This is a genomic window from Algibacter pacificus, assembly GCF_008033385.1.
GTDB lineage: Bacteria > Bacteroidota > Bacteroidia > Flavobacteriales > Flavobacteriaceae > Algibacter > Algibacter pacificus.
Window position 1 is genome coordinate 1 of the sequence record NZ_VOGY01000008.1, and the last position, 115,343, is coordinate 115,343.

Here is a 115,343-nt window from a genome sequence, read left to right on the forward strand (position 1 = left end):
ACCTCTGAAGTAAACTTCTTAATATCCCCCTTTATCGTTACAAAGACACAAAACACCTGTTATACAAAGCATTACTTCTTCCAAAACCAAACGCAGTGTATTATTTTTTTTACAAAATATTACCTAAACGAATATTAAATTAATGTTTATTTTTATATACTTTTTACGCTCCTAAACTTGCTAAACTGGCTTTTAACGTTTCAATTTTAGCTAAAGCATCGGCTTCTTTTTTCTTTTCAGAAGCTACGACTTGCTCTGGTGCTCCGGCAACAAAACGTTCGTTAGAAAGCTTTTTCTGTACAGATTTCAGGAACCCTTCGGTATAATTTAATTCTTCGGTTAACTTTTTAATTTCAGCTTCCACATCGATAGCTCCCGCCATTGGTATAAAATACTCGTTAGATTTTACTCTAAAAGTTAAAGCACCTTCAACCGGCTGTTCAACATATTTTAAAGTTTCTAAATTCCCTAATTTTGCTATAACCTCATCGAATGTTTTATCTGAATTTTCATTATTAATTACTGAAAAACCAATAGCATCTTTAAACGCAATATTCTTTTCTTTTCTAATGGTTCTAATACCCGAAATAACTTCCGAAGCAAATTCAAACTGCGTAATTAATGTGGTATTAATAGGTTTAGCTTCTGGCCATTTTGCCACTATTAAGGCCTCTTCTGGGGTTCTTTCAGCCATATATTGCCAGATATCTTCCGTTAAAAATGGCATATACGGATGTAAAATTTTTAAATTATCTTCAAAACAAGCAATCACTTTATTATAAGTTATCGCATCAATCGGTTGTTGATAAGCCGGTTTTACAATCTCTAATAACCAACCACAGAAATCATCGTAAATTAATTTGTAAATCGCCATTAAAGCGTCACTTAACCGGTATTTACTAAAGTGATCTTCAATTTCTACTAATGCGTTTTGAAATTTAGCTTCGTACCATGCTAATGCAATTTTACTCGAATTTGGTTGCGCAATACTATCACTCACTTCCCAAAGATTGGTTAAATTGAAAGCATTCCAAATTTTATTTCCAAAACCTTTTCCTTGTTGACAAAGGGCTTCATCGAACATTAAATCGTTTCCGGCCGCCGAACTTAATAACAGTCCCACACGAACCCCATCGGCACTATATTGTTCAATCAGTTTTAAAGCATCGGGTGAATTCCCTAAACTTTTGCTCATTTTTCGACGTTGCTTATCACGAACCAATCCCGTTAAATAAACGTTATTAAACGGTTTTTCATCTTTATATTCGTACCCCGCAATTATCATTCTAGCCACCCAAAAGAATAAAATATCGGGCCCTGTAACCAAATCGTTGGTTGGGTAATAATATTTAATTTCTTCGTTTTCTGGATTCCGAATACCATCGAAAACCGACATAGGCCATAACCAAGATGAAAACCAAGTATCTAGCGCATCGGTATCTTGACGTAAATCAGTAGTGGTTAGTTGCTGGTTATTGGTTTTTATTTTTGCTTTTTCTAAAGCCGCTTCAATATTTTCGGCTACTACAAAATCTTCTTTTCCATCGCCATAGAAATAGGCTGGAATTTGTTGTCCCCATAATAACTGACGAGAAATATTCCAATCACGAATATTTTCCAACCAATGGCGGTAGGTATTTTCAAATTTCTTTGGAAATAACTTTATTTCGGCATCTTCACCTAAAACCGCTTCCATAGCAGGTTTTACAAGTTCTTCCATTTTAAGAAACCACTGGTCGCTTAATCGTGGTTCGATAACGGCTTTTGTTCTTTCGGAAGTTCCTACTTTATTTATGTGTACTTCGGTTTTCACTAAAACACCTAAAGCTTCAAGTTCTTTTGCAACCGATTTTCTGGCTACAAAACGGTCTTGACCTTCAAATTGTAAACCAAAACTGTTTAACGAGGCATCTTCATTAAAAATATCGATAACTTCTAAGTTATGTTTATCTCCTAAAACCTTATCGTTTTCATCGTGTGCCGGTGTTACTTTTAAACAGCCGGTACCAAATTCTAGATCGACATATTCATCTTCGATAATAGGAATAACACGACCGCAAATTGGCACAATGGCTTTTTTTCCACGTAAGTGCACAAAACGCTCATCGTTAGGATTAATACAAATTGCAGAATCCCCAAAAATAGTTTCTGGTCTGGTGGTGGCAATAGTTAACACATCGTCACTACCTTCAATTTTATAATTGATATAATATAAACTTCCTTGACGTTCTTCGTGAATAACTTCCTCGTCAGAAAGTGTTGTTTTAGCTTCCGGATCCCAGTTTACCATACGGTAACCACGGTAAATAAGCCCTTTTTCATGTAAATCGATAAACACCTTTATCACGGCTTGAGACATATCGTCATCCAAGGTAAATTTAGTTCGATCCCAATCGCAAGAGCACCCCAATTTTTTTAACTGCTCTAAAATTACGCCACCATATTCGTTTGTCCATTCCCAAGCGTGTTTTAAAAACTCCTCGCGTGTTAAATCGTTTTTATCAATCCCTTGCTCCTTTAATTTAGCAACAACTTTTGCTTCTGTAGCAATAGAGGCGTGATCGGTTCCAGGAACCCAGCAAGCATTCTTACCTAACAAACGCGCACGACGAATTAAAACATCTTGAATAGTATTGTTTAGCATATGCCCCATGTGCAAGACGCCAGTAACGTTTGGCGGCGGAATGACAATGGTGTAAGGTTCTCTGTTATCGGGTGTTGAATGAAAATAATTGTTTTTCATCCAGTAACTGTACCACTTACTTTCTACCTGACTTGCATCATATTTTGATGGAATTTGCATACTTTGGAATAATTTTTGAATATTAGTTTGCAAAAGTACTTATATTTCTGTTTCTGTGAAAGCAATAAACAGGATTCAAAACATTTAAAACATGCCCTTTAGACTTTTTAAATTATTCGTTAAAAAATAATAGCCATATATCCAAGTGGAATGCATCAATAAACGAACAATACAGCCATTATTTTTGCAGATGATAGAAAAAGTAAGTATGTTTGACTTAGTTTTGAAAGGATAATATTCATTTAAACCATAAATTATGGTATGATACTTGTATCATTAACAATATTAAAACAAAAAATCATGAAACAAATTATTACAATTTTATTTATCGGACTGATTAGTTTTGCAGTAGATGCACAAGCTAAAATTGAATTTAAATCGGATACTGTAGATTACGGAACTATTGAAAAAGGTGCTAATGGCGTTCGCGAATTTAAATTTACCAACACAGGTAACGAACCTTTAATTATATCTAAAGTATCTTCTAGCTGTGGTTGTACTATTCCTAAAAAACCAGATGCTCCAATTATGCCTGGAAAAACAGGAGTGATAGAAGTAAAATACGACACCAACCGTGTAAACCCTATTAGAAAAACAATAACTGTAATTTCTAATGCTGAAACTCCTACGGTTGCTTTAAAAATTAAAGGTTTAGTTGTAGATCCGTCGACACAAAGTGTACTAGACAAAAAGAAAAAGAGTATTGTACAACAATAAACTTTAAAATAATTATTAAAAAGGCTTAAAATCTTACGGTTTTAAGCCTTTTTTATTATTTAAAACATCTTCTAAATTAAAATTGCAAACAAAAATAGAGCCATCTCGCTCAATTTTTAATTTAATCCGTGTGCCGTGATCACCATAAAAAAACTCCGTTAATTTTTGTAACGTAAAACGATAAGCCCGCTTATTATTTATACTCAAAATACGATCTCCTATTTGCAGTCCTGCTTTATCTGCAGGCGAATTGGCACGCAACTCCACAATGCTATAAACTGGTTTTAAAGTGAGCTTATAACTAGAATTAAACTCTGTTTGTGTACTGTTTTCTAATTTTTGATTAACTTTTGGAGCCGTGTGCGAAACAAAATAACCAGCCTCTTTTACAAACTGAACACCATCGTGTGCTAATTCAATTCCACTTTTATTATACCCAAATGGGGCTTTAAAAAACGAATTCTTTTTTAAAATAACCGTTGCCTTTCGGTAATTAAAAATAAGATTAAATCTTTTTAGTACACCAGCAGCAATACTACCATGGCGTTCTTTATGACTTAAAACATGGCCAATTGAAGTAGAATCTGGAAAAGCCACATTAGGGTTTTTAATTGCAAAATTTTTTAAGTAAAAAGCTTTAATTTTAGAACGTTTTCCATAAACACTTCCACTTAAACCATGACCTAAAAAATCATTAAAATAATAATCACTCACTACAATGCCTTCCTTTTTATTTTCAAACAACCAAAGCGCATCACTCCCTCCAGAATCCATAAGCATTTTAACAGGAATTCGTTTTTTATCAATTTCTACTTCACCCATTATATAAGGTTTATTATTATAAAATTCTAAAACAAACTCCTCACAGGTTCTACATGGCTTATTAACTTCTTTCCCTGGATTAGTTAGTTTTAAAAATTGACGTTTATAGTTAATCTCTACCACTAAATCTTTAAACAAATCGAAGCCAATAATACCATGTATAGGCATACCTAATTTTGAACTAAAATTTATATCAGAATCATGAATAGCATATAAGTCCTGATTATTATTAACCACAGCTCCTATTCTAAATACATTATTTCTAGACCTAAAGGCATTTATAGGCTCTCCTTCCCCCAACCCTCGAAGCAATATACTTTGAGGGTTTTTAATTTTTAGAGAATCTGAAATATTTAAAAAATTAAAAACTATTGGTTTACTAACTCCGGTATCCACCAAAAAAGAGAGGGTAACACCGTTAATCTCAAGAGGAATAACAATAAGATTATTAATTAGTTTAAATTCAATTTTATCCGTCCCTTTTTTATTTTTTACAATAAATTGCTCCTGTGAGTACCCCAAACTAGATACCAACAACCAGAAAACTATACTATAAAAAAGATGTCTCATACAAAACTAAATTGTTATGAATTTAACAAACATTATAAGAACTTTACTATTTAAAATGCTATTTTAAAAAATATTTAGGATAATTTTTGCAACTTTGCACACAAAGTTACAATATATTTATGCCAACAATTTCTAAGAAAGGGTTATTAATGCCCCAATCTCCAATTCGTAAACTTGTTCCTTATGCAGAAGATGCCATTAAAAAAGGAAAAACAATTTACCATCTAAACATTGGGCAACCAGATATTAAAACTCCAGAAATAGCCCTAGAAGCGGTTAAAAACAACACATTAGAAATTCTTGAATATTCAAGATCTCAAGGCTCTGATACTTACAGAGAAAAGCTTGCCGCTTATTATGCCAAGCATCAAATTAATGTAACATTAGAAGACATTGTTGTCACTACTGGTGCTAGCGAAGCGTTGCAATTTCTATTCAGTAGCGTTATGGATCCGGGTGATGAAGTGATAATCTCCGAACCTTTTTACGCCAATTACATCGCCTTTTCTATTGCAACAGGAATTAAAGTTGTTCCAGCCGTTTGTAATATTGACGATAATTTTGCTTTACCAACATTAGCCGCTTTTGAAAAATTAATTACTCCAAAAACAAAGGCTATTTTAATATGTAACCCTGGAAATCCCACGGGATACTTATATTCCAAAGAAGAAATTAACCAACTCGCTAAAATTGTTATTGAACACGATTTATATTTAGTAGCCGACGAAGTTTACCGAGAATTTGTATACGATGGCTATCAACACTATTCCATTTTACAGGAAGAAGGTATAGACGAAAATGCTATAATAATAGATTCTGTTTCTAAAAGATACAGCATGTGCGGTGCACGTGTAGGCTGTTTAGTTTCAAGAAACAAAGCAGTTATGGAAACCGTTTTAAAATTTGCTCAAGCAAGATTAAGTCCGCCAACTTACGCACAAATAGCTAGTGAAGCGGCACTAGAAACGCCACAAAGTTATTTTGATGATGTTATTGAAGAATATGTTGAAAGACGAAACACCTTAATAACAGAACTACAAAAAATTGAAGGCCTAAAAGTTGCAAAACCAAAAGGAGCATTTTACTGTATTGTTGAGTTACCAATAAAAGACTCCGATCACTTTGCAAAATGGCTTTTAGAATCTTTTGATGTCGATGGAGAAACCGTAATGGTAGCTCCCGCTGCAGGTTTTTATTCCACCTCTGGTGTTGGTGTAAACCAAATTCGCATTGCTTACGTACTTAAAAAAGAAAGCTTAATAAAAGCGGTTCATATTTTAAAACAAGCTTTAAAAGTTTACAAAGACTAGCACCGGTGCACATACTTAATAATATATCTCTAAAACCTTATAACACCTTTGGTATAGATGCAGTAGCCAAACATTTTACTTCCGTATCTACTATTCAAGATTTACAAAAGGTTTTAAAACTAGAGACCTACCCAAACAAACTCATACTTGGCGGAGGAAGCAATATGCTACTCACTAAAGATTTTAACGGTTTGGCGCTTCATATTAATTTAAAAGGAATTAAAATAATTTCTGAAGATAAAAACCATGCCATTGTAAAGGCTCAAGCTGGTGAAAACTGGCATGAGTTTGTACAATGGTGTTTAAAACATGATTTTGGTGGTCTTGAAAATTTATCTTTAATTCCCGGAAATGTAGGCACAACACCTATCCAAAACATAGGCGCTTATGGGGTTGAAATAAAAGATACTTTTGAATCTTGCGAAGCCATAAACTTAAAAACGCTTCAATTTGAAAATTTCTCAAAAGAAGATTGTCATTTTGGATATCGTAATTCCACCTTCAAACAAGAGAATAAAGGCAAATACATAATCACCAGTGTTTGTTTTAAACTTACAAAAAAGAACCACAACCTTCATATAAACTACGGTACTATAGCTACCCAACTTGAAGAAAACGGCATCAAAACGCCAACCATTCAAGACATTTCTAAAGCAGTTATTACCATTCGAAAAAGTAAATTACCAAACCCAAAAAACATTGGGAATAGTGGTAGTTTTTTTAAAAACCCTGTGATTTCAAAATCGGAATTCGAGACCTTAACAAAAAACTTCCCCGATATACCGAACTATCCCGTTTCGGAACAAGAAATAAAAATTCCTGCGGGCTGGTTAATTGAAAAATCGGGTTTTAAAGGAAAACAATTTGGTAATTATGGCGTTCATAAAAAACAAGCTTTGGTATTAGTAAATTACGGAGGCGCTCAGGGTTTGGATATTTTAAAACTTTCACAACTCATTCAAAAAACAGTGAAACGTCTTTTTAATATTTCAATAGAAGCCGAAGTTAACATCATATAATCAAAACACGCTTAACTTTGGTATATTTGCATACCATAAAACTAATTTTATATTGATTTCAGCTATAGAAAAAGACATTGTTTATTTACTAGAACGTGGTGACAAAAAGGGGATTACGCTATTGTATGAAAATTACGCGGACGCCTTGTATGGCGTAATTCAAAAAATAATTAGTGACGAAGATATCGCGCAAGACGTGTTACAAGAAACTTTTGTTAAAATTTGGCGCTATTCTAAAAAGTACGATCCTAGTAAAGCCAAGCTTTTTACATGGCTATACCGCATTGCATATAACACCGCAATAGATAAAGTACGGGCTTTAAAAAATAAAAACAACAAAGAAGTCCAGATAGAAACTTCAAGCGTATATAAAATAACAGCCAACCAATTAAACGATGACGTTTTAGATATCCAAAAACATCTAAATACGTTGGAGAAAAAATATCAAATTGTAATTAACGCCCTCTTTTTTGAAGGGATGACCCAACAAGAAGCTAGCGATGAACTAGATATTCCACTTGGTACCATAAAATCGAGATTAAAAATTGGATTACGTGAATTGAAAAAAATTTATAATCCATAAACCATAAACGTCATGAATGAAGAAATAACTACTTTTTTAAATTCTGGCCTATTAGAAAAATATCTAATTGGTGACACAACTTCTGCAGAAACAGAACAAGTGGAATCTTTTATTTCAAAATACCCAGAAGTACAAAACCGATACAATAGCCTACAACTTAATTTAGAAATTGTAATCCAAACCAAAGGCAAAGAAGCACCAACATTTGTTTTAAACAATATTCTAGACGAACTAAACGAAAAACCGGTTGCAAATTTAGTTCCAAAAAAGAAATATAAAGCCTGGTACAAATACAGCATTGCGGCTAGTATTGCTGCTTTAATTTTTGCTGGGACTTCCTATTTTTACTACCACCAAAACCAAAAGTTAGCTAAAGAAAACCAAGTAGTTGTCGATGAAATTTTTGATTTAAGAGGGGATATTGAAAAAAACAATAAAATGCTGGATAATGTTATGAGGCAACTTTTAAAACTCAACAACCCAGAAACCGAAAAATATATTATTTCGGGCAATGAACGCGCAAAAAATTTAAAAACCGTAGCCTATATAAATCCGAAAGAAAAAACATCTATGATTGATGTCGTTTCCTTACCCAAATTACCCGAAGAGCAATGCTACCAAATTTGGGCAGAATTACAAGGTCGGATGATAAGTTTAGGAATTTTAAACGAAACTGACCGTAGATTAATTAATATTCCCTATGCTGAAAATGCTTTAGCTTTAAATATTACCATTGAACCAAAAGGTGGAAATACCGTGGCATCTGTAGAAAACTCGGTTGCCGAAATTAGTTTACATTAAAATTCTTTTTAGCCAAAAAATTTAGAAAGCCCCATTTTTTTTAAATGAGGCTTTCCTGCTATTAATAAACGTCTATCCTATACAATTCTACACGAACTGCTAGCTGGGTTTATTCTTTTTATTTCTTGTCAAATAAAGCTTTATGTATTAGCCCTGCCACAATAGCACCCGCTATTGGGGCCATCCAAAACAACCATAATTGCCCTATAAACTCTCCGCCAGCAAATATAGCTTGACTTGTAGATCGTGCCGGATTAACCGATGTATTTGTTATTGGAATACTTATTAAGTGAATTAAGGTTAAACCTAAACCAATAGCTATTGGCGCAAAACCCTTTGGAGCTCTAGCATTGGTACTTCCTAAAATAATTAAAAGAAAAAACATGGTTAATAAAAACTCTGCTATTAAAGCAGCCATCATAGAATAACCACCGGGAGATAACTCCCCATAACCATTTGCAGCAAAACCTCCAATAGTTTCAAAATCGGCTTTGTTACTCACTATTAAATACAAGGCTCCAGCTGCAGCCACCGCTCCTATCAATTGTGCGATAATATAGCCCGCCAAATCTTTAGCCTCAAACTTTCCTCCAGCCCATAAACCAATTGAAACTGCTGGATTAAAATGCCCTCCAGAAATATGTCCCACAGCAAAAGCCATCGTTAAAACTGTTAGACCAAAGGCCAGTGCTACACCTGCAAATCCAATTCCTAATTCCGGATAAGCAGCAGCAAAAACAGCACTACCACAACCGCCAAAAACAAGCCAAAATGTTCCAAAAAACTCTGCAAATAATTTATTCATAATGATTAATTTAATGGTTATTTATTGTTTAACATGCCCTAAACACAATAAATTAGACACTATAATTATTAACAGGTCACAATTCATTAAATATCCGTTCCTTTTTTAAAGGTTAAATTATATCTTTGCATCCTATTTAATTTTCGGTTGAAAGCACTTTGTTTTTTGAAATTTTATAAAACATCTTTCGACTAATTTAAGAATCAAAATCAAATTTTATCATGAAATTATTATTGATAACTATTGCGTTATTAGGATTAGGCATCGCTGGAATAGCCATTAAATTATGGGCTAAAAAAGATGGTAAATTCGCAGGAACTTGCGCCAGCCAAAACCCTATGCTTAATAAAAACGGAGAAGCTTGTGGCTTTTGTGGAAAAACACCAGATCAATATGCCGATTGTAATGAACCTCAACATTCTTAAAATTTAATGATTATACTTGATGCTGTATGCTATGCATTTATTGCCGTAGTCTTTATTCAAGTGGTTTATTTTCTTTTTATTTTTGGAAACTTTGCTTTTCTAAAACTAAAAAAACCTACTTCAAAAAACATTGCAGTTTCGGTAATTATTTGTGCTAAAAATGAAGCTGAAAACTTAAAAACGTTTATCCCTTCTATAATAAACCAAGATTACCCCGACTTTGAAATTGTTTTAATTAACGATAGCTCTCACGACGACACCTTAGACATTATTGAAGCCTTCGCAAAAAACCATCACAACATAAAAATTGTCGATGTAAAAAGTATTGAAGCCTTTTGGGGAAACAAAAAATACGCGCTAACTTTAGGCATAAAAGCCTCAAAAAACGATTATCTTTTATTTACCGATGCCGATTGCAAACCCGCTTCTAAACATTGGATAAAAGAAATGACGGCACACTTTAGCAATAAAAAATCTATTGTTTTAGGCTACGGTGGCTACTCTAAAATTAAATATTCGTTTTTAAACAAACTGATTCGTTTTGAAACCGTAATGACCGCCGTTCAATACTTTTCTTTCGCTAAAATAGGGGTACCTTATATGGGCGTTGGACGAAATTTAGCCTATACAAAAAACGAATTCTTTAATGCCAACGGCTTTATTAAACATATAAAAGTACGTTCTGGCGACGACGATTTATTTATAAACCAAGTGGCCAACTCTAAAAATACAGCCATTAGTTTTTCTAACAACAGTTTTACATACTCTGTTCCAAAAACACGTTTCACTGATTGGTTTAAACAAAAAAGACGTCATGTTTCTACTGCAAACCTTTACAAATCAAAACACAAAATAGTATTGGGATTATTTTATTTAACCAATATTTTGTTTTGGGTTTTAGCTACCATACTATTCAGTTTTCATTTTAATTGGATTATTGTATTAAGTTTATTTTTACTTCGACTAAGTATTCAATACCTAATTATAGGGATGTCATCAAAAAAACTAAAAGAATTAGATATTTTATTTCTACTTCCAATATTAGAAATTACGCTTATTATATCGCAATTCGTCATTTTTATTAATAACTTAGTCTCAAAACCAAATTTTTGGAAATAAACGAAGCCATAAAACGCGCAAAATCTAACGACCAAAAGGCCTTTAATTTTTTACTACACTTCTATTGGGACGATGTCTATGGTTTTCAACTCAAACGCATTCAAAATGAAAATGACGCGGAAGATATTACCATCCAGACTTTTTCAAAAGCTTTTGATAGAATTGAAACTTTCGACGAAAAATACACCTTTAAAACCTGGCTGATAACTATATCAAAAAATCTTCATATTGATTTACTTCGGAAAGAAAAAAACTCGATAACCCAAGTTATTTCAAATACCGATAAAAAAGCATTTCAAGTTTTAGACGAATCGCCTTCTCCGGAAGATATTCTAATCACCGAACAACATTTAGCTAAGTTGCTACGTGACATTAAAAAACTTAAACCTCACTACCAAGAAATTATAAACTTGCGCTATTTTCAAGAGCTGAGTTATAAAGAAATTTCGAAACAATTAAATGAACCCATGAATAACGTAAAAGTTAAACTTTTGCGTGCAAAAAAACTACTCGCAGAGATTATTCAAGATAAGTAAACAGGACGACTTTTAATAGAATACTTCGTATCTTTGCTTATACACTTTATAAATATGAATACCGAAACAACTTCAAATATATTACCAGAACGCCAGGCCAAACCTAAATGGCTTCGTGTTAAGTTACCAACCGGAAAAAAATACACCGAATTACGTGGTTTGGTTGATAAATATAGCTTAAATACCATTTGCACCTCTGGAAGCTGCCCAAATATGGGAGAATGCTGGGGAGAAGGCACAGCAACCTTTATGATATTAGGAAACGTGTGCACACGTTCTTGTGGGTTTTGTGGTGTAAAAACAGGCCGACCAGAAACCGTAGATTGGGATGAACCTGAAAAAGTAGCACGTTCTATTAAATTAATGAAAATTAAACATGCCGTTTTAACCAGTGTGGATCGTGATGATTTAAAAGATATGGGAAGCATTATGTGGAGTGAAACTGTTAAAGCGGTTCGCCGAATGAATCCTGAAACCACTTTAGAAACTTTAATCCCAGATTTTCAAGGTGTTGAACAACATATCGATAGAATTATTGATGTGGCACCAGAAGTAGTATCTCATAACATAGAAACCGTAAGACGTTTAACACGAGATGTACGTATTCAAGCCAAATACGATCGTAGCTTAGGCGTTTTAAAATACTTAAAACAACAAGGGCAACGCCGCACAAAATCGGGTATTATGCTTGGTTTAGGTGAAAAACGCGAAGAAGTTATTGAAACGCTTCACGACTTAAAAGCCAATGATGTCGATGTTGTTACTATTGGTCAATACTTACAACCCAGTAAAAAACACTTACCAGTACAACAATTTATAAATCCAGACCAGTTTAAAGAATACGAAAACATTGGATTAGAATTAGGTTTCCGCCATGTTGAAAGTAGTGCGCTTGTAAGATCATCTTACAGAGCTCAAAAACATATTAACTAAGTATGATTCACGTTGCAATAAATGGTTTTGGCAGAATAGGACGCCGTGTTTTTAGATTACTTCAAAACCACAACAACATCAAAGTTGTTGCTATAAACGATTTGGCCGACACAAAAACATTGAGCCATTTACTAAAATACGATAGTGTTCATGGCCTTTTTAACGGCACTGTGTCTTTCGATGAAAATCACATTATTATTAATAATGAAAAAGTGACACTCTTAAACGAAAACCACCCAAAACATATTGATTGGACACCATATAATGTTGATTTTGTTATTGAAGCTACAGGCAAATTTAAAACGGTTCCAGAGTTACAATGGCACTTAAAAAATGGAGCCAAACGCGTTATTTTAAGTGTTCCTCCTATTGAAGATGATATAAAAACTATTGTTCTTGGTGTAAACGGCGACATTATTGATGGCACAGAAACCATACTATCAAACGCATCATGTACCACAAACAATGCGGCACCAATGATTGATATTATTAACAATCTCTGCGGTATTAATCAAGCTTATATTACTACAGTACACTCCTATACTACCGACCAAAGTCTGCACGACCAACCACATCGAGATTTACGCAGATCACGAGCTGCTGGCCAATCTATAGTACCAACAACTACGGGAGCAGCCAAAGCTTTAACCAAAATATTTCCAGAATTAGCCAATGTTATTGGTGGTTGTGGTATACGGGTTCCTGTAATTAATGGATCTTTAACCGATATTACTTTTAATGTAAAACGTACCGTTTCTATTGAAGAAATTAATATGGCATTTGAAAACGCCTCAAAAACAAATTACAAGGGCGTTTTAGAATACACAGAAGACCCTATTGTATCTATAGATATTGTTGGCAACCCCCACTCTTGCATTTTCGACTCTCAAATGACCTCGGTTATTGGAAATATGGTAAAAATAATAGGTTGGTACGATAACGAAACGGGATATTCCTCTAGAATAATAGACTTAATATTTAATGTAACCCAAAAAAGTGATACTTTACAAATCAAATAGTTATATTTGTTTGTAACAACCCTAGCTTTTATGCCTGCTTTTAAACCTTTTATATTAATTCTTACAACATTTTTAAGTATCGTAGGATTGGCTCAAAATACGCCTAATACAAATCGAGAACTTATACAAAACAACATCAATTACCATTTAAAACAAGCGCAACATAACCTAAATAATAATACGTACTATGAAGCTTTAAAAAATCTTGACGCCGCACTAGCTCAGGCACAAAAAGCTAATTTACAAAAAGACATTGCGCTTATTTATGCTTTTAAAGGCAAATTAGAACTTAACCTAAACGAACCAAACAACGCCATAACATCGCTTAATAAAGCGATTAAAATTCAAGACAGCATAGACGACCCTGTTAATTTAGCAAAATCGTTTCAAACTTTAGGACTCGTTAACTTAAAAAATAAATCGTTTCAAAAAGCCTTAAACTATTTTACGACATCGAAAACGCTATTTAAAAACGTAGATTTAGAAGATCATGTAGCCGAAGCCTTACTACTAGAAGGGAGAACTTTTATCCTTTTAGAAGAATACAAAAAGGCCAAAATAGCCTTAAAGGAAGCTATTATTCTCGCTACAGAAAACAATGAATTAACAATAAAAACAGAAGCATTAATAAATATGGCCATTACTTGCCATAATTTAGGATACTTAAGAAAAGGTTTAGAATATGCAAAAGAAGGACTCCATATAGCCACAATCAATAATTTTACAAGCAAACGTAACGAAGCCTATTTAACCCTTAGTAATATTACAAATACCTTAAGAAAATACAAAGATTCTAGAGCGTATTTAAAAGCGTATTTAGATTTATCCGACTCCATTAGAAATTTAAAAAAAGAAAAAAGAATAAATACAGATCAAGAACTAAACACGTCTTTTTTAGAAGTAAAAGAAGAACTCAGTAAAACAAACGAAAAATTAAAAATGCAAGAAATAGAAAATAACCGAAAGACCCTAATTTCTTTTTTGTCTTTCGCGCTTATTACAATTCTATCATTACTAACTTTTTTATTATATAAAAACAATAATATTCGGTTAAAAACAAATGTTATGCTCCACAAAAAAAATGGAGAACTATTACTAGCTAAAGAAAAAGCCGAACTCGCCTCAAAAACAAAAGCAAACTTCCTATCCACCGTTACCCATGAACTCCGAACACCACTTTATGCCGTAACCGGATTAAGCACTATGCTGCTGGAAGAAAACCCCAAACCAGAGCAAATACAACACTTAAAATCTCTTAAATTTTCCGGAGATCACCTACTAACTTTTATAAACGACATCCTTCAAATTAATAAAATTGAAGCAAATAAATTAGATTTAGATCCAACCCCCTTTAATCTCTACAAAAAAATAAATAATATTATCCTAGCCCTAGAAAATTCTGCTCAAGATAATAATAACAAGATTTCCTTAGAATATGATAAAGAATTACCTGAAAACTTTATTGCCGATCAACTAAAACTTTCACAAATACTTATAAATTTAATAGGCAATTCTATAAAATTCACAAAAGATGGAAACATCTGGATTAAGGCATACAAAATCAATAAAATTGATAAAATATACACCGTTGGTTTTGAAGTTAAAGATAATGGTATTGGTATTTCCAAGGAAAAACAAGCCGCGATGTTTGAGAGTTTCTCACAAGGCTCAATACAAATTAACAGAAAATACGGTGGCACAGGACTAGGCCTATACATTGTTAAAGGTTTAATAAGTATTCTAAAAGGCACAACCTTTATCAAAAGTGAATTAGGTAAAGGCACGTCATTTTTCTTCGAAATCCCAATGGAGTATAATGATGGCGAAATTATAAACGAAAAAGAAGTGAATTATTTTAACACTAATAAAGAAGACATCGATTTGGAAAAAATAAAAATATTGGTTGTTGAAGACAACAAAATCAACCAAATGATTACGAAAAAAATATTAGCCAAAATGGGCTTAAATTGTGATGTTGTAGACAACGGGGAAGATGCCGTAGAAATGGTAAAAGAACGCGAATATCATATTGTTTTAATGGATATTCATATGCCAGGAATTAGCGGTATTGAAGCCACTAAACGTATTAGGAAATTCGATAAAACTTTAACCATATTTGCACTTACCGCCGTGACCATAGAAGATAAAATGCAAGAATTTCAGGATGCCGAATTTACCGACATTATTCCTAAACCTTTCAAACAAGAAGAGTTTCAAAAAAAATTATATCTCGCTTTATCTGAAAAAAAAGAACTCTAATCCTTCATTTTTCATAACTATTTACCATGGCTTTAACAATAGCACATAACCGTGGTTCATCATCAAACGCCACCGTAATTGGCAAATAAAACAACTTATTTTTTAATCCCGGATAACATTTTAAACGAGCAAAATCTTTCTCGGTAGTAACAATAACCTCCTTAGTACTAAACACATTAATATCTTCCTGAGAAAACTCATGATGATCTTTAAAATTTAAATGCTCGAACTTTAAATTTTTATCATTAAAAAAACAAACTAACGGCTTAGGATTTGCAATTCCTGTTACTAACGTAAAACTTCTTAACATATTCACAGCCATTGTTTTTTCAGCAGAAATGAGCATATTTGAATATACTATACGACTAAAAAACACGTCCTGATTTTCTTTTGAATTTATCCGTTTTAAAACCTTTTTTTTATCAATATCCGATAAGTTTTCAGGACATTTTGTAACCACAATAATATCAGCTCGATTTACACCGCGCCGAGGTTCTCGTAAATTTCCGGTTGGCAAAACCCAATCACTAAAATAAGGGGTTTGGTAAGTGGTAAGCAAAATATTAAATCCAGCTTTAACCTTTCGGTGTTGGTAAGCATCATCGAGTAAAATAACTTCAGGTGCGTTGGGTAAATTTTGCAACTGCTGAATACCATTTTGCCTATCGGCATCTACTGCCACTAAAACCTCATCTTTAAATTTATTATAAAATTGAAATGGTTCATCTCCAATAATTTCAGCCGAAGCCTGGTCATCGCCTAATTGAAACCCTTTAGTTTTTCGTTTATAACCGCGACTTAAGGTGGCCACTTTAAAATCATCTTTTAACACCCCAATTAAATACTCAATCATGGGGGTTTTTCCTGTTCCGCCAACACTTAAATTCCCGACGCAAATAACAGGAAATGGGTACGATTTGGATTTTTTAATCCCCAAATCATATAATAAATTTCTCAGCCAAGTTATCAAATAATAAAAAGGCATCACCGGAAACAATATGTATCTTAAAATTTTCATTACCACGAAAGTAATTATTTTATCTTTGATGTAAAATTTATTTCAATATGATCATTCAAGACGTTATAAATCATTTAGAACAATTAGCGCCTTTAGCTTACGCTGAAGATTTTGATAATGTAGGCCTACTAGTAGGCAACAAAAACAACAAACTTACCGGTGTACTGGTAACCTTAGACACTTTGGAAACCGTTGTTGATGAAGCTATAGAAAACAACTGCAATCTTATTGTAAGCTTTCATCCCATTATTTTTAAAGGTTTAAAAAAAATAACAGGCAAAAATTATGTGGAGCGCGTGGTTTTAAAAGCCATAAAAAACGATATTGCCATTTATAGCATGCATACAGCTTTGGATAATGCACAGCAAGGTGTAAACCACATGATATGCGAACAACTGCAACTTAAAAACCAACGCATTTTAACCCCCAAAAGCGGGACCATAAAAAAACTAAGCACCTACGTACCTAAAAACAAAGCAGAACAGCTGCGTAACGCCTTATTTTCGGCTGGAGCTGGTAATATTGGCAATTACAGCAACTGTAGTTTAAACATCGCAGGTACAGGAACTTTTAACCCGAATGCCATTGCCAATCCCGTTATTGGTAAAAAAGGAGAAACACACCTTGAAGAAGAAACCAACATTACGGTAACTTACGCCAAACATTTGGAGTCTCAAATTATTGAAACACTTTTTAAAACACATTCTTACGAAGAAGTAGCCTACGAAATAACCACATTAGAAAACAAAAATCAAAATATAGGGATGGGCATGATTGGTGAATTCCATAAAGCTATGGATGAAACGACCTTTTTATCGCATGTAAAAACAAAAATGAATACGGGTTTTATTCGCCATTCTCAATTTATAAATAAAACCATAAAAAAAGTAGCCGTTTTAGGAGGATCCGGAAGTTTTGCTATTCAAGCGGCAAAAGCCGCCGGTGCAGATGCTTTTGTAACCGCAGATTTAAAATATCACGACTTTTTTATGGCAGAAAACCATATTCTTTTGGCCGATATTGGACATTATGAAAGTGAACAGTACACAAAAAATCTTTTAGTAGCGTATCTTACAAAAAAAATCACTAATTTTGCCATCATTTTATCAAAGACAAATACCAATCCTGTTAAGTATTTTTAAAGTATGGCTAAAAAGAAAGAAGTAACTATTGAAGAGCGCTTAAGAGCTTTATACGATTTACAACTCATCGATTCTCGTATAGATGAAATTAGAAATGTTCGTGGAGAACTTCCTTTAGAAGTTCGTGATTTAGAAGATGAAGTTGCCGGATTAAATATAAGATTAGAAAAACTTATTACAAGTTTAGAAGCTATAGACACAGATATTGCCGACAAGAAAAATCTAATTGAAGAATCAAAAAATTTAATAAAAAAGTATAGCGAACAACAAAAAAACGTTCGTAACAACCGTGAGTTTAACTCTTTAACCAAAGAGGTTGAATTTCAAGAGTTAGAAATTGAATTGGCTGAAAAACACATTAGAGAGTTTAAGGTACAAATTGAACAGAAAAAAGAAGTTATCTCTGAAACAAAAGATCGATTAAAACAACGCCAAGACCATTTAAAGCATAAAAAAGATGAGTTGGATGCCATTTTAAGCGAAACTGAAAAAGAAGAGCAAGCTTTAATTACAAAATCTGAAGACTACAAAAAAGATATAGAGCCACGATTGGTAGCTGCTTATATAAGAATACGTAAAAATGTAAAAAACGGCTTAGCCGTTGTTCCTATTGAGCGTGGTGCTGCTGGAGGATCTTTCTTTACTATTCCCCCACAAGTACAAGTAGAAATTGCTGCTCGTAAAAAAATAATTACAGATGAGCACAGTGGACGTATCTTAGTAGATCCTGTTTTAGCCGAAGAACAAAAAACAAAAATGGAAAAAATATTTTCTAAATTGTAAGCACAATTACATATAAAAAAAACCATCAAAATATTCCTAATGGTTTTTTATGTAAAAATGCTTCAAAAAAACACAAAAAAGCCCGAAACTTATAAAGTTTCGGGCTTTTTTTATGAGTAAACTATTAATCTACATTATCATGTAAGAATGAATTATTACGTCTAACCTGTAAATCATCATTATCATCCAAACCAACACTTGTTCTAGAAAAATCATTATCCGATGAATGCCTAGAATCTTCTAAGTTTACACCTTGACGTTTGTATGCTGGGGTTTTTTCTATATCATCAATTTTTCCATTATTGAATTTATAGTTAAAATCCTTCATTTTACGACGACGTTCTGCAGCACGTTCTTTTAATAATTCTGAAATAGGCGTATTCATTGGATCGATATCTTCTTCCTCAACAACCTCTTGCTTCGTTACTTCTTCTTTTTGAACCACTTTGCGTTCAAAAACAATATCGTCTTCAACATCTTCAACAACGTCTTCTATTGTTGTTTGTTTTTTATTGAAAGAATCTTCAACTTCTGAATAATCATCTAAAGTATATCTAACATCTCCGTTTTCATTCGCTTTTACTTCCGCAGTAACCTCAACATGATCGTTAACCGCCATATCTTTAACATCGTCTTCAAGACTAAAGGTTACTTTATTCTCTACAACTGGTTCCTTTTTCACCTCTTTTTTAGGCTCATTGCTAATGGGTAAATCGAAAGTTAATGTAATTTGCTTTTCTTCTTCAAAGTCATCTGTAATCGCATCAAATTGCGTTTTATTTTCTTTTACGTTAACTTCTTTTTTTATAGGACTAATAATAAAATCGTCTTCATCTTCAACATTCACACGAACTTCGTCGTAAACGACATTCATGTTTTTTAAAATTTCAGAGGTTGGGATTAAATTAATATTTTGTGGCTGCGAAGATAATTTATCCTTTCTTATCTCGCTTTTTTCCAAAAAAGAGAATTCCTCCTCGTCATCTAAATCCAATGTATGTTTTACAACTTTAGGTTCTTCCTTTTTTTCAACTGCCGCTACTGGTGGTGTTTGAACTTCTGGTTTTACTTCTGGCTTAGCTTCTTTAGCTTCAATCTCTTTTTCTTCACTTAAAGAATGAATAACTTTTTTAGTTTCGGTATTCGAAATTTCATCTTGTTGTTCAATATTAAAACCTGTTGCTATAATAGTTACTGCAATAGATTCTTCTAAGGATTCATCTTCACCTACACCCATAATAATGTTAGCGCCATGACCGGCTTCATTTTGAATATGATCATTAATTTCACCTATTTCATCGATGGTAATTTCTTGAGCACCGGAAACAATTAAAAGCAGTACATTTTTAGCACCAGTAATTTTATTATCGTTTAATAATGGTGAATCTAAAGCTTTACGGATAGCATCTTGTGCACGGTTTTGCCCCGATGCTAATGCAGACCCCATAATAGCGGTCCCACTATTACTTAATACGGTTTTAGCATCACGTAAATCGATGTTTTGTGTGTAGTGGTGTGTAATAACTTCTGCTATACCACGAGCAGCGGTAGACAGCACTTCATCGGCTTTGGAGAATCCTGCTTTAAAACCAAGGTTTCCATAAACTTCACGAAGCTTATTATTATTTATTACAATTAATGAATCTACTACACCTCTAAGTTTCTCGATCCCTTTTTGCGATTGTTCTATACGCATTTTACCTTCAAACTGAAATGGCATAGTAACAATACCTACTGTTAAAATATCCATATCTTTAGCCATCTTTGCGATAATAGGTGCAGCTCCAGTACCTGTACCACCACCCATTCCGGCTGTAATAAATACCATTTTGGTATTAGTATCTAACATTTGAGAAATATCCTCGTAACTTTCTACCGCCGATTGTTCTCCAATATCTGGATTTGCACCGGCTCCGAGTCCTTCGGTTAAATTTAAACCTAATTGTATTTTGTTTGGCACCCCACTATTTTGTAAGGCTTGGGCATCTGTATTGCAGACATAAAAGTCGACGCCTTTTATACCTTGTTCAAACATGTGATTAATGGCGTTGCTACCACCGCCTCCAACGCCGATAACTTTAATGACATTTGATTGATTTTTTGGGAGATCAAACGCGATGCTTTCGATTTCTTTATTGCTGCTCATAACTCTATTTTACTGGGTTTTGTACTAAATATTTTTATTCAATGGGTTTCTTAATCTCTACTCTGCGTTATCTAAAAAATCTTTAACGCGATCGGTAAGTTTGTCTAGAAAGGAACGTCTTTCTTTAACGGGCTCTACTTTAATTTCTTCCTCTGCTGGTTGCTCTTGGGCTTCTGTAGTGTCTTCAACTTGCTCTTCTTCAACTTGCTCTTCTATTTTCTTGCGTTCTTGACGTTTTAACCCGTCTAACACTAAACCAACAGCGGTTGCAAAAAGCGGACTAGTAACATCTTCATGACTATCTCCTGCTAAATGCTCGTTTGGATAACCTATTCTGGTATCCATTCCGGTAATATATTCTACCAACTGCTTTAAATGTTTTAACTGGCTTCCGCCACCGGTTAAAACAATTCCTGCAATTAAATTTTTCTTTTGTTCTTCGTGACCATAGTTTTTAATTTCAACATAAACCTGCTCTACAATTTCCACAACCCGTGCGTGAATAATTTTCGACAAGTTCTTTAATGTAATTTCCTTTGGTTCGCGACCACGTAAACCAGGAATGGATACAATTTCGTTATCTTTATTTTCACCCGGCCATGCAGAACCAAACTTTATTTTTAATAATTCGGCTTGTTTTTCAATAATAGAACAACCTTCTTTAATATCTTCTGTAATTACATTGCCTCCGAAAGGAATCACTGCGGTATGACGGATAATGCCATCTTTAAAAATAGCTAAATCGGTGGTTCCGCCTCCTATATCAATTAATGCTACACCGGCTTCCTTTTCCTCTTGACTTAAAACAGCATTTGCTGAAGCTAAAGGTTCTAAGGTAATACCCTCTAAATTTAAATCGGCACTTTGTATACAACGTCCAACATTTCGAATCGACGATACTTGACCAACCACTACATGAAAATTAGCTTCCAAACGGCCACCATACATCCCGATAGGTTCCTTTATTTCTGCTTGACCATCAACTTTATATTCTTGTGGTAATACATGAATAATCTCTTCACCTGGAAGCATCACTAATTTATGCACTTGATTAATTAAACGATCAATATCATCTTCATCAATAACAAGTTCTGAATTTGGACGTGTAATATAATCGCTATGCTGTAAACTTCTGATATGCTGTCCTGCAATACCAACCGTAACACCATCTATTTTCATTCCGGCTGCCGCCTCTGCTTCTTGAACGGCTTGTTGAATGGACTGAATGGTTTGTGTAATATTATTTACTACACCGCGGTGCACACCTAAACTTTTAGACTTTCCAATGCCTAAAATTTCAAGTTTACCGTAATCATTTTTACGCCCAATCATGGCCACAATTTTTGTGGTTCCTATATCTAATCCTACTGATATGTTATGCTCCATGGCTTATATTTTGGTACATACTACTTGGTTATCGAATTGCAAATTTACCTTGCTATAATTATCTAACGTCTTTTCTTTGATGCTTTTTTGATAAAATGCTTTCAAATTATTAATTTTTTTGTTTAATAATTTCAAATCACCCAATTGCACTAAAAACTTACATTGTCTCATTTTTAGAAACAATTCCTTAGTTTCATTTTGATGAATTTCTATCACATTTGTTTTTAAAAAAGGATCCTCTTTAATTTTAGTCGCTATTTTAAAAATATTTTTCAAATCATTTTTATCCACAAATCCAGTAACAAGAGGCACTCTTGCCGAATAATTACTTGATAAAGGCATAGATAAACCTTCATCATCAATATAATAGGATACGTCTGTATTAACTCTCGCTAATGGCGTTTTTTGCTCTATTTCAGCATTAAGTGTGCCATTTACTGTAACATAAACTTCAGCACGCTTAATCATGGGGTTAGATTTAAGGGTATGCTCTAACTTATTCAAATCTAAAGTTTCTTTAGTAACATTTTTAGCCCCGCCATAATTTTGTATTAACAATTTACTAACAGTCTCATTAGTAATAAATAAGTTGTTTTCTCCAACAAATGTTATGGCTGGACTAGAAACCAATCTAGCGTTATTTCTGTCCGATGCAAAAGCAAATAGGAACACCACCAAACCGAATAAACCGATCATCTTTATGTAATTCCAATTAATTTTCACGACACAACACTTTTTTTATAGGTTTTACTTGCTCTCCAATATCTCCTGCTCCAATGGTTATTATAATATTGGCTTTACTTTTTTTAACTTCAAATAGCATGTCGTCCTTACTAACCAGTTTTTTATTATTACAGGTTAATAGCCCCAATAGCCAATGAGATGTCACGCCTTCAATTGGCAATTCTCGTGCTGGATAAATATCCAATAACATCACTTCATCGAACTGCGATAAACTTTTCGCAAAATCATGAATAAAATCTTTTGTTCTACTGAATAAATGCGGCTGAAAAATAGCCAATACTTTTTTATTTGGATACATTTCCCGCACCGCTTGATACACAGCATTTATTTCTTCGGGATGATGTGCATAATCATCGATATACACCAAATCGTCCGTTTTAATTTGATAAGTAAACCGACGTTTCACACCTTTATAAGACGCCAACCCTTGACGTAAACTTTCAATAGAACAACCATATTCCAAAGCCATAGCTAAAGCCAATAATGCATTGGATAAATTATGTCTTCCGGGCAGGTTAAATTCCAAATTTTCTAACAGAGCATTTGGAGTTTTCACATCAAACACATAGCTGCCATTTTCTATTTTTATATTCTGAATGGTATAATCAGAATCATCCTCAATACCGTAAGTAATTCCTTTTAAAGGCAATCCGTTTTTAATAAATAACTTCCCGTTGGGTTTGATACGTTTTGAAAAATCTTCAAAAGTCTTTTTTAATTCTAAAGCATCGCCATAAATATCCAAATGATCGGCATCCATAGAGGTTATTCCCGCTAAATCTGGGGATAACGTTAAAAACGAACGATCAAACTCATCGGCTTCAACAACTGAAACTTCCGTCCCTTTTAAAATTAGGTTTGAATTATAGTTTTCACTTATTCCTCCTAAAAAAGCCGTAAGCGGCACTTCGCATTCATGCATTAAATGCCCAAGAATACTAGTTGTTGTTGTTTTTCCATGCGTTCCTGCCACAGCCAAACACACCGTGTTTTCAGTAATTAATCCTAAAATTTCAGAACGCTTTAAAACCTTAAAACCGTTGTCTTTAAAATAATTTAATTCCAAATGTCCTTTAGGCACCGCTGGGGTATAAACCACCAAAGTATTTTCAGTGTTTAAAAACGTTGAATTAATATGTTTTATAGCATCCTCAAAATGAACTGGCACACCTAAATCCACCAAACTATCTGTGATAGGAGTTTGGGTTTTATCATAACCGGCAACCTGCTTATTATTCGCAACAAAATAACGCGCCAAAGCACTCATGCCAATGCCGCCAATGCCAATAAAATAGATGTTATGTACGTTGTCTAAATTCATTTATTTGTTTAGAAGCTTTTCAACTTCATTTACGATATCTTTTGTTGCATTTACTAATGCTAATTTTTTAATATTTTGCCCTAATTCGTTTCTTCGCTGGGGTGTAGCAATAAGTTGCGAAAACTTATTCTCAAAGTCTGCTTGTAAATCCTCTTCCTTAATAATCAAAGCCGCATCTTTATCTACGACCGCCATAGCATTTTTGGTTTGATGATCTTCTGCTACATTTGGAGACGGTATAAAAATAACTGGTTTTCCCACAATACAAAGCTCGGAAACAGAACTTGCTCCCGCTCTTGAAATCACCACATCTGCAGCTGCATACGCTAAATCCATATTATTTAAAAACTCATGAACCTGTACGTTTTTAGTATGTCCATAAATTTTGTATTGTTTATAATACAACTTTCCACATTGCCAAATAACTTGAACATTTTGGGTATCTAGAAAATCTAATTTTTTTTCAATTAACTGGTTAATTCGTCGAGCACCTAAACTTCCACCTATAACCAACAGCGTTGTTTTGCTTGGTTTTAAATCGAAATGCTTTATAGCTTCATCTCGTTTTGTATCAATATCCAACAAACCTTGACGTACAGGGTTTCCTGTTTTTATTATTTTTTCTTGAGGAAAAAACCGTTCCAAATTATCGTAAGCCACACATATTTTTTTAGCCTTTTTAGCTAAAAATTTATTGGTAATTCCTGGAAATGAATTTTGCTCCTGAATTAAAGTCGGAATTCCTTTCGCATTTGCTATTTGCAACAGCGGTCCACTAGCAAATCCGCCCGTACCAATAGCCACGTCAGGTTTAAACGATCTTACAATGTTATTAGCTTTCCACAAACTACTTATCAACTTAAACGGAAATAACAAATTCTTTAAAGTTAGCTTACGCTGAATACCCGAAATCCACAATCCTTTTATGTTATACCCAGCTTGAGGTACCATATCCATTTCCATACGATCGCTCGCACCAACAAATAAAAATTCAGCATCAGGAAAACGCAACTTTAGTTCGTTCGCAATAGCAATAGCCGGATAAATATGTCCGCCTGTGCCACCTCCTGATAATATAATTTTATATGGTTTCATACCTTTTCAACCTCCCCCTTAGAGAGAATTCATTATTTTTAATTCAATATTTATAAAGCTTCCGAAAGGATTTCTAACGGATTATCCTCGTCTATTTCTTTTTCTTTAATTTCTTCTCGTCTTGCACTTACACTTAAAATAATACCGATAGCTAAACATGTCATCCAAATAGATGTTCCTCCGCTACTAATTAGCGGTAACGTTTGTCCTGTAACAGGAAACAGCTCGACAGCTACGGCCATATTTATTAATGCCTGAAAAACAATAGGCAAGCCTACGCCCAACACTAATAATTTTCCAAAAACAGTATCCGATTTTTGAGAGACAATAACAACCCTAAACAACAACCACATGTATAAAACCATGATAGAAACCCCGCCTATTAAACCGTATTCTTCAATAATTATGGCAAAAATAAAATCGGAAGATGATTGTGGTAACGCGTGTTTCTGGATACTTTTTCCCGGACCAACACCGGTTACCCCACCAGAGGCAATCGCTATTTTAGCCTTTTCAATTTGATAATCCGCATCGGAATCCTCATCATTCGAGTAGTTTTTTATTCTATTTTCCCAAGTGGTTACTTTCACATTTAATGGTCCCGTGGTTAACTTTGCTGCCATAATAAAAAGCACTAAAGCGACTAAACCCGAACCTAAAATTATAGCAATATAACGAATAGGATACCCGCCTAAAAACACTAAAATAATTACCATTAAAAACATAATGGCAGCGGTAGAAAAATTAGACGGCAAAATTAAACCTAATATAACAAATACGGGCACCCAAAGCGGTAAAATTGACGATTTAAAAGAAATCACCTCATCTTTTATTTTCGACATATACCGAGCCACATACACCATTAAAACAACAAATGCCAAAGTTGATGTTTGAAACGACAACCCCACTACAGGAATTTTAATCCAGCGACTCGCACTAGCGCCACCCATTACAGTACCCTGCATCATAGTAATAACTAGGAGCACAAAGACCACCGGAAGCATAAATATCGATAGCCCCCTAAAATAACGGTAGGGTATTTTATGCACGCCATACATAATAACAAAACCTAAAAACAAGTGCATAAAGTGTTTTACGAAAGAGATAAATGTATTTCCATCGTATTTACTATACGCCAAATCGCTCGCTGCACTATACACAGGCAAGAAAGACAAAATAGCAAGCAGCGCTACTATTGCCCAAATTAACCGATCTCCTTTTATGTTTTTAAATAATGCTTGCATTAATTTTTAACTAATTACTTTTAACTTCTTACCAATAGATAAAGTAAGCCTATATTATAAATTTCTAACCGCGTTTTTAAACTGACGACCTCTATCTTCGTAATTTTCAAATAAATCGAAACTTGCACATGCTGGCGATAACAACACAGTATCTCCAGACTCAGCAATTTTATAAGCTATTTTTACAGCTTCGCTCATAAATTGCGTTTCCACAATAGTATCTACCATATTCCCGAAAGTGCTCATTAACTTTTCGTTTTCGGCACCTAAACAAATAATAGCTTTTACTTTTTCGTTTACAAACTGAAATAATTCTTGATAATCATTTCCTTTATCTACACCACCAACAATCCAAACCGTTGGCGCGCTCATACTTTCTAAAGCAAAATAAGTTGCATTCACGTTAGTCGCCTTAGAATCGTTTATATATTGGACTTTATTAATTTTTACAACCTCCTCCAATCTATGCTCCACGCCTTGAAAATTCTCTAAACTTTCACGAATAGTTTGTTTTCTAATTTTTAATAAATGCGCAACAGTAGAAGCCGCCATTGCGTTCTTAACGTTGTGTTTACCTTCTAATGCTATATTTTTAGTTGACATAATAATTTGGTTGTTATCTATTGTTATTTTAATATTCTCTTTGTCTAAATAGGCGCCATTTTCTATTTTTTTCACTAATGAAAACGGCAATAATGTGGATTGAACCGGATTGTTTTTTAAATGATTTACAATCACAGGATCATCGGCATCATAAATTAAATAATCGTCTCGCGACTGATTCATTGCTATCCTAAATTTTGATGCGATATAATTCTCAAATTCATAATCATATCGATCTAAATGATCGGGTGTAATGTTTGTGATAACAGCAATTTTCGGTTTAAAATCAATGATATCATCCAACTGAAAACTGCTAATTTCAAGTACATAATTTTCAAAATCATCTTCTAAAATCTGCTTCGCAAAACTATCGCCAATATTACCCGCTAAACCCACATTTAATGCCTCTTTTAAAATGTGATGCGTCAATGTTGCCGTGGTTGTTTTACCATTACTTCCAGTAATACCAATGAGTGTTGCATTGGTATATTTGGATGCAAACTCAATTTCTGAAACCACCGTAATCCCCTTTTCACGAATTTGTTTTACCAAAGCCACTTTATCAGGAATCCCAGGACTTTTCATAACGATGTCGGCATTCAGAATTTTTTCTTCCGAATGGCTTTCATCTTCCCATGCAATATTATTATCTACAAGAACTTTTTTGTAATCCTCTTTTATTTTTCCCTTATCGGAAACAAAAACGTCAAAGCCTTTAGCTTTAGCCAAAAGCGCGGTACCTACACCACTTTCTCCTCCTCCTAATATGACTAATCGTTGTTTTGACATTTCTTTTTAATTTCACACTTCGCTTTCGTGGAAATAATACCTTTTGTTATCTTATTTTTAATGTTACAATCGACAGAATAGCCAGCAAAATACCAACAATCCAAAATCGTGTTACAATTTTACTTTCGTGATATCCCGATTTTTGATAATGATGATGCAACGGCGACATTTTGAAAATGCGACGGCCTTCACCATATTTCTTCTTCGTATATTTAAACCAACTTACCTGCATGACTACCGATAAATTTTCGGCTAAAAAGATGCCACAAAGCACAGGAATTAACCATTCTTTACGCACTGCAATTGCAATTACCGCTATAATACCACCAATAGTTAAACTGCCCGTATCGCCCATAAAAACTTGAGCCGGATAGGTGTTATACCAAAGAAAACCAACTAAAGCTCCAACAAACGCAGCGATATAAATAGTAATTTCTTCGATACGCGGGATATACATAATATTCAAGAAATCCGAAAACACGATATGTCCAGATACATAAGCAAATATCCCCAGAGTGAATACAATAATAGCCGAGGTTCCTGCCGCCAGACCATCAATACCATCGGTAAGATTTGCGCCATTAGACACGGCAGTTATAATAAAAATAACGGCGATTATAAAAATAATCCATGAATATTTTGCTAACGACGGACTTATCCAAGTGACTAAATCGGCATAATCAAACTCATTGCCTTTAACAAACGGAATTGTTGTTGTGGTCGATTTTATTTCTTTCTGAAACAACTTCGTTGGCGCTATATTAGGGTTTTCGGCTAAAAGCACACGTTGCTGTTCTACAGGTAATTTCTCCTTAATAGTAACACCTTGATGAAAATACAAGGTACTTCCAACAATAATCCCTAACCCTACTTGACCTAATATTTTAAAACGCCCTTTTAAGCCATCTTTATCGTTTTTAAACTTCTTTAAATAATCGTCTATAAATCCGATAATACCCATCCAAACCGTGGTAACAATCAATAAAATGATATAGATATTATCCAATCTCGCTAACAACAACACAGGAAGTAACGTTGCTAAAATGATAATAATACCACCCATCGTCGGTGTTCCTGCTTTTTCTTTTTGGCCTTCTAAACCTAAATCACGAATGGTTTCACCCATTTGTTTTTTAGCCAAAAAGCTAATTATTTTTTTACCATAAATTGTAGAGAATAGCAAAGCAAATATCATTGCCAATGCAGCTCTAAAGGTTAAAAACCCAAAGAGTGATGCCCCAGGAAGCTGGAACTGCTTTTCTAAATATTCAAATAAGTAATACAGCATTCGGTTATTTCTTTCTTGTTATTAATTTATGGTTATCTCTATTTTCTATATGCTTTTCTCTGTTTTCTCTTTCTTTCAAAAACTCACTTCTGTAATTGCTTTAATAATTCTTGAACGGTTTCGTAATCATCGAAATGAAAACGCTCGCCTTTAATTTCCTGATAATCCTCGTGCCCTTTTCCTGCAATTAAAATAATATCGTTAGGTTGCGCCATTTGGCAAGCCGCTTTAATCGCTTGTTTTCTATCTGAAATGGTTAAGGCCTTTTTAAAATTTTGAGGCTCTACCCCTTTTTCAATGGCGTCTAAAATAGCTTGTGGCTCTTCACTTCGCGGGTTATCACTCGTAAAAATTACTTTGGTACTTAAGGCCGTAGCAATATGCCCCATTTTAGGTCGCTTGGTTTTATCGCGATCTCCACCACAACCTACAATCGTAATGAGTTCTTCATTTTTAGTACGGATACTATTTATGGTTTCTAATACATTTTTCAATGCATCGGGTGTGTGTGCATAATCGACAATAGCCGTTATTTTTTCATCTGAAATAAAATACTGAAAACGTCCGCTAACGCTTTTCAAATCGCTAATTAACCGAAGAATTTCTACTTTTTCTAGCCCTAACAATTCCGCTGTAGCGTAAATAGCTAACACATTATAAGCATTGAAAGCCCCAATTAATCGTGTCCAAACTTCGTTGTCATTAACCTTAAGCAATAAACCACTTAATCTGTTTTCTAGAATTTGCGCTTTATAATCGGCATACCCTTTTAAAGCATACGTGTATTTTTTAGCTTTTGTATTCTGAAGCATAATCGCTCCATTTTTATCATCGGTATTCACCAAAGCAAACGCGGTTAACGGTAAGCCATCGAAAAAACGTTTTTTAACATCGCGATACTCCGCAAATGTGTTGTGATAATCTAAATGATCGTGCGATAAGTTGGTAAAAATACCACCTTCAAAATGCAACCCTTCCGTTCTAAATTGATGAATACCATGAGAGCTTACTTCCATAAAACAAAACTCAACACCAGCAGCATTCATTTCACTTAAATACTTATTGATGGTTAAAGAATCTGGCGTGGTATGCGTAGCTTTATACTCCACAGTATCTACCAATATTTTCACAGTTGAAAGCAAACCTACCTTATACCCTGCGTTTTTAAATAACTGAAATAACAAACTAGCAACCGTGGTTTTCCCATTAGTTCCAGTTACACCAACAAGCTTTAAATTCTCGGACGGCACACCATAAAAATTCGATGCCATAATTGCCATGGCTTTACTCGAATTATCAACTTCAACATAAGTAATCCCAGCCACTATATTTTCAGGAGTGGCCTCACAAACAATAGCCATGGCACCATTTTTAATAGCAACATCTATATAATCATGTCCATCCACAACACTGCCACGGATAGCCACAAAAACATCACCTTTAACAATGCTACGAGAATCGAAATGAATGTTATTCACATCCATACTCGTATTTCCCACAACAGCATTTAAGGTTACCTTATATAATATGTCTTTTAATGCACTCATGATGCTTTTAATGTCACGATTTGATTATCTTTTAACTTGGTACTTTTATTAACCGATTGCGCTTTTACAATACCATTCCCATTAAGTTTCACCTTAATTTTTACATCCATATTTTCCAAAAGCGCTAAAGCATCCATAGCAGGTAAGCCCACAACATTTGGCATAATGGTTTTATAGGTTTTTGTGGTTTCATAAAAGTTATTATACTCCTCTTGCACCGAAGCCACTTTTACATCTAATGAATTGACTTCATCAATTAAAGGGGTATCGGTAAATATTTTTTGAGCAATACGTTTAAAAACGGGCCCCGTAACATCGGCACCATAAAACCCTTTTTTGGTACTTGGTTTATGAATAACAACGATGCAAGAATACTTTGGATTTTCAGCTGGAAAGTAACCAGCAAAAGAAGAAATATACTTTCTATCTTTCCGCCATTCTTCATAATTACCATATTCTGTTCTTGCCGTTCCTGTTTTTCCTGCCATAGAAAAATTTGGCGAATAGAGTTTTCTACCCGTACCACGAACCACAATATTTTTCATGATTTCCTGAATTTCTCCAAGGGTTTTATCCGAACAAATCTTTTTATTAATCACTTCCTTTTCAAAAACCTCAATCTCTTTATCAAACTCTTTAACCGCTTTAATGAAACGCGGTTTTACCATTTCACCATTATTTGCAATGGCATTATAAAACGTTAAGGTTTGTAGCGGTGTAATTCGTAAATTATATCCGTAAGCCATAGAAGGCAAAGCATTTCTACTCCAAATTTTATCGCCAGGCTCAGGAATTACAGGATTACCTTCCCCCATAATAGACACCCCTAACGGCTTATTTAAACCCCAACTTTTTAATCTATCTATAAACTTCTCTGGGTTTTTAGAATAATTTTCATCAATGATGGTAGCTAAACCAATATTAGAAGACACTTCCAAAGCACGAGCTGCCGAAATTTCCCCATGACCATGAGAATCACTTATGGTTCTACCGTAAAAACGCTTACTTCCACGTTTGGTATCAATAACCGTAGACGTATCAATCACTCGATCTTCCAAAGCCGCCATTAACGCCATAACTTTAAATGTGGAGCCTGGCTCGTGCGATTCCCAAACCGCGTAATTTCTTTTCTCGTAATATTCGCCACTTTTAGTTTTTCCTAAATTGGAAATAGCCTTAATCTCCCCTGTTTTAACATCCATAACCACAACACAACCATGTTCAGCTTCGTAATACTCCAACTGCCCCAATAATGAATGATGAGCGATATCTTGAATATTTACATCTATAGTGGTATAAACATCATAACCATCTTTTGGCTCCACTTGGTTATAATCTGTAAGTGGTTTCCATTTATTTTTTCCAATTTTTTGCTTTAAACGCTTCCCATCGGTACCACGTAAATACTTTACCCCAAAAGCACCGTCGATTCCGGCACGCGTTACATTGCCATCTTCATCAAAACGCTCATAACCAATAGAACGCTGCGCAATAGCCCCCATTGGGAATTCCCTTTTCGTGTTCTGACTTACAATTAATCCACCAGGAATTGCCCCTAATTTTAATAGCGGAAACCCTCTAAAACGCACATAATCGGTATAATTAATATTTTTTGCCAACAGCAAATATTGATTTTTATTAGCACGCGCTTTTCGAATCGCTTTTTCATAATACGACGCCGATTTACCTGAATATTTTGAAAGTGAATCAGCTAAAGGCCCTACAAATTCTTCAAACTTTTTTGTTGGCGACACCACCGCATCTATAGCAATATTATATTTTGGAATTGAAGTTGCCAACAACCCACCTTTATCGGAATACACATTACCACGATTAGCAGGAATAGTAATATTTTGAACGTCGCGTTTCTCAACAAGCGCTCGATACTTATCACCTTGCAAATACTGAATACTAAACAATTTAAACAGCACAGCAAAGCCGAACACAAACATGCATCCCGCTATAAAATATAACCTGTTTAATATGCCTTTCTCGTTTACTGCCAATGTATTATTAGTCTTTTTGAGATTTTACTTTTATTTTTTTCGCTGGCGTTGTTGATGTTGCCAGCCCTTTTTCCTTCATTTTTTCTAACACGGTCGATTCCATTTTTAACCGTTGTAATTTAGAACGTCCGTCCACAAATGCCGAACGCATTTCTTTTACTTCATTATTAAGTCTCGATATTTCATACACCTTTTTATCAGCACTATGCGAACTCGCAATCATGATAATCGCTAAAGCGGAAATAAACAAAATCATGCGCCAATTTTTAAATGAATCGTCGCTTACCAAAAACGTTCCTTTTAATATGTCGTATATACTATTTTTCATCCCCATTTTAAACATAAACACAACTCTCTAAAAACCAGAAAACCGCTCCTATTTTAACTAAGACACGGATTCTTCATCTAAACAAACGCTGTATCTTATATACTAATTCCTATTTTCTATTCCTTTAAATTAAGCCTTCGTTGCAATTCTTAACTTTGCACTTCGCGCCCTATTATTTAACTTAATCTCCTCAGCAGAAGGAACAATTAACCTTCCAACCTTTTTAAGCGGGACTTCAAAATTCCCAAACATATCACGCTCTGGCTCACCTTCAAACAAACCGTTTCTAATAAAACGTTTTACTAATCTATCCTCTAAAGAATGGTACGATATAAAACTCAACCGTCCATTTTCATTTAAAATCTCTGGTGTTTGAGACAAAAATTCTTTTAAAGCCTCAATTTCTTGATTCACCTCAATTCTAATAGCTTGATATATTTGCGCCAAAACTTTATTCTCGTGTCTTGGTGGTAAAAATTTCCGCAAAACCATTTTTAATTGCTCACTTGTAACAATTTGCTCATTTTCCCTATGTTCAACAATTAACCTTGCCATAGCTGGCGCTGCACGCAACTCTCCATACTGCAAAAACACATCTTTAAGTTGCTCTTCCTCATACTCATTAACCACATGAAATGCAGACAATGCTTTTTCCTGATTCATACGCATATCTAAATCGGCCTCAAAACGGGTAGAGAAACCACGTTCAGCTACATCAAATTGATGGGACGATACACCAAAATCTGCCAAAATACCGTCTACTTTTTTCACACCGTGAAATCGTAAAAACCGTTTTATAAATCTAAAATTCTCATTTATTAATGTAAATCGAGCATCGTCAATAGTATTTTCAAGAGCGTCCAAATCTTGATCGAAAGCGAATAATTTTCCGTTTTCACCAAGTCGTTTTAAAATTTCTTTACTGTGTCCGCCACCACCAAAAGTAACATCCACGTAAACGCCGTCTGGTTTTATATTTAAACCATCTACCGTTTCTTTTAACAGTACCGGATTATGATATTCCATAGTCTTCATCATCTTGCCCCATAACTTCCTCGGCTAAATCTGCAAAATCTAACGCCGCATCGTCAATGGCTTGTTCATATAAATCTTTATCCCAAATTTCAATTATATTGATAGCCGAAGCCACTACAATATTTTTGGAAATATTAGCAAAAACCGTTAAATCTTTCGGCACTAATAGTCTCCCATTAACATCAATTTCAATAATTTTTGCTCCCGCAGTAAACCTTCGAATAAAATCGTTGTTCTTTTTTTTAAACTTATTAAGTTTATTCATTTTCTGCATTAACGCTTGCCATTCTGCCATAGGATATAACTCCAAACACTTTTGAAAAACCGATCTTCGCAGCACAAAACCATCGTCCAACACCGTTGATAACTGCTTTTTTATAGCAGCCGGCATCATAAGTCTGCCTTTGGCATCAACCTTACAATCGTATGTTCCTGTAATTAAGCTCACTAGTATTTAGCTATGGTTTAAACGTTTAAGATTCAAAGATATTGAAAATATTACCACATTTTACCACTTTATACCACTTTGTTAACAAGTTTTTGTTCAAACGCATTCATCTATCGATTTAACAAGCAAAAACACGTAGGTAATTCCCCTTTTTTGATGTTATTATCCTCTTTTAAATTCTTAATTTTGCAACTAGAACAAAATTGTAAAACAATATTATAATTGAGCAGAGTGTAAACCCTTTGATATTTCAACGAAATAACTATATTTGTTTTCAATGCAATGATAAATTGATTAATGACGCATCGTTTAAAAAAGGAAGGAAACTTCAACTATATTGAAGTCGGAGAAGGCACACCTATTATTGTGCTACATGGATTAATGGGAGGACTGAGTAATTTTGACGCTGTTACTAATTTTTTTAGTAAAAAAGGGTACAAAATACTTATTCCAGAATTACCTATTTACACCATGTCCCTACTAAAAACAAATGTAAAAAGCTTCGCAAAATACCTAAATGATTTTATAATTTATAAAGGTTTTAATGAAGTTATACTTTTAGGGAATTCACTTGGTGGCCATATTGGCTTATACCATACCAAAATGTACCCAGAAACTATAAAAGCTTTAATAATCACAGGGAGTTCTGGACTTTATGAAAACGCTATGGGAGGCAGCTACCCTAAACGTAGTGATTATGAAGTAATTAAAAAGAAAGCACAAGATGTTTTTTACGATCCTGAAATAGCTACAAAAGAGATTGTAGACGAGGTTTACGAAACCGTAAACAACCGAAACAAACTAATAAAAACCTTAGCGATAGCAAAAAGCGCTATTCGACATAATATGGCGAAAGATTTACCTACCATAAATACACCTACCTGTATTATTTGGGGTAAAAATGACACCGTAACACCTCCAGAAGTTGCTGAAGAATTTAATGAACTTTTACCAGATTCAGAGCTACACTGGATTGACAAATGTGGACACGCTGCCATGATGGAACACCCAGATGAATTCAACAAAATCTTAGATTCTTGGCTAGAAAAAAGACAATTCTAGCAATCATTCTATTATAAAAACGCTCAACTTTAAACACCTTAGAACAGATGCATATTAAATCGGCCGAATTTGTAATGAGCAATTCCGAAGTTGAAAAATGTCCAAAAAGCAGATTGCCAGAATACGCTTTTATAGGGAGAAGTAACGTTGGAAAATCGTCTTTAATTAATATGCTCACCAGCCGAAAAAGCTTAGCTAAAACCTCTGGACGACCAGGGAAAACACAGCTTATTAATCATTTTTTAATTAATAAAAACTGGCATTTAGTCGATTTACCTGGCTACGGCTATGCACGCGTTTCAAAAAGCTCTAAAAAAGTATTTCAAAAATTTATCACCAATTACTTCCAACAGCGCGAACAACTTGTTACCGCCTTTGTTTTAGTTGATATTCGACATACGCCCCAACCAGTAGATTCGGATTTTATGGTATGGCTAGGCGAAAACGGCATTCCTTTTTCTATTATTTTTACTAAAGCCGACAAGCTTAGACCCAAAGCGATTGAAAATCACGTGGAAGCCTATAAAAACATTCTACTTGAAACTTGGGAAGAAATGCCAAATTATTTCATCACCTCTTCATCTAAAGACATTGGTAAAGACGACGTTTTAGAATATATTAATGAGTTGAATGAAAATATGCAATTGGACACGCATTAGTAATTTTCTAACAAAATAGTTAAATATGAAAATTAGCAAACTCCATCATATTGCTATAATCTGCTCAGACTATGAAAAATCTAAAAAATTTTACACTGAGATTCTGGGTTTCACTATTAAACAAGAAATTTACAGAGCAGCGAGACAATCGTACAAGCTAGATCTCTCGCTTAATGAAGACTATTTAATCGAGTTATTTTCCTTTCCTAAACCACCAAATAGAGTTACCAAACCTGAAGCTACTGGTTTACGACACATAGCTTTTGGTGTTGATAATATTAACGATTGGGTTATATTTTTAAAAGCAAATAAGATTAACCCAGAACCGATTAGAGTTGACGAATTCACAAACAAAAGATTCACCTTTTTTACAGACCCGGACAATTTACCTATAGAGTTGTACGAATTATGAAAGCACAGTAAAACTATGTGAAAATGAAAACTTCCTTTACAAAAAACATCTTTAAAATCATCATAATTAGCTTTACTCTAATTGCTTGTGAGACGCCTTCGGACATCTCAGGAAAATTAGAAAATGTAAAAAATAAAAACCTAAAAATTTATTTAATTCAACCTGAAAAACTTCGAGATGTATCGGCTTCCTATTTAGGAAAAGTAATAGATTCAGCAACAGTACAGCCTGATGGAGGCTTTGAATTTAATAATCTTCCAAAAGCAAAAACACCTGTCTTATTTGAATTAGCCCTACAGCAACCCGACAAGCATGCTAATTATTTACAAACGGACAATCCTGCTAAATCCAACTTTATGCCGATTGTTTGGGAACCAGGCAAGCCTATAAAAATTACATCAACTTTAAGTGATTTTCAAAATCATTTTTCTATTGAAAATCCTTCCGAAATTAATAGAGCATTACTAGATTTAAAAACTATTAGCCAAAAAGCCTACCAAACCCATCTTTCGGGAAAACATTGGGACTTAAAAGATGGCGACCAATTATTGGACAAAGAACATTCTATGTTACAATACCAAACAGCGCTAATACATTTTGCCAACAACACACCACATCTTCTACCGGCCTTAGTTGCTACAAGATGGGTAAGCCCTGTAAATGATTACGAACGTGTACCCGAATTTTTAGTAAACCAATGCAATACATGGACTAAAAAAACACCAAACCACCCGTGGGTACAACAACTATGTAAACTAAGCAAACCAGAAAATTTACCAGTTTTAATAGGCGACGAATTCCCTAACATTACGTTACCAACTATAAATAACGACAGTATTTCCATTAAAAACCAGCTTGGCAGCAAACTCACCATTATAGACTTATGGGCTTCTTGGTGTGCACCGTGCAGAAAAGAAAATAGGGACGTTTTAGTTCCGCTTTGGGATACATACCACAACAAAGGATTACAAGTTATTGCTTATGCCTTAGAAAGCAATAGAGCAACATGGTTGGCTGCCGCAGAACACGATGGAGCCAATCGTTGGATTCAAATATCGGACTTACAAGGTGATGATGCCCCGTTTTTAAAAAGCATACGTGTACAAACCATTCCTGCAAACTTTATCCTTAACGATAAAGGAGTCGTTATTGCTAAAAATATACATAGAGAAGATTTAATAAATTGGGTAAAAAACTACATAAAATAACAGACGATTAAAAAGAAATTAACCCAATAAAACAATTAGCCTTTAACATCCAAAGCATCACGTAAGGCATTACCAACAAGCATAAAAGCCATTACCAAGCTCATAATACAAAGCCCTGGAATTAAAGCCAAATAAGGCTTCCCTAAAATAATATAATTATAATGATCTTTAATCATGGCTCCCCAACTCGCCATTGGAGGTTGCGCTCCAATACCTAAAAAACTCAATCCGCTTTCTATTAAAATAGCGGCTGCAAAATTGGCCGCAGAAATCACGATTACAGGCGCCATAATATTTGGTAATATATGTTTTGTTATTATTCTATAATCACTAAAACCTAAAGCTCTGGCAGCAGTAACATATTGCATTTCTTTGGTGCTAATTATTTGTCCGCGCACCACACGCGCCACCTCAACCCACATGGTTAAGCCTACCGCAATAAACACTTGCCAAAACCCTTTACCTAAGGCTAAAGTAATCGCTATCACTAATAATAAAGTAGGAATAGACCAAGTAACATTTATAATCCACATGATAACAGCATCTACTTTTCCGCCAAAATAACCTGCAATACTTCCCATAAAAACACCAATAACCAATGAAATAAAAACGGCTACAAACCCAATAAAAAAAGAAATTCGCGCACCAACAAGCACCCGACTTAATAAATCACGTCCATATTTATCGGTACCAAAAAGAAAGGTTTTTTCTTTTATAAATTGAGAAGCATCACCATTTGGAAACCGACTTAAAGGGATTGTTTTTTTAACGCCTTCTAACCCATCGGAAGCATATTCTGTATAAGTCAAAGTTTCTTTATCTATATAATATTCTGAAATAGGAATCTCGGTATCCGTATTTTTTCTTCCAAACAACAATTTATCAAACAGATTTTGATTTGTTTCCAGTGCAGACGGTAGTGTTAACATATTTACAGAATACCCTGGCCGTTTAGAATGAATAGCCAAATGCATTTGATTAGCATATTGTGAATTATCGGGAGCAAACACATAAGCAAAAACAGAAACTAAACCCACAAAACCAATAAAACACAAACTAAAAACACCCCAAAAATTCTTTTTAAACTTTTGGAGTGCTAGTTGTTTTAGTGAGCTAGATTTTAAACTCATATTATTGTCTATTCTTTTGCTTGCTGTTGTGTAGCAGCCACCTTATCTAAAGAAACCCCATTTAAATCTTCTAACACATTTAAAGCTTCTTCTACATATACATCCTGACTTAAACTTTCGTGCCAACGAATACGTTTTTCTTTTAAATCGGTGGTATCATTTTCAAAAAGTGATTTTTCATAACTTGTTGAATCGAAGGTTAGATTTGTTTTATAATCTGAAATGGCATCAAATCGTTTAGCCTCTTCTTCATTCTTATCAAGTTCTGCTTTATATTTTTCAAAATTCAACGAAAACTTGGTATTATCCATCTTAGTTTTCACCCATTTAGCATTCTCATCAATAAGTTTTAATTGTTCATTATTTGCCATTCGAGCTTTACTTTTAGCAACAATAGCATTATAGTCATAATAACTTGTCCATGGCGTGTAATTGGCCGCATCTATTTCATCGTAAGGTAAAGGATTGTCTTTATCCTTTTCGCCAACCTCAATATAACTAAATCTACCTGGAACTTCCACATCACTTTTAACCCCTTCTAATTGAACAGAACCGCCGTTTATTCTATAATACTTTTTGGTAGTAAGTGCTATAGCACCTAAATCGCCTCCAGAATTATTACGCAAAACATTATTAAGATCTATAACATTTTGTACTGTACCTTTTCCGTAAGTTTGTTTACCTCCAATAATAATTGCGCGTTTATAATCTTGCATTGCAGCTGCCATTATCTCTGATGCCGATGCCGAAATTTCGTTAACCAAAACAACCATAGGACCATCCCAAGAAATAGATTTATCAGTATCTCTTAAAACTTCTTTTTCTTGTCCCGTTCCACGGACTTGTACTACAGGTCCTTCTTTTACAAACAACCCAGCCATATCTACAACGGTTGGCAACGATCCGCCACCATTATTACGTAAATCTAGAACTAAACCATCGATACCATCTTTTTTAAGACGAATAATTTCGTTTTTAACATCTTTAGCGGCATTTATATTTTTATAATCTTTAAAATCTACATAAAACGAAGGAAGATCTATAACTCCAAAACGCAAACCATCTTTTTCAACAATGGACGATTTAGCATAAGTTTCCATTAACTCAACAACATCTCTAGTAATGGTAACATCTTTAATGGTACCATCCATACGTTTAATGGTTAAAGTTACTTTAGTTCCTTTAGGGCCTTTTATATATTTAATAGCATCGCCAATGCGCATACCAACAATATCTACCGCAACATCTTCATCCTCTTGTTTTACTTTTAAAATAACATCTTCAACTTCCAAAAGTTTACTTTTCCAAGCTGGGCCTCCAGAAATTAACTCCACTATTTTAATGTAATCCATTCGTTTTTGAAGTCTCGCTCCAATACCTTCGAGTTTTCCCGACATACGCTGATCGAAATCTTCTTTTCCTCTAGGAGCCAAATAATAGGTGTGTGGATCAAATTCTTCAACTATTGTATTAAGATAAACAGCAAACCAATCGTCACGATTTAAATCATCAACACTATCATTAAAATAAATATCTAAAGATTTTAAAGTCGCCTCACGAGCTTCTTTTTCAATAACCTCATCGGTTTTCATAACGTACTCAGGATCTTTTTCTTTAGCACGTTTTTCTTCTTCATAAATATCGTCATAATTAGAAAGCGTCGAAAATTTTAATTGTTTTCTCCAACGATCCTTCATTTCTCGTTTATTTTTTACAAATTCGGTATACTCGTAATTGGTATCTAAATCTTCATCTATGGTATAATCGAAAGGCTTTGCCAATATATCGCGATATATCTCTTTCACTTCCTCAATACGTTCTAAAACGCGTTGGTGCACTAAATTAAAAAATGAAATATCTACATTTTTTAATTGGTCATCTAAACTCGTTTTATACTTTGAAAACTCTTTATAATCCGAAGCATAAAAGTACCGCTTCACGGGATCTACAATTTCTAAATAATCGGAAAATAATTCTTCCGAAAAGGCGTCATCAAAATCAATAGGGTCAAAATGACCGTTTTCAATAACGAAAGTAATTAACTCAATTAATTTTTTATCCTTATCAGGATTACTGAACTTCTTAGAAGTAAAACTACACGATGCAAAAGCCAAAACCATTAGCAACGATAGTACTTTGAAATTCTTTTTCATAATATTCTTCATCTTCTATTTTTAAAAACTCTTTAAGGAATTTTATATCATTTTACTAAAATAGATAAAAAACTATGCCAACAATCTGTTTTCGCTGATAATTTTTTGTTAAACAGAAGAAATAACAAGTATCCTGCGTAATTTATGTATTTTTGTATGATGATTTAATAATAAATATGACAAAGAAACCGCTTATTTTAATTACAAATGACGACGGAATTACCGCTCCAGGAATTCGGGCACTAATTGAAGTTATGACAAGCTTAGGCGATGTTTTTGTTGTTGCCCCAGATAGCCCACAAAGTGGTATGGGGCACGCTATAACTTTAGATGCCATGCTTTTTGCCCAAAACGTAACCATAGATAACGGGCCTCAAAAAGAATTTAGTTGCTCTGGTACGCCTGCCGATTGTGTAAAAATTGCCATTCGAGAATTACTGCCAAGAACACCAGATTTATGTGTTTCTGGAATAAATCATGGCTCAAATTCTGCCATTAATGTGATCTATTCGGGAACCATGAGCGCCGCTATTGAAGCTGGTATTGAAGGCATTCCGTCTATTGGTTTTTCATTACTCGATTATAATTGGAGTGCCAATTTTGAAGCCGCTAAGCCTTATATAAAAACGATTGCAAAAAACGTGTTAAAATCGGGCTTACCACAAGGCGTTGTTTTAAATGTCAATATTCCAAATGTAAAAAGCGATAACATAAAAGGTATTAAAATTTGCCGACAAGCAAAATCTAATTGGGTAGAATCTTTCGATAAACGACAAAATCCACAGGGCAAAGATTATTACTGGCTTTCGGGTAAATTTGTAAACCTAGATAAGGGTGAAGACACCGATGAATGGGCCTTAGAAAACCATTACATTTCGGTAGTTCCGGTGCAATTCGATTTAACCGCGCACCACTTTATACAAGAACTTAATATTTGGAATTTAAAATAAATGAAAAAAGATATTTTTATAGGCATACTCGTTGGAATTATTGCAAATGCCATTGGCTTAATTTTAATTGCAACTTTACTTGGTAACGGCGACGATTTTACAACGGTTATTAAGGCTGCCGCCGAAGAAGGCTTTTTAGGAAAATTAATTAGTTTAGGTGCTATTTTAAACCTAATTAGCTTTTTTGTTTTTATTAAAAGAAAAGAAGATTATCGTGCTAGAGGGGTATTATTAATCACCGTTTTAATTGCCGTATCCACTTTTCTTTTTAAATTGTTTTAAGTTTTTATCAATTAGAATAAACCACCGCTAAACAACAGAAAACATGAAATATTATATAATAGCAGGCGAAGCATCGGGTGATTTACACGGTTCGAACCTTATGAAAGCGCTGTTAAAAGAAGACGCCCAAGCCGATATTAGATTTTGGGGTGGCGATCTTATGCAAGCTGTTGGTGGCACCTTGGTTACACACTATAAAGAACGTGCTTTTATGGGCTTTATTGAAGTTATTATGAATCTTCGGAAGATATCCAAATTCATAAACTTTTGTAAAGAAGATATTGCAGATTTTAAACCCGATGTTGTAATTTTTATTGATAATTCTGGCTTTAATTTACGCATTGCAAAATGGGCAAAAGCAGCCAATTTTAAAACCCATTATTATATTTCACCACAGGTTTGGGCATCACGGGCAAGTCGAGTTAAAAAGATAAAACACGACATAGATGCCATGTATGTTATTCTTCCTTTTGTTGAAGATTTTTACAAAAAACACGATTATAAAGTCCATTTTGTTGGGCATCCACTTATTGATGCCATTGCTAACCGTGAGCAAGTAAGCGAAAAAACATTTAGAGCAACACATCAACTGGGCGATAAACCTATTATTGCTTTGCTACCCGGAAGCCGAAAGCAGGAAATTACCAAAATGCTATCGGTAATGCTTAGTTTGGTTGACGATTTTAAAGCGTATCAATTTGTAATTGCAGGTGCGCCAAGTCAGGATTATAGCTTTTACCAAAGTTTTATAAAATCTACCAACGCAAAATTTATCGATAATAAAACTTACGATTTATTGAGTATGGCCACGGCTGCGTTGGTTACTTCGGGAACAGCCACTCTAGAAACTGCTTTATTCAAAGTACCACAAGTGGTGTGCTATAAAGGCAGTAATATTTCATATCAAATAGCAAAACGTATTATTACTTTAAAATATATTTCGTTAGTTAATTTAGTCATGGATCGCGAAGTGGTTACCGAACTTATTCAAAGTGATTTTAACAAAAAACGCCTTAAAAAAGAATTAGAACATATTTTAGATGGAGATGCTCGTAAAAAACTCTTTTTAGAATACTACGAATTGGAGAAAAAATTAGGCGGAAAAGGTGCCAGTGAAAAAACAGCACAACTAATTTACAGCGCCCTAAAAGATTAAGATGAAAAAAATTATTTTTATACTTGTTATCCTCATCAGTTTTAGTAGCTGTAAATCATCAAAACGAGCAAAACGAAATACGAAAACATCTTATAAAATTATTACTAAAAAATCGGATATTGAAAAAAAGGAACAAGTTGCTATTTCTTCCGAAGAAAAAAAATGGACACCTAATACGGCTATAAAAAAAACCTCGGCTCCTAAATCTAAAGCCGAACATATTATTGATTATGCTGAAGATTTTATTGGCGTGCGCTACAAGTGGGGAGGCACCACAAAATCGGGTATGGATTGTTCTGGTTTAATTTACGAATCGTTTAGAGCTTATGATATTAATCTACCAAGAATTTCAAGAGATATGGCTAAACATGGCGATAAAATTCCACTAAAAGAAGTACATAAAGGCGATTTATTATTTTTTAAAACTGGAAACCGCAGAAATTCAATTAATCATGTTGGACTCATTGTTTCTATTAAAAATAACGATATCGAATTTATACATGCCACGAGTAGTAAAGGCGTAACAACCTCCTGGATTAACGAAAGCTACTGGAATAAAGCTTTTTATGAAGCACGCCGGATTCTGTAATATTAACGCTATTAAAATATTAGTTTTTGAATAATAGATATCTCGTTTTATGTAATTTCTCTCTTCGTTCAAAATGACAACATATCTATTCTAAAAAAAAACAAATTAACGAAACACGCTCAAATAAAGCATTTTACAAAACACATCGAATTTTGTAAGATATTTTATATCTTAGTTTAATTATGAAATTGCTCAATTTTACCATAATTAAACTAACCGTTTGCCTTGTTCTAGGGATTCTAATTGGGTATTTCTTTTCTATTCCATTACTTACAACTTTATATTTTTCTGGAGCTCTATTCCTTTTACTAGGCATTGCTTATTTTATTGCCAGAAAACAAATACTAAAAACGATTTGGTTTGGTGCTTTGGCCTTTTTACTCATGATATTTATTGGTATTTTAACAGTAAACTCTCATAATGAAAAGCATTTTTCCTCGCACTTTACACAATACATTTCAAATAAGGAAGACGCCATAAACACCATTACTTTTAGAATTCGTGATGTTTTAAAATCGAGTAATTATTATGATAAATATGTCATTGATGTTTTACACATTAACGAAACGCAAACTGTTGGAAAATCTATTTTAAACATTAAAAAAGACAGTTTACAATTACCTTTAAAAGTTGATGCCGTTTTTATAACAAAAACTGGTTTTGAAAACTTAGGATATCCTTTAAACCCACACCAGTTTAATTATAAAGCCTATTTAGAAAAGAAATACATTTATCATCAAATACACTTAAACCATTCGGAATTATTTCCAATTAATAACAACACCCACACGGTATTTGGATATGCCAACGCTATTCGAGTATTTATCAATTCGAAATTAAAAACTTATCATTTTGAACCCGATGAACTAGCTGTAATTAACGCCCTATTTCTTGGTCAGAGACAAAACCTTAGCGAAGATGTTTATAATGATTACAAAAACGCTGGTGCTTTACATATTTTAGCGATTTCGGGACTTCATATTGGTGTTATTTTTATTTTACTAGGTCACATTCTAAAACCAATAGAACGATTGAAATATGGCAAAACTCTAAAAACTATTTTGATATTAACGATTCTGTGGAGTTTTGCTATAATCGCTGGACTTTCAGCATCGGTAACTCGTGCGGTAATTATGTTTAGTATTGTGGCTTTTGCGCTTAATTTAAAACGACCAAGCAATACTTACAATACTTTAGCGATTTCTATTTTCCTTATTCTATTATTTAAACCGCTATACCTTTTTGATGTTGGTTTTCAGTTAAGTTATTTGGCTGTTTTTGCTATTGTTGGTATCGACCCGAAACTTTACAAATTATGGCAACCCAAAAATAAGCTAATAAATATTGGCTGGCACACCATAACGATTAGCGTTGCGGCACAAGTAGGCATAACACCTCTTCTGCTCTATTACTTTCATCAATTTTCAGGATTATTTTTATTATCCAATTTAATTATTGTTCCTTTTCTTGGAATTATTTTAGGTTTCGGAATAGCCTTTATTTTAACAACTTCAGCACATATATTACCGCAATTTTTAGCCGATATTTTCGGAGGTATCATTAGTGGAATGAATGATATTATGAATTTTATTTCAAAACAGGACTACTTAATTTTTAATGATATCCCTTTCAGTATTTGGCATGTTTTTGCAGCCTATTTATTCATTTTATCATTAATAAAAATCTTTAAACACTGGAACTACAAAAATTTAAAATGGGTGCTTTTTGCTATTATTAGTTTTCAATGCGCCATAATTTATAATAAATACAGTAAACCTTCCAACTCATTTATTGTGTTTCATAAAAGTCGATATAGTATCATTGGATTTTCAACTAAAAACACCTTAAAAGTAGCGCATGATTTAGATAGTCTTTCCTTCTTAAAAACTTCAATTATAAAAAATTATACTGTTGGAAATTTTATTAATACCGTTGAAAAAACCAATTTACAATCAGTATATATGTTGAAAAACCAAACACTTTTGATAGTAGATAGCTTGAATACTTACAACATCAAATCTTTTAAGCCCGATTATGTATTGCTCCGTCAATCCCCAAAAATAAATTTGAATAGATTAATAGATTCCATTCACCCAAAACACATTATTGCCGATGGTAGTAATTACAAATCGTATGCTGAACAATGGAAGCGTATTTGTAAAAAACGAAAACTCCCTTTTCATAATACGAATGAAAAGGGAGCTTTTGTAATTGAATATTAAAAAACCGAAGAAGATTTTCTATCCTTGAAACTCAGGTTTAAAAGCTTCATAATACGCATTGAATTCATCTTGCGTTTTAATATTTTTATGATCGTCGTTTTTAAACATTTTTAAATACAATTCCAATTGGGTTGGTGTTTGATAACCTCTTAGAGGCGTAATTACTTCTGCTTCTTCATCAAAAAACATCACGGTTGGGTAAGCATTTATTTGAAAATAACGCGCTAATTCGTGTGGTGAATTTCTGCTGTTCGCTTTAGAAGGATCGTAATTAGGATTCCCGTACGATTTATCTTTATATTTTACAACATCATTCCCTTCGCCGTTTAATTTTACGGCATAATAATTTTCGTTAACGTAGGCCGCAACTTCTTTATTTTGAAAGGTGTTTTTATCCAACATTTTACATGGGCCACACCAGTTGGTATAAATATCCATCATAATTTTTTTAGGTGTTTCTTTTTGAAGCGCTATCGCCTCTTCAAGTGTTAACCATTTAATTTCTTGCGCGCTTGCGTAAGCCGTTGTTATAAGCGTTAACAAAAACGCCATTGTCATTTTTTTCATTGCAATTATTTTAATTTATTAAGCTTCCCTTCTCGGATTTGAAACTTTTAATTTGACATAAAAGTAGCAAAAGCCGTACCGAACTTACAAAAAACGTTTATAAAAAAGGAACGTTCATATATATTTTAACATTTTATTTTGTTATCGTACACCGTGCATAAGTCTTTTAAGTAGCGGGTTAAGCCCTAAAATAACTAACCCAGCAACAACAGGTACAATAGTAAATATTAGGAAAAAAACAGATAAACTATATTCCTTTGTAATATTTTCAATTTGGCCGCCAATAACCGCTGCTAATTTATTACCTATAGCGATTGCTAAATACCACATTCCAAACATAAGCGCAATCATTCTTGCTGGCACTAATTTACTAACATAAGAAAGTCCTACTGGGGATAAACATAATTCTCCTAAAGTATGGAATAAATAAGCCAAAATTAGCCAAACCATACTAACCTTTACTCCAGCTTCAATTCCAAAAGCTCCAAATGCTAACAACCCAAAACCAATAGCCATAATGATTAAACCTAAAGCATATTTTGCAGCAGCCGATGGATTGTAGTTGCTCTCCCACCATTTAGAAAACAAGGACGCAAATACTATAATAAAAAACGAATTTAAAACACTAAACCATGATACTGTAATTTCTGAAACCTCTGAAGAAAACTCTCTTATAAGCATCCAGCCAACAATAGACCACATCAATAAAAAACAGATTACCAATACAATATTAGAATAAGGGATTTTATTATATGTTTTCCTCCATAAATCGAATAGCACATAAGAAATAATACATAAGGGCACTACCGTTAATAAAGCATTAATTATATTAAACACCATCGCTGAATTTCCAACCAAAACTCGGTCTACATTATCACGAGCAAACAATACTAATGATGATGCTCCTTGTTCGAAAGACAACCAAAAAAACACTGTAAAAAACGCAAAAATAATGAAGGCGAGCATACGGTCTCTTACCACTGCTGTATACCTTAAAACACGTCCTATAACTAAAAACAAAAACAGTCCTAGTGCGATTAAAATAGCGACATATTGTCCATCGAAAGTTCCTATTTTAAAAGCAGAAAACATATCTATAGATCCTATTTTAGACAAAGGATCATTAATAGCGTATCCCAACCCTATAACAGAACATATAACAATTAAAATTTTGTCAAGAAGTGTAAACGGATTTGGTTTTTCAACAATCTCTCTCTCTTTTATTTCTGCAATATGATCATCACCATCAGGAACATCTTCAACTTCATAAACCTCCGCAGGCTTCTCGCCTATTTTCCCAAAAAGATTTCCTGAAAAAGTAAACTGCAATGTACCCAGTAGCATAAAAATTCCGGCCAATCCAAACCCATAAGCCCAACCAACTTTTTCAGCGAGATAACCACAAAGCATCATACCAAAAAAAGCGCCTGCATTAACCCCCATATAAAAAATAGTGTAGGCGCCATCTTTTTTTTCTGGATTTTCTTTATACATTTCAGAAATTATAGAGGTAATATTTGGCTTAAAAAAACCGGTACCAACAACTAATAGACCAAGACCTAAGTATAAAGAAAACTCTGTTTCTATAGCCATTGAAGCATGACCTAATGCCATAATAATAGACCCAATAATAACAGCTAATCTGTAGCCTGTTAATTTATCTGCAACAATCCCTCCTATAATAGGAGTTATGTATAATAACATAGCGTAAGTACCAAATAGAGCGCCTGCATTTTCAGCAGACCATCCCCACCCTGGGTTACTACCTATAACAGAAAAAGTTAAAAAATTAACAAGCAAAACGCGCATACCATAAAAGGAAAAACGCTCCCACATCTCAGTAAAAAACAAGACAAATAAACCTGTTGGATGCCCTAAAACCTTGTCTTTAAATAGGTTTTCAATATCTGTATTCATAAAAGAATAATTAATTAATGATTATAATGAAGAAAACCCTCGGTTAAGGAGGGTTTCATTTTTTTAATTATCGGCTAATTCAAAACCTTCGGTCTCATCGGTATGCATTTCAACTTCATTATCCTCTGCGCCATGAGTTAATCGCTTTAATGGCTTTAAAATCATTACAAATAATATACCGATGATTACTGTAAAAATGACTATTCCGGAGAAAATATATAATTCACCGAACTCACTAGCAGATTCTCCAATAACACCTGCTACTTTGTTTCCTAATCCAGTAGCAGCAAAGTAAACCCCCATCATTAAAGAAGCATATTTCATAGGTGCTAATTTTGTAATAAACGACAATGCTACAGGAGAAATACATAACTCTCCAATAGTATGAAACAAATAAGCTAAAACTAACCAAATCATACTCGAGGTTCCAGATCTTTCAAACTCTAAGGCAGCAAAAACCATAAACAAGAAGCCTAAGCCCATAATAATAATTCCCGTTGCCATTTTAAATATAGACGAAGCTTCCTTGCCTTTCAGTTTACGTTTAGCCCAAATACCAGCAATAAAAGTTGCAAAAAGAATTATAAAGCCAGCATTTAAGCTTTGAAACATTACGGTTGGAATTTCCCACCCAAACAATACACGATTAGTTTTAGTATCGGTATATAAATTTATTAATCCTCCGGCCTGCTCGAAAGCACCCCAAAAGATTATAACCATAATAAATGATAAGAGTAGCACCACAAAACGATCTTTGTAAACTTGGGTATCTAGCCCTTTGTAGATCATCATCAATAATGCCGAAATTGCCGTTAAAAACATAAAAAGTAGGCCATAAGCCCACCCCATAAAATACCAACCTATTAAAGAAGCTGCAAATAAAATACCTGTAAACAATAGTTGCGTTGGAGAACTAATTAGTTTGCCATATAATTTAGCATAAGAAACTTCATTTTCATCTTTAGCAGACTCTACAAAATTTCCTACTTGAACTAAATACTTTTGGCCTCCAATATAATTTACTAAACCAAGAACCATAACTACACCAGCCAAACCAAAACCAGCGTGCCAGCCCCATTTTGCAACTACCCCTCCAACAATCATAGTGGCTAAAAGCGATCCTAAGTTAATACCTATGTAGAAAATACTAAACCCTTTATCTCGCCTAATATCACCAGTTTTATACAAACCACCAACCATAGTAGAGATATTAGGTTTTAGGAGTCCAACACCTAAAATTACTAAGCCTAAACCTGTATAAAATGCCCAAATATCGGTAAGCACCAAAACAGCGTGACCTAAGCACAGAATGATAGCACCATACAAAACGGCTTTTTTCTGTCCTATTAATTTATCAGCAATCATACCACCAGGTATAGACATCACGTAAACCAGCATCGTGTACCACCCATAAAGCGCTAAAGCCTCTTTACTTGTCCAGCCCAATCCTATTCCTCTAGGATCATCTCCTAAAGTTGAAGCTGTCATGTATAAAACCAATAAGGCACGCATGCCATAGTATGAAAAACGTTCCCACATTTCTGTTAAAAACAGAATATATAAACCAATGGGTTGTCCAAATAATTCTTTTTGATGTGCTTGCAATGCCTTAGCTGCCATAAATTTGTTGTTAATTAGTAATACTTTTTTATTATTTTATTTTATCTCCTAGATTTTCATCTAAAAAGTTAGTCATTTTAGTATATAAATGTAATCTTGTATTTCCGCCGTAAATACCGTGGTTTTTATCAGGGTAAATACCCCAATCAAATTGTTTGTTTGCTTGCACTAAGGCCTCAATTAAACGCATGGTATTTTGCACATGCACATTATCATCTGCGGAACCATGAATTAAAAGAAAATCTCCTTTTAATTTATCCACATGATTTATTGGCGAATTCTCATCGTAACCACTAGCATTTTCTTGTGGTGTCGTCATATAACGTTCGGTATAAATAGAATCGTAAAAACGCCAGCTAGTTACTGGAGCTACAGCAATAGCCATTTTAAAAACATCGCTTCCTTTAAATAGGCAATTACTACTCATAAAACCACCAAAACTCCAGCCCCAAATACCAATACGTTCTGCATCAATATATGGCAAATCGCCTAATTGTTTTGCTGCAGCAATTTGATCTTCAACCTCATACTTACCTAATTCATTTTGAGTCAGCTTTTTAAATGCAGCTCCTTTAAACCCTGTACCTCGCCCATCTACACAAACTACAATATACCCTTTTTGTGCTAATAATTGATGCCAATAGTCGTTAGAACTTATCCAATTATTTGCAACTTGTTGAGAGCCCGGACCCGAATACTGAAACATTAGTAACGGATATACTTTTGAAGCATCAAAATCTGTAGGCTTCACCATCCACATATTTAAATCGTTCCCATTTATAGCAATAGTTCCAAATTCTTTTTTAGAAATATTATATTCTGAAAGTTGATTTTCTAACGCCTTATTATCCTTAATTAATTTGATAACCTTTCCAGAAGACGCACTGTTTAACGTATATGTTGGAGCGGTAGTAGCACTAGAAAAGGTGTTTATAAAATATGAAAAATCGGCACTAAAGTCTGCACTATTTGTGCCTTCCTCTCTGGTTAATCTTGTTTTATTTCTACCATTCAATTTTATGGAATATACATCACGATTTATAGAACCATTCTCAACCGATTGATAAAAAATAGTTTTCGTTTTTTCATTGAAACCGTAATAATTTGTAACCTCCCAATTCCCTTTAGTGATTTGATTAATCAGTTTGCCTTCTTTACTATAATGATAAATATGATTATAACCATCTTTTTCGCTGGTCCAAATAAAGCTATTATCTTTTAAAAATGTTAAGTTATCGGTAACATCAACATAAGCTTTATCCTCTTCTTTTAAAAGCACAGTCGTTTTATTTGTAGCTGAATTATAAGCTATTAATTCCAAATCATTTTGATGGCGATTTAAAATCTGGGCACTTAAAATATTGGCATCCTTGGTCCAAGCTAATCTTGCAATATATTCAAAATCGGCACTAAGATTTATCGGTGTGGTTTTTGCAGTTTTTAAATTATAAACATGTAGAGATACTTTAGAATTAGCTTCGCCTGCTTTTGGGTATTTAAACACCTCCTGTGTTTGGTAAAGCGCTGTACCATAAACATCCATCGAGAATTCTGGCACATGAGTTTCATCAAATCTTATATAGGCTATTTGCGTTCCATCGGCATTCCAATCAAAAGCGCGAACAAAAGCAAATTCTTCTTCGTAAACCCAATCGGTTATCCCGTTAATAATTTTATTATTTTCACCGTCGAAAGTAATTTGAGAAGTTTCACCAGAAATTAAATCCTTCACATATAGATTATTTTCCTTCGCAAAAGCAACTTTATTTCCGTTAGGTGAAAAGGTAGGTTCTTGTATTTTTTCTTCAGAAATTAAACTTAGTGTGCCGTCGTTTACATTATAAACGTAATAATTTCCTAAAACGGAATGTCTAAAAACCGACTCTTCGTTAGTAGCTAAAATCACCTGACTTTCATCGGCACTAAAGGTGTAATCTGTAAAATAATCAACACCATCTAAATTACTAGAATTAACCACAGTACGCACCTTTTCAAGGGTTTTATAATCATAAACATCAACCGACGTACTTCTTTCTTCTCTATTAAAATTTAAAACAGCATATTCCTGTCCGTTTTTCAAAGAATGTAAAACATCTAGCCTTTCTGTTCTAAAGGTTCCGTTCCAAATATCTTCGAGAGTTATTTTTTTGGTTTGCGCCGATAAAAAAAAAGTGGTAAAAAAAAGATAAATTTGAAAGCTGAATTTTAGGTATTTCATTAAAATTGATATTTATTTCTCATGAGAACGACAAGTTTAGTAAAAATACTTCAAAAAAGCCATAATATTAACACATAAATAACTCACAAAAGTCAACTTCACAATTTATTCTAAGAAGAGTATTATCTTTACCGCGATAAATGCATACATTATGAGTAAAACTATTGCTGGATTTTCCAAATTGTCTAAATCTAAAAAAATTGACTGGATTGCAAACACCTATTTTGCTAATGCAGAAAACACAAAAAAAGTTTTAAAACAATATTGGAACGATAACGAAAAACTACAGCAATTACACGATGAATTTATAGAAAACACCATTAGCAACTACTATTTACCACTTGGTGTTGCTCCTAATTTTTTAATAAATAACACCCTTTACGCCATCCCAATGGCTATTGAAGAAAGTTCGGTAGTTGCAGCTGCTAGTAAAGCTGCTAAATTCTGGCTAGATCGTGGCGGATTTAAAACCACTGTAATTTCTACTACAAAAATTGGACAAGTTCATTTTATGTTTCATGGTAATTTTGAAAAACTAAAATCATTTTTTGAAAGCGTTAAACCTAAACTTATTGCCGACGCTAAACCACTAACCAAAAACATGGAAACTCGTGGTGGAGGCATTTTAGATATTGAATTACGTGATAAAACAACCGATATTGATGGCTATTATCAACTGCATGCATCTTTTGAAACCTTGGACGCTATGGGCGCAAATTTCATCAATTCCTGTTTAGAGCAGTTTGCTAAAACTTTTAAAACTGAAGCCATAGAGTTTTCTGGTTTTTCTGAAGAAGAAAAGCAAATCGAAATTGTAATGAGTATTCTTTCTAATTATGTTCCGGACTGTTTGGTTCGTGCTGAAGTAAGTTGTAAAGTTGAAGATTTAAGCGAGAATAAAAATATTTCGGGTGAAGCTTTCGCTGAAAAATTTGTACGAGCCGTTAACATTGCTGAAACCGAACCTTACAGAGCCGTAACACACAATAAAGGCATTATGAATGGTATTGATGCCGTTGTACTTGCGACTGGAAACGATTTTAGAGCCGTGGAAGCTGGTGTACACGCTTATGCAGCAAGACACGGTAAATACAGTAGTTTATCCCACGCTAAAATTGAAGATGGCGTATTTACATTTTGGATGGAAATCCCATTAGCTCTAGGAACCGTTGGCGGTTTAACAGGTTTACACCCTTTGGTGAAATTAGCTTTAGAATTACTACACAAACCATCGGCAAAAGAATTGATGCAAATTGTAGCTGTTGCTGGACTGGCCCAAAACTTTGCAGCATTAAGATCACTAACAACAACAGGAATACAACAAGGACACATGAAAATGCACTTGATGAATATTTTAAATCAGTTTGAAGCTACCGATGCCGAAAAAGTAATTTTGATTGAACATTTTGCTAATACTCCCGTAAGCCATAGCGCTGTTGTAAAAGCTATTGAAAACTTAAGAAATCCAGAATAAACTCTTAAAAATTAAATCATTTTTAAGAGTTTACTCATACTATCAAAAGTATCGGTGGCAATGCCTTTTAATTCATTATTATAATCGTGAGCCACATAACCAAAAACATCGAACCCACCAGCTTTTGCTGCCCGTACGCCAGATAAGCTATCTTCTATAACCACACAGTCTTCGGGTTTAAACCCCATAGTTTCTGCAGCCCAAAGAAATACAGCTGGGTCTGGTTTCCATTTTTGAATTTTATAACAACTGAATATTTTATTTTCAAAAAAAGGAAGTAATCCCGTGAGTCCTAAATTAAGAGCTATTTTATCTTCTGGTCCGCTTGAAGCCACACAAAAAGGACGGTCTAAATTTTGAAGCACGTCTTTAACTCCCTCAACCGGTTTCATATCTTTTTTAAACGCTTCAAAACTGCGTTCTCGATATTCATCTTCTATTAAATCTGGAAGTTCCTTTCCGGCAAGCTCCGAAATCATACGCTTACAGGCTGTAAAAAAACTACCTTTAAAATGTTTCATACCATAGTTAAAATCGATATTAGCGCCATATTCGTTGGATAAATCAACTAACACTTGAATACTTATGGGTTCGCTATCGACCAAAACACCGTCGCAATCGAAAATAATGCATTTATATCTTTTCATTAATTAAGGTGTAGAATTAGAAACTTGTAACAACTTCCCGTTATAATATTTATTTGCAGTTAGCGAAAAATTAAAAATATATTCCGCCATTTCCAAAGCCGTTGTTGGTGCTTGATAGCCAGGAAAAGCTTCCTCAAGCATTTCAGTTTGTACGGCTCCCAAAGCTAAAACATTAAATGCGATCCCCGATTCTTTATATTCTTCGGCTAACAACTCCGTAAGGGTTATTACAGCAGCTTTACTCGAACTGTACGCCGCCAAGCCTGGAAACTTCATACTCCCTTGAACCCCACCCATAGAACTTATGGTTACTACATGGCTATTTGCTTTCATAAAAGGAAGTGTTGTTCTTGTTAATTCAGCAACTCCAAAAACATTGGTTTTATACACATATTCAAATTCATCCATCGTTATTTCCGAAAATGGTTTATTCAATAGCGCTCCAGCATTATTTACTAAAACATCCACTTGCTTCCAATTTTCAGAAATAAATGCTTCTACTTTTTTATAGGCATCTTTATCATTTAAATCGAAAGAAAAACAAGTGACATTATCTAAGTTTAAATGCTGAATAGGCTTTTCATTCCGCGAAAGCGCTAATACCTTATGCCCTGCTTTTGCAAATAATTGCACCAACTCGAAACCAATTCCTCGACTTGTGCCTGTTATAATTATATTTTTACTCATGGTTTAATTTTATGTCTTTAGTTGAAGCATTTATCATCCCTTCCAAAGCAGGAATCATTTTATTAATAAAAGTCGTCATGTGTTTAAAATCCATTTTATCAGCTTCGTCATCCACATGATGATAATAATCAAAATTAGTAAAATCGAAAGTTGAAATGGCTTGTGCCGGAATTTTAAAAGCTTCGTAAAACGGGTAATTATCCGATCGTTTAAATAAGTTAAACTCTTTAGCTTTAGGTAAAAAACCAATCATTTCAAAACCGGCATATTCATTTAACTTTTCGGCCATATTCGATTCCTTATAACCTGTAAGGTAAGCCATCGTTTCATGTTCTGCACGCGGTACACCAATCATTTCAAAATTAATCATGGCATAAACATTTAAGTTTTCGGTTTTTAAACGCTCCGCTAAATGTCCAGATCCTTTTAAGCCCATCTCTTCGGCAGCATAAAGCGTAAACAAAATGCTGCGTTTATTATTTTTAGATTCCGAAAAATATTTGGCCCATTCTAATACCGCAACAGTTCCCGAAGCATCATCGTTAGCCCCATTAGCAATACTATCGCCATTGACTTCTTTTGCTGTACCAATATGATCATAATGCGCGCCTAGAATAACAAATTCATTTTTTAATTCAGGATCATTGCCTTCAATATAACCAACCACATTATATCCCGTTATATCTTTTATTTTAAACGTGTCTCGGTAAGTTTCAAAAAAAGGTTTTATATGGTTTTTCCTGAAGACATTCTCAATAAACACAGCGGCTTTTTCAATACCTTGACTTCCCGTGCTGCGACCTTCAAGTTCATCGGAGGCCAGATACTCTAAACTTATCTTAATAGATGTTTCTTCTATTATATTTTGAGCCAAGCAACTACACGTTAATAAAACAAGACTAATACTTAATATTTTTTTCATATTTCAATTTAAAAATTAAAGATAAAAAAAACCTGCTTCAATGAAATGAAACAGGCTTTTATATTTAGAATTTGAAAATCTATTTACAATAACATAGATATTGGATTTTCAATATATCCTTTTAATGTTTGAAGGAATTGAGCACCGGTAGCACCATCAATTGTTCTGTGATCGGCAGCTAAACAAAGTTTCATTGTATTTCCAACAACAATAGCTCCTTCTTTTACCACTGGTTTTTGAACAATGGCTCCCACAGAAAGAATAGCTGAATTAGGCTGATTGATAATAGATGTAAAGCTATCTATACCAAACATACCTAAGTTAGAGATAGTAAACGTACTACCTTCCATTTCTTCAAGTGATAATTTTTTATTTTTCGCTTTAATCGCGTATTCTTTAACAGCTGCTCCAATTTGAGTCAACTTACGTTGATCTGCAAATTTAACAACTGGCACAAGAAGTCCGTCTTCAACAGCAACCGCAACACCAATGTGTACATGGTTATTTAATCTCATTTTATCATCAAACCATTGCGAGTTAACTTGCGGATGTTCTTTTAAAGCCATAGCACAAGCTTTAACCACAATATCATTAAATGAAACTTTAGTATCAGGAACAGCATTTACCTCCTTACGGAAGGCAATAGCCTTATCCATATCAAACTCAACATTTAAGTAATAGTGAGGTGCAGTAAACTTAGATTTTGCTAAGTTTTTAGCAATAGCCTTACGCATGTTGGAGTTTTTAACTTCTTCAAAACTCTCTTCATTAGCAACGGCAGGTCCGGCAGCAGCAGCAACAGGTGCCGCAGCTTGAGGAGTAAAGTTTTCAACGTCTCGTTTAATAATACGTCCACCTTCACCAGAGCCTGATATATCGGAAATATTAAATCCTTTTTCTTCTGCTATTTTCTTAGCTAAAGGCGACACAAATAAACGTCCGCCATCGTTAGATTTTTTAGGTGCTACAGGTGCAGCAGGTTTAGCAGTCTCTACTTTTGGAGCTTCCTCTTTTTTAGGTGCAGCAGCTTTTTTTGGAGCTTCAACTTTTGGAGCTGGCGCAGCTGAACTAAAACCAGCAGCAACTCCAGAAACGTCTGTTCCTGCAGGGCCAATAATAGCTAATAACTCATCTACTTTTGCAGAATCCCCTTCTTGCAAACCAACAAATAATAAAGTCCCAGACTGGAATGATTCAAATTCCATTGTCGCTTTATCAGTTTCAATTTCTGCTAAAATATCACCTTCTTCTACGTTGTCTCCAACTTTTTTCAACCAAGTAGCAACAGTTCCTTCTTCCATGGTATCACTTAAACGTGGCATGGTAACAACTATTACACCTTCTGGTAATTCTGCTGTAGCTTCAGGAGCTGCTTCCTCTACAGGAGCCGCTTCTTCTTCTACCACTTCTGCCGTAGCGGTTGCGTTTCCTCCTCCACTTAAAAGTGCAGAAATATCTTCACCTTCATCACCAATAATAGCTAAAAGTTCATCCACCTTCGTCGTTTCCCCTTCCTGTACACCAATGTGAAGTAAAGTCCCTTCGTTAAAAGACTCAAATTCCATAGTGGCTTTATCGGTTTCAATTTCGGCTAAAATATCGCCTTCTTCTATTTTATCTCCTACTTTTTTTAACCAAGTTGCAACGGTACCTTCTTCCATGGTATCGCTTAAACGAGGCATATTTACTACTATTGCCATAGCTTATATTTTGTGTTGTATGAATGGATAATCTTCTTGTTCGTAAACCATATCGTAAAGCTGTTGCTTTTCTGGGAATGGTGATTCCTCAGCGAATTTCTCACATTCAGCAACACGATCTTTTACGCGTTTGTCTATGATTTTAATATCATCTTCTGAAGCATATTTCTTTTCAAGAATAATATCTTTCACCTGTGTTATTGGGTCAATTTTTTTGTATTCTTGAACTTCGTCTTTCGTTCTATAATGTTGAGCATCACTCATAGAATGACCTCTATAACGATACGTTTTCAACTCTAAGAATGTTGGTCCTTCACCACGACGTCCTCTTTGAATAGCTTCATCAAAAGCTTCTGCTACTTTTATTGGGTTCATCCCATCTACTGGTCCACATGGCATATCATACCCTAAACCTAATTTCCAAATATCGGTATGGTTTGCTGTTCTTTCTACAGAGGTTCCCATAGCGTAACCATTATTTTCACAAACAAATACTACAGGTAATTTCCAAAGCATAGCTAAGTTGAATGCTTCGTGAAGTGATCCTTGTCGTGCTGCACCATCACCAAAACAGCATAAAGTAACAGCATCGCTACCGTGATATTTATCTCCAAATGCGATACCTGCCCCTAAAGGAATTTGACCACCAACGATTCCGTGACCTCCATAGAAACGAAATTCTTTAGAAAAAATATGCATCGAACCTCCCATACCATGAGATGTCCCTGTTACTTTTCCGTACAATTCTGCCATAACACGTTTTGGATCTACACCCATCCCGATTGGTTGCACATGATTTCTATAAGCAGTGATCATTTTATCTTTAGTCAAATCCATAGCATGCAAAGCACCTGCTAAAACAGCTTCTTGACCATTGTATAAATGAAGAAATCCTCTTACTTTTTGTTGAATGTAAACGGCAGCCAGTTTGTCTTCAAACTTTCTCCAGAATAACATGTCTTCATACCATTTGAGGTAAACCTCTTTTGTGATTTTTTGCATCGACTAGTATTTAATTTATTTTCGCTAAATACAAAAGTAACACATTGAGAGTAATTGCAAAAACGCAATGCCCTTAAAGTGAAAAAAAATATTAAAAAACTTTATTATAATAGAGTTTCATTAAAAAACTCCTTTTTTAAGCAGTGTGCTCTTAATTTAAAAGTTTATAGTGATGATTTATCAAAAACCAACGGCAACAAATTTGCCAAAGAATTTGATTTTCCAATTTTACCAGTTTCTCCCATAAAATAAATTTCTATAGGGGTGTTTTGTTTTATTTCGTACTCGGCAATGGCTTGACGACAAGCACCACATGGAGGAATAGGCTCTGAAGTTGTTTTTAGTTTTGAACCTGCGGTAATAGCCATACGAACTATTTTTGCGTTGGGATATTTTGCTCCCGCATAATAAATAGCGGTACGCTCGGCACATAAACCCGATGGGTAGGATGCATTTTCTTGATTACTTCCAGTAATAACCTCGTTATTATCCAAAAGCAACGCTGTTCCAACATGAAATTGAGAATAAGGCGCATAGGCCTTTTCACGAGCTTCAATAGCTTGCTCCATTAACAAGACGACATCTTTAGGAAGCTCTTTTAAATTATCGTAAACGTATAATGTGGTTTCTATGTTTACCTTTTTCATATATTTCCTTTTAAATGCCAAATTTTCTCATCTTTAATCACTTTTTTATTTCTAGCTTTTCTGCAAAATAATCACAAAAATCTTTCATAGTAGCCGTCATCTTTTCATCTTGTGTGGCACGATTAAAAGTATTACTCATGGCTACCAATGTTTGATGAAAAAACACTTTCATTTCATCTACCGGCATATCTTTGGTCCATAAATCGACACGTAAACTTTCTTGGGCTTTGGAATCCCAAACCGATAACATCATCGCTTTTGCTTCTGCATTTGTTATACCCCCATCATCGGCTGTCCAATTTAATTTTTCTGGTACTCGGTTTTCATCTAACTCTACGGTAAGTTCAATTTTAGATTTTATATTAGCCATTATTTTTTCTTGGTTTAAATTTTGATTTATTAAATATATCTTCGGCATTCATAATTAACATCGCTTTAAAAGATGTGTCGTTATGTTTAATATAAGCTTTCACTATTTGCCAGCCTATATATTGTCCTATTTTACCTGGAGACTCTCTATCAATGCCTTCTAAATAAAATTTAGAAAAAGGCGCTGGGTTTATAAAGCGACTTGGCAATTTATTATCTGTACTAAACAATAATTCACGTTCTACAAAATACTGCCAAACAGAACTTTCATTGTTTTTTGCCCAATTTAGTTGTGTTTCGGTATAACCTATACGTTCGTTTTCGAGAACAAAAGGAATAACTCTATCTTGAAAATATAAAACCTTTCCAAAATAAATCATTTCATCAAGCAATGTTTTTCTACTCGATTGAAAGGTGTATTTTTCGGCGTAAGCACGAGCTAAATCGACTACAATTTGATCTTTTTTTAAATAATTTGCTATATAACGCGGAATGGAAGCATAGAATCTATGACTGCTTCCTAAATACGTGTCGAGCGCAATTAAAGCAATGGTATCGGTAACAATAACACGGTTTCGGTAATCCACATTACTCGTCGTTGTTATCACTCGTGGCGGAGTAAATTCAGAAAAATAATATTGAATATGATTAAATAAGTTTTCAATATCTTTTTCCGTCTCATCAAACTTTGGAAACGCAATTTCAACCTCACTAAACAACTCTTGTTGCAAAGTATCTTTTGTTTTTTCTATCCAAACGCTATCGTTTACATTTTTTGGAAACATAAACGGAAACGTATTTTTTAGACTAGGCAAATTCTGCTTATTTGTTTTTGCAAATAACCTATCGAAACGTTCCACAGATATATTTACATCTTGCTGAGCAATAGCTGCTTCTATTTTATCTTCATGTTTACAAGAAAAAAAAGAAAAAAGAATAATTATGAATAAAGTTAATGGTTTCATACTAAAGTTAAACGCTATAAATTTTTATTAATTGAGGGTTTGCTTTATTTTTGTTGACAAAGGTACTATTCTTATTAATAAATTTCATTTAAAATGCAAACAGAAAAAGTAGTAGATTATATAGTAAATTGGTTAAAAGATTATGCAATTAAAGCTGGTGTAAACGGATTTGTTATTGGTGTTTCTGGCGGAATAGATTCTGCCGTAACTTCAACATTATGTGCAAAAACAGGCTTAAAAGTTTTATGTATTGAAATGCCTATCCATCAAGCAGCAAGCCATGTGTCTCGTGCGAACGAACATATAAATCAATTATCTACACGTTTTAGTAATGTTGAAAAAACTCGAACAGACTTAACCCCTGTTTTTGAAGCATTTAAAGGTGAAGTTAATTTAGAAGGAGAGAAAGCGATTGTGGATATGGCTTTAGCAAATACTAGAGCCCGTTTACGAATGACAACCCTTTACTATTATGCTGGTTTGTACAAACTTTTAGTTGCAGGCACCGGTAATAAAGTAGAAGATTTTGGTGTTGGTTTTTACACAAAATACGGTGATGGTGGAGTAGATTTAAGTCCAATAGCCGATTTATTAAAATCTGAAGTTTATAAATTAGGTGAGTTTTTAGAAGTGCCAGAATCTATTATGAAAGCAGCACCAAGCGATGGTTTATTTGGAGATTCCCGTAGTGATGAAGATCAAATAGGAGCATCGTATCCCGAGTTAGAATGGGCTATGCAAATGGATGAATCTGGAAAAACAGCAACCGATTTTTCTGGTCGTGAGCTTGAAGTTTTTAAAATTTATAAAAGATACAACTCCAGCAATAAACATAAAATGAACCCCATTCCTGTATGTGATATTCCTAGTAGTTTAATGTAATTTTTGCGAATTAACTCAAAAAACCCTACTTTTGTAATGAGCTTTTTTAATACTCTTTTTTTTTCTCTCAATCCCTAAGGAAAAAGCTCAAAATATTATGATAAAATTATTAATAGCAGACAATCATCCTATAACAAGGAAAGGTTTGGAAATGCTTTTTTCAGCATCTCCAAACATTGAAATTATCGGAAGTCTTCAAGATGGCAATGACATCTTAGATTTTGTCCGAAAAAATGAAGTAGACATTATCCTAACCGAAGCTAATTTCCCTAAGCTTAATGGATTAACACTTTTGAGGTATTTAAAAAATGAATTCCCTCATATTAAAACCGTTATTTTTAGCAGTGAACCTGAAGAAGTTTACGCCATAAACGCTATAAAAGCTGGGGCTTCTGGATTTATTCACAAATCTGTAAATGTAATCACCATTAATGAAGCTTTAGTAAAAGTGCATGAAGGCGAAATTTATTTAAGTGACGAGTTATCTAAACAACTTGCATTAGGAAAACGTGCGAACAAAGACACAGGTAATTTCTACAAAAAACTATCCACTAGAGAAGCTGAAGTTTTAAAACTTCTAACTATAGGCAGAAAAAACAAAGAAATATCTAAAGAATTAGATATTAACGAAAAAACAGTAAGTACGTACAAAGCGCGATTAATGCGTAAATTAAAAGTAACAAACTTAATTGATTTAGTGAATCAAGCAAAATTAGCCGAACACTTATAGTACACGGTTTAATTTTCTTGACAACAACATTTTAAGACCCGAATAGTCTCTTACTTCTTCAAGTATGTTTCTATTCGAGTCTTTTTTATTTTGCATGGTTTCTTGCTGAAATTCCTTTACTTTTTGATCTATTAAAAAACAACGCAAACTCAAAATGGTTTCACTTACCAATTGTGCAATGGTTGTTTTTTTCTCCTTCGGAAAAATATTCATTCTATTCCAATTATCTAAAGCATAACGCTCATCGTCCATTAAAATAGTGGTAATTTCACTAGACATATCTGTACTTACTGAATTAATAAACGTTTTTAATTCAAAATTCGGATCCTGATTTAATCGTTCAATGATAGCATAATACAAATCTTTGAATTGCGTATTAGTAAACTGCATTTCATCATCTTGTAAATCCAAAAATATTTTCTCGTAAACTTTAGCTTGATGCACTACGGGTTCTAAACCTAAATCCCCTTTATCATTTTCCTTTAAAACTAAATCCTCAAACTCTTCCACCTCGTTACCATAAAGCAATAAAATTTCAATAATTTTTCGTTCTAAAAGATATTGAACATCTACTTTTTTTACTGGCTCATCTTTTTTCTTAACAACCTCAAAAGGATAATTATCTGGTGGCCCTTCACGCGGGTCTTGATTCGGATCCATATTAGGATCTTGATTATAACTCTTTTTAATAGCAGCTTGCTTCGAGTTATCACTAGCCGTTTTACTATCAATTTGTGCCAGTGTACTAAATAACACCGATTCGCTAATATCCATAATACGCGCACACTCCTGAATATAAATTTCTTTCTTTATATGATCGGGAATTTTAGAAATACTATTTACAATATCTCTAACCGTATCGGCCTTTTTTATCGGATCATTTTTAGACTCTTCAAATAAAATAGAGGCTTTAAACTGAATAAAATCTTTAGCGTTTTCAGATAAATAAGTGGTTACCTCTTCCAACGAATTTTGTTTTGCAAAACTATCTGGATCTTCACCTTCTGGAAAGGTACACACCTTAACATTCATACCTTGTTCCAGAATTAAATCGATACCACGCAAAGAAGCTCGCATACCCGCTGCATCACCATCAAAAAGCACGGTGATATTTTTGGTTAGCCTATTTATTAACCGAATTTGATCGGGTGTTAACGCCGTACCAGATGATGCCACAACATTGGTAATCCCCCGTTGATGGAACTGAATAACATCGGTATACCCTTCAACTAAATAACAATTATCCTCTTTTGCTATACTTTGCTTGGCATGATAAATTCCATAAAGTACTTTACTTTTGTGGTAAATATCACTTTCTGGCGAATTCATGTATTTAGCCGCCTTTTTATCGAGCACCAAAATACGTCCGCCAAAACCTAATACGCGACCACTCATACTTTTTATAGGAAACAAAACACGTCCTTTAAAACGATCGAAACGCTTATCTCCTTTAACAATGGTTAGTCCGGTTTTAGCTAAATAATCAATATTATAACCTTGCTTTAAAGCCTCGTCGGTAAACCCTTGCCATTCGTTTAAAGAATAACCTAAATCGAATTTTTTTATCGTTTCTTCTGTAAAACCGCGTTGTTTAAAATAGCTTAAACCAATAGAGCGTCCTTGATCGGTTTTATGTAAAATGTTTTGAAAATAAGTATTTGCAAATTCACTTACTAAATACAAGCTTTCTCGTTCATTAGCCTGTTCTTTTTGCTCGTTAGATTGCTCCGTTTCTTCAATTTCAATATTGTATTTTTTTGCTAAATACTTTATAGCTTCTGGGTAAGTAAAATGCTCGTGTTCCATTAAAAAAGACACCGCTGTCCCACCTTTTCCTGTAGAAAAATCTTTCCAGATTTGCTTTACTGGTGACACCATAAAACTCGGAGAACGCTCGTCGCTAAAAGGACTTAAACCTTTAAAGTTACTTCCCGCTTTTTTTAAATTTACAAAATCGCCAATAACCTCCTCTACTCGGGCGGTTTCAAAAACTAAATCTATGGATGCTGGTGATATCAAATTTAAGATGCTTTTTTATTAAAAATAATAAGAATTTGAAATGCTTCTACTGAATTAAAAACAGATGAAAATTTAACAAAATTCAGCCTCGAAAAGTGTTGTAAAATGTTTCAATATTTTTTCTTTCACCTCGTTTTCATCGACTGTTTTTTGAGCCAATTCTACGTTAAGGGATGTTACGGCTTTACCACGAATTCCGCAGGGAATGATATTATCGAAATACCCCAAATCGGCATTCACATTAAGCGCAAATCCATGCATAGTTACCCAACGGCTAGCACGCACACCCATAGCGCAAATTTTTCGAGCAAAAGGTGTTCCCACATCTAGCCAAACGCCTGTTTCTCCCGGGCTTCGTTCTGCTTTTATGCCGTATTCCTCTAAAGTTAAAATAATAACTTCTTCTAAAAAACGTAAATATTTGTGTATATCGGTAAAAAAGTTTTCTAAATCCAAAATAGGATACCCCACTATTTGCCCAGGCCCATGATAAGTAATATCTCCACCACGGTTAATTTTGTAAAACGTTGCTCCCTTATCGGCAAGTTGCGCTTCAGTTAAAAGTAAATTAGACAAATGTCCACTTTTTCCCAAAGTATAAACATGCGGATGCGTAACAAACAAAAAATAGTTTTTGGTTTTTAGAGCGGTTTCCTCTCTCCTATTCTTTATTTTTGTATCAACGATTTCCTTAAACAAGACTTCTTGGTAATCCCAAGTTTCTTTGTAGTCTTTGTAACCTAAATCCTGCAGTTCAATTTGCTTATTCATAGGATACAAAATTACAATATTTTAAGGAAAAGCTTGAACTAAAAAAGCATTAAGACAAAAGCAAAATAAAAATATGTCTAAAAAGAAATACACCGTTCAAAACACCCCTTTTATTGTACCAACGACCGATGGCAAAGTCATTAAAGAGCATTTTGGAAACACTACAGACGGCAATAAAGCGATTAGCATTGCACACATGAAAGCGCCTGCAGGTTGGAGTGAACCTTTTCAAACTCCCGAATTTGACGAATATACTTTTATAATAAGTGGTAAAAAGCAATTTAATATTGAAGGAGAGACTATTATATTAGAAGCTGGTCAATCTATTAAAATTGAACGACATACCCGTGTACAATACTCGAATCCTTTTACAGAAGTTTGTGAATATATTGCGATTTGTACCCCTGCCTTTTCAATCGATTTAGTAAACAGAGAAGATTAAAAATGAAAAAATACATCCCTAAAATTATTGGTTCTAGCATAAATACCATTGGCATGGTGTCTCCGCAATATGCCGCTCATTTATCTATGACCTTGTTTTCTTCCCCTAAAAAAGGAAAAACAAACGAAAAACAAGAAACTTATTTAAAAAGCGCCAAACAAGACGAGCTAATCTGTAATAAGATTCCTATTAAAACCTATCAATGGGCTGGCAAAAAGGACACCATTTTATTGGCACACGGTTGGGAAAGCAATAGCTACCGTTGGAAAGATTTAATTGAACTTTTAAAAGCTGAAGATTATAACATTGTGGCTTTGGATGCGCCTGCTCACGGAAATTCTGGCGGAAAACTTTTTAATGCTTTAATTTATTCTGAATGTATCCATGCGGTAGCAAAAGCATTCAATGCATCAGTAATTATTGGGCATTCGGTTGGAGGTATGGCAACTGCTTTCGGAAATTATAATTACCCTTTAGAATCTATAAAAAAACTTATCCTTTTAGGCGCACCAGCCGATTTTACAGGTGTTTTTTCGAGATATATAAATATGATGGGATACAACAATAAAGTTTCTAAAGCTATGGATAAATACGTTTTAAAGCGTTTTAACCATTTACCAGATTATTTTGACGCCTCAAAATTCACCAAAGATTTTAAAGCCAAAGGACTAATTGTTCACGATAAAAAAGACCGAATTATTCCTTATAAAGATGGATTAAAATATAAACACAACTACACTAACTCCCAGTTTGTTTCCTCTACAGGCTTTGGACATGGTTTAAAATCGGAACTTATTTACAATCATATTTTAGACTTTTTAAACACTTAAATACCCTATTTTTGCAGGATGGAAGTACAATTAAAACGTATTAATAAATTTTTAAGTGAAGTTGGTTATTGCTCACGTCGAGAAGCTGATAAACTTATAGATGCTGGAAGAGTGACTATTAACGGAACCGTTCCTGAAATGGGGACAAAAATAGCTCCTAACGATGTGGTTTGTGTAGATGGTAAAGAAATTACCAACACGAAAACTTCGTTTGTGTATTTAGCATTTAATAAACCCGTTGGTATTGTTTGTACTACAGATACATCTGTAGAAAGAGATAATATTATCGATTTTATAAATTACCCGAAACGTATTTTCCCTATCGGAAGATTAGATAAGCCTAGTGAGGGTTTAATCCTGCTAACCGATGATGGCGATATTGTAAACAAAATACTTCGCGCAAGTAACAATCACGAAAAAGAATACATCGTAACTGTTGACAAGCCCATTTCTCAAACATTTATTGAACGCATGGCGGGCGGTATTCCTTTGGAAGAATTAAAGAAAACTACCAAGAAATGTGAGGTTCAAAAAATAAACACTTATACGTTTAAAATTATTTTGACACAAGGTTTAAACCGTCAAATTCGTCGAATGTGTGATTACTTAAATTATGAAGTTCAGACTTTAAAACGTGTTCGAATTATGAATATTAAACTCGATATGCCCATTGGTGAATATCGCGAATTAAGCAAGGAAGAATTTATAGATTTAAATAAACTGTTGGAAGATTCAACCAAAACGTATGAAAACAATAAAAAACGAAAATAATACCCATTAAAATTACTCACATAAAAAAGCCTCAAAAAAAAATTAAATTTTTGAGGCTTTTTTTATATCAATATTAAAAATACTTTTACATATTTCTTTCTCTTGCTAACAAGGTATTTTTAAGCAACATGGCAATCGTCATTGGTCCAACACCTCCTGGAACTGGTGTAATATAACTTGCTTTTTGACTTACACTTTCAAAATGCACATCTCCTGCTAGTCTGTAGCCATTCTTTTTAGTAGCATCTGGTACACGTGTAATTCCAACATCGATAATAACCACATCTTCTTTAACCATATCTCCAGTTAAAAATTCTGAAATTCCAATTGCTGCCACAACAATATCGGCCCCTAAAGTAATTTCTTTTAAGTTTTTAGAACGACTGTGCACAACGGTTACTGTAGCATCTCCAGCTTTTCTTTTCTGACTCATTAAAATACTCATTGGGCGACCAACAATATGACTTCTGCCTAAAACAACTACATTTTTACCAGAAGTTTCTATTTGATAACGTTCTAACAACTCCATAATACCGTAAGGAGTTGCTGGTAAAAAAGTAGGCAAATCTAAAGCCATTTTCCCAACGTTTGTTGGATGAAAACCATCGACATCTTTATCTGGGTTTACAGCCATTAAAACCTTTTGCTCATCGATATGTTTTGGCAATGGTAATTGCACTATAAAACCATCAATATCGACGTCCGTATTTAATTGGTGAATTTTTTCAAGTAATTCTTCTTCGGTAGTATAATCTGGCAAATCGATTAAAGTCGAGTTAAAACCAACACGCTCACAAGCTTTTACTTTTGCCCCAACGTAAGTCATACTAGCTCCATCGGTTCCTACTAAAATAGCAGCAAGATGTGGCACTTTCTCTCCTTTAGAAACCATAGCAGATACGTGCTCTGCGATTTCGTCTTTAATATCGTTACTTACTTTTTTTCCGTCTAAAATTGTCATACTTTTTAGTTTTCAGTCGCAGTGGCAGTCACAGTGCTTACTCTTGCGGTTATTTCTTTTCATTCGCAGTGACAGTCGCAGGGCTTACTCGGTACTTTAAAACTGCGCTATTTTATTTTAATTTTCTATTTTTACTCCGAATTTCTCCGGGTTATTAATCATATAATTTATTAGTTTCCCAATCTCTTTTCCTTGTTCCGAAAATCTTGAATACTCTTCAGCGGATATATAATTGCAGGCTAAAGCAAAATCTATCCAGGTGTTTGTTTCAGAATTCTCGCCGTCGGCATCCGTTAGCTTACTAATAAAATGCTTTGGATATCGTCTTTTTCGATAGGCCTCCGCTATGTTTGCACAAACGGAACGTGAACTCCGTCTTATTTGATCGGTTAAAGAATAGGTCTCTTCCTTCGGAAACCTTTTTGACACATTAAAAATCTGCATTGATAAATCGAATGCTTTTTTATATGCCAATAATTCTTTAAAATCCATACTCCAACTGTAAACTGAGACTGAGACTGAGACTGAGACTGAGACTGTAAACTAAAAAATTTTACTTCATATTCTTCATCATCTGCATCATCTTTTTGCCGCCACCGCCTTGCATCATCTTCATCATTTTGCTCATTTGGTTGAATTGCTTTAAAAGCTGATTAACTTGTTGTACAGATGTTCCAGATCCTTTACCTATTCTTATTTTTCTACTAGCATTTATAATAGAAGGGTTAGTTCTTTCACTTGGTGTCATAGAATGAATAATAGCTTCAATACCTTTAAAAGCATCGTCGTCGATATCTACATCTTTAAGCATTTTACCAGCACCAGGAATCATCCCCATAAGGTCCTTCATATTTCCCATTTTCTTAATTTGCTGAATTTGCTTTAAGAAATCGTCGAAACCAAACTGATTTTTTGCAATTTTCTTTTGAAGTTTTCTGGCTTCAACTTCATCAAATTGCTCTTGTGCACGTTCTACTAACGACACCACATCCCCCATACCTAAAATACGGTCGGCCATACGTGATGGATAGAACACATCGATAGCTTCCATTTTCTCGCCAGTACCAATAAATTTAATTGGTTTATTTACTACCGATTTAATTGTAATGGCAGCACCACCGCGCGTATCACCATCCAATTTAGTAAGGATAACCCCATCAAAATTCAATACGTCGTTAAAGGCTTTCGCTGTATTCACCGCATCTTGCCCCGTCATAGAATCCACCACGAATAAGGTTTCTTGTGGATTTATGGCGTTATGAATATTTGAAATTTCGGTCATCATCGCCTCATCTACAGCTAAACGCCCCGCGGTATCAATAATAACCACATTGTGTCCGTTTGCTTTTGCATGTGCAATACCTGCTTGCGAAATGGCAACAGGATCTGTATTCCCTCTATCACTAAAAACCTCTACCCCAATTTGATCACCTACAACGTGTAACTGATCTATTGCCGCTGGACGATACACATCACAGGCTACCAATAAAGGTTTTTTAGTTTTTTTATTTTTTAAATAATTGGCCAATTTACCAGAAAAGGTTGTTTTACCAGACCCTTGTAAACCCGACATTAAAATAATGCTTGGTGTACCAGAAAGGTTTAAACCAGCGGCATCGCCACCCATAAGTTCGGTAAGCTCATCTTTAACTAATTTAACCATTAATTGCCCTGGTTGCAGGGTGGTTAAAACGTTTTGACCAAGTGCTTTTTCTTTTACGCGGTTGGTAAACTCTTTAGCTATTTTAAAGTTAACATCGGCATCGAGAAGGGCGCGACGAACTTCTTTTAAAGTTTCGGCTACGTTTACTTCGGTTATGCTTCCGTGACCTTTTAATACGTGTAAGGCTTTATCTAATTTATCGCTTAAATTATTGAACATGGGTTTTTAGTATTCTATTAGCTGTCTGCACATGGCAGCCCGCTATCTTATTAAAAATGAAGTGCAAAAATAACGAAATATTTTTGTTTTTCCTTATCTATTTATTGAAGTTGTTATAAGGATACACTTGACCACTATTGATGGCTACTAATATACTGATAGCCAAAGCAGGTTTAGAATACTAAATACCGTTTTCACAGAAGATTAACCCCTAAAAACATATTAGTTTTTAGGGTTATTTAAAATAACTAATGCCGCGATAACACCTGGCACCCAGCCGCAAAGCCAAAGCAGAAAAACAATGACTATAGAGCCGCAACCTTTATCTAAAACGGCTAATGGGGGACAAATAATTGAAAGTAAAACTCTCCAGAAACTCATAATGATTTGATTTTGATTGATGATTTTAATTATTTGACGTTTTATTTACTGCTTTGTTACACTTTGTTTTAACGTTTGTTTGATGATACAAGAAAGACGACGTATTATGAATAAGCTAACATAAACTTATGTCACTTCGAATGAAATGAGAAGTCGCATAAAATAAATAACGTAAACTTAAACTAGGTTATGAGATTTCTCATAAAAGGCCGAATGACAAACCGTACGGGGATAATACTACATAAAACACAACAAACTTATTACCTCTTTGAATGAAATGAGAAGTTGCATAACCTTGACAACAGAATACTAAGCTACTTTATCTTTAAACAGAATACCTAGATTTTAAAACACGTTCTAAATTGCGCTAGGGATTGAACGGTATGTTTGAGCTCCCCGACCAACGGAAGGGAGCGAGTAGTGAAAGCCCGACCCTTGTGGTAGCGCCCAAAAAAAATAGGGAATTGATAATGTAAAATGGACTATCAAATGTTTATCTTTGTGCCTTTAAAATTTTTAGAGCATTTAGACTATGTCGCAATTATCAGAACAAGAACTTGTAAGAAGAGAGAAATTAGTAAAATTACGCGCTATGGGGATTAACCCATATCCTGCGGATTTATACCCTGTAACACACACATCGAAATCGATAAAACAGGACTTTGTTGAGGAAAAACAGGTGGTTGTTGCTGGTAGATTGATGGTAATAAACATACAAGGAAAAGCATCGTTCGCGCAGTTGCAAGACGGTGAAGGGCGCATACAGGTTTACTTTAACCGTGACGAAATTTGTACAGGTGAGGATAAAACCAAATACAACGATGTCTTTAAAAAACTACTAGATTTAGGTGATTTTGTAGGAATTAAAGGCGAATTATTCAACACGAAAGTGGGCGAAAAAACCATTCGTGTAAAAGATTTCACTTTATTAAGTAAAGCTTTAAAACCGCTGCCTTTACCAAAAGAGAAAGACGGAAAAGTATTTGATGCTTTTACCGATCCGGAATTACGCTACCGCCAACGCTATGCCGATTTAGTGGTGAACCCACACGTGAAAGAGGTTTTTGTTAAGCGTACTAAATTATTTAATGCCATGCGTTCGTTTTTTAACGACGCTGGATATTTTGAGGTTGAAACTCCAGTATTACAACCTATTCCTGGTGGTGCTGCGGCGCGCCCATTTATTACACATCACAACAGCTTGGATATTCCGTTGTATATGCGAATTGCAAACGAATTATACCTAAAACGTTTAATTGTTGGTGGTTTTGATGGAGTTTACGAATTCTCGAAAAACTTTAGAAATGAAGGAATGGACAGAACGCACAACCCGGAATTTACAGCTATGGAAATCTATGTGTCTTACAAAGATTACAACTGGATGATGGATTTTGCTGAACAACTTTTAGAGCATTGTGCTATTGCGGTAAACGGAACGAGTGTAGCTACTTTTGGTGAACATAAAATTGATTTTAAAGCACCTTACGCGCGTGTGACTATGGCGGAATCTATTAAACACTTTACAGGGTTTGATATTACCGGTAAAACTGAAGATGAAATTAGAGCAGCTGCAAAAGGCATGCACATTGAGGTGGATGACACCATGGGTAAAGGAAAATTAATTGATGAAATTTTTGGTGAAAAATGTGAAGGCAACTACATACAACCAACCTTTATTACAGATTACCCTAAAGAAATGAGTCCGTTGTGTAAAGAGCACCGAGACAACCCAGAACTTACCGAGCGTTTTGAGCTTATGGTTTGCGGTAAAGAAATTGCGAATGCTTATTCGGAATTAAACGACCCAATTGACCAACGTGAGCGTTTTGAGCACCAATTAAAACTGGCTCAAAAAGGTGACGATGAAGCTACCGAGTTTATAGATTACGATTTTTTACGTGCCTTAGAATACGGTATGCCTCCAACATCGGGTATGGGAATTGGAATGGATCGTTTAATTATGTTTTTAACCAATAACCAATCGATACAAGAGGTTTTATTCTTTCCGCAAATGCGCCCAGAAAAGAAAGCGCCATCGATTGAATTAAACGACGATGAAAAAGCATTACTTGCCTTAATCCAAAAAGTTGAAAAAATAGATTTAATTGCTTTAAAAACGCAAAGTGGTTTATCGAATAAAAAATGGGACAAAACCATTAAAAGTTTAACTAAAAATAATTTGGCTAAGGTTGAGAAAACCGACGAAGGATTGTTTGTGGAAGCTGTGTAAGTTCCTGCATTTTATAGGATAAAAAAAGCCCGTAATTTCTAATGAGATTACGGGCTTTTTTAACTAACTAACTAATCAACTTTTTTATGAAAAAACTACTAAGGTTAACTACTCCTTAATGTCTACACAAAGAAACGTCCTTAAAACGATAGTATAACCCTTGTTTAGATTTGTTTAACACGCTTTTATTGTTTTTTATGTTTTCTTTATGAGAACGCTTTGCTTTGTGTTAATTTTTTTAAGAATTCACACTCTGTTTTACCCATAAAAAAAGCCCGTAACATCTAACAAGATTACGGGCTTTTTTAATAACTAACTAACTAACTTTTTTATGAAAAAACTTTTAAGGTTAACTACTCCTTAAATTCTCTACAAAGAAACGTCCTTAAAACGATAGTGTACACCTTGTTTAGATATGTTTAACACGCTTTTGTTTTTTTTATATTTTCTTTAAGAACCTTCCTTAGCAGGTGTTAATTTTTTAAGAATATTAAAATATTTACACGCCATTTTGGTCATAAAAAAAGTCCGTAACACCTAAATAGGTTACGGACTTTTTTTATTAATTTTTACTCGACAAATCTTTTTTATTTCTTTTGACGTTTACCTGATTTGTCTCCATCTTTATGGCCTTTTTTACCGCTTTTTCTTTTATTTTTTTTACTAGCAATTTCTTTTTCCCATTTAGCGTATTGGTCATCATTTAAAATCTTTTTCATCTCTGCTTTTTCCGCTATTTTTTTATCAAGCATAGCGTTCATCATTTTTAAATGGTCTTCCTTAGATGGTTTTTCCGCAGTTCCAGCTTCTTTTTTAGCTTTACGCTCCTCCATCATGGCTTTTCTTTGTGTCGCATTTTCTACATTAATTTTGTAGATTTTCTTTTGTTGCCCTTCATCCAAATCTAAAAATAAAGTCATTTTTTTGGTTTGTAAAGTCGCTATTTCTTCAGCAGATAAATTCATCATTTTACCTCCTCTATCCTGGTTTCTAGGTCCACCTTCTTGTCTTTGTGCTGTTGCTTGTAATCCGATAAATGCTAACGCAATAATTATTAATTTTTTCATCTTGTTTATATTTTAATGTTTATTTGCTATTAGGACTTTCACATTTCAAAAAGGTTTAAGAACCATTGGATATTTAACTAGTATTTAACAAAAAAGGCTTCCATTTACGAAAGCCTTTTTAAATATTAATAGTTTGATATGTGACTATTTAGGATCTAAAATTTGATTAATTTGTTCAACCATATCTCTAAGATGAATATTAGTAATGGCATTTCTAGAGCCAATACGCGAGCGTATTAAACTTCTTAAAGTCGTTAATTCGGCACGTGAAATCGCATTAATATCCGAACTACTTTTGCTGTTCATTAAATAAGCTAGTCTATTAATGTGTTCTCGTTGTAAATTACGTTTGTAAGTATCCACATTTTTTCCTGAGTTTAATTCTTTCCAAATCCCATTTCTTAGGTCACGCATCATAGTTGTAAGCTTGTAAGCGTTATTTCCATTTAGCGATTCATTTTCAATCATTCTTTTCAGTCTCGACGTGCTCAAAATACTATTTAAAGTTTTAGTTTGCGCCCCGTTAATACGTTCTATAATACCCGACGATTGAATCTTATCGTTAATTTCTGCGCTAATTAACCATTTAGGAGTTTCAAACAATTGATCGTTTATAAAAAGTAACGATTCCTTTTGACGATTTTTGTCAACATGACTATAAACAGCGCCTTCCTGATCGGCAGTTTTATAATTTTCATAAATACCACCAATATTGCTTGACACGTGCCCCATATATCTTTTAAATTGAGAAAACACATGGCTGTACATGGTTTTTAAATCTTCGTAATCTGAAGTGTTTTTGGTGGTCCAATCTATTAAATTTGGCACCACCCGCTTTAAGTTTTTAATACCATAAGTACTTGCTAAAACGGCATCATCACCTAAATCTTCGGTTTGCGAACTTGGATCTATGGTTTCACGTTGTTGTTTACCAAATCGATAAAGCGGATCGCCATCATGTGCCATAATCCAGCTATCTAAAGTTTCTTTTTCTTCTTCAGCTGTTTTATCTAAAATAGGCTTATATCCCCAAGCAATGGCATACTTATCATAAACACCAATATTTGGAAATAAAGACACCCCCACATCCTCGGGTTGTGCGATATAATTGAAACGCGCATAATCCATAATAGAAGGCGCTGTTCCATATTTTTTAGTAAATTCTGGATCGCGTAAATCTTCTACTTTATAAGCAGAACTACTCCCCATATTATGAGGTAACCCTAAAGTATGACCAACTTCGTGAGAGGATACAAAACGAATAAGTTCTCCCATAACTTCATCGGTAAATTCTGAATTTTGAGCATCTTTGTTCACGGCAGCTGTTTGAGTAAAAAACCAACCATTTACCAAACTCATAACATTGTGATACCAGTTGATATCCGATTCTAAAATTTCACCAGACCTAGGATCGCTAACATGCGGTCCATTAGCATTTGGAATTGGAGATGCTAAATAACGCACTACGGAATACCGTACATCTTCTGGCGTCCATTCTGGATCTTCTTCCACGCTTGGTGGATCTTTAGCGATTATAGCATTTTTAAATCCGGCGGCTTCAAAGGCTGCTTGCCAATCTTCAATCCCTTGTTTTATATATTTCCTCCATTTTACAGGAGTTGCTCTATCAATATAATAAACAATTTGTTTTTTAGGTTCAACAAGTTCCCCTCGTTTAAATTTCTCAATATCTTCATCTTTTACCTCAAGTTTCCAACGGTCTAAATAAGTGACTTTTTTACTTTTTTGAGCCTCTAAACCATAATCGATTTGACTACTTGTAAACCACCCCACACGTTTATCAAAATACCGGCGTTTCATAGGTGTTTTAGGAAGTAAAATCATAGAATTATTCATTTCAACACTAATTGTTCCTGTACTAGAATTCGATGGTGGGTTTCCTGAATAATACGTTTTCACATGACGTGCTTCAATATTTAGCGGGTAACTTTTTATAGATTCTATAAAAGATTTACTATCGTCTAAGCGCGTAACTTTATATTGCTTTTTAGTACTAACGCTTAAACCAAGGGAGTTTACATCTTTTTTATACAAATTAGTAACATCTATAACGGTTGCTGTTGAATCTTTGCTAAATGCTTTAATAGGAAACGTATATAAAACAGGTTCAAAATTAGAATTTACTACGGCTTCATGAACAGGTAAAGATGGGTTTGCAACCACTTTATTGGATACCACACGAAGTAACACCTTTTTATCTTTTACTTGCCAACGTAATACTTGTGTGTTTTCTTTTCCGCCACCAAACCCAAGTCCGCTTGCCGTTTTTGCTATTCGAGTCACCATGAGCATTTCTCTACCGAAAAGAGAATCTGGTATTTCGTATAAATATTTATCGTCTATTGTGTGAATTTTAAAAAGACCTTGGTCTGTTTTTGCATCTTTAGTAATAACTTTACTGTATGGCTGAATTTGTTGCTTTTTAAGTTTATCTGCTTTTTCTTTTTTAGCGAGCATGGCTTTTTTTTCAGCATTTGCTTCGGCTGTCTTTTTTGTAGAATTACAAGACAGTATTATTGTTGTTAGAAACAATAATAGTAATTTGGTTGTTTTTTTCAATGTAATTAGAACTTTTGGTTAATTGCGTGAAAGTATTTAATTTATAAAAAATTATCAGTTTTTAAAGCAAAATTTAACGAAATTTTAGTTAAATTTTCTTAAAAGATGATTTTTCACTAATCAAATACAGGAATTTTAATGTTAAACCCTGTTTGAAAATCAGGAGCGTTATTTACCAAAAAATCTTCTTTTATATAAAATGAGAGCTGTAAGTTAGGCTTCCCGTAGGTGTATATAAAATCCCAATTGATTAAAGTTTTATAAAGTGTAGTAATCCCGTTCTGCCAGCCTCCATTTATTTCTTCCCATTTTCCTATAAGACGGAAATAATCCGTTTCTTCTTTTTTAAAATATCGGGATTGCAATTGATAATTAACACCAAAAGCATGATAATGCCCCTTGCCGTTGTATTTGGTAATTTCAATGGCACTTTCGGCGGTTGCTATGTATGCATTATTACCCAAATCTATATTATTTTTAAAATTTATTACATTTTTGCGTAAAAGATTTGTGCCAATCGCTATTTGGAGTTGATATCTATTTTTTAAATCAATTTTTTTCACTGCATTAACGGAAACCCCAACATCTACCGATGTATTATATTTTGAAGTATTTAAACCTAAATGACTCCCAAAATTAATAAAAATCTTCCGCGTTTTATTAATTAAGAACTCTGGATAATAATGATGATTCAATTCAATACCTCCAATAAAAAAGTCGTTATTATCAAACTCTAAAACGTTTCCGTTTCTATCGGTGTATTTAAAATTAACTTGATTTAACCCGTAATAACGTCGTCCATAAGGATCTTCACTTTTAATAACATCACTATGAAACCATTCAATACTTTCATCGCTAGTAAGTGGTGAAAACGGATATTTCCCTTTAGTAATTAGATAAGAACGTAACGATAAATTTAATTCGTGATATTTAGATACAGGTAGGGTTAAACTTGGACGAAATTCTTTAATAACTCCATCAACTACAATATTGATGTAATCGGCTGGGGTGGTTTCTTGATTAATAAAATAAAATGTACGATCATGCCATTTTATTTGGCTTAACCGTTCTCTTGTTTCGGGATCTTTAGGTAAATAAGCTTCTACGAAAGGATGGAAAGAATTGCCGCTAGATAAATTAAAACTAAATGTTGCTTTTTGTAGAACCTTAAGTTTAAAATTGGTTGATATTCTAGAACTAAATATGCCAAAATGATGTGTTGCTAAATGATTTGGACTATCTATACCATTTTTAAGAATTATACTATCGTTTTGCTGCGCTTTTATAAAAAAACAACTTAGAAAACAGATAATTAAAACAATCATTTTATTCATTACACAAATGTAAATAAAGTAATTAAAAGTGTCACATAATTTTATTTAGGATGGCTTAAAAAACTTGAACACGTTTTAAAATGGCAACCTATAAATTTGCATCTAACTTTTTGGATTATTCTCGGAAATTTCAATACAAAACCTTTTGCGAATAAGAATGGAGAACATTCCTGTACCAGAAATATACTAAGGCATTGGTTGGTTTTTGACCGTTAGAGCCATTGTACTATTTATAATTGATCTATGCAATGCCGATTTACTTTTAAGTGAAAAAGGTTTTTTGCAGTATGACATATTTACTAAATTTATTTGCAATTATTGCTGTTCAAGAAAACACTCGAGATGTTCAATTTTTTGATAATACTCCAAAGAAAACGAAATCTTTATGAGACCTGCTATTTGCAAACAAAACACATACATTTTTTAAGCTCAAACCCCACTTATTTTCTTAAAAAATTAACACCTCTCACTGCAATTTCTTAAAGAAAATATAAAAAACAACAAAAGCGTGTTAAACAAATCTAAACTAGATTAATGATTTCGTTTTTTGGGTGTTTCTTTGTATAGAATTTAAGGAGTAGTTAACCTTAAAAGTTTTTTTTCATAAAAGTTAGTTAGTTAGTTAAAAAAGCCCGCAACCCTATTAAAGGTTACGGGCTTTTTTTTGTTAATGACATCAAAGCAACAAAAAAGCACATATCTTAAATTAGACATGCGCTTTTTGTTTTAAAATAAACGGACCTAAATCCATGTCGTTTTATTAAAACCTTACAAAGTTTTAGCAACGGCATCTACGGCTGCAATAGTAAAATCTAAATCCTCATAACTTAAAGCATCGGTAATAAACCAGGTTTCAAAAGCGCTTGGCGCAATATAAACGCCTGCCTTTAGCAATCCGTGAAAGAACGCTTTAAACGTATCATTATTTCCTTTTGCAGCGGTTTTAAAATCGACAACTTCACCTTCACTAAAATGAACAGAAATCATAGATCCTATTCTATTGATACTGTGCGTTATATTATTTTTAGTTAACACTTTAGTAATCCCTTCATGTAAATAAGCTGTTTTTTCGGCTAAGCTAGAAAAAGTTTCAGGCTTATTATTTAATTCCGTTAACATGGCTAAACCAGCTGCCATAGCAAGTGGATTCCCACTTAATGTTCCTGCTTGATACACAGGACCAATGGGTGCTAAATAATCCATAATTTCATTTCTACCGGCAAAAGCACCAACAGGCAAACCACCTCCAATTACTTTTCCGAAACAAACAATATCTGCATTAATGTTAAATAATTCTTGGGCGCCGCCTTTCGCTAAACGAAATCCTGTCATCACTTCATCTAAAATCAGTAAAATATTGTTAGCATTACAAACCGTTCTCAATGCTTGTAAAAAACCATTTTTTGGAGGAATACAGCCCATATTTCCAGCAACTGGTTCAATAATAATACAAGCGATTTCATTTTTATTCGCTTCAATTAATGCTTTTACATTTTCAATATCATTATAATTCGCCAGCAAAGTATCTTTTGCGGTACCTTTTGTAACACCCGGACTGTTTGGTGTTCCAAACGTACTAGCACCACTCCCCGCTTGAATTAAAAAAGAATCGGAATGCCCGTGATAACAACCTGAAAATTTAATTATTTTATCTTTTCCTGTATAGCCACGCGCTAGTCTTACGGCACTCATACAAGCCTCGGTTCCAGAATTCACAAAACGTATTTTATCAATATTAGGCACCATAGATACTGCTAATTCTGCAATTTGCGTTTCTATTTCGGTTGGCATTCCAAAGGAAGTTCCTTTTTTAGCTTTTTCAACTACAGCTTTTACCACAGGTTCGTGTGCATGCCCTAAAATCATGGGACCCCAAGAATTAATATAATCTATTAATCGGTTACCATCTTCATCATACAAATATGCCCCTTTAGCTTCTTTTACAAAAATTGGAGTTCCACCAACGCCATTAAACGCTCTAACCGGAGAATTTACACCACCCGGAATCACTTTTTCTGCCTCTGCAAATAAGGCACTACTTCGTTTATAAATCATATTTTTTAATTTAGACTCACTTGTAATTTTTGTCCTATTTTTATTGTATTATCTTCTAAATTATTCAGTTTTTTAAGTCGATCTACTGTTATATTATTCTTTTTAGATATAGAATAAAGCGTATCACCAGGAACGACTACATGTATCACTTTTTGAGTGATGTCTCGCGTTACCCTAGCCCTAGATTTCCCGGAACTTTTATCATAATCATGCAAATCATAACGCTCTATTAAACTTATTAATTTAGATGGGTATTTTGGATCGGTAGCATATCCCGCAGCTTTTAGCCCTTTTGCCCAACCTTTATAGTCTGTTTTTTTTAGTTTAAATAATTTAGAATAACGGCTACGTTCGGTTAAAAACAGGGAGTGATCGCGAAAGGAATTTCTAACATCATCATATTTTCTAAAACATTCCTGTGCCGCATCATCATCGTGGTAAATTCTATCGCCATCCCACTCGTGGCATTTAATTCCAAAATGATTATTAGCTTCGGTTGCTAATCGTCCATTTCCAGATCCCGATTCCAGAATTCCTTGCGCCAAAGTAATACTAGCAGGTATATTATAACGTTGCATTTCGGCTATAGCCACATCAGCATAGGTAATGATATACGTTTCGGTAGAGCTGCGTTTTCTAGGTTTTACTACTGGAACGCTAACCTCTTCGGCTTCCTTTTTTTTAGTCACCACTTTTTCCGTCCTTACTTTTCGTGCCTTTTTGTTTGCTACAGCTTTTTTCGATTTACAGCTAAACAACATCGCTCCAACACATAATATCAGTAATATCCTTTTCATTCTTTATTCAATTAACGGTAATTTTTTCTTTTTTAAATTCATATTCATTCCCGGGATACCTTGAAGCCCTCCCGTATGAATGGCTAATATTTTTGAACCTTTTGGGAATTGTTTTTTTTCAATTAAATCGAAAATCCCAAACATCATTTTTCCAGTATACACAGGATCTAACTGAATGTTATTTTCTGTTTTAAATCGATTAATAAAACTTATTAATTCTACATTTATTTTAGCATAGCCCCCAAAATGATAATCGAAAATTAACTTCCAATGATTTTTTTTTGCAAATTTACTAATATCTTGTTGTAAAAAGTCTCCTTTTAACGCGGGAAAACCTAAAACCTGTTGATTTGGCTTGGATTTATTAATAAGTCCAGAAATTGTACCACCAGTTCCTACGGCACAGCATATATAATCGAACGCTTCATCACTAGCAGTTAAAATTTCCTCACAACCTTTAACCGCTAAGGCATTGGTTCCCCCTTCTGGAATAGTATAAAAATCCTGAAACTCTTCCTTTAAATTATTTAGAAAATCATCGGAAATTTTATTTCTATAAACCTCTCGCGACACAAACTTAAATTGCATACCGCATTGTTGAGCGTAATTTAACGTGGGATTACTTTCAATTTTATCAAACAATTCCTCACCACGAATAACACCAATAGTTTTAAAGCCCAATAGTTCGCCAGCCGATGCCACCGCTGCAATATGATTGGAATAGGCGCCACCAAAAGTAAGCAACGTTTTAAAGCCTAACTTTTCGGCTTCAAATAAGTTATATTTAAGTTTTCGGTATTTATTCCCTGAAACAAAACCATGGATTGCGTCTTCCCGTTTTAAGTAGACTTCTACGCCGTTACTATTCGGAAAATGTAATCGCTGATTAACGCTATTTTCGAGTTGAAAAATCATAGTTTCAAAGATACTTTAAAAAACTCCAAAACAGACGCTGATTTAAATATTGTAAATCCTTTTCATTTAAATAAGCTTCTTTTTCAAATGAAATATTTCTATAAGCTAAATGCCATTTTTTGTATCTCATTAAACCATATAAAAACTCCAAAACATACCATATATAAAAGGGTACAATTAACAATTCCAGCTGTTGTTTTAAATGAATTCTTTCATGGTTAAGCAATACTTTATCTGCTTTTAACGTTCTCTTTTTCAAGAATACAAAGGGAAAAATAGTGATTCCAGCATAGCCTTTTGGTACCAAATATTTCGAAATAAAAATCATACTTTAACAGCAACAAAAATCAATCCAATTTATGATAATTTTAGAAATCCCTAATTGCATTTTACATTATCTTTGTAAAATATGAAAAAAATTATCCCCATTGAAGACGGTGATTTTTACTGGACTCCCGAAGGCTATCGTTGTTTTACAGCACAATACTTATTAAAAAGAGAATATTGTTGCGAAAGTGGGTGTAGACATTGCCCATACGGATTTAATAAGAATACTAATTCTGTTAAAAAATAAAAAACCAATGATAAACCATTTAACTTGGTATGATTATTGCAACTTTAAAAAACATTAAAACAACCTAAATAATTGATTTTAAGTTGAACATTGAAAACACTAAACTCCCTTCCTTATGAAAACATTTTTAAAAACATTACCATTTTTAGCTTTGTTACTAGTGGTAACATCGTGCAGCACGGTTAAAGTAGCTGCAGATTATGACAAAGACGCTAATTTTAAAAACTATAAAACCTTTGCTTTTTTTAAAACAGGTATTGATAAGGCTGAAATTAGTGATTTAGATAAACGCCGTATTTTACGCGCTATAGAAGCCGAGCTTATTGCTAAAGGTTTCACCAAATCGGAAAACCCAGACTTATTAATTAGCCTATTTACAAAAGCCAACCAACGCGTTGATGTTTACAACAATTCTTGGGGTATGGGCGCCTGGGGTTGGGGAGGCTACGGTCCTGGTTGGGGCTGGGGATGGAATACCCCACCAAGTATATCGACCTCTACTCAAGGTGTTTTATACATAGATTTAATTGATGCCAATAAAAAAGAATTAGTTTGGCAAGGTATGGGTACCGGCTACTTAAGCAGAAATATGGAAAAGAAAGACGAACGCATTAAAGAGTTTGTTTCGGAAATTATGATGAAATATCCTCCAGAAGCGAGTAAATAATTTTTAAAAAAGGCGGTTCAAAAATTTTGAATCGCCTTTTTTATTTTACAATAAATAGGGCTTGGCGTGGCCATTATCTAAAAGCCACTGATTAAGATCCAAACCATTCTCTAAAACAATATTGGCTAAATAACGCCCGTACTTCCCTTGTTTATCTTTGTAAGACCGGATCGTGACTTCTTTATCCAAAATCATTTCGCGCACAATATCTCTTACTTTTTTTCCTTCCACTTTTTCATCACCACGCATTTCTGGGGTATCAATACCATACAGACGTAATTTCATTTCTTGAGTGTGTAAAAATCCTAAATCGACTAAAGCCGTAACCGTATCACCATCATAAACAGCAATAATTTTTGCTTTATAAGTATACATATTTTATAGTTTTATAAAAATTAGATTTACATTCCAGAAATTTTGTGAGTATTACAACTGTACTATCTAAAGCGTTTTAATGTTTTTTTAGTGAACTTACTAAGCACTAATTTTCCACTAATTTTAGCCCGTTCACTTAATAAATCGTCCCAATGATTGGTACCTTCCCAAATCACATTTTTCATTTCTTTTAGTGCTTCAGGATTATACCCTGCCAGTTTTTCGGCTAAATTTTTAACCGAAGCGTCCAATTCTTCAGTAGTATTAAACACTTCAGAAAATAACCCTTTTTCCTTAGCAAATTCCGAAGAAAAAAAAGTTTCCGCATCTATGGTCATTTGCGCCATGGCGGTTTTACCAATACGCCTAGAAACCGCTGGCTCAATAACAAACGGCCCAATACCAATACTAAGTTCACTCAATTTAATAGCAGCATATTGAGTTGCTAAACAATAATCGGTTGCAGCAGCTAAACCCAAGCCACCACCAACACTTTTGCCTTGCACCCTACCAATAATAAGTTTGGGGCATTTTCGCATGGCATTTATCACATTTGCAAAACCCGAGAAAAACTTAAAACCAGCCTCCTCGTCTTCAATAGTTATAATTTCATTAAAACTCGCTCCGGCACAAAACGTTCTATCGCCTCCACTTTTTAAAACAATGACGTTTATAGCCTTATTTTCACCTGCACTTTTTATGGTTTGTGCCAATAATTCCAGAATATCGCTTGGCATGGAGTTTCTATTTGGATGATAAAACTCAATATATCCAACCTTATTCTCAATATTCAACCTAACGTATGCTTCCATTTTATTTCGTAAATTAATGTATGAATATACATAAAATTATTAAGTAACAGTAGTTACATGGCTTTAATAAAATATAAAGATATTTGCAGAAATAAATATAAAAAATGGGATTATTAGATTTTCTTTTTGGAGATAAAAGCAACACAATAAACGAGTTTAAAGACAAAGGTGCCGTAATAATTGATGTACGCACACCGGGGGAATTCCAGCAAGGCGCAATTCCGGGGTCTAAAAACATACCGTTACAAACGCTGAACACCAAAATTGCCTATATAAAAAAATTAAACAAACCAGTAATTACCTGCTGTGCCAGTGGCATGCGTTCTGCTAATGCTGCTAGTATTTTAAACAGAAATAATATAGAAGCAACCAATGGTGGCGGTTGGCAAAGTTTACAGAGAAAACTATAATTTTATATCCAATAACGCTTCGGTTTTGGTAATTGGCATGCTATTATACTGCAAGGTCCAACCTAAAGAATTGGTTAAAATATAGAATTTTGAAAGCTCGCTCATTAAACGGTTTTGAGCATTATTTTTTAAGTCGGAAGCCTCAATTTTTTTATCTAAAGATTGTTTTACAATGGTTTTTATATCATTATAATCTTTAGCTTCAAAGGGGTTTAAAAAATCGGATTGAATATCATAATACTCAAAATCGGGGCTAATTTTTATTTCTTCCTTCGGAATACTTAAAATTGTAAGTGTTTTGGTAGCTTCATCTATTTGAAATTCAATTTTACTTAAATCATATGCAATAGTAACATCGGCATTTACAACGACTAACGCCTTTTTTTCTGAAGTAAAATAATCTCCAAAAATTTCTTTGGAGTTTTTGTAGTTGAAAACTTCGCTAAAATGCCCTTCGGTAACAATAAGCTTTCCAACATTTTTTATTTGTTCTTGGATAAGCGCAGAACTTTCTTGAAGCACGATTTTATCATCCTGCTTTTCCCCACAATACTTAAAAGTAAACAAGACAACTAAAGTAATAATAACACCAAATAGAATTTTTCGCATAGTGCTAAAATAAAAAAACATCAGTTTGCTTCGACATATGAAGCCTAAACTAATGTAATTTATATTAACAATTGCTAACGGTACAAATATAAAACTCTTATTTGTTGCCAACGTTACATAAAAGTTACCGTTATTTTAAATAAAAAAACGGTACTTTTAATATATTTTACTATTATTAAATCAAAACATGATATCAGGAAATTGTAGTTGAAGCCTATTTTTTTTATCTTCTAAATTTTCAAGAAATTTTGAATGCGCTTCAGAATTTGGGTTAAACGGTCTATGCTGTATTCCCTTTTGAACCACATCAACTTCCTTCATAATTTTTAAAGTTTTATTTGAAATCCAAACCAACTGAAACTTTTCCCAAATATAATTGATCGCTGTCGAATTTGGATGAATCATATCTTCGGCATAAAAACGATAATCTCGAAGTTCATCCATCATAATTTCATAAGAAGGAAAATAATATGTTCTAGAAGCTAACACCTGATGGATAGCTGTTAATAAGTGTGATTTACTTTGCGTATTTTCCACAAAACCATCTTTAATATGGCGCACTGGAGATACTGTAAAAATGATTGTTGCATGAGCATTCACACCTCGAATTTGCGCTAAAATATGTTTTAGCGAATCCCTAATCTCCTCAACTGTTAGTATGGTTTTTGTAAATTTTTTCTGTGGTATTTTATGGCAGTTTGCAACCGTTTTATTCTTTTCAATATAATTATAAACCCAAGCGGTGCCTAATGTAATTATAATATGAGATGCATTTTTTAATTGATTTCTCGTACATTCAATTTGACTATTAAGTTTATCTATTAATCCCTCTTTAGTCGCATCACTTAATTTTGAATGCGCATCGAAACAATGCCATTGTTCATTATGAAAAAACACATCTTTTTCTGAATATATTTTATGCTGAATAACATGTTCAATTAAGGTTTCAATAGCTTTTGGGTGAAACAATATCCCGAAAGGATTCTGATAATTTTGAAACTTAAAATACTGTAATTTTTCACTCATATTTTCAGAAAAACAAGACCCAAACAAAAGTGTTTTAGAATTATAATCTATTTGATTATGTTCTTCGGGAAATAAAGGTATTTGAGTTTGCAGTTTCATAAAACATCATAATTCAATCTTCCAAAAATAAGGATTAATCCACAAACCTTATATTTTAGTTCATTAAAAAAAACTACATTTGTTTAACAAAAACACAAATACCTTGAACGAAATTAAAAACAAATTTAGTATTAAAGATCTTGAAAATCTTTCAGGAATAAAAGCACACACAATACGAATTTGGGAAAAACGATATAACTTATTAACACCTAAACGTAGCAAAACCAATATTAGGTATTACACCACGGCCAGTTTAAAAAAATTACTAAACATTGTTTTACTAAAAGACAACAATTACAAAATTTCTAAAATTGCCGAAATGCCGGCCGATGTTATTCAAGACACTGCTAGAGAATTAGCCCATAAAAAAGGACAAACGCAACATGCTTTTCAGGAGTTTAAACTATCAATGCTTCAGTTCGATAGCGCTTTATTTAACGCTACATATGCTAAATTGCTGCAACAATACAGCTTTAGCGAAATTATGAACACTATTTTTATACCACTGCTTAACTTTGTTGGATTGCTATGGCAAACCAGCACATTACTTCCTGCTCACGAGCATTTTATATCAAATTTAATTACGCAAAAAATATTAGTAGAAACAGAAAATCTTTCGACTACAAACCTAAATTCTACAGTAACCTACGTCTTGTTTTTACCAGATAACGAAATTCACGAAATTGGCTTACTCTATGCCAATTACACCCTTTCACTTAAAGGGTTTAAAACCATATATTTAGGGCGAAGTTTACCGCTAGATAATTTAAAATCTTTTTTGGAAAGCGATTCGAAAATGCAATTTATCACATCAATAACCATTAGCCCATCGCTAGATTTAATACAAGGCTATTTTAATGAGCTAGACACACTCTTATCTCAAAAAAAACATAGCCTTTTTGCAGCAGGCACAAAACTTAAAACTCTGGAAGAAAACAGGTTTAAATCTAATATTAAATTGTATCCTTCTATAGTATCATTGTTAAAAGCTATTTGATTTATTTATTTTGTTTAACTTTTTTACTATATTTGTTAAACAAAATGAAAAAACACATATACATAATCGGTTCCGGATTTTCAGCACTATCAGCATCATGCTACTTAGCTAAGGCCGGATACAGCGTTGAAATACTTGAAAAAAACGCTCAAATTGGAGGCAGAGCGCGCCAATTAAAAAAAGAAGGTTTCACTTTCGATATGGGCCCCACCTGGTATTGGATGCCCGATGTTTTTGAAAAATTCTTTTCTGATTTCGGAAAAAAACCATCAGATTACTATGCACTCGAAAAACTAGACCCTGCTTATAAGGTTTATTTTGAAGATGGTACGGCGATTACAATTCCAGGAACTCTTAAAGAAATTTACGAACTTTTTGAACGTGAAGAAAAAGGAAGCGCTAAACATTTAAAAAACTTTTTAAAATCAGCAAAGTATAATTATGATGTTTCAATTAACGATTTGGTTTACAGACCCGGCGTATCTCCGTTAGAATTAATAACACCAACAACAATAAGTAAAATAACACAATTCTTTTCAACCATAAGAACCGAAGTTAGAAGGCATATTAAAAGTTCTAAATTAATAGAAATTCTAGAATTTCCTGTATTATTTTTAGGTGCAAAGCCCAGTAATACGCCAGCTTTTTATAACTTTATGAATTATGCCGATTTTGGACTTGGTACTTGGCACCCAAAAGGCGGTATGTTTAACGTTGTTGATGCTATGATAGAACTAGCTAAAAGCTTAGGAGTTACCTTTACTACAAATGCAAATGTTGATGGCTTTACTGTAAATAGACAAAACCAAATAACAAGCATTAGTATTAATGGCATGTATACACCAGCAAAACTTGTTTTAAGCGGTGCCGACTACCACCACACAGAAAGCTTGCTACCAAAACAATTTCGTCAATATTCGGAAAAATATTGGGATAGCAAAGTCTTTGCTCCTTCATCTTTATTATTTTATGTTGGGTTTGATAAAAAACTAGAAAATATATGCCATCATACTTTGTTTTTTGACACCGATTTCGATATCCACGCTAAAACCATTTACGACACGCCAAGTTGGCCAAAAGAACCTTTATTTTATGCCAGTTTCCCTTCGGTTACCGATGACTCTTTTGCCCCAAAACACAAAGAAGCAGCTACATTTTTAATTCCGTTAGCGCCAGATTTAGAAGATACTCCAGAGTTAAGGGAGAAATATTTCAATATCATTATTAAAAGATTAGAATCTTTAACAAACCAAAACGTTACAGACCATATATTATTCAAAGAAAGCTTTTGTGTTAACGATTTTAAAGAAGACTATAATTCATACAAAGGTAACGCTTATGGCTTAGCCAATATATTAACACAAACCGCCTTTTTAAGACCTAAAATAAAAAGTAAAAAGGTGAACAACTTGTACTTTACTGGGCAATTAACAGTCCCTGGACCAGGAGTTCCGCCTGCTTTAATTTCCGGAAAAATAGCTTCTAACTTAATCTTAAAAAACGACAACTATGAAACACTTATTTGATGAAGTTTCTTACTCTTGTAGTAAGTTGGTAACTAAAAAATATAGCACTTCGTTTTCTTTAGCTACAAAAATGTTGTCGCCAAAAATACGTTCGGCTATTTATAACATTTATGGCTTTGTCCGTTTTGCAGACGAGATCGTAGACTCTTTTCATGATTTTGACAAAGAAAGTTTATTAAATAAATTTGAAGCAGATTACTATAATTCAAAAGAAGAAGGCATTAGCTTAAACCCTATTTTAAACGCTTTTATACACACAGTAAACGCTTATAAAATTCCAGATCACTTAATACAGGCTTTTCTAAAAAGTATGCGTGCCGATTTACACAAAACCGAATACCATACTGATGAAGAATACAAAGCCTACATATATGGCTCTGCCGATGTGGTAGGATTAATGTGTTTAAAAGTATTTGTAAATGGAAACGACGAACAATATGAAGATTTAAAAGAAGCCGCCAAACGTTTAGGGTCGGCATTTCAGAAAGTAAATTTCCTAAGAGACTTAAAGGATGATATTAACGTTTTAAACCGTTCGTATTTTCCAAATATCAATTTGAAAGAATTAGACGCTATTTCTAAAAACATCATTATACAAGATATTGAATCGGATTTTGAATTTGCTTATAAAAACGGTATCTTAAACCTTCCTATTGAGGCTAAATTTGGGGTGTATATGGCATATAGATATTACAGAAAGTTATTAAAGAAACTAAAAAACACGCCATCATCAAAAATCATCAACACTAGGATTAGAGTGTCAAACCCTATGAAAATAAACCTTCTAGCTAGGAGTTACGTAAAATATAAACTAAATTTAATGTAATGTATTTTCTATGTGTTTTACTGTTTTTATTTCAAAACAACACACCAAAATACGTTATTGAATACCATGATATAACGAGTAAAAACAAGGAATTAGCATTTATTACAAAATACAAAAAGAACACCACAGTAAGTATACAAGCCTATGTAATTTCCTTAGAAATGAAACAAGCAGAATACAAACATTTTCCTTGGCAAAAATTAAATATTTTTAATAAAGGTAAACAAAAGCTTGAACGGCTTATTAGTAAAAACAAAACCAATGCCGATTTACGCTATGTGCGTTTAGTTATCCAAGAGCAGTTACCAAAACTATTAAACTATAACTCTGAAATTGAAAATGACAAATTGTTTTTATCAGAATTATTAAAAATAACAGACCGTACCGATTATTTAGATCCGTACATTAAAAATAACACAACGTTATGATTATTTTATTCTTTGTATTAATCACTCTAATCACTTTCATAATTATGGAAGGAGTTACTTGGTGTACACATAAATACATTATGCATGGGTTTGGCTGGGTGCTACATGCCGACCACCACCAACCTGGATACCCACATGTTTTTGAAAAAAATGACGCTTACTTTATCATATTTGCAACACCAAGTATTCTATTATTCTTTTTTGGAATTCGTCCGGAACTGAACTATTTATTTTTTATTGGCCTCGGGATTTTATTATACGGTATTGCCTATTTCTTAATTCACGATGTATTAATCCACCGACGATTTAATTGGTTTAAAAACACGAAAAACTGGTACTTACGCGGCTTAAGAAAAGGACATAAAATACATCATAAACATCTAGATAAACCAGATGGCGAATGTTTTGGAATGCTTTTCGTGCCTTTAAAATATTTTAAAAAGGTACAATAATGTCATACTTATATCTCATATTAAATTTAGGGAGTTTAAGCATTCCCTTGCTATATAGCATCTTTGAAAAAAAATTTCATTTTATTCAATATGCCAAAATAGCGTTTATTAGTATTTTAATAATGGCCGTACCTTTTATAATTTGGGACGTGCTTTTTACAAAATTTGGTGTTTGGGGTTTTAATAACAGTTATCATTTACCAATATCACTTTTAGGAATACCCATAGAAGAATGGTTGTTTTTCTTTTGCATCCCCTATGCTTGCCTGTTTACACATGAAGTTTTAACCTATTATTTACCAAATTTTAAACTCTCTAAATCAGCAACCATAATTAGTGGAATATTAGTTCTAATTTTAATTTTTGTATTGTTATTGTTCCATTTAGGAAAATGGTACACAACCATAAATTTCACTTTTTTCATATTGCTTTTAACCTATAGTTTAAAATATCACTTAGAAGTTTTACAACGTTATTTTTTGAGTTTTCTCATTATTTTAATCCCTTTTCTAATTGTGAATGGCATACTTACAGGAAGTTTTATAAGCGAACCCGTTGTTTGGTATAACAACAATGAAAACTTAGGTTTTAGAATATTTACCATACCTTTTGAAGATGTTTTTTACGCCTTCAACTTATTGTTTTCAATTCAATTAATTTTCAACTATTTAAAACAAAACACACATGAAAAACAATAAAATAGTACGATTTCTAATCTTTCTTTGTGTTAATTTTTTAGCCTTAGGTATCGGGGTTTGGTTAATGCAAAACGGACCACAATCGGCTTGGTATATGGAACTAAACAAGGCCCCATGGACACCAGCAGGTTGGGTGTTTGGCGTGGCATGGACCTCCATAATGGTTGCCTTTGCCATATACATGACGGCTTTAAGCTTTAAGTTTCCATTTGCACACAAACCGATCATAAAGCTATATGCTTTACAATGGATTTTAAATGTGTTATGGAATTTACTATTTTTTAACCAGCACCTCACAGTAGTCGCTTTAATATCCATAACCGCCTTATGGTTACTCATTGGCTACTTGACATTTAAATACTTAAAAACCGTAAAGTATTACAGCCTATTTATACTTCCATATTTAATATGGATGACTATTGCAACAAGCTTAAACGCCTACATTGTATTCAACAATTAAAACAAAAAACATGGCACGAAAAAAAAATATGACCGCAGAAAAAATAATCGACCTGTATATGTCGACACTATTACTAGAAAACGAAATCCCAAAAACTGTTTATGCATTCGCTCATGCCAATAACTTTGAAGAAAGCGAATTCTATAAATATTTTGGCAGTTTCGAGGTTTTAGAAAAACAAATATTCTCACTCTTTTGTGAAAACACCATAGCCATGCTCATGGAAAATGAAGACTATGCAACCTACACACCTATAAATAAATTACTCAGTTTTTATTATACCTTTTTCGAAATGCTTAACGCCAATCGATCTTTTGTATATTTAAAATTAGCTCAAAATAAAAATAAATTAGACGCTTTAAAACTATTATCTAAACTCCGCGTCACCTTTTTAAAGTATATAGAAGCCGAAATTTATGAACAAACTATAGATTTAAAGAACAAAACATTAAACTCAATATCGAAAAAAGGCGTGAACGAAACCGCCTGGGCACAACTCCTATTCACTATGCAATTTTGGATTGAAGACACATCGCCTAATTTTGAGAAGACCGATATTTTTATTGAAAAATCAGTCCAAGCCAGTTTCGATTTAAAAAACATAAAACCATTAGAAAGTGTTTTAGACTTTGCTAAGTTTTTATGGAAAGAAAAAACGATGTCAACATGAAAACAATAGATAAAATACCCACATCCAAAATACAACGTGCCTCTAAATTAGTAAGCACCGGCCTTAAAGTGGGGGTTAATTACGCCAAATATTATGGTGAAAAAATGGTAAAAACCGAAGCTGAAGCTAAAGATAATTTAAACGAATCTAACGCTACAGATATTTACGATGGATTAAAAAACCTGAAAGGCTCTGCTCTAAAAGTAGCACAAATGCTTAGTATGGAAAAAAACATACTGCCAAACGCCTATGTTGAAAAATTCTCATTGTCGCAATTTTCGGTACCACCACTATCAGCGCCATTAGTAGCAAAAACATTCAAAAAATACTTTGGAAAAATACCCACACAGGTTTTTGACACCTTTACAGCCGAATCTGTAAATGCCGCCAGTATTGGGCAAGTGCATAAGGCCACAAAAGATAATAAGGAACTTGCTGTTAAAATTCAATACCCAGGAGTTGCCGATAGTATTTCTTCAGATTTAGCTTTAGTTAAACCTATTGCCATGCGTATGTTTAATATAAAAGGCGAAGGTACCGATGACTATTTTAAAGAAATAGAAAACAAACTCATTGAGGAAACCGATTACACGTTAGAACTTAAACAAAGTATTGAAATTGCCGAAGCCTGTAAACATATCCCCAATTTAAAATTCCCTAAATATTACGAAGCGTTTTCATCTGGAAAAATTTTAACCATGGATTGGATGCATGGTACTCATATTTCGGAATTTACAAAAAAGAATAATGATCCAGTGGTTTCAAACCAACTTGGTCAAGCTTTATGGGATTTCTATATGTTTCAAATGCATCAATTAAAAAAAGTGCATGCCGATCCGCATCCTGGAAACTTTTTAGTATCACCAGAAAATCAATTAATCGCCATAGATTTTGGTTGTATGAAAGAAGTGCCTCTTAATTTTTACATCCCGTACTTTGAATTGGCTGAAAAAGAAAACATTGAAAACCCCGCTTTTTTCGAAAAGAAATTATACGAATTAGAGATTTTAAAACCTACAGACACACCCGAAGAAACTGTCTTTTTTAAAGCATTATTTCACGAAATGCTTTCGCTGTTTACAACACCATTACAACAGGAGGTTTTCGATTTCGAAAATCCAACATTCTTTAACAAAATAGCTGAATTAAGCACTAAATACGCTCAAAGTACCGAACTAAAAAAGATGAATGGGAATCGCGGATCAAAACATTTCATATATATAAACAGAACCTTTTTTGGCCTATATAACCTGATGCACGATTTAAAACCAAACCACATTATTATCAATAATTACAAATCCTTATAAATGTATTTTACCCGAAATAACATCGATGCCTTGGAGCATTTTTATAAAATAAATATGATTAATAGTATTTCGGGTTATAAATCGGCGAATTTAATCGGTACTAAATCTAAAACAGGCGAAACCAATGTAGCCGTATTTAGTTCTGTGGTTCACTATGGTTCCAATCCGCCCATTTTAGGCTTTGTTTTACGGCCAACAACAGTAAAGAGAAATACTTACGATAATATTTTAGACACTAAATATTATACTATAAATCATATAAATGAAGCTATAATTGAAGATGCCCATCATACATCGGCTAAATATCCCGAGGGTATTTCTGAATTTGATAAAACTGAATTAAAAGAAGAATTTAAAAACGATTTTTATGCTCCTTTTGTAAAACAATCGGCTGTACAAATTGGATTAAAACATCTTCAAAGCATAGATATTAAAGCCAATGGCACCATTTTAATATTAGGAGAAATAACAGATTTACACATTAATGACGCCATAATAGAACCGGATGGTTTTATTGATTTAATGAAAGCAAAAACCGCTGTTGTAAACGGATTAGACACCTATGCCATACCCACAAAAAATAAGCGATTAACCTACCAAAGACCTAAATAAATTATTCATGAAAAAACTAGTCATTATTGGAGGAAGTAAAGGTATTGGACAAGCCATAATAACCCTTTTAAAAGACACCTATAGCATTATAAACATAAGTCGTACAACTATTGAAACAACTAACAATATCACCCACCATACGGTTAATATTTTAGAAGATGATTTACCCATAATAGACGCTATCGACGCCCTAGTATATTGCCCGGGAAGCATAAACCTAAAAGCGCTATCTAGGCTGGATCTCGACGACTTTCAAAACGATTTCAACATCAATGTTTTGGGCGCTATAAAAACCATCAAACATTACGAAAAAGCACTAATACAAGGGCAAGGTTCTGTAGTTTTATTCAGCAGTGTGGCCACACAAATGGGCATGCCTTTTCACGCCAGTATAGCAACTAGCAAAGCCGCTTTAGAAGGCTTAACAAAATCCTTAGCCGCAGAATATACTACAAAAATCCGTTTCAATATTATTGCTCCAACCATAACAGATACACCATTAGCCTCCAGGCTTTTGCGCAATGACAAACAGCGTGAAACCATGAGCGAACGCCATCCTTTAAAATCTATTTTAGACCCCAAAGAAGTTGCCGCACTAACCCAATATCTGTTATCTAGCGATGCTAAATCTATTTCCGGACAAACGTTCCCGATAGATGCTGGGATAACAAGTTTAAAACTTTAAGTTACATTATTTATGGTTCAAATAAAAAAACATTCCGGAATCTATACACTAGAAACCGCGCAAGAAATTAATATTCCATTACACGAAGCTTGGGCATTTTTTAGCTCCCCAAATAATTTAGAAAAAATTACACCTTCGGAAATGGGATTCAAAATCACCTCACAAATAGATAAAAAAGCCTATGCCGGACAAATAATAACTTATAAAGTTGGCATATTTCCAGGCATTAAATCCAATTGGGTTACAGAAATTACTCAGGTAGAACATGAATCGTTTTTTATAGATGAACAGCGTTTTGGCCCTTATAAAATGTGGCATCACGAACATTGGTTTTATGAGCAACCCAACGGAAATACACTCATGAAAGATAAAATTTCATATAAATTACCGTTTGGTTTTTTAGGTAATATCGCTCAAATACTATTTATAAAACAACAACTTAAAACGATTTTCGAATACCGATTTCAAACTTTAGAAAGCTATTTTAATGAAAAATAAAATAACCATATTTTGGTTCCGAAGAGATTTGAGATTGGATGATAACGCAGCCTTACATTTCGCATTAAAGTCTAGCGAAAATGTATTGCCTATTTTTATTTTTGATGATGATATTTTAGAGTCATTACCAAAAAACGATGCTAGAGTGACGTTTATACATCAAACCTTAGCGTCAATAAATAAAACCCTTTCTGAATTTGAATCTGGCCTGCTCATTAAAAAAGGAAAACCATTACAGGTTTGGAACCATTTACTTTCGGAATATTATATTGAACAAGTCTTTTTCAATAAAGATTACGAACCTTATGCTATTAAGCGCGATCTTGAAGTTTCAGAATTACTGCAATCTTACGGTATTGAAGTCAAGTCCTTTAAAGATCAAGTTATTTTTGAAGAACACGATATTTTAAAAAACGATAACACGCCTTATACCATATACACGCCGTTTAAAAACAAGTGGCTTAAAAAATTTGATGAACAGGTTGACCTTTTTAATTACCACATTGACACAGCCCATTTTTACAAACAAAAACACCCGTTTCCTTCATTAGAGAACATGGGGTTTACAACCAGTAACATCCGTGTAAAACCATACAATCTATCCGCTTTAAACAATTACGAGGACGTTAGAAATTTTCCTGCGCAAGACAAAACCTCATACCTTTCTCCGTATTTAAGATTCGGACTGGTAAGTACTCGGAAAATGATAAAACTTGCATTACAAACCAATGCAGTATTTTTAAGCGAATTGATTTGGCGCGAATTTTTTATGCAAATCCTTTTTCATTTCCCAAAAGTGGTGACCCATAATTTTAAACAAAAATATGATGCCATTCCTTGGCGGAATAATGAACGTGAATTTAAAGCGTGGTGCGAAGGAAAAACAGGCTATCCCATGGTAGATGCCGGAATGCGCGAATTAAACAAAACAGGTTATATGCACAATCGGGTACGCATGATTACCGCTGGCTTTTTATGCAAACATTTACTGATAGATTGGCGTTGGGGTGAAGCTTATTTTGCCGAAAAACTTTTAGACTACGACTTATCGGCAAACAACGGAAACTGGCAATGGGCTGCTGGAACAGGCTGTGATGCGGCCCCCTATTTTAGAGTTTTTAATCCTGCCGAGCAATTAAAGAAATTCGATAAAAATGCCGAATATATACGACAATGGGTTAAAGATTATGACGAACTATCATATCCTCAACCCATCGTTGAACATAAATTTGCACGCGAACGTGCTATTTCTACTTATAAAAAAGCGCTAAACTCATTTTAGTTTAACGCTTTTTCTATTTACTCAATATAAGCTTTTGCGGCTTCTAATGCTTTAGCAATGCCATCTGGATTTTTACCTCCGGCAGTTGCAAAAAACGGTTGTCCGCCACCACCGCCTTGGATATGTTTACCAAGTTCGCGAACTACTAAACCTGCATTTAACCCTTTACTCGCTACTAATTCTTTAGAAATATAGCAAGATAATAAGGCTTTCCCTCCTTGCTCGGTGGCGAATAATAAAAATAAATCATCAAACTGACTTCCTAAATCGAAAGCCACATCTTTTAATCCAGCAGCATCTAAATCTAATTTTTTAGCTAAAAAACGAACGCCATTAATTTCTGTTAATTCCGCTTTAAGCTCCCCTTTTATATTCTTAGCTTTATCTTTTAATAAACCTTCAATTTGTTTTTTAAGACTCGCATTTTCATCTTGTAAATTCTGAAGTGCTTTTACAGGTTCTTTTACATTATTAAGCAAATCTTTCATTTCAAAATAAGCACGGTTATTTTGAAAATAAAAATCTTTTACAGCATCATTTGTAATGGCTTCTATTCTTCTTATTCCGGCAGCAACCGCACCTTCAGAAACAATTTTAAAATGCCAAATATCTCCTGTATTTTTAACATGTGTTCCTCCACAAAGTTCTATCGATTGTCCAAAACGAATAGCACGAACGGTATCGCCGTACTTTTCACCAAACAAACTCATAGCACCATCGGCAATCGCTTCTTCTTTGGGCACATTTCTTTTTTCAATTAAAGGTAATTTTCCACCAATTCTAGCATTTACAAAATTTTCAACATCTTGTAATTCTTCTGCTGTTAATTTTGAAAAATGAGAAAAATCGAAACGTAAATATTTAGAATTTACAGCCGATCCTTTTTGTTCCACATGCGTTCCTAAAACCTCTCTTAAAGCTTGATGCAATAAGTGTGTTGCCGTATGATTACTTTCGGTTCTATGTCGTTGTTTAGCATCAACAACGGCCTTAAAACTATCGTGAATATGTTTTGGTAAATTTTTAGCAAAATGAATAATCAAGTTGCTTTCTTTTTTAGTATTTAAAATATAAATAACATCTCCGCGGGCATCTTCCAAATAGCCTTTATCGCCAACCTGGCCGCCACCTTCTGCATAAAACGGTGTAATATTAAACACCAACTGATACATTTCGCCGTCTTTTTTAGACACTACTTTTCTGTATCTAGTTAGTTTTACATTTGCTTCAAGCGTATCATAACCTACAAACTCCTCCTCGGTATCGTCTCTTAAAACAACCCAATCATCGGTAGACATTTCACTGGCTGCACGCGAACGATTTTTTTGTTTTTGCAATTCTTCATTAAAGCCTTTTTCATCTAATTTTAATCCTTTTTCAGAAAGAATAAGGGCGGTTAAATCTATTGGAAATCCATAAGTATCATACAATTCGAAAACTTTTCCTCCTGTAACTGTATCTCCTTTTGTGGTTTCAACAATTCCATTTAATAATACTAAACCTTGATCTAAAGTTCTTAAAAACGACTGTTCTTCTTCTTTTATAACATTTTCAATCAGTTGTTTTTGCGCTTTTAATTCTGGGAAAGCTTCTCCCATTTTATCGCTTAAAACCTCAACCAATCTATAAATAAAAGGTTCTTTTTTATCTAAAAATGTAAAGCCGTAACGCACCGCACGACGTAAAATTCTTCGAATTACGTAACCCGCTCCGGTATTACTTGGCAACTGCCCATCGGCTATTGAAAACGCCACGGCACGAACGTGATCGGAAATCACACGAATAGCAACATCGACCTCTTTCTCTTTGTTGTAAGTTTTATTGGTTATGGTTTCAATTTCTCGAATTATCGGTGTAAAAACATCGGTATCATAATTAGACTGCACGCCTTGTAAAACCATACAAAGACGCTCGAATCCCATACCGGTATCAATATGTTTGTCTGGTAAAGCTTCAAGGCTTCCGTTAGCTTTTCGGTTGTATTGCATGAAAACTAGGTTCCAAATTTCAACCACTTGCGGATGATCCATGTTTACTAAATCTTTCCCTGAAACTTTGGCTTTTTCTTCAGCAGAACGAATATCCACGTGTATTTCACTACATGGCCCACAGGGTCCTTGATCGCCCATTTCCCAGAAATTATCTTTCTTATTACCTTTTAAAATGCGGTCTTCCGAGATGTACTGTTTCCAGAAATCGTAAGCTTCGGTATCCATGCCTAAATTATCGGCATCATCGCTACCCTCAAAAACAGTAACATATAAAATATCTTTATCGACACCATAAACTTCGGTTAAAAGTTCCCAAGCCCAAGCAATGGCTTCCTTTTTAAAATAATCACCAAAACTCCAATTCCCAAGCATTTCAAACAAGGTATGATGATAAGTATCGTAACCAACTTCCTCTAAATCATTATGTTTTCCAGAAACACGCAAACATTTTTGTGTATCGGCAATTCTATTATTTTTTGGTTGGGCATTTCCTAAAAAATACTCTTTAAAAGGCGCCATCCCAGCATTTACAAACATTAGGGTTGGATCATCTTTTAAAACCATGGGCGCCGATGGCACGATACTGTGCTTTTTTTCTTCAAAAAAACTTAAAAACTTAGCGCGAATCTCTTGAGACTTCATATATAAATTATTCTCTTTTCTGTTATTATCAATTAATTGCAAAACAATTTTTATCTTTACTATCAAATTTTGAATTTACAAGACTAATCATTTACCTTTCTTTTAATAATAAATGATTAGTTTTGTTCGTTTTGCTTTCAATATTTAAGTGTAAAAACTAAAAATTGTACAACGCAAAAATAGTATAAAATTAGTAATGAGTAAGGTAAAATATTATTACGATTCCGAATCACTTTCATACAGAAAGATAGAGCGCAAAAAAAGTACAGCATTTAAGTACGCTTTTATGTTTATTTTGGCTTCTGCGCTTTTTGGTTTTCTATTTGTTTTTATAGGAAGTCAATATATCGCATCGCCAAAAGAACGCACTCTAGCCAGAGAATTACACAACATGCAATTGCAGTATGAATTGCTAAATAAAAAAATGGAGGAAGCTGAAAACGTTTTGGCTAATGTTGCCGATAGAGATAATAATATCTATCGGGTTTATTTTGAAGCCAACCCTATTCCGGAAGGCCAAAGAAGAGCTGGTTTTGGAGGAATTAACCGCTATAAAAGTTTGGAAGGTTTTGATAATTCTAAATTAATTATTGAAAGTAATAAACGTTTAGATATTATACAAAAGCAAATAGTTGTACAATCTAAATCGCTCGACGAAATTACGGTACTTGCTAAAGAAAAAGAAAGCTTACTAGCTGCCATTCCCGCTATTCAACCTGTTAACAATAAAGACTTAACACGTATGGCATCGGGTTTTGGCATGCGTTCAGACCCTTTTACTAAAGTAAGAAAAATGCACTGGGGTATGGATTTTACTGCACCTCGAGGCACACCAATTTACGCTACCGGCGATGGTGTTGTGGTTCGTGCCGATTCACGTTCTACAGGGTACGGAAACCACATTAGAATAGATCACGGTTTTGGTTACATTAGCCTTTATGCTCATTTATATAAATATAATGTAAGAAAAAACCAAAAAGTAAAACGCGGTGATTTAATTGGCTTTGTAGGTAGCACTGGCCGGTCTCAAGCTCCACATTTACATTATGAAATTTTTAAAGACGGCCAACGTATTAACCCCATGAATTTCTATTACGGCAGTTTAACTGCTGAAGAATATAGTGAGCTGTTAGAACACGCTTCACTAGAAAATCAATCTTTAGATTAATGCATATAGATTTACCAGAAAAACGATATTATGCTATTGGAGAAGTTGCCAAAGCCTTTGGAGTAAACGCCTCTTTAATCCGTTTTTGGGAAAAAGAATTCCATGTGCTTAAACCCAAAAAAAACGCCAAAGGTAATCGAAAATTTACGCCCGAAGATATTAAAAACCTAAAGCTCATTTATCATTTGGTAAAAGAACGTGGTTATACTTTAGACGGTGCAAAAACACATCTAAAAGAAAAAGATAAAGCCGCACTTAACAACTTTGAAATTATCGATACTTTAGAAAACATAAAAGCCCAACTTCTAAATATAAAAACACATTTATAAGACAATTAAACTTATTATAAATTTAGAGCATTAATTTTTTAAAAAACAAGTAACTTTTTGGCAAATGATGAGTCTTATATTATTAAACATTAAAACATAAATATTTTATCATGAAAAAATTTTTACCACTAATCATAATCGGCGTTGTTGTATTCGGACTTATAAAATGGGGAATTGGAATACACAACACTATAATAGAAAAAGAAGGTGTAGCTCAAGCGCAATGGGCCAATGTTGAAAGCTCGTACCAACGTCGTGCAGATTTAATACCTAACTTAGTATCTACAGTAAAAGGTTATGCTGCCCACGAAAAAGAAACCCTAGAAGGCGTTATTAATGCACGTGCTGCCGCAACAAAACCAGAAATAAATATAGGAGATGGCCCATTAACAGCAGAAAAAATGGCCGCGTTTCAAAAAGCACAACAAGGTTTAAGTAGCGCATTATCTCGTCTTTTGGTTACGGTTGAAAAATATCCCGACTTAAAAGCAAATCAGAATTTTTTAGAACTACAATCTCAACTTGAAGGTACAGAAAACCGCATTAACGTAGAACGTAACCGCTTTAACGATTTAGCAGGAAAATACAACATCTTCATTAAACAAATACCAACCAATTTTATAGCAAGTTTTGGTGGGTTTGAAGGAATGTCGCTATACAAATCGGATGCAGGAAGTGAAAACGCTCCAAAAGTTGAATTTTAATGTCTAAAGTTGAAGACTTTTTAACAAGCGAAGAAGAGCAAGAGATTGTTGAAGCGATTCGTTTATCCGAATTAAACACATCTGGCGAAATACGAGTTCATATTGAAAACTCGGCTAATGGCGATGCCACACATCGTGCTTTAGAGGTGTTTCATTATTTAAAAATGGACAATACCAAGCTTCAAAACGGTGTGCTCATTTATGTAGCTATAAATGACAAAGCTTTTGTTATTTATGGAGATGAAGGCATTAATAAAGTGGTTCCCGAAAATTTTTGGGATAGCACTAAAGATGCTATGCAAACGCAATTTAAATTAGGTAAATTTAAACAAGGTATTATTGAAGGTATCCTAAAAGCAGGTGAACAATTAGCAACATTTTTCCCTTGGAAACAGGATGATATTGATGAATTATCTAACGAAATTTCAAAAGGTGAGTAACACAAATATGACATACTCAACATTCAATAATAAGGTAACATTTAAGATGAAAAGCACCTTTTTCATACCTTTAATTGTTGCTTTATTATCTTTTAGTTTTTCATTTGCACAATTTGAAATTCCTAAAACTCCAGATTTTCAAACCAGTGTTTACGACTACTATAACCTTTTAAGTGCGTCTCAAAAAAAGAGTTTAGAAGCTAAACTTGTAAAATATTCCGATACGACTTCCACCCAAATTGTTGTGGCTATTATTGCATCTACCGAAGGAGAAAACATCAACTTTTTAGGTGCTAAATGGGGACAAGCTTGGGGTATTGGTCAAGAAAATAAAGATAACGGTGTTCTTATTTTATTAGCTCGAGACGATAGGCGTATAGCTATTAATACTGGTTATGGTGTAGAACATTTACTAACCGATGCACTAGCTAATAGAATTATTAATCAAGACATAATTCCTTATTTTAAACAAAACGATTATTACGGTGGATTAAACCGTGGTGCCGATGTTATTTTTGAAGTTTTAAAAGGCGAATATAAAGGCACAAGACAAACCTCTAACCAAGATGGATTTCCTCCGGGGTTTATAGTCATCCTCATTTTTATTTTCATCATCATTATGCTTTCAATATCTAAAAATAAGCGTGGCGGTGGCGGAAATAATGGTGGACATAGGTCATCAGGATCTGGTTTACTCGAAGCCATTATTTTAAGTAATTTAGGTCGAGGAAATTATAGCGGAGGCTCTGGGTTTGGGGGAAGCTCGGGCGGCGGCTTTAGCGGAGGCGGCGGCTTCGGTGGAGGTTTCGGCGGCGGCGGCTTTGGTGGCGGCGGCGCTTCTGGAGGCTGGTAAAAATATCTTATAAAAAAAGGAGGAATTAATAATTCCTCCTTTTTCATTTCTTATAAAACAATTCGGTTATGTATTAAAATCCCGCGTTATTGATATACGCTTCGACTTCCATATCATGTCCAACAAAATCGGTAAAGGCTTTATTTAAGTCGACACTATTACCGACAGACAATATATATTTTCTAAAACGTTCTCCATTTTCACGATTCATTCCTCCATGGGCTTTAATCCAATCGTAAGTATTATAATCTAATGTTTTACTCCAGGTGTAAGCGTAATATCCAGCTGCATATCCTCCTCCCCAAACATGGGCGAAATAGGGCGTATGGTATCTAGGCGGCACTTCATTTACCAATAAACCGTTTTTAGAAAGTGCTTCATTTTCAAACTCTAATACTGGTTTAAAATCAGCTTCATTCTCAACTGTATGCCACATCATATCGATTACGGATGCCGCTAATAATTCTGTAACATCATAACCGCTATTAAAAGTGCTTGCTTTCATAATTTTATCAATTAAAGCTTGCGGAATTGCTTCTTTAGTTTTGTAATGTATGGCATAGTTTTTTAAAATCGCAGGCTCTAAAGCAGCGTGCTCATTTATCTGTGAAGGAAATTCAACATAATCCCTAGGCACATTGGTTCCCGATAAAGATACATATTGCTGATTTGCAAACAAACCATGCAAGGTATGCCCAAACTCATGAAACATGGTGGTCACATTATCAAAACTAATTAACGATGGATGTCCTGCTGTTGGTTTTATGTAATTAAATACGTTAACTATTACTGGTTTTTGCTTTAAATAATGCGATTGATCTACAAAATTATTCATCCAAGCACCGCCTCTTTTTTCGTCTCTAGTGTAAAAATCTAAATAGTAAAGTGCCATGCTAGATCCATCTTTATCAAAAACTTCATAAGTAATAACATCTGGATGATAAACAGGTAAATCTGTGCGTTTTTTAAACGTAATACCGTACATCTGCTCTGCAGCATAAAATACACCATTCTCTAAAACTGAATTTAACTCAAAATAAGGTTCTAGTTCTTTTTGATCCAAATCGTATTTGGCTTTTTTAACTTGCTCGGCATAAAAATTCCAATCCCATGGCTCTAATTTAAATCCGCCATTTTGAGCATCAATTATACGTTGAATATTGGCAGCTTCTTTATTTGCTTTTCCAACCGATGCCTTCCCGAGTTCTGCTAATAAATCTAAAGCACGCTCTGGGGTTTTAGCCATTTGATTTTGCAAATTCCATTCTGCATAGTTTTTTTTACCCATTAATTGCGCTTTTTGCATACGCAAAAGAGCAATCTCTTTAATAATTTTTCTTGTATCGGCGTCATTATTTTTTTCAGATCTTAACCAAGACGCTTTAAATAATTGCTTTCTAGTTTCTCTATTTTTCAAAACGGCCAACAAAGGTTGTTGGGTGGTGTTAGATAAGCCTAACAAAAATTTACCATCGTGCCCTGCTTCTTTTGCTTTTGCTTTTGCTCTGTTAATATCATCGGCACTTAAACCATCTAATTCAGCTTCAGTATCTACTAATAACGCGCCATCTTTACGTGCTTTTAATAATCTGCTACTAAACTCGGTGCTTAACACAGAAAGTTTTTTGTTAATATCCATCATCTTGGCTTTATCATCGCTAGACAAACTAGCTCCAGCCATTTCAAATTTCTTTAAATAATAATCGACCAACTTGACATCTTCTCCTTTTAAAGTAGAAATATCTAAAGATTTGATACGATTGTAAATTTTAGAATTAAGATATATTTTATCGGAATGCGCAGAAAATATTGGTGCATATTCCTTTTCTATTGCTTGAAGCTTTGGATTTGTATTAGATCCGGTAAGATTATAAAATACACTTTTTGCTCTGCCTAAAACCTCACCACTTAGTTCTAAGGCTAATACAGTGTTTTCAAATGTTGGGGCATCGGTATTGTTTGTAATAGCATCAATTTCAATATTGTGCTGTTTTAAACCTTCTTTAAAGGCAGGAACAAAATCGTCATCTTTTATTTTATCAAAAGGGGGCGTTTGATATTGTAATGTGCTTTTTTGCACTAGAGGGTTGTCTATTTTATTCATTTTTTCTTTGGTATTTGAAGTACATGAAAACAAGACGACATTAACCATTATTAAATAAATAGCACGTTTTTTTGTAAGGCAATTTTTCATTGTAATTAGATTAAGTTATGAACATATAAAAATACATAACTTAATCTAAAAACACCATTGAAATAAGAATTTCTAGTTTACTTTTTACGCATGTACACACTAATAGGCACGCCTTTAAAATCGAACTGCTCACGTAGTTTGTTTTCCAGAAAACGTTTGTAAGGTTCTTTTACATATTGTGGTAAATTACAGAAAAACGCAAATTGCGGTTGCGGCGTAGGCAACTGCATAATATACTTAATCTTAACAAATTTAGCTTTATACGCCGGTGGTGGATAGTTTTCTATAATTGGTAAAAACACCTCGTTAAGTTTACTTGTTTTTATTTTTTTAGATCGGTTTTTATAAACCTCAACAGCGGTTTCAATCGCTTTAAAAATACGTTGTTTGGTTAATGCTGATATAAAAACAATAGGCACATCTGTAAAGGGCTCCATTTGTTTTTTTAGAGCACGCTCGTACTCTTTCATAGACTTATGATCCTTCTCTACTAAATCCCATTTATTGACAAGAACAACAATCCCTTTTCTATTTCGTTCTGCTAACCAAAAAATATTTTGTACTTGTCCGTCAAAACCACGAGTTGCATCTAAAACCACCAAGCACACATCCGAGTGTTCTATAGCACGAACAGAACGCATTACCGAGTAAAATTCTAAATCTTCTTTTACCTTAGATTTGCGTCTAATTCCGGCAGTATCAACTAAATTAAATTCAAATCCAAAACGGTTATATTTGGTATCAATAGAATCACGGGTCGTGCCTGCAATATCTGTAACAATATAGCGCTCCTCGCCAATTAAAGCATTTATAAAAGATGACTTCCCTGCGTTTGGACGGCCAACTACCGCAAAACGTGGTAACGCTTCTTCTACAACCTCCTCTTTTTCAGGTAAAGCTTCAACTAAAGCATCCAACAAATCTCCTGTTCCGCTACCATTAATACTCGCAATAGTATAATATTCACCTAAACCTAAAGCATAAAACTCTACAGCATCTTCCGCACGTTTTCCGTTATCTACCTTATTTACAACTAGAAAAACAGGCTTGCTTACTTTTCTAAGTAAATTTGCAACATCTTCATCCATTCCTGTTACACCAGCTTCAACATCTACCATAAAAATAATGGCATCGGCTTCTTCTATTGCTAATTCAACTTGTTTATCGATTTCTGCTTCAAACACATCATCACTTCCTAAAACGTATCCACCGGTATCAATTAACGAGAATTCTTTGCCATTCCAATCACTTTTCCCGTAATGACGGTCTCTTGTTACCCCACTAACGGCATCTACAATAGCCTCACGACGTTGTATTAAACGATTAAAAAAAGTTGATTTACCAACATTTGGTCTTCCTACTATTGCTACTATATTACTCATATTTTTTGTTTTTATGCATTACATATCCTGCAAGCGGCTGCAAAGATAGTGTTTAGTTCAATAGAAATGAGTATTTTACTCCCGCTAATGAATTTATTATGAATACATCTATAAATGACATTGTACTTAGACCACGATTTAAAATTGAAATCCCTAGGAGTAACACTAGTGTTTTAGAAGATTTTGAAAAAAGTAAAACCACTCAAACCGATATTATAGTCAATAGATTAGACGATCACGTTTTTATAAAACAGCCAAAATACATTGAACATTTTTGGTCGCCTCAGTTACATTTAGAAATTAATAAGATCGACGCTAACAGATGTGTTTTACAAGGCTTAATTGGCCCAAGCCCAACCATGTGGACTTTATTTATGTTTTTTCATTTTATAATTGCTAGCCTGTTTATAGCTTTTGGAGTTTGGGCTTATAGCAATTGGACTTTAAAAACAGATTACATTTTTCAAATAAGCCTAATGCTTTTAATGGTTATTATTTGGGTGGCATTATATTTTGGAGGTCGTATAGGAAGAGCTTCTAGCAAAGCAGAAATGCAAACACTCCAAGATTTTATGCTAGAAATATTAAATGAACCAAACACTAATATTTTAAAAATTAAGACATAATAAAAGCTCTAATTGCTACCAATTAAAGCTTTTAAACTAAACTAACTCAAACTATATCCAAATTACCAATTTTGAATGGTACAAAGATGCGGTTCAAGCTTTAACTAAAGGTTACCTAACTAAAAAGATAACGTTAGTTTTTATTGATTGTAACCAAAACGTTTTAATTGCTTTTGGTTGCTACGCCAGTTTTTATTCACTTTTACATAAAGTTCTAAATGAATTTGCTTGCCAAAAAATTTCTCTAAATCTTTTCGAGCCTCTACCCCTACACGTTTTAAAGCCGAACCTTTATGCCCTATAATAATGCCTTTTTGAGTTTCGCGCTCGACCATAATTACAGAACGCATTCTAATAATGTTTTCTTCCTCGAAAAATTCTTCCGTTTCAATTTCTACGGCATAAGGAATTTCTTTTTTATAATGAAGAAGTATTTTTTCGCGAATGGTTTCATTGATAAAAAAACGTTCTGGTTTATCGGTTAATTGATCTTTTGGATAAAAAGCCGGAGATTCTGGCAATAATTCGATAATTCTATGAAAAACTTCTTTTACCTGAAACCCTTGCAATGCTGAAATAGGAATAATTTCGGCACTTGGCACTTTTTCTGCCCAAAGTTGTACTTGTGCTTCCAATTGAGCCTGATCGGATATATCTATTTTATTTAATAGTAATAATACTGGAATTTTAGACGATTTTATTTTATTAAAAAAGGCTTCATCCTTTAAGGCCTGCTCTCCAATTTCAACCATATAAATCAATACATCAGCATCTTCGAAGGCCGATTTCACAAACCCCATCATAGATTCTTGCAACTCATAAGCCGGTTTAATAATACCTGGAGTATCACTTAAAACCACTTGAAAATCGTCGCCATTTACAATACCTAAAATTCTATGGCGTGTGGTTTGCGCCTTAGAGGTAATAATGGATAATTTTTCACCTATAAAGGCATTCATTAGTGTCGATTTTCCAACATTTGGATTCCCGATAATATTTACAAAACCTGCTTTATGGCTCATAGTATTCAATTTATTAAGTTGCAAAGTTACAACCTTTATTTTTTTTGATTTTATTATAACAAAAAAAGACTGCCTTTTACAGACAGTCTTTTATAAACTATTACGTAGTAAAATTTAATTACTTAACGATGTCTAATAATTCAACATCGAATACTAAAACATCGAAAGGTTTAATTTTTCCACCTCTTGGAGTAGCTCCATAACCTAATTCCTGAGGAATAAAGAATTTATATTTAGAACCTACAGACATTAACTGTAAACCTTCTGTCCAACCTGGAATAACTTGAGTTACTCCAAAAGTAGCAGGAGTTCCACGATCTACAGAACTATCAAAAACAGTTCCATCGGTTAATGTACCATGGTAATGAACTTTTACCTGAGACGCTGTTGTTGGCTTTTCACCTGTTCCTTCTTTTTCAATAATATATTGTAGTCCACTATCTGTTACATGAACACCTTCTTTAGATTTATTTTCTTCTAAAAATTTTTCACCAGCAATTTTATTTTCACCAAATTCTGCTTCAGCTTTTTTAGCCGCCGCTTCTTGTTGTTTGGCCATATCAGCTTGTTGCTTTTTCATAAAATAAGCTTGCACTACTTTTTGAGCATCTGCTGGTTCGATTAAAATATCTGTAGAATCAATAGCGTTCTTAAACCCTTGGATAAATAAATCGTTATCAAATTCTGTAAAACTTGCTTTTACATTTCTAGCAACATCCAAACCAATAGCATAACTTACGGAGTCTAATTCTGTTTTTATAGGCTTTTTGGTAACTCCTGTATTATTACAAGATGCCATTAATGCTGTAACAGCAACTAGGCTTAAAACTTTAATTGTTTTCATTTTTATGTGTTAAATTAATTTGCAGCCAAATGTAACAAAATTATGATAGGAATAAAATAGGTTTAGGTTCTATTTAACAAAAAATCAAAAAACAACACCATATAGAGAACAGAACATGAAGATTTTTTTTAAATAAAAAAGCCTGCAATATGCAGGCTTTAAAAGTTAAAGTGGGGAGAGCAGGATTCGAACCTGCGAAGACGTAGTCAGCAGATTTACAGTCTGCCCTCGTTGGCCGCTTGAGTATCTCCCCAAAACCGACGGCAAATATATTATTGTTTCTTAATTCTACAAAACAAAAAGCTTTATTTTTTAAAATAATTTTAAAAAATAAAGCTTTTTGGAAACTGTAGCTGAAAACTAGCGTCTTCCACCACCACCTGGGCCACGGTTACCTCTTTGTTGGCGTCTTGCATCTAATTCGGCCATTTTTTTCTTTACAACGGCATTAAACTTAGCTTGTGAGATTTCTTTTCCTTCTGAAGGGACTTTCAATTCATCTTTTTCAGATGTGTTTAAAACAATTTTAGAGCAATAAATAGTCGTATTTTCCGAGTTAAGCTCTAAAATTAAACCAGGCAATCCCCAGTATTTTCCTGGTCCTTGGTTTACAGGTATTTCTAAAGTAAACCAAGCCGTTATTACGATATCTCGTGGCTTTGGTTCTAGTTCTCTTTTTCTTCTCGTTTCTCGATCTACTTTAGACTCATTTTCGTCTGGGCGTTTTCCAAAATTACTAAAATCGAATGCGGTAGTCGTGGTTTCTGCTGTAGCTTTATAGCAAGTATAGTCACCAACAATTTTAGTTTCGGTACCCAATTTCCAATCTAATTTTGGCAAGCTATCTTTTATTAAAAACTGTTTTCCAAAAAATTCTTGCTCTTGTAAAACCTCTAATTTTCTAACGTTTTTATACATATCGCCACCGGTATAATTGAGCATTTGAGCAAATCGTCTTCCTCTACGGTCTTCATCTTGACCTTCTTCACTTTTTACTTCTTTATAAGTAGATTCGGTTTGATTAAAAGTAAGTACAAATGATTTTTCTAATAAGCTTTTCATTCTATTTACAATTTCAGTTCTACGCTCTTCTGGCATATTACTTCCACCAAAATTACTCATATCCACGGTAGTTTTCGACTCATAATAAGCCTTACCTTGAAAATCTTTTTGACCAAATGATATTATAGAAATAAAAAGTAACATTGCAGTTACCATGGATTTAAAAGTAAAAAACTTCATTCTATTTATATTTTATATTTATAATTAAGTTCAATATTATTTTTAGACTCCAACCATGCTTCTAAGTTTAATATTAAAATGTTAAAATATTCTTAAAACAAATACTCTTATTAAACTAACCAAAACTAACGCTATTTTTGTATTTTCAAAATATATAATGAAACAAGCCTCCTTTATACTGTTTTTCTTTACAGTTTCAATTTTCGCTCAAGAACCTATTGAAACGTCTTTTATTAAAGAAACAAAACTAGATGTTGATCATTTAGTTGCAATAAACAATTTTGGAGCAACTTATTATATAACTAAAAATGTTTTTTATAAGAGGCAAAACCAAACTACGTTAAGTTACAACAATTTACAACTAGGCAATTTAACTGGTGTAAACACCTTTAACCCTTTAAAAATTAATTTATTTTATCAAGATTTTAATACTTTAATAATTTTAGACAACCGCTTATCTGAAATTTATAGAGTAGATTTTAATAATTTAAAAAACTACAAAAACGTATCCTATACATCTACAGGCCATGATAATACTGTGTGGATTTTTAATCAAACCAACCAAAAACTGGAACTTTTTGATTATAAATTGAAACATACTCGTGCAGAAACACAACCTATACAAAGTACTGTTTTAGATTTAAAAAGCAATTACAATCGGTGTTGGCTACTCACCAAAAAATTCCTTTATATCTATAATTATTTTGGGAGTTTACTAGAAAAAATTCCAAACAACAACTTCAACTCTATCGCTATACTAAATGAAAATTTAATTTTAAAAAAAGATAACAGATTGTTCTATCTGAATGAAAACAACTTACAACCTATTGCCTTAAACCTATCAAACTTTATAATAAATCGGTTTTTTGTAATGAACGAAACCTTGTATATTTACAACCAGAAAACGTTACAAGAGTTCCATTTAAAAATAAAATAACATGCACATTGCCATTGCTGGAAATATAGGCGCCGGAAAAACGACGCTTACCAAACTGTTAGCCAAACATTACAATTGGGAAGCACAGCTAGAAGATGTGGTGGACAACCCGTACCTAGACGACTTTTACAACCAAATGGAACGTTGGAGTTTTAATCTGCAAGTTTATTTTTTAAATAGCAGATTTCGTCAAGTATTACAAATTCGCCAAAGCGGAAAAGCTATTATTCAGGATCGAACTATTTATGAAGATGCTCATATTTTCGCACCCAATTTGCATGCTATGGGATTGATGACAAATCGTGATTTCGAAAACTACAAATCTCTTTTTGAACTCATGGAATCTTTAGTTCAAGGTCCAGATATCTTAATTTATCTACGGAGTACTACGCCTAACTTAGTATCGCAAATTCAGAAACGTGGTCGCGAATATGAAAACTCCATAAGTATTGATTATTTAAGCCGATTAAACGAACGTTACGAAGCTTGGATACACGGTTACAACAAAGGAAAACTGCTTATTATAGATGTAGATCACTTAGATTTTGTAGACAACCCTGAAGATTTAGGATCTGTAATAAACACCATTGATGCCGAAATAAATGGGCTTTTTTAAATATACTCGAAACCATTAAATAAATTAATTTAGTATCTGTTCTGCTTCAAAAAGCTCAGCGTGATATTCTTGTTTTAAACTAAAAAACAATCACTTAGATAACTCGAAGTGTTTTATAAACCACTTTAGAACACAGAAACAGTTAAACCGAAATAAAAAAAGCGCATGTAAACATTTTTACTATGCGCTTTTTTAATTTGTAATACTCAACTCCTATTCTGCTATAGAACCCAACTTAATTCAACCGATACTTCACATCTTGAGTTTCTAACTCATTTAAAAGTTCTTGACAAACCTTTACCTTTTGTTTACGGCTAATCATAGAAAGCTTTATTTTTTCCTTCATATCATAAACTAAAAAATTAAGCGCTTGGCTTCCCGGATGCTCGTTAATGAGTTCTTTTAAAGCTATAATTTTCTGTTCGGTTAAATCTTTCACGTCTAATTGGATAGAAAGCTTTTTAGCATAGTTTTCCATAACATCGTGCAGTAATTGAAAACTATTAAACTGCAAACGCGGATCACTTTTCTTTCCTGTATCTTTATTCGTCCAACCTTCGCGAACAAAAGTTTTAACAAACACAAAACTATTAATCATTAAAAAATGTCTGAATTTTAAATATTCTTCTCCAAACATTCGAAACTCAAAACTATCTGTATAATCTTCAATGGTAAACATAGCCCAACCTTTACCCTGTTTACTCACACGGTGTTGCACATCGGTTACTACGCCACCAAAGACAATTTCCCGATTTACATAAGGTTCCAAATTAGCAAACATACCAACGGTTCCGTTGCAAAACGTTTTCATTTCTGTTTTAAAATCGTCTAACGGATGTCCTGAAATATAAACCCCAACCACTTCGCGCTCTTTGCTTAATTTTTCCATGGTTCCCCACTCTTCACAAGGCGGCACTTCGGGTTCTGGAATTTGCACATCACTAGCTTCACCAAACAAACTCACTTGAGCCGAGTTTTCATTTTCCTTATGCTTGTGTGCATATTTAATGGCTTTTTCTAAAAAGGTAATGCCATCGCCATCATCATGAAAATATTGCGCACGATGCGTATCTGCCAAACTATCAAAACCACCAGATAAGGCTAAATTTTCAAAGGCTTTTTTATTGGCTGCACGTAAATCTATACGTTTAGCAAAATCGAAAATAGATTTATAAGGCCCATCTTTTTCTCTATTTTCAACAATGGTCATTACGGCACCATGCCCCACACCTTTTATTGCTCCCATTCCAAAACGAACAGCATAATCTTTATTTACTGAAAACTTATAAAACGATTCGTTGATATCTGGCCCGAGAACATCAAGTTTCATACGTTTACATTCTTCCATAAAGAAGGTCACCTGTTTAATATCGTTCATGTTATTCGATAAAACAGCTGCCATATATTCGGCAGGATAATGCGCTTTTAAATATGCCGTTTGGTAAGCAATCCATGCGTAACAAGTAGAGTGCGATTTATTAAAGGCATAACTAGCAAAGGCCTCCCAATCCTTCCAAACTTTCTCTAAAATTTTAGCATCGTGTCCGTTGGCACTAGCCTGGTCAATAAACTTAGGTTTCATTTTATCGAGAACCGCAATTTGTTTTTTACCCATGGCTTTACGCAAAACATCGGCTTCACCTTTGGTAAAACCAGCCAAACTTTGCGACAGGAGCATTACTTGCTCTTGGTAAACGGTAATACCATAAGTTTCCTTAAGGTATTCTTCCATGGCCGGTAAATCGTACTCTATTTCTTCATCCCCGTGTTTTCTGCGTACGAAACTTGGAATATATTCCATAGGCCCTGGACGATACAAGGCATTCATGGCAATTAAATCTTCAAAAACAGTAGGCTTTAAATCGCGTAAGTGCTTTTGCATACCAGGCGATTCATACTGAAACACCCCAACTGTTTCGCCGCGTTGAAATAAAGCATAGGTTTCTTCATCGTCGAGCGGAAAAGTTTCAGGATCCAGTAAAATATCATGCCTTGCTTTTACAATTTTAACGGTATCTTTAATAAGGGTTAATGTTTTTAACCCTAAGAAATCCATTTTTAGTAGTCCCGCATCTTCCACCACCGAGTTATCAAACTGGGTAACGTATAAATCGGAGTCTTTTGCTAATGAAACAGGAACGAATTTGGTAATATCATCGGGTGTAATAATAACACCACAAGCATGAATTCCTGTATTTCTTACCGAACCTTCTAAGGTTCGAGCAAGATTTAATGTTTCGGCTTGTAAATCACTTCCATCGGCAATGTTTAAAAGCTCGTTTACCTTTTCTAATTCTTCTGCTCTAAACTTACCTGCTAATTCCTTTTCCGAAAGTCCAAAAATCTTTCCGAGTTTAGACATATTTGGAATTAACTTGGCTATTCTATCGGCATCGAACAATGGTAAATCGAGCACACGAGCCGTATCACGAATAGACGACTTTGCCGCCATGGTACCATAGGTAATAATTTGTGCTACTTGATTGGCTCCATATTTTTCAATCACGTAATCCATAACACGACTTCGACCTTCATCATCAAAATCAATATCGATATCGGGCATACTTACACGATCGGGATTTAGGAAACGCTCAAAAAGTAAATCGTATTTAAGCGGGTCTATATTGGTAATCCACAAACAATATGCGGCAACCGAACCCGCTGCCGATCCACGACCAGGCCCAACAGACACATCCATTTTTCGGGCTTCGCGAATAAAATCTTCAACAATAAGAAAATACCCCGGATACCCTGTTTTTTCAATTACGCCTAACTCAAAATCGAGACGCTCAACAACCACTTCCGATAGTTCTTCGCCATAACGTTTTTTAGCGCCTTCATATACTAAATGGCGTAAAAATGCATTTTCACCACGTTTTCCACCATCGATTAAATCCTCTTCATGTCTAAATTCTTCCGGAATATCAAAGGCTGGTAACAATACATCACGCGCCAATTGATAAGCTTCCACTTTATCGACCACTTCCTGTACATTAGAAATAGCTTCGGGAATATCCTTAAAAAGCGCTTTCATTTCATCGGGAGACTTAAAATAGTATTCCTGATTTGGCATACCATAACGATAACCTCGTCCACGACCAATTGGAGTTGCCTGTTTTTCACCATCTTTTACACACAATAAAATATCGTGCGCATTGGCATCTTCTTTCTTTCTATAATAGGTGTTGTTGGTTGCAATTAATTTAACATCGTGCTTTTGTGCTAACGAAATTAATGTTGGATTTACACGATTTTCGTCTTCTTGATTGTGGCGCATAAGTTCCACATACAAATCGTCTCCAAATTGTTCTTTCCACCAAAGCAAAGCTTCCTCGGCTTGATTTTCACCAATATTTAGAATTTTACTCGGTACTTCCCCGTATAAATTCCCGGTTAAAACAATTAAATCTTCTTTATATTTTTCAATTAATTTTTTATCAATTCTCGGTATATAATAAAACCCATTTACAAAGGCATGCGATGATAATTTT

At 34.0% G+C, this 115,343-nt stretch carries 108 protein-coding genes and 1 tRNA gene (1 of these 109 running past the window's edge); 53 read left to right on the top strand and 56 right to left on the bottom strand.

The genetic code is table 11. From position 1 onward, the window contains the following. Positions 1-163: 163 nt before the first annotated feature. Positions 164-2,803, bottom strand: coding sequence for a valine--tRNA ligase (locus FQU21_RS12580; protein WP_147678361.1), 2,640 nt, complete (start codon positions 2,801-2,803; stop codon positions 164-166). A gap of 300 nt (positions 2,804-3,103) precedes the next feature. On the opposite strand from FQU21_RS12580, the gene FQU21_RS12585 reads away from it, so the two are divergent. Beyond that, positions 3,104-3,520: a DUF1573 domain-containing protein gene (locus tag FQU21_RS12585; RefSeq protein WP_147678362.1), complete on the top strand. Its 417-nt coding sequence runs from the start codon at positions 3,104-3,106 to the stop codon at positions 3,518-3,520. Between the two features lie 33 nt (positions 3,521-3,553). Here FQU21_RS12585 and FQU21_RS12590 read toward each other — a convergent pair whose 3' ends face one another. Beyond that, positions 3,554-4,912, bottom strand: a complete 1,359-nt coding sequence (locus FQU21_RS12590; protein ID WP_147678363.1) for a PDZ domain-containing protein — start codon at positions 4,910-4,912, stop codon at positions 3,554-3,556. A 119-nt stretch (positions 4,913-5,031) separates the two neighbouring features. On the opposite strand from FQU21_RS12590, the gene FQU21_RS12595 reads away from it, so the two are divergent. The 4 genes from FQU21_RS12595 to FQU21_RS12610 are packed head-to-tail and all read left to right on the top strand — an operon-like array spanning position 5,032 to position 8,625. Further along, positions 5,032-6,222 carry a pyridoxal phosphate-dependent aminotransferase gene (locus tag FQU21_RS12595; protein WP_147678364.1) on the top strand — a complete coding sequence of 397 codons (1,191 nt, stop codon included), beginning with the start codon at positions 5,032-5,034 and terminating at the stop codon, positions 6,220-6,222. Between the two features lie 5 nt (positions 6,223-6,227). Further along, positions 6,228-7,241, top strand: coding sequence for a UDP-N-acetylmuramate dehydrogenase (gene murB / locus FQU21_RS12600; RefSeq protein WP_147678365.1), 1,014 nt, complete (start codon positions 6,228-6,230; stop codon positions 7,239-7,241). A 52-nt stretch (positions 7,242-7,293) separates the two neighbouring features. Beyond that, positions 7,294-7,824 (top strand): RNA polymerase sigma factor, encoded by a 531-nt coding sequence (locus tag FQU21_RS12605; protein WP_147678366.1) that lies wholly within the window; start codon positions 7,294-7,296, stop codon positions 7,822-7,824. Between the two features lie 12 nt (positions 7,825-7,836). Beyond that, entirely contained in the window at positions 7,837-8,625 is a 789-nt protein-coding gene (locus FQU21_RS12610; RefSeq protein ID WP_147678367.1) for an anti-sigma factor, read from the top strand. 118 nt (positions 8,626-8,743) lie between these two features. Here FQU21_RS12610 and aqpZ read toward each other — a convergent pair whose 3' ends face one another. Then, complete coding sequence (gene aqpZ / locus FQU21_RS12615) at positions 8,744-9,430, bottom strand: aquaporin Z (RefSeq protein ID WP_147678368.1); 687 nt, start codon at positions 9,428-9,430, stop codon at positions 8,744-8,746. Positions 9,431-9,651: 221 nt separating this feature from the next. Here aqpZ and FQU21_RS12620 point away from each other — a divergent pair, with 221 nt between their 5' ends. Genes FQU21_RS12620 through FQU21_RS12645 form a run of 6 tightly spaced genes read left to right on the top strand, consistent with a single transcriptional unit; the run spans position 9,652 to position 15,721 of the window. Beyond that, complete coding sequence (locus FQU21_RS12620) at positions 9,652-9,855, top strand: membrane or secreted protein (RefSeq protein ID WP_147678369.1); 204 nt, start codon at positions 9,652-9,654, stop codon at positions 9,853-9,855. A gap of 6 nt (positions 9,856-9,861) precedes the next feature. After that, on the top strand, positions 9,862-10,974 hold the full coding sequence (locus tag FQU21_RS12625) for a glycosyltransferase (protein ID WP_187269382.1): 1,113 nt from the start codon (positions 9,862-9,864) through the stop codon (positions 10,972-10,974). Beyond that, complete coding sequence (locus FQU21_RS12630) at positions 10,965-11,510, top strand: RNA polymerase sigma factor (RefSeq protein ID WP_147678370.1); 546 nt, start codon at positions 10,965-10,967, stop codon at positions 11,508-11,510. Before FQU21_RS12625 ends, FQU21_RS12630 begins: the two co-directional genes overlap by 10 nt. A gap of 54 nt (positions 11,511-11,564) precedes the next feature. Further along, positions 11,565-12,443 (top strand): lipoyl synthase, encoded by an 879-nt coding sequence (gene lipA, locus FQU21_RS12635; RefSeq protein WP_147678371.1) that lies wholly within the window; start codon positions 11,565-11,567, stop codon positions 12,441-12,443. Between the two features lie 2 nt (positions 12,444-12,445). After that, positions 12,446-13,462 (top strand): type I glyceraldehyde-3-phosphate dehydrogenase, encoded by a 1,017-nt coding sequence (gap, locus tag FQU21_RS12640; RefSeq protein ID WP_147678372.1) that lies wholly within the window; start codon positions 12,446-12,448, stop codon positions 13,460-13,462. 30 nt (positions 13,463-13,492) lie between these two features. Further along, positions 13,493-15,721 carry a tetratricopeptide repeat-containing hybrid sensor histidine kinase/response regulator gene (locus FQU21_RS12645; RefSeq protein WP_147678373.1) on the top strand — a complete coding sequence of 743 codons (2,229 nt, stop codon included), beginning with the start codon at positions 13,493-13,495 and terminating at the stop codon, positions 15,719-15,721. A 4-nt stretch (positions 15,722-15,725) separates the two neighbouring features. Here the strand turns inward: FQU21_RS12645 and lpxK are convergent, their stop codons facing one another. After that, the gene (lpxK, locus tag FQU21_RS12650; RefSeq protein ID WP_147678374.1) at positions 15,726-16,739 is read right to left on the bottom strand and encodes a tetraacyldisaccharide 4'-kinase; all 1,014 of its coding nucleotides are present in this window, start codon (positions 16,737-16,739) and stop codon (positions 15,726-15,728) included. A gap of 47 nt (positions 16,740-16,786) precedes the next feature. Between lpxK and FQU21_RS12655 the strand changes: the two genes are divergently transcribed. Beyond that, positions 16,787-17,881: a Nif3-like dinuclear metal center hexameric protein gene (locus tag FQU21_RS12655; protein WP_147678375.1), complete on the top strand. Its 1,095-nt coding sequence runs from the start codon at positions 16,787-16,789 to the stop codon at positions 17,879-17,881. A gap of 3 nt (positions 17,882-17,884) precedes the next feature. After that, entirely contained in the window at positions 17,885-18,664 is a 780-nt protein-coding gene (locus FQU21_RS12660; RefSeq protein WP_147678376.1) for a zinc ribbon domain-containing protein, read from the top strand. 124 nt (positions 18,665-18,788) lie between these two features. Here the strand turns inward: FQU21_RS12660 and ftsZ are convergent, their stop codons facing one another. The 13 genes from ftsZ to mraZ all read right to left on the bottom strand — a co-directional run bounded on the left by ftsZ (position 18,789) and on the right by mraZ (position 34,644). Further along, a complete protein-coding gene (ftsZ, locus tag FQU21_RS12665) occupies positions 18,789-20,810 on the bottom strand; it encodes a cell division protein FtsZ (RefSeq protein WP_147678377.1) in 2,022 nt (673 codons plus the stop codon). Positions 20,811-20,867: 57 nt separating this feature from the next. Continuing rightward, on the bottom strand, positions 20,868-22,196 hold the full coding sequence (gene ftsA, locus FQU21_RS12670; protein WP_147678378.1) for a cell division protein FtsA: 1,329 nt from the start codon (positions 22,194-22,196) through the stop codon (positions 20,868-20,870). 3 nt (positions 22,197-22,199) lie between these two features. Next, positions 22,200-22,892 (bottom strand): cell division protein FtsQ/DivIB, encoded by a 693-nt coding sequence (locus FQU21_RS12675; protein ID WP_317130663.1) that lies wholly within the window; start codon positions 22,890-22,892, stop codon positions 22,200-22,202. 16 nt (positions 22,893-22,908) lie between these two features. Next, a complete protein-coding gene (murC, locus tag FQU21_RS12680) occupies positions 22,909-24,261 on the bottom strand; it encodes a UDP-N-acetylmuramate--L-alanine ligase (RefSeq protein ID WP_147678380.1) in 1,353 nt (450 codons plus the stop codon). Next, positions 24,262-25,356: an undecaprenyldiphospho-muramoylpentapeptide beta-N-acetylglucosaminyltransferase gene (gene murG, locus FQU21_RS12685; protein ID WP_147678381.1), complete on the bottom strand. Its 1,095-nt coding sequence runs from the start codon at positions 25,354-25,356 to the stop codon at positions 24,262-24,264. It lies immediately after the preceding gene. 50 nt (positions 25,357-25,406) lie between these two features. Beyond that, positions 25,407-26,600, bottom strand: coding sequence for an FtsW/RodA/SpoVE family cell cycle protein (locus tag FQU21_RS12690; protein WP_147678382.1), 1,194 nt, complete (start codon positions 26,598-26,600; stop codon positions 25,407-25,409). A 54-nt stretch (positions 26,601-26,654) separates the two neighbouring features. Then, positions 26,655-27,992 carry a UDP-N-acetylmuramoyl-L-alanine--D-glutamate ligase gene (gene murD, locus FQU21_RS12695; RefSeq protein WP_147678383.1) on the bottom strand — a complete coding sequence of 446 codons (1,338 nt, stop codon included), beginning with the start codon at positions 27,990-27,992 and terminating at the stop codon, positions 26,655-26,657. Between the two features lie 46 nt (positions 27,993-28,038). Continuing rightward, a complete protein-coding gene (gene mraY / locus FQU21_RS12700) occupies positions 28,039-29,280 on the bottom strand; it encodes a phospho-N-acetylmuramoyl-pentapeptide-transferase (protein WP_147678384.1) in 1,242 nt (413 codons plus the stop codon). An 83-nt stretch (positions 29,281-29,363) separates the two neighbouring features. Further along, a complete protein-coding gene (locus FQU21_RS12705; RefSeq protein WP_147678385.1) occupies positions 29,364-30,827 on the bottom strand; it encodes a UDP-N-acetylmuramoyl-L-alanyl-D-glutamate--2,6-diaminopimelate ligase in 1,464 nt (487 codons plus the stop codon). Then, the gene (locus FQU21_RS12710; RefSeq protein ID WP_147678519.1) at positions 30,824-32,779 is read right to left on the bottom strand and encodes a penicillin-binding protein; all 1,956 of its coding nucleotides are present in this window, start codon (positions 32,777-32,779) and stop codon (positions 30,824-30,826) included. Before FQU21_RS12710 ends, FQU21_RS12705 begins: the two co-directional genes overlap by 4 nt. Before the next feature lie 61 nt (positions 32,780-32,840). Continuing rightward, positions 32,841-33,161: an FtsL-like putative cell division protein gene (locus tag FQU21_RS12715; protein ID WP_147678386.1), complete on the bottom strand. Its 321-nt coding sequence runs from the start codon at positions 33,159-33,161 to the stop codon at positions 32,841-32,843. A gap of 129 nt (positions 33,162-33,290) precedes the next feature. Beyond that, positions 33,291-34,187, bottom strand: a complete 897-nt coding sequence (rsmH, locus tag FQU21_RS12720; RefSeq protein ID WP_147678387.1) for a 16S rRNA (cytosine(1402)-N(4))-methyltransferase RsmH — start codon at positions 34,185-34,187, stop codon at positions 33,291-33,293. After that, positions 34,174-34,644, bottom strand: a complete 471-nt coding sequence (gene mraZ / locus FQU21_RS12725) for a division/cell wall cluster transcriptional repressor MraZ (RefSeq protein WP_147678388.1) — start codon at positions 34,642-34,644, stop codon at positions 34,174-34,176. Before mraZ ends, rsmH begins: the two co-directional genes overlap by 14 nt. A gap of 297 nt (positions 34,645-34,941) precedes the next feature. Here mraZ and FQU21_RS12730 point away from each other — a divergent pair, with 297 nt between their 5' ends. The 4 genes from FQU21_RS12730 to FQU21_RS12745 are packed head-to-tail and all read left to right on the top strand — an operon-like array spanning position 34,942 to position 37,985. After that, a complete protein-coding gene (locus FQU21_RS12730) occupies positions 34,942-35,706 on the top strand; it encodes an alpha/beta fold hydrolase (RefSeq protein ID WP_147678389.1) in 765 nt (254 codons plus the stop codon). A 47-nt stretch (positions 35,707-35,753) separates the two neighbouring features. Beyond that, positions 35,754-36,365: a ribosome biogenesis GTP-binding protein YihA/YsxC gene (gene yihA / locus FQU21_RS12735; RefSeq protein ID WP_147678390.1), complete on the top strand. Its 612-nt coding sequence runs from the start codon at positions 35,754-35,756 to the stop codon at positions 36,363-36,365. A gap of 25 nt (positions 36,366-36,390) precedes the next feature. Continuing rightward, positions 36,391-36,777, top strand: a complete 387-nt coding sequence (gene gloA2, locus FQU21_RS12740; protein ID WP_147678391.1) for an SMU1112c/YaeR family gloxylase I-like metalloprotein — start codon at positions 36,391-36,393, stop codon at positions 36,775-36,777. A gap of 23 nt (positions 36,778-36,800) precedes the next feature. After that, positions 36,801-37,985 (top strand): TlpA family protein disulfide reductase, encoded by a 1,185-nt coding sequence (locus FQU21_RS12745; protein WP_147678392.1) that lies wholly within the window; start codon positions 36,801-36,803, stop codon positions 37,983-37,985. A gap of 35 nt (positions 37,986-38,020) precedes the next feature. Here the strand turns inward: FQU21_RS12745 and FQU21_RS12750 are convergent, their stop codons facing one another. Together FQU21_RS12750 and FQU21_RS12755 are read right to left on the bottom strand one after the other, a co-directional pair. Continuing rightward, positions 38,021-39,115: an ABC transporter permease gene (locus FQU21_RS12750; RefSeq protein ID WP_147678393.1), complete on the bottom strand. Its 1,095-nt coding sequence runs from the start codon at positions 39,113-39,115 to the stop codon at positions 38,021-38,023. An 8-nt stretch (positions 39,116-39,123) separates the two neighbouring features. After that, positions 39,124-41,268 carry a carboxy terminal-processing peptidase gene (locus FQU21_RS12755; RefSeq protein WP_147678520.1) on the bottom strand — a complete coding sequence of 715 codons (2,145 nt, stop codon included), beginning with the start codon at positions 41,266-41,268 and terminating at the stop codon, positions 39,124-39,126. Between the two features lie 176 nt (positions 41,269-41,444). Between FQU21_RS12755 and surE the strand changes: the two genes are divergently transcribed. The 5 genes from surE (at position 41,445) to FQU21_RS12780 (ending at position 46,467) form a co-directional block, all read left to right on the top strand. After that, entirely contained in the window at positions 41,445-42,218 is a 774-nt protein-coding gene (gene surE, locus FQU21_RS12760) for a 5'/3'-nucleotidase SurE (protein WP_147678394.1), read from the top strand. Continuing rightward, positions 42,219-42,500 carry a hypothetical protein gene (locus tag FQU21_RS12765; RefSeq protein ID WP_147678395.1) on the top strand — a complete coding sequence of 94 codons (282 nt, stop codon included), beginning with the start codon at positions 42,219-42,221 and terminating at the stop codon, positions 42,498-42,500. A gap of 43 nt (positions 42,501-42,543) precedes the next feature. Further along, on the top strand, positions 42,544-43,656 hold the full coding sequence (gene lpxB, locus FQU21_RS12770; protein ID WP_147678396.1) for a lipid-A-disaccharide synthase: 1,113 nt from the start codon (positions 42,544-42,546) through the stop codon (positions 43,654-43,656). A 1-nt stretch (position 43,657) separates the two neighbouring features. Then, positions 43,658-44,245: a C40 family peptidase gene (locus FQU21_RS12775; RefSeq protein WP_147678397.1), complete on the top strand. Its 588-nt coding sequence runs from the start codon at positions 43,658-43,660 to the stop codon at positions 44,243-44,245. A gap of 182 nt (positions 44,246-44,427) precedes the next feature. Next, a complete protein-coding gene (locus FQU21_RS12780; RefSeq protein WP_147678398.1) occupies positions 44,428-46,467 on the top strand; it encodes a ComEC/Rec2 family competence protein in 2,040 nt (679 codons plus the stop codon). A gap of 18 nt (positions 46,468-46,485) precedes the next feature. Here FQU21_RS12780 and FQU21_RS12785 read toward each other — a convergent pair whose 3' ends face one another. From FQU21_RS12785 to FQU21_RS12800, 4 genes are all read right to left on the bottom strand, one after another. Then, positions 46,486-47,034 carry a thioredoxin family protein gene (locus FQU21_RS12785; RefSeq protein ID WP_147678399.1) on the bottom strand — a complete coding sequence of 183 codons (549 nt, stop codon included), beginning with the start codon at positions 47,032-47,034 and terminating at the stop codon, positions 46,486-46,488. Between the two features lie 141 nt (positions 47,035-47,175). Beyond that, positions 47,176-48,951: a peptide MFS transporter gene (locus FQU21_RS12790; protein ID WP_147678400.1), complete on the bottom strand. Its 1,776-nt coding sequence runs from the start codon at positions 48,949-48,951 to the stop codon at positions 47,176-47,178. 63 nt (positions 48,952-49,014) lie between these two features. Next, positions 49,015-50,571: a peptide MFS transporter gene (locus FQU21_RS12795; RefSeq protein WP_147678401.1), complete on the bottom strand. Its 1,557-nt coding sequence runs from the start codon at positions 50,569-50,571 to the stop codon at positions 49,015-49,017. Positions 50,572-50,602: 31 nt separating this feature from the next. Beyond that, positions 50,603-52,789: a S9 family peptidase gene (locus FQU21_RS12800; RefSeq protein ID WP_147678402.1), complete on the bottom strand. Its 2,187-nt coding sequence runs from the start codon at positions 52,787-52,789 to the stop codon at positions 50,603-50,605. 151 nt (positions 52,790-52,940) lie between these two features. Between FQU21_RS12800 and FQU21_RS12805 the strand changes: the two genes are divergently transcribed. Next, a complete protein-coding gene (locus FQU21_RS12805; RefSeq protein ID WP_147678403.1) occupies positions 52,941-54,263 on the top strand; it encodes a hydroxymethylglutaryl-CoA reductase, degradative in 1,323 nt (440 codons plus the stop codon). Positions 54,264-54,274: 11 nt separating this feature from the next. On the opposite strand, the gene FQU21_RS12810 is transcribed toward FQU21_RS12805, so the two are convergent. The 8 genes from FQU21_RS12810 to gldB all read right to left on the bottom strand — a co-directional run bounded on the left by FQU21_RS12810 (position 54,275) and on the right by gldB (position 61,202). Next, positions 54,275-54,910 (bottom strand): HAD family hydrolase, encoded by a 636-nt coding sequence (locus FQU21_RS12810; protein ID WP_147678404.1) that lies wholly within the window; start codon positions 54,908-54,910, stop codon positions 54,275-54,277. Positions 54,911-54,913: 3 nt separating this feature from the next. Then, positions 54,914-55,597: an SDR family NAD(P)-dependent oxidoreductase gene (locus tag FQU21_RS12815; protein ID WP_147678405.1), complete on the bottom strand. Its 684-nt coding sequence runs from the start codon at positions 55,595-55,597 to the stop codon at positions 54,914-54,916. Beyond that, the gene (locus FQU21_RS12820) at positions 55,590-56,519 is read right to left on the bottom strand and encodes a M28 family metallopeptidase (protein ID WP_147678406.1); all 930 of its coding nucleotides are present in this window, start codon (positions 56,517-56,519) and stop codon (positions 55,590-55,592) included. Before FQU21_RS12820 ends, FQU21_RS12815 begins: the two co-directional genes overlap by 8 nt. 83 nt (positions 56,520-56,602) lie before the next feature. Then, a complete protein-coding gene (locus FQU21_RS12825) occupies positions 56,603-58,219 on the bottom strand; it encodes a pyruvate dehydrogenase complex dihydrolipoamide acetyltransferase (RefSeq protein ID WP_147678407.1) in 1,617 nt (538 codons plus the stop codon). Between the two features lie 3 nt (positions 58,220-58,222). Further along, complete coding sequence (gene pdhA / locus FQU21_RS12830) at positions 58,223-59,221, bottom strand: pyruvate dehydrogenase (acetyl-transferring) E1 component subunit alpha (RefSeq protein WP_147678408.1); 999 nt, start codon at positions 59,219-59,221, stop codon at positions 58,223-58,225. Between the two features lie 164 nt (positions 59,222-59,385). Then, positions 59,386-59,868 carry a cytidine deaminase gene (gene cdd, locus FQU21_RS12835; protein WP_147678409.1) on the bottom strand — a complete coding sequence of 161 codons (483 nt, stop codon included), beginning with the start codon at positions 59,866-59,868 and terminating at the stop codon, positions 59,386-59,388. Between the two features lie 37 nt (positions 59,869-59,905). Then, positions 59,906-60,238 (bottom strand): gliding motility protein GldC, encoded by a 333-nt coding sequence (gene gldC / locus FQU21_RS12840; RefSeq protein ID WP_147678410.1) that lies wholly within the window; start codon positions 60,236-60,238, stop codon positions 59,906-59,908. Next, complete coding sequence (gldB, locus tag FQU21_RS12845) at positions 60,231-61,202, bottom strand: gliding motility lipoprotein GldB (RefSeq protein WP_147678411.1); 972 nt, start codon at positions 61,200-61,202, stop codon at positions 60,231-60,233. The genes gldC and gldB overlap by 8 nt, the downstream gene beginning before the upstream one ends. Positions 61,203-61,295: 93 nt before the next feature. Here gldB and nadE point away from each other — a divergent pair, with 93 nt between their 5' ends. Together nadE and FQU21_RS12855 are read left to right on the top strand one after the other, a co-directional pair. Beyond that, entirely contained in the window at positions 61,296-62,084 is a 789-nt protein-coding gene (gene nadE / locus FQU21_RS12850) for an NAD(+) synthase (RefSeq protein WP_147678412.1), read from the top strand. Between the two features lie 97 nt (positions 62,085-62,181). Further along, positions 62,182-62,814: a response regulator gene (locus tag FQU21_RS12855; RefSeq protein ID WP_147678413.1), complete on the top strand. Its 633-nt coding sequence runs from the start codon at positions 62,182-62,184 to the stop codon at positions 62,812-62,814. Here FQU21_RS12855 and dnaG read toward each other — a convergent pair. Together dnaG and lipB are read right to left on the bottom strand one after the other, a co-directional pair. Further along, positions 62,809-64,833, bottom strand: coding sequence for a DNA primase (gene dnaG, locus FQU21_RS12860; RefSeq protein ID WP_147678414.1), 2,025 nt, complete (start codon positions 64,831-64,833; stop codon positions 62,809-62,811). The genes FQU21_RS12855 and dnaG overlap by 6 nt on opposite strands. A 72-nt stretch (positions 64,834-64,905) precedes the next feature. After that, positions 64,906-65,604 (bottom strand): lipoyl(octanoyl) transferase LipB, encoded by a 699-nt coding sequence (gene lipB, locus FQU21_RS12865; protein WP_147678415.1) that lies wholly within the window; start codon positions 65,602-65,604, stop codon positions 64,906-64,908. Between the two features lie 73 nt (positions 65,605-65,677). Here lipB and FQU21_RS12870 point away from each other — a divergent pair, with 73 nt between their 5' ends. The 3 genes from FQU21_RS12870 to rluF are packed head-to-tail and all read left to right on the top strand — an operon-like array spanning position 65,678 to position 67,647. After that, entirely contained in the window at positions 65,678-66,046 is a 369-nt protein-coding gene (locus FQU21_RS12870; protein ID WP_147678416.1) for a cupin domain-containing protein, read from the top strand. A gap of 2 nt (positions 66,047-66,048) precedes the next feature. After that, positions 66,049-66,876: an alpha/beta fold hydrolase gene (locus FQU21_RS12875; RefSeq protein ID WP_147678417.1), complete on the top strand. Its 828-nt coding sequence runs from the start codon at positions 66,049-66,051 to the stop codon at positions 66,874-66,876. Positions 66,877-66,894: 18 nt separating this feature from the next. Continuing rightward, positions 66,895-67,647, top strand: coding sequence for a 23S rRNA pseudouridine(2604) synthase RluF (rluF, locus tag FQU21_RS12880; protein WP_147678418.1), 753 nt, complete (start codon positions 66,895-66,897; stop codon positions 67,645-67,647). Positions 67,648-67,732: 85 nt separating this feature from the next. Here the strand turns inward: rluF and FQU21_RS12885 are convergent, their stop codons facing one another. The 4 genes from FQU21_RS12885 to FQU21_RS12900 form a co-directional block, all read right to left on the bottom strand. After that, the gene (locus FQU21_RS12885; RefSeq protein WP_147678419.1) at positions 67,733-68,608 is read right to left on the bottom strand and encodes a bifunctional 5,10-methylenetetrahydrofolate dehydrogenase/5,10-methenyltetrahydrofolate cyclohydrolase; all 876 of its coding nucleotides are present in this window, start codon (positions 68,606-68,608) and stop codon (positions 67,733-67,735) included. Between the two features lie 117 nt (positions 68,609-68,725). Further along, positions 68,726-69,100, bottom strand: a complete 375-nt coding sequence (locus FQU21_RS12890; protein WP_147678420.1) for a four helix bundle protein — start codon at positions 69,098-69,100, stop codon at positions 68,726-68,728. Positions 69,101-69,161: 61 nt separating this feature from the next. Beyond that, positions 69,162-70,490: a signal recognition particle protein gene (gene ffh, locus FQU21_RS12895; RefSeq protein ID WP_147678421.1), complete on the bottom strand. Its 1,329-nt coding sequence runs from the start codon at positions 70,488-70,490 to the stop codon at positions 69,162-69,164. A gap of 222 nt (positions 70,491-70,712) precedes the next feature. Next, positions 70,713-70,871 carry a YqaE/Pmp3 family membrane protein gene (locus FQU21_RS12900; RefSeq protein ID WP_147678422.1) on the bottom strand — a complete coding sequence of 53 codons (159 nt, stop codon included), beginning with the start codon at positions 70,869-70,871 and terminating at the stop codon, positions 70,713-70,715. A gap of 532 nt (positions 70,872-71,403) precedes the next feature. Here FQU21_RS12900 and lysS point away from each other — a divergent pair. Continuing rightward, the gene (gene lysS, locus FQU21_RS12905) at positions 71,404-73,101 is read left to right on the top strand and encodes a lysine--tRNA ligase (RefSeq protein ID WP_147678423.1); all 1,698 of its coding nucleotides are present in this window, start codon (positions 71,404-71,406) and stop codon (positions 73,099-73,101) included. Between the two features lie 587 nt (positions 73,102-73,688). Here lysS and FQU21_RS12910 read toward each other — a convergent pair. From FQU21_RS12910 to FQU21_RS12940, 7 genes are all read right to left on the bottom strand, one after another. Next, on the bottom strand, positions 73,689-74,168 hold the full coding sequence (locus FQU21_RS12910) for a hypothetical protein (RefSeq protein WP_147678424.1): 480 nt from the start codon (positions 74,166-74,168) through the stop codon (positions 73,689-73,691). A 144-nt stretch (positions 74,169-74,312) separates the two neighbouring features. After that, positions 74,313-76,754 (bottom strand): zinc-dependent metalloprotease, encoded by a 2,442-nt coding sequence (locus FQU21_RS12915; protein WP_394348406.1) that lies wholly within the window; start codon positions 76,752-76,754, stop codon positions 74,313-74,315. A 110-nt stretch (positions 76,755-76,864) separates the two neighbouring features. Then, complete coding sequence (locus FQU21_RS12920) at positions 76,865-78,082, bottom strand: hypothetical protein (protein ID WP_147678425.1); 1,218 nt, start codon at positions 78,080-78,082, stop codon at positions 76,865-76,867. A gap of 768 nt (positions 78,083-78,850) precedes the next feature. Beyond that, positions 78,851-80,137, bottom strand: coding sequence for a glutamate-1-semialdehyde 2,1-aminomutase (gene hemL / locus FQU21_RS12925; protein ID WP_147678426.1), 1,287 nt, complete (start codon positions 80,135-80,137; stop codon positions 78,851-78,853). A 5-nt stretch (positions 80,138-80,142) separates the two neighbouring features. Beyond that, complete coding sequence (locus tag FQU21_RS12930; protein ID WP_147678427.1) at positions 80,143-80,934, bottom strand: glucosaminidase domain-containing protein; 792 nt, start codon at positions 80,932-80,934, stop codon at positions 80,143-80,145. Between the two features lie 3 nt (positions 80,935-80,937). Then, entirely contained in the window at positions 80,938-81,849 is a 912-nt protein-coding gene (locus FQU21_RS12935; RefSeq protein ID WP_147678428.1) for a 1-aminocyclopropane-1-carboxylate deaminase/D-cysteine desulfhydrase, read from the bottom strand. A 4-nt stretch (positions 81,850-81,853) separates the two neighbouring features. After that, positions 81,854-82,177, bottom strand: coding sequence for a hypothetical protein (locus FQU21_RS12940; RefSeq protein ID WP_147678429.1), 324 nt, complete (start codon positions 82,175-82,177; stop codon positions 81,854-81,856). 81 nt (positions 82,178-82,258) lie between these two features. On the opposite strand from FQU21_RS12940, the gene FQU21_RS17465 reads away from it, so the two are divergent. Both FQU21_RS17465 and FQU21_RS12945 read left to right on the top strand, forming a co-directional pair. Beyond that, a complete protein-coding gene (locus FQU21_RS17465) occupies positions 82,259-82,423 on the top strand; it encodes a C1orf53 family protein (protein WP_187269383.1) in 165 nt (54 codons plus the stop codon). A 115-nt stretch (positions 82,424-82,538) separates the two neighbouring features. Then, the gene (locus FQU21_RS12945) at positions 82,539-83,090 is read left to right on the top strand and encodes a DUF4136 domain-containing protein (protein ID WP_147678430.1); all 552 of its coding nucleotides are present in this window, start codon (positions 82,539-82,541) and stop codon (positions 83,088-83,090) included. Positions 83,091-83,135: 45 nt separating this feature from the next. Here the strand turns inward: FQU21_RS12945 and FQU21_RS12950 are convergent, their stop codons facing one another. Both FQU21_RS12950 and FQU21_RS12955 read right to left on the bottom strand, forming a co-directional pair. Continuing rightward, on the bottom strand, positions 83,136-83,465 hold the full coding sequence (locus FQU21_RS12950; protein ID WP_222708009.1) for a thermonuclease family protein: 330 nt from the start codon (positions 83,463-83,465) through the stop codon (positions 83,136-83,138). Between the two features lie 62 nt (positions 83,466-83,527). Next, on the bottom strand, positions 83,528-84,277 hold the full coding sequence (locus FQU21_RS12955; protein ID WP_147678431.1) for an enoyl-CoA hydratase/isomerase family protein: 750 nt from the start codon (positions 84,275-84,277) through the stop codon (positions 83,528-83,530). A 104-nt stretch (positions 84,278-84,381) separates the two neighbouring features. Between FQU21_RS12955 and FQU21_RS12960 the strand changes: the two genes are divergently transcribed. Beyond that, entirely contained in the window at positions 84,382-84,687 is a 306-nt protein-coding gene (locus FQU21_RS12960) for a rhodanese-like domain-containing protein (protein ID WP_147678432.1), read from the top strand. Here FQU21_RS12960 and FQU21_RS12965 read toward each other — a convergent pair. Next, positions 84,682-85,296 carry a DUF4230 domain-containing protein gene (locus tag FQU21_RS12965; protein WP_147678433.1) on the bottom strand — a complete coding sequence of 205 codons (615 nt, stop codon included), beginning with the start codon at positions 85,294-85,296 and terminating at the stop codon, positions 84,682-84,684. The genes FQU21_RS12960 and FQU21_RS12965 overlap by 6 nt on opposite strands. Positions 85,297-85,476: 180 nt before the next feature. Next, a complete protein-coding gene (locus FQU21_RS12970) occupies positions 85,477-86,421 on the bottom strand; it encodes a GSCFA domain-containing protein (protein ID WP_147678434.1) in 945 nt (314 codons plus the stop codon). 103 nt (positions 86,422-86,524) lie between these two features. Here FQU21_RS12970 and FQU21_RS12975 point away from each other — a divergent pair, with 103 nt between their 5' ends. Genes FQU21_RS12975 through FQU21_RS13035 form a run of 13 tightly spaced genes read left to right on the top strand, consistent with a single transcriptional unit; the run spans position 86,525 to position 96,862 of the window. Beyond that, entirely contained in the window at positions 86,525-87,418 is an 894-nt protein-coding gene (locus tag FQU21_RS12975; RefSeq protein WP_147678435.1) for a MerR family transcriptional regulator, read from the top strand. A gap of 44 nt (positions 87,419-87,462) precedes the next feature. Next, positions 87,463-88,944 carry a phytoene desaturase family protein gene (locus tag FQU21_RS12980; RefSeq protein ID WP_147678436.1) on the top strand — a complete coding sequence of 494 codons (1,482 nt, stop codon included), beginning with the start codon at positions 87,463-87,465 and terminating at the stop codon, positions 88,942-88,944. Beyond that, on the top strand, positions 88,928-89,770 hold the full coding sequence (locus tag FQU21_RS12985; RefSeq protein ID WP_147678437.1) for a phytoene/squalene synthase family protein: 843 nt from the start codon (positions 88,928-88,930) through the stop codon (positions 89,768-89,770). Before FQU21_RS12980 ends, FQU21_RS12985 begins: the two co-directional genes overlap by 17 nt. Next, positions 89,770-90,198, top strand: coding sequence for a hypothetical protein (locus tag FQU21_RS12990; RefSeq protein ID WP_147678438.1), 429 nt, complete (start codon positions 89,770-89,772; stop codon positions 90,196-90,198). The genes FQU21_RS12985 and FQU21_RS12990 overlap by 1 nt, the downstream gene beginning before the upstream one ends. Beyond that, positions 90,195-90,650, top strand: coding sequence for a sterol desaturase family protein (locus tag FQU21_RS12995; RefSeq protein ID WP_147678439.1), 456 nt, complete (start codon positions 90,195-90,197; stop codon positions 90,648-90,650). Before FQU21_RS12990 ends, FQU21_RS12995 begins: the two co-directional genes overlap by 4 nt. Then, on the top strand, positions 90,650-91,348 hold the full coding sequence (locus FQU21_RS13000; RefSeq protein ID WP_147678440.1) for a lycopene cyclase domain-containing protein: 699 nt from the start codon (positions 90,650-90,652) through the stop codon (positions 91,346-91,348). The genes FQU21_RS12995 and FQU21_RS13000 overlap by 1 nt, the downstream gene beginning before the upstream one ends. Continuing rightward, entirely contained in the window at positions 91,335-91,808 is a 474-nt protein-coding gene (locus FQU21_RS13005) for a TspO/MBR family protein (protein ID WP_147678441.1), read from the top strand. The genes FQU21_RS13000 and FQU21_RS13005 overlap by 14 nt, the downstream gene beginning before the upstream one ends. A gap of 10 nt (positions 91,809-91,818) precedes the next feature. Beyond that, positions 91,819-92,478, top strand: a complete 660-nt coding sequence (locus tag FQU21_RS13010) for a TetR family transcriptional regulator C-terminal domain-containing protein (protein WP_147678442.1) — start codon at positions 91,819-91,821, stop codon at positions 92,476-92,478. Next, a complete protein-coding gene (locus tag FQU21_RS13015; protein ID WP_147678443.1) occupies positions 92,475-93,785 on the top strand; it encodes an ABC1 kinase family protein in 1,311 nt (436 codons plus the stop codon). Before FQU21_RS13010 ends, FQU21_RS13015 begins: the two co-directional genes overlap by 4 nt. Further along, complete coding sequence (locus FQU21_RS13020; RefSeq protein WP_147678444.1) at positions 93,786-94,397, top strand: flavin reductase family protein; 612 nt, start codon at positions 93,786-93,788, stop codon at positions 94,395-94,397. It abuts the gene before it with no gap. 7 nt (positions 94,398-94,404) lie between these two features. Next, entirely contained in the window at positions 94,405-95,082 is a 678-nt protein-coding gene (locus FQU21_RS13025) for an SDR family NAD(P)-dependent oxidoreductase (RefSeq protein ID WP_147678445.1), read from the top strand. A 12-nt stretch (positions 95,083-95,094) separates the two neighbouring features. Then, complete coding sequence (locus FQU21_RS13030) at positions 95,095-95,580, top strand: SRPBCC family protein (RefSeq protein WP_147678446.1); 486 nt, start codon at positions 95,095-95,097, stop codon at positions 95,578-95,580. Beyond that, positions 95,570-96,862, top strand: coding sequence for a cryptochrome/photolyase family protein (locus tag FQU21_RS13035; RefSeq protein WP_147678447.1), 1,293 nt, complete (start codon positions 95,570-95,572; stop codon positions 96,860-96,862). Before FQU21_RS13030 ends, FQU21_RS13035 begins: the two co-directional genes overlap by 11 nt. Positions 96,863-96,879: 17 nt before the next feature. Here the strand turns inward: FQU21_RS13035 and alaS are convergent, their stop codons facing one another. Further along, the gene (alaS, locus tag FQU21_RS13040; protein ID WP_147678523.1) at positions 96,880-99,495 is read right to left on the bottom strand and encodes an alanine--tRNA ligase; all 2,616 of its coding nucleotides are present in this window, start codon (positions 99,493-99,495) and stop codon (positions 96,880-96,882) included. A gap of 196 nt (positions 99,496-99,691) precedes the next feature. Here alaS and FQU21_RS13045 point away from each other — a divergent pair, with 196 nt between their 5' ends. From FQU21_RS13045 to FQU21_RS13065, 5 genes are all read left to right on the top strand, one after another. Further along, entirely contained in the window at positions 99,692-100,663 is a 972-nt protein-coding gene (locus FQU21_RS13045) for a M23 family metallopeptidase (RefSeq protein ID WP_147678448.1), read from the top strand. Further along, positions 100,663-100,992: a MerR family transcriptional regulator gene (locus tag FQU21_RS13050; RefSeq protein ID WP_147678449.1), complete on the top strand. Its 330-nt coding sequence runs from the start codon at positions 100,663-100,665 to the stop codon at positions 100,990-100,992. Before FQU21_RS13045 ends, FQU21_RS13050 begins: the two co-directional genes overlap by 1 nt. A gap of 110 nt (positions 100,993-101,102) precedes the next feature. Next, entirely contained in the window at positions 101,103-101,696 is a 594-nt protein-coding gene (locus FQU21_RS13055) for a LemA family protein (protein ID WP_147678450.1), read from the top strand. Then, the gene (locus FQU21_RS13060; protein WP_147678451.1) at positions 101,696-102,136 is read left to right on the top strand and encodes a TPM domain-containing protein; all 441 of its coding nucleotides are present in this window, start codon (positions 101,696-101,698) and stop codon (positions 102,134-102,136) included. Before FQU21_RS13055 ends, FQU21_RS13060 begins: the two co-directional genes overlap by 1 nt. A 46-nt stretch (positions 102,137-102,182) precedes the next feature. Beyond that, on the top strand, positions 102,183-102,989 hold the full coding sequence (locus FQU21_RS13065; RefSeq protein ID WP_246124836.1) for a TPM domain-containing protein: 807 nt from the start codon (positions 102,183-102,185) through the stop codon (positions 102,987-102,989). 73 nt (positions 102,990-103,062) lie between these two features. On the opposite strand, the gene FQU21_RS13070 is transcribed toward FQU21_RS13065, so the two are convergent. Continuing rightward, positions 103,063-105,141 carry a M3 family metallopeptidase gene (locus FQU21_RS13070; protein ID WP_394348407.1) on the bottom strand — a complete coding sequence of 693 codons (2,079 nt, stop codon included), beginning with the start codon at positions 105,139-105,141 and terminating at the stop codon, positions 103,063-103,065. 119 nt (positions 105,142-105,260) lie between these two features. Further along, positions 105,261-106,565 carry a ribosome biogenesis GTPase Der gene (der, locus tag FQU21_RS13075; protein ID WP_147678454.1) on the bottom strand — a complete coding sequence of 435 codons (1,305 nt, stop codon included), beginning with the start codon at positions 106,563-106,565 and terminating at the stop codon, positions 105,261-105,263. Between the two features lie 98 nt (positions 106,566-106,663). On the opposite strand from der, the gene FQU21_RS13080 reads away from it, so the two are divergent. Further along, on the top strand, positions 106,664-107,191 hold the full coding sequence (locus tag FQU21_RS13080) for a GTP-binding protein (protein WP_147678455.1): 528 nt from the start codon (positions 106,664-106,666) through the stop codon (positions 107,189-107,191). 140 nt (positions 107,192-107,331) lie between these two features. Here FQU21_RS13080 and era read toward each other — a convergent pair whose 3' ends face one another. The 4 genes from era to FQU21_RS13100 all read right to left on the bottom strand — a co-directional run bounded on the left by era (position 107,332) and on the right by FQU21_RS13100 (position 110,299). Next, positions 107,332-108,213, bottom strand: coding sequence for a GTPase Era (gene era / locus FQU21_RS13085; protein ID WP_147678456.1), 882 nt, complete (start codon positions 108,211-108,213; stop codon positions 107,332-107,334). A 118-nt stretch (positions 108,214-108,331) separates the two neighbouring features. Next, positions 108,332-109,057: a BamJ family beta-barrel-assembly machinery protein gene (locus FQU21_RS13090; RefSeq protein ID WP_147678457.1), complete on the bottom strand. Its 726-nt coding sequence runs from the start codon at positions 109,055-109,057 to the stop codon at positions 108,332-108,334. A gap of 171 nt (positions 109,058-109,228) precedes the next feature. Then, positions 109,229-109,310: transfer RNA gene (locus FQU21_RS13095), tRNA-Tyr, on the bottom strand. A 107-nt stretch (positions 109,311-109,417) separates the two neighbouring features. Further along, the gene (locus FQU21_RS13100) at positions 109,418-110,299 is read right to left on the bottom strand and encodes a GLPGLI family protein (protein WP_246124835.1); all 882 of its coding nucleotides are present in this window, start codon (positions 110,297-110,299) and stop codon (positions 109,418-109,420) included. A 157-nt stretch (positions 110,300-110,456) separates the two neighbouring features. On the opposite strand from FQU21_RS13100, the gene FQU21_RS13105 reads away from it, so the two are divergent. After that, on the top strand, positions 110,457-111,236 hold the full coding sequence (locus FQU21_RS13105; protein ID WP_147678458.1) for a hypothetical protein: 780 nt from the start codon (positions 110,457-110,459) through the stop codon (positions 111,234-111,236). Between the two features lies 1 nt (position 111,237). Beyond that, a complete protein-coding gene (locus FQU21_RS13110) occupies positions 111,238-111,852 on the top strand; it encodes a deoxynucleoside kinase (RefSeq protein ID WP_147678459.1) in 615 nt (204 codons plus the stop codon). A 235-nt stretch (positions 111,853-112,087) separates the two neighbouring features. Here FQU21_RS13110 and dnaE read toward each other — a convergent pair whose 3' ends face one another. Beyond that, on the bottom strand, positions 112,088-115,343 hold the 3' portion of the coding sequence (gene dnaE / locus FQU21_RS13115) for a DNA polymerase III subunit alpha (protein ID WP_147678460.1). It continues 1,133 nt past the right edge of the window; 3,256 of the gene's 4,389 nt are visible here — the last part of the coding sequence; its start codon lies off the right edge, out of view; its stop codon occupies positions 112,088-112,090.

Excerpts from the sequence above, each read along its gene's own strand:
- FQU21_RS12580 (WP_147678361.1), bottom strand. The coding sequence starts at position 2,803 with ATGCAAATTCCATCAAAATATGATGCAAGTCAGGTAGAAAGTAAGTGG.
- FQU21_RS12585 (WP_147678362.1), top strand. The coding sequence starts at position 3,104 with ATGAAACAAATTATTACAATTTTATTTATCGGACTGATTAGTTTTGCA.
- FQU21_RS12590 (WP_147678363.1), bottom strand. The coding sequence starts at position 4,912 with ATGAGACATCTTTTTTATAGTATAGTTTTCTGGTTGTTGGTATCTAGT.
- FQU21_RS12595 (WP_147678364.1), top strand. The coding sequence starts at position 5,032 with ATGCCAACAATTTCTAAGAAAGGGTTATTAATGCCCCAATCTCCAATT.
- FQU21_RS12610 (WP_147678367.1), top strand. The coding sequence starts at position 7,837 with ATGAATGAAGAAATAACTACTTTTTTAAATTCTGGCCTATTAGAAAAA.
- aqpZ (WP_147678368.1), bottom strand. The coding sequence starts at position 9,430 with ATGAATAAATTATTTGCAGAGTTTTTTGGAACATTTTGGCTTGTTTTT.
- FQU21_RS12620 (WP_147678369.1), top strand. The coding sequence starts at position 9,652 with ATGAAATTATTATTGATAACTATTGCGTTATTAGGATTAGGCATCGCT.
- FQU21_RS12625 (WP_187269382.1), top strand. The coding sequence starts at position 9,862 with ATGATTATACTTGATGCTGTATGCTATGCATTTATTGCCGTAGTCTTT.
- lipA (WP_147678371.1), top strand. The coding sequence starts at position 11,565 with ATGAATACCGAAACAACTTCAAATATATTACCAGAACGCCAGGCCAAA.
- gap (WP_147678372.1), top strand. The coding sequence starts at position 12,446 with ATGATTCACGTTGCAATAAATGGTTTTGGCAGAATAGGACGCCGTGTT.
- FQU21_RS12645 (WP_147678373.1), top strand. The coding sequence starts at position 13,493 with ATGCCTGCTTTTAAACCTTTTATATTAATTCTTACAACATTTTTAAGT.
- lpxK (WP_147678374.1), bottom strand. The coding sequence starts at position 16,739 with ATGAAAATTTTAAGATACATATTGTTTCCGGTGATGCCTTTTTATTAT.
- FQU21_RS12655 (WP_147678375.1), top strand. The coding sequence starts at position 16,787 with ATGATCATTCAAGACGTTATAAATCATTTAGAACAATTAGCGCCTTTA.
- FQU21_RS12660 (WP_147678376.1), top strand. The coding sequence starts at position 17,885 with ATGGCTAAAAAGAAAGAAGTAACTATTGAAGAGCGCTTAAGAGCTTTA.
- ftsZ (WP_147678377.1), bottom strand. The coding sequence starts at position 20,810 with ATGAGCAGCAATAAAGAAATCGAAAGCATCGCGTTTGATCTCCCAAAA.
- ftsA (WP_147678378.1), bottom strand. The coding sequence starts at position 22,196 with ATGGAGCATAACATATCAGTAGGATTAGATATAGGAACCACAAAAATT.
- FQU21_RS12675 (WP_317130663.1), bottom strand. The coding sequence starts at position 22,892 with ATGATCGGTTTATTCGGTTTGGTGGTGTTCCTATTTGCTTTTGCATCG.
- murC (WP_147678380.1), bottom strand. The coding sequence starts at position 24,261 with ATGAATTTAGACAACGTACATAACATCTATTTTATTGGCATTGGCGGC.
- murG (WP_147678381.1), bottom strand. The coding sequence starts at position 25,356 with ATGAAACCATATAAAATTATATTATCAGGAGGTGGCACAGGCGGACAT.
- FQU21_RS12690 (WP_147678382.1), bottom strand. The coding sequence starts at position 26,600 with ATGCAAGCATTATTTAAAAACATAAAAGGAGATCGGTTAATTTGGGCA.
- murD (WP_147678383.1), bottom strand. The coding sequence starts at position 27,992 with ATGTCAAAACAACGATTAGTCATATTAGGAGGAGGAGAAAGTGGTGTA.
- mraY (WP_147678384.1), bottom strand. The coding sequence starts at position 29,280 with ATGCTGTATTACTTATTTGAATATTTAGAAAAGCAGTTCCAGCTTCCT.
- FQU21_RS12705 (WP_147678385.1), bottom strand. The coding sequence starts at position 30,827 with ATGAGTGCATTAAAAGACATATTATATAAGGTAACCTTAAATGCTGTT.
- FQU21_RS12710 (WP_147678519.1), bottom strand. The coding sequence starts at position 32,779 with ATGTTTGTGTTCGGCTTTGCTGTGCTGTTTAAATTGTTTAGTATTCAG.
- FQU21_RS12715 (WP_147678386.1), bottom strand. The coding sequence starts at position 33,161 with ATGAAAAATAGTATATACGACATATTAAAAGGAACGTTTTTGGTAAGC.
- rsmH (WP_147678387.1), bottom strand. The coding sequence starts at position 34,187 with ATGGAATATCATAATCCGGTACTGTTAAAAGAAACGGTAGATGGTTTA.
- FQU21_RS12730 (WP_147678389.1), top strand. The coding sequence starts at position 34,942 with ATGACGCATCGTTTAAAAAAGGAAGGAAACTTCAACTATATTGAAGTC.
- yihA (WP_147678390.1), top strand. The coding sequence starts at position 35,754 with ATGCATATTAAATCGGCCGAATTTGTAATGAGCAATTCCGAAGTTGAA.
- gloA2 (WP_147678391.1), top strand. The coding sequence starts at position 36,391 with ATGAAAATTAGCAAACTCCATCATATTGCTATAATCTGCTCAGACTAT.
- FQU21_RS12745 (WP_147678392.1), top strand. The coding sequence starts at position 36,801 with ATGAAAACTTCCTTTACAAAAAACATCTTTAAAATCATCATAATTAGC.
- FQU21_RS12750 (WP_147678393.1), bottom strand. The coding sequence starts at position 39,115 with ATGAGTTTAAAATCTAGCTCACTAAAACAACTAGCACTCCAAAAGTTT.
- FQU21_RS12755 (WP_147678520.1), bottom strand. The coding sequence starts at position 41,268 with ATGAAAAAGAATTTCAAAGTACTATCGTTGCTAATGGTTTTGGCTTTT.
- surE (WP_147678394.1), top strand. The coding sequence starts at position 41,445 with ATGACAAAGAAACCGCTTATTTTAATTACAAATGACGACGGAATTACC.
- FQU21_RS12765 (WP_147678395.1), top strand. The coding sequence starts at position 42,219 with ATGAAAAAAGATATTTTTATAGGCATACTCGTTGGAATTATTGCAAAT.
- lpxB (WP_147678396.1), top strand. The coding sequence starts at position 42,544 with ATGAAATATTATATAATAGCAGGCGAAGCATCGGGTGATTTACACGGT.
- FQU21_RS12775 (WP_147678397.1), top strand. The coding sequence starts at position 43,658 with ATGAAAAAAATTATTTTTATACTTGTTATCCTCATCAGTTTTAGTAGC.
- FQU21_RS12780 (WP_147678398.1), top strand. The coding sequence starts at position 44,428 with ATGAAATTGCTCAATTTTACCATAATTAAACTAACCGTTTGCCTTGTT.
- FQU21_RS12785 (WP_147678399.1), bottom strand. The coding sequence starts at position 47,034 with ATGAAAAAAATGACAATGGCGTTTTTGTTAACGCTTATAACAACGGCT.
- FQU21_RS12790 (WP_147678400.1), bottom strand. The coding sequence starts at position 48,951 with ATGAATACAGATATTGAAAACCTATTTAAAGACAAGGTTTTAGGGCAT.
- FQU21_RS12795 (WP_147678401.1), bottom strand. The coding sequence starts at position 50,571 with ATGGCAGCTAAGGCATTGCAAGCACATCAAAAAGAATTATTTGGACAA.
- FQU21_RS12800 (WP_147678402.1), bottom strand. The coding sequence starts at position 52,789 with ATGAAATACCTAAAATTCAGCTTTCAAATTTATCTTTTTTTTACCACT.
- FQU21_RS12805 (WP_147678403.1), top strand. The coding sequence starts at position 52,941 with ATGAGTAAAACTATTGCTGGATTTTCCAAATTGTCTAAATCTAAAAAA.
- FQU21_RS12810 (WP_147678404.1), bottom strand. The coding sequence starts at position 54,910 with ATGAAAAGATATAAATGCATTATTTTCGATTGCGACGGTGTTTTGGTC.
- FQU21_RS12815 (WP_147678405.1), bottom strand. The coding sequence starts at position 55,597 with ATGAGTAAAAATATAATTATAACAGGCACAAGTCGAGGAATTGGTTTC.
- FQU21_RS12820 (WP_147678406.1), bottom strand. The coding sequence starts at position 56,519 with ATGAAAAAAATATTAAGTATTAGTCTTGTTTTATTAACGTGTAGTTGC.
- FQU21_RS12825 (WP_147678407.1), bottom strand. The coding sequence starts at position 58,219 with ATGGCAATAGTAGTAAATATGCCTCGTTTAAGCGATACCATGGAAGAA.
- pdhA (WP_147678408.1), bottom strand. The coding sequence starts at position 59,221 with ATGCAAAAAATCACAAAAGAGGTTTACCTCAAATGGTATGAAGACATG.
- cdd (WP_147678409.1), bottom strand. The coding sequence starts at position 59,868 with ATGAAAAAGGTAAACATAGAAACCACATTATACGTTTACGATAATTTA.
- gldC (WP_147678410.1), bottom strand. The coding sequence starts at position 60,238 with ATGGCTAATATAAAATCTAAAATTGAACTTACCGTAGAGTTAGATGAA.
- gldB (WP_147678411.1), bottom strand. The coding sequence starts at position 61,202 with ATGAAACCATTAACTTTATTCATAATTATTCTTTTTTCTTTTTTTTCT.
- nadE (WP_147678412.1), top strand. The coding sequence starts at position 61,296 with ATGCAAACAGAAAAAGTAGTAGATTATATAGTAAATTGGTTAAAAGAT.
- FQU21_RS12855 (WP_147678413.1), top strand. The coding sequence starts at position 62,182 with ATGATAAAATTATTAATAGCAGACAATCATCCTATAACAAGGAAAGGT.
- lipB (WP_147678415.1), bottom strand. The coding sequence starts at position 65,604 with ATGAATAAGCAAATTGAACTGCAGGATTTAGGTTACAAAGACTACAAA.
- FQU21_RS12870 (WP_147678416.1), top strand. The coding sequence starts at position 65,678 with ATGTCTAAAAAGAAATACACCGTTCAAAACACCCCTTTTATTGTACCA.
- FQU21_RS12875 (WP_147678417.1), top strand. The coding sequence starts at position 66,049 with ATGAAAAAATACATCCCTAAAATTATTGGTTCTAGCATAAATACCATT.
- rluF (WP_147678418.1), top strand. The coding sequence starts at position 66,895 with ATGGAAGTACAATTAAAACGTATTAATAAATTTTTAAGTGAAGTTGGT.
- FQU21_RS12885 (WP_147678419.1), bottom strand. The coding sequence starts at position 68,608 with ATGACAATTTTAGACGGAAAAAAAGTAAGTAACGATATTAAAGACGAA.
- FQU21_RS12890 (WP_147678420.1), bottom strand. The coding sequence starts at position 69,100 with ATGGATTTTAAAGAATTATTGGCATATAAAAAAGCATTCGATTTATCA.
- ffh (WP_147678421.1), bottom strand. The coding sequence starts at position 70,490 with ATGTTCAATAATTTAAGCGATAAATTAGATAAAGCCTTACACGTATTA.
- FQU21_RS12900 (WP_147678422.1), bottom strand. The coding sequence starts at position 70,871 with ATGAGTTTCTGGAGAGTTTTACTTTCAATTATTTGTCCCCCATTAGCC.
- lysS (WP_147678423.1), top strand. The coding sequence starts at position 71,404 with ATGTCGCAATTATCAGAACAAGAACTTGTAAGAAGAGAGAAATTAGTA.
- FQU21_RS12910 (WP_147678424.1), bottom strand. The coding sequence starts at position 74,168 with ATGAAAAAATTAATAATTATTGCGTTAGCATTTATCGGATTACAAGCA.
- FQU21_RS12920 (WP_147678425.1), bottom strand. The coding sequence starts at position 78,082 with ATGAATAAAATGATTGTTTTAATTATCTGTTTTCTAAGTTGTTTTTTT.
- hemL (WP_147678426.1), bottom strand. The coding sequence starts at position 80,137 with ATGATTTATAAACGAAGTAGTGCCTTATTTGCAGAGGCAGAAAAAGTG.
- FQU21_RS12930 (WP_147678427.1), bottom strand. The coding sequence starts at position 80,934 with ATGAAAAGGATATTACTGATATTATGTGTTGGAGCGATGTTGTTTAGC.
- FQU21_RS12935 (WP_147678428.1), bottom strand. The coding sequence starts at position 81,849 with ATGATTTTTCAACTCGAAAATAGCGTTAATCAGCGATTACATTTTCCG.
- FQU21_RS12940 (WP_147678429.1), bottom strand. The coding sequence starts at position 82,177 with ATGATTTTTATTTCGAAATATTTGGTACCAAAAGGCTATGCTGGAATC.
- FQU21_RS17465 (WP_187269383.1), top strand. The coding sequence starts at position 82,259 with ATGAAAAAAATTATCCCCATTGAAGACGGTGATTTTTACTGGACTCCC.
- FQU21_RS12945 (WP_147678430.1), top strand. The coding sequence starts at position 82,539 with ATGAAAACATTTTTAAAAACATTACCATTTTTAGCTTTGTTACTAGTG.
- FQU21_RS12950 (WP_222708009.1), bottom strand. The coding sequence starts at position 83,465 with ATGTATACTTATAAAGCAAAAATTATTGCTGTTTATGATGGTGATACG.
- FQU21_RS12955 (WP_147678431.1), bottom strand. The coding sequence starts at position 84,277 with ATGGAAGCATACGTTAGGTTGAATATTGAGAATAAGGTTGGATATATT.
- FQU21_RS12960 (WP_147678432.1), top strand. The coding sequence starts at position 84,382 with ATGGGATTATTAGATTTTCTTTTTGGAGATAAAAGCAACACAATAAAC.
- FQU21_RS12965 (WP_147678433.1), bottom strand. The coding sequence starts at position 85,296 with ATGCGAAAAATTCTATTTGGTGTTATTATTACTTTAGTTGTCTTGTTT.
- FQU21_RS12970 (WP_147678434.1), bottom strand. The coding sequence starts at position 86,421 with ATGAAACTGCAAACTCAAATACCTTTATTTCCCGAAGAACATAATCAA.
- FQU21_RS12980 (WP_147678436.1), top strand. The coding sequence starts at position 87,463 with ATGAAAAAACACATATACATAATCGGTTCCGGATTTTCAGCACTATCA.
- FQU21_RS12985 (WP_147678437.1), top strand. The coding sequence starts at position 88,928 with ATGAAACACTTATTTGATGAAGTTTCTTACTCTTGTAGTAAGTTGGTA.
- FQU21_RS12990 (WP_147678438.1), top strand. The coding sequence starts at position 89,770 with ATGTATTTTCTATGTGTTTTACTGTTTTTATTTCAAAACAACACACCA.
- FQU21_RS12995 (WP_147678439.1), top strand. The coding sequence starts at position 90,195 with ATGATTATTTTATTCTTTGTATTAATCACTCTAATCACTTTCATAATT.
- FQU21_RS13000 (WP_147678440.1), top strand. The coding sequence starts at position 90,650 with ATGTCATACTTATATCTCATATTAAATTTAGGGAGTTTAAGCATTCCC.
- FQU21_RS13005 (WP_147678441.1), top strand. The coding sequence starts at position 91,335 with ATGAAAAACAATAAAATAGTACGATTTCTAATCTTTCTTTGTGTTAAT.
- FQU21_RS13010 (WP_147678442.1), top strand. The coding sequence starts at position 91,819 with ATGGCACGAAAAAAAAATATGACCGCAGAAAAAATAATCGACCTGTAT.
- FQU21_RS13015 (WP_147678443.1), top strand. The coding sequence starts at position 92,475 with ATGAAAACAATAGATAAAATACCCACATCCAAAATACAACGTGCCTCT.
- FQU21_RS13020 (WP_147678444.1), top strand. The coding sequence starts at position 93,786 with ATGTATTTTACCCGAAATAACATCGATGCCTTGGAGCATTTTTATAAA.
- FQU21_RS13025 (WP_147678445.1), top strand. The coding sequence starts at position 94,405 with ATGAAAAAACTAGTCATTATTGGAGGAAGTAAAGGTATTGGACAAGCC.
- FQU21_RS13030 (WP_147678446.1), top strand. The coding sequence starts at position 95,095 with ATGGTTCAAATAAAAAAACATTCCGGAATCTATACACTAGAAACCGCG.
- FQU21_RS13035 (WP_147678447.1), top strand. The coding sequence starts at position 95,570 with ATGAAAAATAAAATAACCATATTTTGGTTCCGAAGAGATTTGAGATTG.
- alaS (WP_147678523.1), bottom strand. The coding sequence starts at position 99,495 with ATGAAGTCTCAAGAGATTCGCGCTAAGTTTTTAAGTTTTTTTGAAGAA.
- FQU21_RS13045 (WP_147678448.1), top strand. The coding sequence starts at position 99,692 with ATGAGTAAGGTAAAATATTATTACGATTCCGAATCACTTTCATACAGA.
- FQU21_RS13050 (WP_147678449.1), top strand. The coding sequence starts at position 100,663 with ATGCATATAGATTTACCAGAAAAACGATATTATGCTATTGGAGAAGTT.
- FQU21_RS13055 (WP_147678450.1), top strand. The coding sequence starts at position 101,103 with ATGAAAAAATTTTTACCACTAATCATAATCGGCGTTGTTGTATTCGGA.
- FQU21_RS13060 (WP_147678451.1), top strand. The coding sequence starts at position 101,696 with ATGTCTAAAGTTGAAGACTTTTTAACAAGCGAAGAAGAGCAAGAGATT.
- FQU21_RS13065 (WP_246124836.1), top strand. The coding sequence starts at position 102,183 with ATGAAAAGCACCTTTTTCATACCTTTAATTGTTGCTTTATTATCTTTT.
- FQU21_RS13070 (WP_394348407.1), bottom strand. The coding sequence starts at position 105,141 with ATGGTTAATGTCGTCTTGTTTTCATGTACTTCAAATACCAAAGAAAAA.
- der (WP_147678454.1), bottom strand. The coding sequence starts at position 106,565 with ATGAGTAATATAGTAGCAATAGTAGGAAGACCAAATGTTGGTAAATCA.
- FQU21_RS13080 (WP_147678455.1), top strand. The coding sequence starts at position 106,664 with ATGAATACATCTATAAATGACATTGTACTTAGACCACGATTTAAAATT.
- era (WP_147678456.1), bottom strand. The coding sequence starts at position 108,213 with ATGAGCCATAAAGCAGGTTTTGTAAATATTATCGGGAATCCAAATGTT.
- FQU21_RS13090 (WP_147678457.1), bottom strand. The coding sequence starts at position 109,057 with ATGAAAACAATTAAAGTTTTAAGCCTAGTTGCTGTTACAGCATTAATG.
- FQU21_RS13100 (WP_246124835.1), bottom strand. The coding sequence starts at position 110,299 with ATGAAGTTTTTTACTTTTAAATCCATGGTAACTGCAATGTTACTTTTT.
- FQU21_RS13105 (WP_147678458.1), top strand. The coding sequence starts at position 110,457 with ATGAAACAAGCCTCCTTTATACTGTTTTTCTTTACAGTTTCAATTTTC.
- FQU21_RS13110 (WP_147678459.1), top strand. The coding sequence starts at position 111,238 with ATGCACATTGCCATTGCTGGAAATATAGGCGCCGGAAAAACGACGCTT.